Raw genomic sequence first — 112867 nt, forward strand, 5'->3', positions numbered from 1 at the left:
CGTCTTGCTGCAAGCGTTCGCCGATTTTCTGAAAATCTTCCTGACTGGGATACAGGATGGCAATAGAGTGCCCTAGAAAATCAGCCGGTGTGCCGCCAAAAGTTTCCGCAAATTGAAAATTGCAGCGTGTGATGATGCGGGCGTCCAAAACGGCAAGGCCGACAGGCGCGTGGTCAAAAGCAGGTTCAGTCATGATGTTTTATGGCAGAGAACGTGATCAGGAGGCCAGACAGAAAGCGCGCCGCCGGGAGAAGGACCGTATGGCGGCGCGCTTTGCCTTTGGAGGGAGGGGGCTCTCGGGCAGGTCAAATAGCCAGATACTCCTCGCGAAGGGCATCATTTTGCAAAACCTCCTCGGCGGTGCCGTCAAAAACAATGCCGCCCGTATCCAAGATGACAGCGCGATCCGCCAATTTCAGCGCGCGCAAAGCGTTCTGTTCAACGATGATAGTGGTGATCCCTTGTTCCTTGATCAGCGAAAGGGTCTTTTCTATTTCGTCGACAATCACTGGTGCCAAGCCCTCATAGGGTTCATCCAACAACAGAACTTTGATGTCGCGCGCTAGTGCGCGCGCAATCGCCAGCATTTGCTGTTCTCCGCCAGACAACGTGATACCTTCTTGTTTGCGCCGTTCGCCCAAACGTGGAAATAGATCGTAGAGGCGGTCAATCGACCAGCCGATGGGAGGCGCGATCTGCGCGAGTTGCAGGTTTTCTTCAACGGTCAATCCGGGGATGATGCGTCGGTCTTCGGGGACAAGGCCAAGACCTGCAGCGGCCGCCTCATAAGATGACATTTTGTGCAAAGGTTGATGGTCAAGCCAGATTTCCCCCTGAGTGACCATAGGCGAGCCGGTGCGGGCAATAGAGCGCAAGGTTGAGGTTTTCCCCGCACCATTGCGCCCTAACAATGCAAGGATCTCTCCTTCGTGCACGTTAAATGACAAGCCTTGGACAATGTAGCTTTCGCCGTAATAGGCATGCATATCCCAGACAGATAAAAACGCAGGCGTGGAGCGGGGTTTATGATCGCGTAGGATCTCTGATTGTACATTCATATAAGGGCGCTCCTTTAGGCCGTTTCACCAAGATAAGCTTCGCGTACCTTGGGATTGCCGCGAATATTTTCAGGATCATCTTCGACAAGGGGCGTGCCTTGCGCGAGGACAGTGATCCGATTGGCCAGCGAGAACACCACATGCATGTCATGTTCAATGATAGCGATGGTAATATCACGCTGATCAGAGATCTCTTTCAGGAGATCGATGGTGTTATTGGTGTCTGCGCGGGCCATGCCGGCGGTTGGTTCATCCAGCAACAACAGGCGGGGATCCTGACTGAGGCACATGCCAATTTCCAAACGGCGCTTGTCCCCGCGGGATAGGGCAGCTGCATGCATATGTCGCTTATCTGACATGCGCATCTCTTCAAGCATCTGTTCCGCTTTTTGTAGAATATCCTTTTGCTTTTGAACGCCTGGCAAAGCGTTCAGCGTAAAGGCGCCATCCCGTTTTGCAAAACACGGGATCATCATGTTTTCTAGCACCGTGAGATCTCCGAATATTTCCGGTGTTTGAAAGACGCGGCTGATGCCCATTTGATTGATTTCATAGGGCGCACGTCCAAGTACGGATTGCCCGTCAAACATCACAGATCCGCTGTCTGGCATTAATTTGCCCACCAGACAGTTCAGGAGCGTGGATTTTCCTGCGCCATTAGGCCCGATAATGGCGTGGACGGTGTTTTCTTTGACACTTAGGTTCACTTTGCTGAGGGCTTGCAGTCCACCAAAGCGCTTGCCGACATTTTTGACTTCAAGAATGCTCATCTTAAGCGCTCCTATTCTGCGGGTTCGGTTTTGGCGGAAGGGGTGTCTTTGGCTTTGCGGCGATGCAACCATTTTCCAAGACGCTGGCCACCTTCAACAAGGCCACCGGGCAAGAAGATCACAACCAGCATAAACAGAATGCCGAGAGTCAGATGCCAGCCTTTGCCTATGAATGGATGGATCAGGAAGACCACAAAGTCTTCGAGCCCATCCGGCAAGAAAGCGAACCAGCTGTGCAGTACATGGTCATTGATCTTTGAGAAGATGTTTTCAAAGTACTTGATGAATCCGGCCCCCAAAACTGGGCCGATCAATGTGCCAGCACCGCCCAAAATGGTCATCAAAACCACTTCACCTGATGCGGTCCACTGCATCCGTTCCGCTCCGGCAAGCGGATCCACAGCCGAAAGCAGCCCACCTGCAAGACCGGCATACATGCCGGAGATCACAAAAGCGGCCAGCGTATAGGGGCGGGTGTTGAGGCCGGTATAGTTCATGCGCTGCTGGTTGGATTTGACCGCCCGCAACATCAACCCAAAGGGAGAGCGAAAAATACGGATGGCGAGATAAAAGCAAACCAGCATCATCAGAGCGCACAGATAATAGCCCGCATTCAGTTGGAATTCCCATGCGCCGATTTCGAGCTTATGGGTCGCGCGCATCGACAGGCCAAACAGATGTGGCAGGTCCGGCAGGCTATCGCGGTGAAACCATTGGGGATCATTGGCATAAACCTGCAAGCCGGTTTCACCGTTGGTCAGATTGAATTTCGGGTTTGAGAGTACCGAGTAAGCCAATGCAAAGCTCATCTGTGCAAAGGCCAGTGTCAGGATCGAAAAGTAGATCCCAGAGCGGCGCAAGCTGACAAAACCAATGGCCAACGCAAAAATACCTGAGATAATCACCGATAGAACAATGCCGGGAATGACGTTGTAGCCAAGCAGTTTAAACATCCATACGCAGGAATATGATCCAATGCCCAGAAAAGCTGCATGGCCAAAGGATAGGTACCCGGTAAGGCCGAACAGGATGTTGAAACCTATTGCGAAAATGCCAAAGATGACGAATTTCTGCATCAGGTCCGGATAACCTGCATTAAATTGCGCCATCGCTGAAGCTGCCGGAAACGGGTTCAGGATAAAGGGCGCCACGACCACCAGAAAGGCGACGATAAACAGGGATTTGGTGTCTTTTGTATTCAGTCCGAACATGACTTTAGTCCTCCATCACACCTTTTAGCCCCATCAGACCGCGTGGACGGGTCAGCAGAACAACAATGGCGACGACGTAGATGATGATTTGATTGATGCCGGGGAGTGTGGTGGTCGCCCAGGTGGTTGAGGCAAAGCTTTCCAGAACTCCAAGTAGGAAGCCTGCTAAAACTGCGCCGGGTAAAGACCCCATGCCGCCAACAACGACCACGACAAAGCTCAGCACCAGAAAATCCATGCCCATATGGTAGTTGGGTGGATTGATTGGGGTGTACATTACACCAGCCAGTCCCGCGACGGCGGCCGCAATGCCAAACATGATGGTAAAGCGACGGTCAATGTTGATGCCTAACAGACCAACCGTTTCACGATCCGCCATGCCAGCACGGACTACCATTCCAAAAGTGGTGAACTGAAGGAACGCAAAGATAGCGGCGATAATAAGAACGGAGAAGCAGAAATAAACGATGCGCCAAACGGGATAAACGATATCCATTCCGATGATTGCGCCCAGGTTGGCTATTCCATTTAGCGCGTCAGGGGCAGGCGTCTGGATGGGGTTTGCACCGTAGAAATATTTGACAACTTCTTGTAGCACGATGGCTAGCCCAAAGGTGACAAGGATTTGATCGGCATGGGGGCGCTTGTAGAAATGCTTGATCAGCCCACGCTCCATCACAAAGCCGATTGCGATCATGATTGGGATTGCAAACAGAATGGCGAGAGGCACGGACCAGTCTATGATCGCGCCACCGAGGTCTGGCCCAAACCAGCTTTCGATATAGGGTGTTTTTACTTTGAGCGGATTGCCCAAGAAATCTTTCTGGCTTGGGTCAATCGTTTCAAAGCTGAGGTTCAGCAAACGCTGTAGGGTTACCGCGCAAAAGGCACCGATCATAAACAATGCACCATGGGCAAAGTTCACCACGCCCAGCGTGCCAAAGATCAACGTGAGCCCAAGCGCAATCAGCGCATAAGCGGACCCTTTGTCGAGCCCATTTAGAATTTGAAGTAGAAATGCGTCCATAGTCCCCCCACCTTGGGTTGTCTGCGCGCGAAATTTTCAGGAAGAACCTGCCGTGAGCAGGAAAAGACGGGCCGTCTGTTACAGAAGGCCCGTCGATCGGCGAAGTTAAGCGCCTGAATTACACGCGCCCAGATCGCCGCCCGCAAACATCGGGTGATCCGGCGCGTAAGAGACTTGGGCCGCAGGGGTCACTTCAACCACTTCGAGCAGGTCAAATTCGCTGGTTGGGTTTTCTTTACCACGCACCACCAGAACGTCTTTGAAACATTGATGGTCTTCAGCGCGATACAATGTTGGACCATTGCCCAGACCATCAAATTCATAACCTTCCAGCGCTTCTACTACGGCGCAGGGGTTGAACGATCCTGCGCGTGCCACAGCATCTGCATAAAGCAGTGTCTGACAATAGACTGTGTGGGCAGCCTGACTGGGCGGGAAGCCGTATTTGGTGCCAAACGAGCGTACAAAGGCTTTTGAACCCTCATCCTGTAGCGTCCAGTGCCAGTTGGTTGACCCATGAATGCCCTTCACGTTCGCTCCGGCACCTTTTGCCATCAGACGAGAATAAAGCGGAACGACAATTTCAAAGTTTTTGCCGTTTACGACCTTGTCTCGCAGGCCAAATTGTACCGCATTGGTGAGAGAGTTCACCATGTTGCCACCGTAGTGGTTCAAAACCAAAACATCCGCACCAGAGTTCAGCACCGGAGCAATGTAGCTTGAGAAATCAGTCGCTGCGAGCGGTGTGCGAACTTTGTTGGTGGTCTGCCAACCCAGCGACTCTGTTGCGGCTGCAATGGATTCTTCTTGTGTCCAACCCCACGTGTAGTCCGCAGTCAGGTGGTAGGCCGTGCGATCGGTACCATACAGGTTTTTCAAAACTGGCGCGAGGGCAGCCCCTGACATGTAACCATTAAAGAAATGACGGAAGCCATTGGCTTTTTTGTCTTTCCCGGTCGTGTCGTTGGAGTGCGTGAGCCCGGCCATAAAGATAACGCCTGCTTCCTGACACAGGCCTTGGACCGCAATGGCAACACCAGAAGATGACCCGCCTGTGATCATTACAGCGCCATCCTTTTCGATCATCGATTTGGCGGAGGCACGCGCAGCGTCAGATTTGGTTTGAGTGTCGCCAGTGACAAATTCAATTTTCTTACCCAAGATACCGTTGCCCTGCAGGACCTTGGATGAAAACGTGTTCAGCATGCCGCCGTCGCCACCACCGTTTAGGTGCTCAACAGCAAGCTGATATGCGCGCAATTCATCTGCGCCTTCATCGGCATATGGTCCGGTCTGTGGTACATTGAAACCCAGGGTGACGGTGCCGCCGGTTGGTTCATTGGTAAAGGCAGCTGCAGAGGACGCGGTGAAAATCGTTGGCAGAGCCAATCCAGCTGTACCCGCTGCGCCGGATTTCAGGACGCGACGGCGTGAAACTTCGCTTTTAGACATTGAAAACTCCCTATTTTCAGGTTGTTCCGGGCTCCTCACTTCCCTGGAACACAGCACTTCTCGTGCAAGTCAATTATGCGCGAGGCCTGTAAAATTCTGCAATAAAACGCTTGCTATAAAGGATTATTCTGTAAACAACTGAACTGACTTCTGCGATTGGCTGTAAATTTTGTGATACTGCGTCGCAGAAAATACTTGGTAATTTTGCTTATGAATGGGGCGGCGCGCGATGGCACGACAGATGTTAACCGGCAGTCGAATCCGGGAACGGCGAATGATGCTTGGTTTGCGCCAAAGCGACCTTGCACAGCGCGTAAGTATTTCACCTTCTTACTTGAATCTGATCGAACACAACCGGCGCAAAATCGGCGGAAAGCTTTTGGTAGACATCGCTGAGGTTCTCGGTGTTGAGCCGTCGTTGCTGACTGAAGGGGCTGAAGCGACGCTTTTGTCCAGCCTGCGCGAAGCGGGTGCTGATCAGTCCAATCCGATTGCGGAACTGGATCGAGTGGAAGAATTCGCAGGCCGATTTCCCGGATGGGCCGAAGTTTTGATGCGCAATCATGCCCGTATTGTGACGTTAGAGCGGCATGTGCAGACCCTCAGCGATCGTGTCACGCATGATCCACAACTCGCCTCTTCTCTGCATGAGATGTTGTCGACCGCGGCGGCCATTCGTTCCACTGCGGATATTTTGGTCGACAATAAGGATCTGGATGAAAGCTGGCTGGACCGGTTTCATCGGAACCTCAATGAAGATGCGCAGCGGCTGGCGGAAAGCAGCCGCGAACTGGTGTCTTTTCTGGATGAAAACAATGCGCAGGCAGGCGGCCCAGGTTTACCTGCAGATGAGGTGGACCGCTTTCTGAGCGACAATGGGTATCATTTCGCTACGCTTGAAACGGATGAGGAAACCGTTCTCGAAGTCATTGAAAACGCGCCCCAATTGCAGAGCCAGGCCGCACGCCAAATGGCGCAGCGTTTGCTTGTTCAATATGTGAATGATGCCAGATTTATGCCTCTTGAAGAGATGTTGGCAGCAGTTGCAGAGTTTGGGGTCCAACCAGATCGTATTCAGGCCCGTTTTGGAGGGCGTATCCAGCAAGTGCTGCGCCGCTTGGCCTGGTTGCCAGAAGATCGTTTGGGGCAAGAGGTTGGCCTGCTGATGTGTGATGCGTCAGGGGCGATTTTGCTGCACAAACCTATTGGCGGATTTTCTGCGCCCAAATTTGGAGCAGCCTGTCCCTTGTGGCCAGTCTATCAGGCACTTGGTCAGCCACATGTCCCGCTCCATCATGTGTTTCGGCAACATCACGGCCGTGGCGACGCTACGCTCGAAAGTTTTTCATACGCGTGGCAAGCTGGAGAAGCAGGCTTCGAACGGGATCCGCAGTTGCGCGCGGCGATGGTTTTGGTTGCAGCCCCAGAAACTACAAAAGCGCCAATAGATTTGGGCGTAACCTGCCGTTTATGCGATGCTGAACGCTGTACCGCGCGTCGTGAGCCATCGATTTTACGGGAAGGGTTTTGACAGAAGCTAAACCCGTGTCATAGGTTCATCCTTGTTGCCTTTGGGGAGAAGGCGGCCATGTGGGAACAATTCAGGGAGGGATTGTCACCGATGAGCAGACATGTGGTGTTGGTTGAAGACGAACCCAATATTACTGAGGCGATCCGCTTTTTGCTAACGCGAGACGGCTGGGAGGTAGACACACACGCTGATGGCGCATCCGCAACGGCAGTGATCCAATCGGCGCAGCCAGATCTGGTCATACTGGATTTGATGTTGCCGGGCAAAGATGGTCTCGAAATCGTCCGGGAATTACGAGATTGCGAAACCATGCAGGCACTGCCGATTCTGATGCTGACTGCGCGTGGTCAGATGAAAGATCGTGAACGAGCAGAAAAGGCAGGGGTCACGCGGTTTATGACAAAACCGTTCTCAAATCGAGAGGTTTTGACAGCTGTGCGTGATCTTCATGCGCAGGCCAATCAAATAGAGGCCAATCGATGACGGCCCCGGACAGTGATCTGATTCATGCTGAGGGTCGCATTGGGCCGTCTTTTGTCAATCAGCGTACCTATCGGCGGCGGCGGTTGATGGATATGGCACGGCTTTTGCCACTGTTGGGGATCGTGCTATTGATGATCCCGCTCTTGTGGTCTGCTGCAGACGATGCGGATCCAGTAAATATGTCTGACGCTTTTGTTTATATCTACGTTGTGTGGGGCGGGCTGATCGCCCTGAGCCTGTTGTTCACATGGGCCATTCGGCGTTGGGCCCAGCATTGGACAACCGAGCCAACTGGCAAGCCGGAAACGCCATCCGTGCCGCACCATCCGTCAGAGCTCTAATGGCGTCTTTAAATGCGTTGATCTTGGTGTGCCTGCTTTATGTCGCACTGCTGTTCGGTGTTGCTTTTCTTGCGGATCGCGCAGCGCTTCAAGGTCGCAGCGGAAAGTGGATGAAATCACCACTGATCTATACGCTGTCCTTGTCGATCTATTGCACGGGCTGGACATTTTATGGCGCCGTTGGATATGCGGCACGTTCTGGTCTGGAGTTTGCGACGATCTATCTTGGCCCGACGCTGATCATGATCAGTTGGTGGTGGGGGCTGCGAAAGCTTGTGCGCGTTGGCCGCAGTCAACGCATCACCTCAATCGCAGATCTGCTTTCGGCGCGGTACGGTAAGTCAAATGCGCTTGCGATCTGTATTACGCTGCTCGCGGTGGTATCCACGACGCCATATATCGCGTTACAACTTCAGTCGATTACGCTCTCGTTTGAAATTTTTGCGGATGCGGATCCGACAAGCGGTTTTAGCGAACAAAATACTGTATTCTGGGTTGCCTGCGGTCTTGCTGCTTTTGCTATTCTGTTTGGGACGCGAAACTTAAACGCCAATGAACGCCACCATGGAGTGGTGACTGCGGTGGCACTAGAAGCTGTGGTAAAACTGGTCGCGCTTCTTGCCGTTGGTATTTTTGTGGTTTGGGGGATCGCAGGCGGGGTTGAGGCGACGCTTGCGCAGATAGATGCCTCTGCGATTGGCGCATGGCAGGTTATGCCGGGCCGATGGACCACAACTCTCTTTCTCGCAGCGGCAGCTTTTATTTGTTTGCCGCGTATGTTTCAGGTGATGGTGGTGGAGAATGTAGATGAGCGGCACCTGAAACTCGCCTCATGGGCGTTTCCGCTATATCTCTTGTTGATATCTCTCTTTGTGGTGCCGATAGCTGCGGTTGGCCTTCATGTGCTGCCCGATGGGGCCAATCCTGATCTTTTTGTCTTGGCTATCCCGATGCATCAGGGGCAAGACGCGCTGGCAATGCTTGTCTTTTTGGGCGGGTTCTCTTCAGCGACATCTATGGTGATCGTGGCTGCAATGGCGCTTTCTACGATGATGTCGAACCATATCGTTATGCCTTACTGGCTGCGCTATCGTAGCAGTCGTGTGTCCGTCTCAGGAGACGTGCGTAACGTTGTCTTGATCGCGCGACGTCTCTCTATCGCGGCTATCATGGGGCTTGGTTATCTTTATTATGTTCTGTCTGGTGGAGGAACTGCGCTTGCGACAATTGGGCTTGTGGCGTTTGCAGGTGTTTCGCAGCTTTTGCCAGCATTGGTCGGCGGTTTGTTCTGGCGGGGAGCGACACGCAATGGGGCGCTTGCTGGGATCACAATTGGCTTTGTGATTTGGGTTTACAGCCTCTTGCTCCCGGCTCTTGGTGACGGGTTGTTGCCTGCGGATGTGATGGAGCAGGGGCCTTGGGGCGTGGGGTGGCTGCGCCCGCAAGCACTGTTTGGGCTGCATAGCTTGGATCCGATCGTACATGCCGCATTTTGGTCGCTTGGTAGCAATACGCTTATTTTTTGCCTTGTGTCGCTGATGAGCTTTCCAAGCCCGATAGAGCGTTTACAAGGCGCGCAGTTTGTACATGTGTTTGAGCATTCGACTGGTCCAAGGGGCTGGACGGGATCGGTTGCGCAGGCGGAAGATTTAATGGTGATGTCTCAACGGATCTTGGGCGCCAGCGAAGCACAGGCGTTCTTTGATGATGAGCGGAACCGCCAAGGGGTCCGCGGAGGCTTGCCCGAACCTACGCCCGGGTTTTTAGAACGGCTTGAACGGGAACTGAGTGCTTCGATAGGAGCTGCAGCCGCGCACGCGATGATCGGGCAGATTGTCGGAGGTTCATCTGTATCGGTTGAAGATCTGATGGCTGTTGCAGATGAAACGGCCCAGATTTTGGAATATTCAAGTAAATTGGAAACACAGTCTACGGAACTTGCCGATACTGCGCGGCAATTGCGTGACAGCAATGAAAAGCTCACACAGATTTCTGCGCAGAAAGATGCGTTTCTGAGCCAGGTCAGTCATGAATTACGCACTCCGATGACCTCTATTCGCGCGTTTTCTGAAATTCTGCGTGACGTGGAGCAGATGCAAGAGGCGGATCAGAAACGTTACGCAGCAATCATTCACGATGAAAGCCTGCGGCTGACCCGACTTCTAGATGACATATTGGATCTAAGTGTTCTCGAACATGGGCAAGTACAGCTTAATCTACGGTCAGTGGTACTGGCGGACGTTCTGACACGGGCGCAGGCAACTGCCTTGACTGGAATTGCTCAACCAATCGACGTAAAACGCGATGGCGATCGGGAAGAGATCAAGCTTTTCACTGATGCCGACCGACTGGCGCAGGTCTTTATAAACATAATTACCAACGCCCAAAAATACTGCGATGCAGAAAAGCCAGTGCTCAAGATTTCAGTGATGCATACAACAGATTGGATTCACATTGATTTCATTGACAACGGTAAGGGCATCGATAAAGAGCAGAGCCAGTTGGTTTTTGAAAAATTCTCACGTATTCGACCTGAAAATGCAGGCGGCGCAGGGCTGGGACTTGCGATCTGTCGCGAGGTTATGCAGCGTTTAAACGGTGAGATTGAGTATTTTGCTCATACAACAGGCAGTTGTTTCCGAGTATCTGTGCCAATACATCAAGAAATATGATTTCCGCACGGGTCGTAAAGATCTTGGTAACCACCTCAGTTTAAAACGAATTCCGAAGGGGCACGAACAGGTGCAGGCTGGAATCTATGGCAGAAACTGATAAGGCAGATGAAACGGGTGGTGCAGGCAATGTACTGGCACGTAAACTGGCTGCCACAAAGGATGGTACTGGTGGCCTCAGCGGATCGCTGATGCTACGCGCATTGCGCAGGTCTTTGGCCCGTGCGGCCACAGACCTATGTGAGTTGCCGCTTGGGGTCATTGCTGCACGCCAGTGTCAAAGCATACCGGAAGATCTGCCAGATCATCTTGATGACTCGCACTTGCTTATCTTGCTTGACGGTCCGGATAACAGCATTGGTGCTGCGTCACTGGATGCGGCTCTTGTGACGGCGCTTATTCAGCAGCAGACCATGGGGCAGGTGCTCAGCTCTGGTTCGCAAGAACGCAATTACACACAAACGGACGCCGCTATGATGGCGGAATTTTTGGAAACGAGCCTTTCAAAAGTCACAACCGTTTTACAAGATGAGCCCGAGCGCAAGATCTTTGATGGCTACAAGTTTGGCGCACAGATCGAAGAAGTGCGAAAACTGGTTTTGACGCTTGAAGCCGAAGATTATCGCATTATCCGCGTCAATGTAGATCTGGCTGGTGGTCAGATGCAGGGCGAATTGGTGCTGATCTTGCCTGAGCCGCAACCCGATAGTGACGATGCGCTGAGCGGCGAGGGATTGTCGCTGGCGGCGAGCATGGGATCAATGCGTGCAGAATTGAGCGCGGTTCTCTGTAAAATGCGTGTTCCACTGAATGAGCTCTCAGCCTTGAATGTTGGTGATATGCTGCCTTTGGATCAGGCATTTCTGTATGAAACTGATATGCAGACCATTTCAGGGCAATCAATTGTACAAGGTCGTTTAGGGCAGATGAATGGGGCACGTGCTGTACGTATGAATGTCCCCAAAACCAAACTGGTTTCTGATTTGGACGATACATCGGCCTTTGGAGATGGTATCGGTGTAGGGGCTGCATTACCCGCGGATGAGCCACCGACATTGGATTTGGAGATTGCAGCACAAGGTTTGCAGGATCCAATGGAGATGGGCGGTGATCTTGCTGGTGGTCTGGATGCGCTAGGCGGTGATCTTGCGAGTGAAATCACTGATGATCTCTCTGGTGGCCTTGACGGGCTCGCAGATGATTTGATGGCCGACCTTGGTGATTTGCCGCCGTTGGAAGGGGGGCTTGGTGATCTTTCCACGGATGAGGCCGCTCTTGAGATCACCGAACTGGCTGGACTGGACAGTCTCGAAACCTAATGGCCTGCCACATCAAAACTCGGACAGAAGGCTGGTAAAACGTCGCCTTGTCCGAGGTGAAGTTATCTTTGGCTGGCTAAATTTTGAAGCGTTGGGCGCAGCCCTTCCAGATCATACCCGGCCTCAGACGTTGTAGCGAGAATCTCATCCGCACTTAGGGTTTCAGCTTCAGCGAGCGCCCAAACAACAGAGCAACGGGTCCCAGACGCGCAGTATGCCAGAACCGGGCCAGGGCAGTTTTCATAAAGCGCACGTTGCTGCGCAACATTGACAGCATTCATGGTTTGATGGGTCAGCGCAAGCTCTTCAAATTGTAGGCCTGCTGCTTCTACCGCTGCACGCAACGAGGCCGCCTGATGACTTGGAGGAACCTCTACATCCGGGCGGTTACATATAACCGTTTTGTATCCAGCCGCTACAATCGCGGGCACATCGTCAACCGAAATTTGCGGAGAGACTGAGTAGCGGGGGGTAAGTGTACGTGCATCCATGAGCATCTGTTTACGCGTTTGTTGAAAGGGGGTCCAGTTGCAACAGACACAGTATGCGAGAACATGTCATTCTCGCACTGAAAGTGCGAAATCACATTCAAACATCGATGAAATTCTTTGCAGTTGAGACGTTGAATTGTGCAATTTTCGCTGTCTTTGAACAATTGGAACGAACTGGCTCAAAATTCAGCAAAACGTCCAATAAAACATAGGGTAAGGCGAAAATCTTACTTGTTCTTCTCTGTGCTTTCCATGTTGAATAGGTGCAATCGCTCAGTTCATTTGCAATGAGCATAATGCAGCACAGTTGCTTTACATTAAATGAGTGATCGGCCTGAAAAAGAGTGGAGGGAGGACACTTATGACCACCAATGAACTACTCACCGCAGCTGAGACGCTGGAACGCAAGATCCTGTCCGTGACCGAAGATGGACGACTTGGATTTCATACCGAGTATCAGGATATTTTGCGACGCATTCGCGCAGGCGGCGCAAGCGTCCCTCAGCGTCTACGCAGGTTGGAACAAAATCTTGCGGAACAAGCCGCAGAGCAGATGTTTGATAACATGCCAATCTGAGAATTGACTGCTCATCCGCTCTACGCCTCAGGGCGAACAACCGTGTAAGATGTTTTCTAGTTTATGTCAGAAATAGACCTAGCATCACTAAGATAAGACCAAAAACAGATAGAAATAGCGTTCCTAGATTGTAGGGAATAAGAGCTTGAACCTCAGTGCGCAAATCGTCGTCGCTGAGGTTCTTACGTTTCGCTTGAGCGACTTTGAAAATGCACCAGAACAGGCCTAGCATTCCGGCCAACGTCATAGCGGTTCCGATCCAGACCAGACTTTGCAGCATAAGTGCGTTCCTTCGTGTAAATCTTAGCCCTGCGTTACGCGGTCTGAGCACACATCGCAAGCAATTTAGATTCCGCGTTCATCGGCTATTGCGATGGTCGGGAGCCACCTGTATCTGCGAAGCTGGAATTTTCACTGAGCAGTGTGTGAACGGAGCCGAAGATGGACATCACCGAAGACGAAAAAAGCGAAAACTATCGTGTGACCGCAGGCGAACTGCGCCAGTTCGTTGAACGGTTTGAACGTTTGGACGAAGAGAAAAAAGCAATTGCTGAACAGCAGAAAGAGGTCATGAGTGAGGCCAAGGGCCGTGGGTATGACACCAAGGTGATCCGCAAGCTGATTGCGCTGCGCAAGCGGGACGAGAATGACATCGCTGAAGAAGAAGCTGTACTTGAAATGTACAAAGAGGCACTTGGCATGTCCTGACCCTAAAGTTCTGGGTAAATCTTAAAACCACAGTTGCTGAGCCAGCTGTGGTTTTTTTGTATTTTGCCTTTGGAGCATTTGATTTTGAGCCATCTGCATAAATTTCTTGCGAATTATGCGCGCGGTTTTTTGGGCGCAATAGGGGAATATTTCGCGAATATTTAAAAGCAACAGAGAGTTACGCTGGTTTTGTGATCCTGATGCAAAGAATTAAGGCGTTCAGAAAAAATTTTACCAGTTGATAAAAAAATTAATCGTGGCACTCTATGGGCAGAAAAACAGTTCAGGGAGACACCCAATGGCACAAGGCCATCAGGCATCTGGCATTCAGGCGGGACGACTGGCCGCGTCTGATATTGCTGAGAACTTTGCCGATCTGCATCCAGCTTACGAAACTCATGAAGCAATGGTGGCTGCTGATCGCTGCTACTTCTGTCATGATGCTCCATGTATGACAGCATGCCCCACATCCATTGATATTCCGCAGTTCATTCGCGAAATTCAGGGTGGGCATCCTGAAAGTGCTGCGCGTACCATTCTGGATCAGAATATTTTGGGCGGCATGTGCGCTCGCGTTTGCCCAACTGAAACCCTGTGTGAACAGGTCTGTGTGCGTGAGGTTGCAGAAGGCAAACCCGTCGAAATCGGGCGGTTACAGCGGTATGCGACGGATGCGCTTATGGCGTGCGGTGTACATCCCTTTGATCGCGCAGAACCAACCGGTAAACGCATCGCCGTTGTTGGGGCGGGTCCTGCGGGCTTGTCTGCGGCACATCGCCTTGCGATGCTTGGGCATGATGTCGAACTGTTTGAAGGTCAGCCCAAAGCGGGCGGCTTGAATGAATTTGGTATCGCGGCCTATAAATCGACCAATGATTTCGCCGCAGCTGAAGTCGACTGGCTGTTGCAGATCGGTGGGATCACTGTGACCTATGGCAAGACACTGGGCGGGGATCTTAACCTCGAACAGTTGAAGAGTGATTATGATGCTGTTTTCCTATCAATTGGTCTTGGGGGCGTGAATGCTTTGCGGGCTGAGGGGGAAGACCTTGCCGGTGTTGCTGATGCGGTCGATTTCATTGCAAAATTGCGCCAGTCTGATGATCTGAGCACATTGCCTGTCGGCCGTGATGTTGTGGTTATTGGTGGAGGCATGACGGCGGTTGATGCGGCAGTGCAGTCAAAGCTGCTGGGGGCTGAAAATGTCACCATTGCATATCGTCGTGATCAAAGCGCCATGGGGGCAAGCCGGTTTGAACAAGACCTGGCTGCAACCAAAGGCGTGAAACTGATGTTCAATGTGATGCCTAAGGCGGTTCTAGGGACAAATAGCGCTGAAGAGGTTGAGCTTGAACGGACCGAGATCAAAGAAGGTCGTGTTACCGGAACCGGTGAGACACTACGTCTTAAGGCAGATCAAGTGTTTAAAGCCATTGGTCAGACCCTTGAAGGTCAACCAGAGGCGGTTGAATTGAGCGGCGGCAAAATCAAGGTTGATGCACAGGGCAAAACCTCTGTGTCCGGTGTTTGGGCAGGAGGCGATTGTGCATCTGGTGGAGAAGATCTGACTGTGACCGCAGTTGCCGAAGGGCGCGATGCCGCCATGGATATTCATCAAAGCCTGATGGGCTAAGCCAATCCAAGGTGTGATTTCACGCCTGGACCAGCATGAGAAGGAGCTTATAGATGGCTGACCTTACAACAGAATTTCTGGGAATTAAGTCTCCCAACCCCTTTTGGCTGGCTTCAGCACCGCCAACTGACAAAGAGTACAATGTTCGCCGCGCCTTTGAGGCCGGCTGGGGCGGTGTCGTCTGGAAAACACTTGGCTCTGAAGGCCCGCCAGTCGTCAACGTAAACGGCCCCCGCTACGGAGCAATCTGGGGTGCCGATCGGCGTTTGTTGGGGCTGAACAATATTGAGCTGATCACAGATCGCTCGCTTGAAACCAATCTCGAAGAAATCACGCGCGTCAAAAAGGATTACCCTGACCGGGCTGTGATTGTGTCAATCATGGTGCCCTGCGAAGAGCAGGCCTGGAAAGACATCCTGCCACGGGTTGAGGCCACTGGCGCTGATGGGATCGAGCTGAACTTTGGCTGTCCGCATGGGATGGCTGAACGTGGGATGGGTTCTGCTGTTGGTCAAGTCCCTGAATATATTCAGATGGTTACAGAGTGGTGCAAACAGTATTACTCCAAGCCTGTGATTGTGAAGCTCACGCCCAATATCACAGATATCCGTTATCCTGCGCGGGCTGCCAAAACTGGTGGTGCTGATGCGGTGAGCCTGATTAACACCATCAATTCAATCACGTCAGTGAACCTAGATTCCATGGCACCCGAGCCCACCATTGGCGGCAAAGGCACCCATGGCGGATATTGTGGCCCTGCGGTGAAACCGATTGCGTTGAATATGGTTGCGGAAATTGCGCGCTGTCCACAAACCCATGGCATGCCAATATCGGCAATCGGTGGCGTAACCACCTGGAAAGATGCAGCCGAATTTATCGCAATGGGCGCAGGCAATGTTCAGGTCTGTACTGCGGCGATGACTTATGGGTTTAAAGTGGTTCAGGAAATGATCACGGGTCTGTCTGCATGGATGGATGAAAAAGGTCACAGCTCGATCCAAGATTTCATGGGATCTGCAGTGCCAAATGTCACGGACTGGCAATATCTTGATCTGAACTACGTGACGAAAGCTAAGATCAGCCAGGATGACTGCATCAAATGCGGTCGTTGCTTTGCTGCTTGTGAAGACACTTCTCACCAAGCGATTGAGATGAGCGAAGATCGTGTCTTTACCGTCAAAGATGATGAATGCGTTGCCTGTAATCTGTGCGTTAACGTCTGCCCCATCGAAGGCTGTATCACCATGGAGGAAGTCCCAGCAGGTGAGATTGATTTACGGACCGGCGAAGTTGTTTCCGCAGATCATGGGGATTGGACAACACACCCCAATAACCCTTCGGTTACAGCTGCAGAGTGATCATTACACAACTTTAAAGTAACGAGAAAAGCCCGCCATAATGGTGGGCTTTTTAGCTTGGTTGAAGCAAGCGCCTGAAAATGGTTTCAAGATGATGTGGGGCTGCATCATAGGGATCTTCGGCCCCCATGAGCGTTCGCACCTGTATATCAAAATCCGCATAGTGCTGCGTCAGGGCCCAGATCGAAAACATCAAATGTTTAGGGTGGCTTTGATTGAGCTGTCCTGCATCCATCCAGCCTTGAATAACAAGCGCTTTTTCTTCAACGAGGTCTTTCAATTCAGTTGCTAGCGTTTCCAACATGCGTGGAGCGCCTTGAACGATTTCATTTGCGAAAAGACGGCTTTCTCTGGGAAATTCGCGGCTCATTTGCAGTTTGCGATCAACATATGACAGGATTTCGGTCATCGGATCACCATCGGATTGCATTTCGCGCAATGGGTCCAGCCAGGTGTCCATCAGATTGGACATCAACGCCGTAAACATCTCTTCTTTGGAGGGGTAATAATACAGTAAATTGGGTTTGCTCAGTCCTGAGGCTTTGGCAATTTGATCAACAGTTGAGCCCCTGAAGCCATGCGCTGAAAACACATCCAGTGCAGCGTCCAGTATTGCGGCGCGATTTTTTTTCTGAATTCGGGTCTCTTTACGTCCCTTGGTGGGGGAATTTGCCTGCGGCATAATACGAAATCTGCTCCGTTTCTGTGCGTTTTGAGCAATTTGCGCTCTAGACGCCCGATTTTATGACATAGCGCCGGAAGGTGAGATAAAACCAGCTATCTTTTGCTTCATTTTCTTGACTGGTTGCCCTCTCGTGATAGCTTGAGTTTGACCAGTTGGTCAAATCCGTGAAAACAACGGAAACCAACGACCGGGGTGATCTTTCATCCCTATAAGATAGCCAGCTAACACAGGTCATGCCAGATCATCCGTAAGAGATGGCGCATGATCTCCGGGAGGACGCTCGCGATGACAGCGCTTGGACAGAATTTAAAAATCGATGCGGATCGGCTGTGGGACAGCCTGATGGAAATGGCCAAGGTGGGGCCTGGTGTTGCAGGTGGCAACAATCGCCAGACTTTGACTGACGAAGACGCAGAAGGGCGGGCGCTGTTCCAATCTTGGTGTGAGGCTGCAGGCTGTAGCATGGGCCTTGATCAGATGGGCAATATGTTCGCGCGCCGCGAAGGAACCGACCCTGACGCCTTGCCCGTATATGTCGGATCTCACCTTGATACCCAGCCAACAGGTGGGAAATATGATGGGGTGCTGGGGGTCCTGTCTGGATTGGAATTGATCCGATCGTTGAACGATATGGATGTCAAAACAAAGCATCCGATTGTGGTGACCAACTTTACCAACGAAGAAGGGACACGTTTTGCGCCAGCCATGCTGTCGTCTGGGGTGTTCGCTGGAATTCACACGCAGGATTGGGCCTACGCGCGCGAAGATGCCGAGGGCAAAACATTTGGGGATGAGCTAAAACGCATTGGGTGGTGCGGAGACGAAGAGGTTGGCGCGCGTAAGATGCACGCTTTCTTTGAATTCCATATTGAACAAGGCCCCATTCTAGAAGCTGAAGGCAAAGACATTGGTGTCGTGACCCATGGTCAGGGACTAAGCTGGACTGAAATCACCATCACTGGCAAAGACGCACATACCGGATCAACACCAATGCCGATGCGCCGCAACGCCGGTCTGGCAATGGCGCGCGTGCTTGAGGCGGTTGATGAAATTGCATTAAGTCATGCGCCCCATGCCGTTGGGGCAGCGGGTCATATCGATGTTTATCCAAACTCGCGCAATGTGATACCCGGTAAGGTGGTGTTCACGGTGGATTTCCGCAGCCCGGATTTGGATGTTATTACAGATATGGAGGCTCGGCTACGGGTTGCAGCTGATAAGATTGCGGCAGAGATGGGGGTTGATATCGCATATGAAAAGGTTGGTGGTTTTGATCCGGTGGCCTTTGATGAGGGCTGCGTAACAGCTGTGCGTGATGCCGCCGAACGGCTGGGTTTCTCGCATCGGGATATCATTTCAGGCGCAGGTCATGATGCCTGCTGGATCAACCGGGTTGCACCAACAGCAATGGTCATGTGCCCCTGTGTGGACGGATTGAGCCACAATGAAGCAGAAGAAATCAGCAAAGAATGGGCTGCTGCGGGTACCAATGTGCTGTTGCATGCGGTTGTCGAAACAGCGGGTATCGTAGCCTAGTCCGCGATAGATATGTCCTTACTAAAGCGTGATAAAACGCAAAAAGGACAACGCATATTAAATGCGGCGAAACAGGGAGTTTGAAGATGAGCAAGGTCATCAAGAACGGCACAATCGTGACCGCCGACTTAACCTACAAGGCAGATGTGCTGATCGACGGCGGGCAGATTATTGAGATCGGCGCCAACTTGAACGGCGACGAGGAGCTGGATGCGACTGGGTGCTATGTGATGCCAGGCGGGATTGATCCGCACACCCACCTGGAAATGCCATTTATGGGCACTTATTCCTCGGATGATTTTGAAAGTGGCACGCGTGCGGCATTGGCCGGTGGCACCACGATGGTCGTGGACTTCGCGCTTCCTAATCCGGGCGAGAGCCTGCTTGATGCGCTTAAACGATGGGACAATAAATCCACACGTGCGAATTGTGATTATTCCTTCCATATGGCTGTGACCTGGTGGGGGGAACAGGTCTTTGAAGACATGAAAACAGTCATTGAAACACGCGGCATCAACACGTTTAAGCATTTCATGGCTTATAAAGGCGCGTTGATGGTCAATGATGATGAGCTGTACGCTTCGTTCCAGCGCCTGTCAGAGCTTGGCGGCATTGCGATGGTCCATGCTGAAAATGGGGATGTCGTCGCAGAGCTTTCTGCGAAACTGTTGGCTGAGGGCAATACTGGCCCAGAAGCACATGCCTATTCCCGTCCTCCGCAGGTGGAAGGAGAGGCCACCAATCGCGCTATCATGATCGCAGATATGGCGGGTGTTCCGCTCTATGTCGTTCACACCTCGTGTGAAGAGGCGCATGAGGCTATTCGCCGTGCGCGCATGCAGGGCAAGCGTGTCTGGGGTGAGCCACTAATCCAACACCTTACTTTGGACGAAAGCGAATACTTCAATTCAGATTGGGATCACGCGGCGCGTCGGGTAATGTCACCGCCGTTTCGTAACAAACAGCATCAAGATAGCCTGTGGGCTGGGCTGCAATCTGGCTCTCTTTCGGTGGTGGCCACGGATCATTGCGCCTTTACAACGGAACAAAAACGTTCAGGCGTTGGCGATTTTACCAAGATCCCAAATGGCACGGGCGGTCTGGAAGACCGGATGCCGATGCTGTGGACGCATGGGGTTGAAACAGGCCGATTGACGCCAAATGAATTTGTGGCTGTAACCTCAACCAACATTGCTAAAATTCTGAATTGTTACCCGAAAAAGGGAGCTGTTCTGGCCGGCGCGGATGCGGATTTGGTGGTTTGGGACCCGAATAAAACCAAGACACTTTCGGCCAGCAGCCAACAATCCGCCATCGACTATAATGTGTTTGAAGGTCATGCGGTCAAAGGTTTGCCGCGCTATACACTGACCCGTGGTCACGTTGCCGTTGAAGATGGCACGATGAGCTGTCAGGAAGGACACGGAAAGTTTGTGGAGCGCGAAGCGAACTCTACTTTGAATAAAGCGCTGAGCACTTGGAAAGAGCTGACTGCGCCGCGCCCTGTTGAACGCAGCGGTATCCCGGCGACAGGCGTGTGATCGAACAGTGGGGCGGACCAATGGTCTGCCCCATTTTGCGACGAAGGAACGAACATGAATATGCAAACCTCTCCAGAGACTGCATCTGACGGCACTGCCTCGATGTCACCGGTCATTGCAGCGAGAGATCTGGACCTGACCTTTCAAACAAACGATGGTCCCGTCCATGCGTTAAAAGGGGTAAGCCTTGATATCAATAAAGGTGATTTTGTCTCGTTTATTGGCCCTTCGGGCTGTGGCAAGACCACTTTTTTACGCTGTATCGCGGCGCTAGAGACTCCGACTGCAGGTCAGTTGACTGTCAATAATATGTCTCCGGATGAGGCGCGGCGCAATCGGGCCTATGGGTATGTTTTTCAAGCTGCAGGTCTATATCCTTGGCGCACAATTGCCAAGAATATCAAACTTCCCCTTGAAATCATGGGGTATTCCAAAGCTGAGCAAGATCGACGCGTGGAAGAGGCTCTGGAGCTGGTTGAGCTTTCTGGATTTGGTGGAAAATTTCCATGGCAATTGTCGGGGGGCATGCAACAGCGTGCCAGTATTGCCCGTGCGCTTAGTTTTGATGCCGATATCCTGCTGATGGATGAACCTTTTGGCGCGCTGGATGAAATCGTGCGTGACCATTTGAATGAACAGCTGCTGCAGCTGTGGGCCCGCACCGAAAAAACCATTGGCTTTGTGACCCATTCGATTCCCGAAGCCGTGTACCTGTCGACCAAGATTGTGGTGATGTCGCCACGTCCGGGACGGATTACCGATGTGATTGACAGTCCTCTGCCAAAAGAACGCCCTTTGGATATTCGCGATTCACCTGAATTCATTGAAATTGCGCATCGTGTGCGCGAAGGTCTACGTGCAGGGCATGAGCATGATTGATCGCGCATTTAAGAGGGCAGAGCGATGAAGTCACTTCTTGCGGTGTTGACTGTGCTTAGCGTTATCATTGGTCTTTGGTACGCAGCCTGTGTGCCAATGAATATCAAAGGGGTACTGGATCAGGCCGAACGCGGTGGTGAGGTCGTTGAACCCGCCACGCCAAAGGCACGTCGGGACGCTTCTGCTATTGGTTTGATCGTCAAAAATACCTTTGTGATATCGCGCAGCTGGTCCGTGGAACGCCCACGCTTGCCTGCACCGCATCAGGTGCTGGATGAATTGTGGGGCACAACGGTTGAAAAGAAAATCACCTCAAAGCGCTCGCTCATCTATCATGGGCAAGTGACGCTCAGCGCAACCCTTCTTGGGTTTGCCATTGGCACTGGCCTAGGGATCTTGTTGGCTGTGGGGATTGTTCATTCAAAGGTGATGGATATGTCGGTGATGCCTTGGGCGATTGTCAGCCAAACCATCCCGATTATCGCACTCGCACCGATGATTATTGTCGTGCTTTATTCCATTGGTGTGCAAGGCATTTTGCCAAAAGCTATTATCGCCGCATACTTAAGCTTTTTCCCAGTGGTCGTTGGCATGGTGAAAGGGTTGCGTAGCCCGGATGGCATGCAACTGGATCTGTTGCGCACCTATCACGCCAGCACAAACCAGGGATTTTGGAAACTCCGCTTACCGTCATCCCTGCCATACCTGTTTGCCTCGCTCAAGATTGCGATTGCGGCCTCTTTGGTTGGTGCAATTGTTGGCGAATTGCCCACTGGCGCGGTCGCCGGGTTTGGCGCGCGCTTGCTGGCAGGCAGCTATTATGGCCAGACCGTACAGATCTGGTCAGCGCTTTTTGCCGCCGCAATTCTGGCCGCCCTCTTGGTGTTTATTCTTGGGCTGTTGGAACGTCTCATTCTGAAACGCATGGGGGTATAATGATGCTTGTTATATGTGCTGTCATTGTCTGGGCTGCGGGCTGGTGGATGAATGTGCGTCTGGCCAATGGTCGTTATGCGAACCAACGTTGGGTTCAGCTTTTGGTGCCTGCAATATTTGGTGCGACGTTGCTGCTGATCTGGGAGCTTTTGGTGCGAGGACTTCAGGTGCCGCTTGTGATCTTGCCTGCACCGTCTCTGATTGCGGCACGGTTTGGAGAGAGCCTTGATCTGTTATGGGCTGATTTTGTGCAAACGATCCTGAAAGGGGCCTTGGGAGGGTATCTTATCGGGTGTGGAGCGGCGTTTGTGATGGCGATTTTGGTAGATCGCAGCGACTTCCTGCGGCGCGGGCTTTTGCCTGTCGGGAATTTTGTCGCGGCACTGCCGATTGTTGGAACCGCCCCTATTCTGGTGATGTGGTTTGGCTTTGACTGGCAGTCGAAAGCGGCTGTGGTGGTTGTGATGGTATTTTTCCCAATGCTTGTGAACACGGTTGCAGGCCTGCGTGAAACCTCTGTTTTGCAACGAGACCTGATGCAGACTTATGCGGCATCATATGGGCAGAGCTTTCTCAAATTGCGGTTGCCTGCGGCGCTCCCTTTCATCTTTAACGGGTTGAAAATCTCCACAACACTCGCCTTAATCGGCGCAATTGTTGCTGAGTTTTTTGGCTCGCCAACGGTGGGAATGGGGTTTCGGATCTCGACCAGCGTCGGTCAGCTTGCCTTGGATATGGTCTGGGCTGAAATCGTCGTCGCGGCTTTGGCTGGATCACTGTTCTATGGGCTGGTTGCTTTGATAGAAAAGCGATCCACCTTTTGGCATCCCTCTCAGCGAGGGTAGAAATTGAATATGCGCCTTTCCTCAAAAGGGCGCGTGTTTAGTCGGTTCTGTCTTTTGTGACTGGCAGCAAATAGCTGGCGCAAAAAGGGAACAAGAAATGTGTTTTGATCAACTCAACAGGGAGTTACGACCATGAAAACGATTATTGCAGCCGCTGGCGCAGCAATGACTCTTGCAGGTGCGGGCTATGCCTCGGATGAGGTCACGCTGCAGCTTAAATGGGTCACGCAATCGCAATTTGCGGGCTACTATGTGGCGCTGGATCAGGGGTTCTACGAAGAAGAAGATCTTGATGTGACCATTCTGCCAGGTGGTCCAGATATTGCCCCAACACAGGTGATTGCAGGCGGCGGCGCGGATGTCACAGTTGAATGGATGCCTGCGGCACTTGCTGCGCGTGAAAAGGGCTTGCCACTTGTGAATATTGCGCAGCCGTTTAAATCCTCGGGCATGATGCTGACCTGCTGGAAAGACACGGGCATTGCTGCTCCTGCGGATCTGGCAGATCGCACGCTTGGTGTCTGGTTCTTTGGCAATGAGTTCCCCTTCATGAGCTGGATGAGCAAGCTGGGCATCTCGGTTGATGGCAAAGGCGACGCGGGCGTGGAAGTTCTGAAACAGGGCTTTAATGTTGATCCACTCTTGCAGCGTCAGGCAGATTGTATCTCCACGATGACTTACAATGAGTACTGGCAGGTGATTGATGCCGGTGTTGGTGCGGATGAGCTGGTGACTTTCAAATACGAAGACCAAGGCGTTGCGACGCTTGAAGATGGTCTTTACGTGCTGGAAGCGAACTTGGATAACCCTGAATTCGTCGGCAAGATGGAGCGCTTTGTGCGTGCGTCTATGAAGGGTTGGAAATGGGCGGAAGAAAACCCAGATGATGCGGCTGAGATCGTATTGGACAATGACGCATCCGGCGCGCAGACCGAAAGCCACCAGAAACGCATGATGGGTGAAATTGCCAAGCTCACTGCGGGCAGCAACGGCGCACTGGATGTCGCCGACTACGAGCGCACAGTCACAACCCTTCTGGGCGGTGGTTCTGATCCTGTGATCACAAAAGCACCAGAAGGTGCTTGGACCCACGCAATCACAGATGCTGCATTGAAGTAACTTCAAGCGTCTGTGGGATAAACCTTCAGAGAGAATGGCCACCGGATAATCTCTGGTGGTCTTTTTTGTGCAAGTTGATCTTCTATCGCTTAGTTTCTTGCAGTAGTGGCGGAAGACGTAAGGGAACCGGGCTCGATTTTACAATTGAGGTATGTGTTGTGGCGATACGACCGAAGGGTTCAAGGAACGGGTCCAACTCTGTGATACTTTTTAACAGCACACGGGCAATGAAGCCGTCTTCGCCAGTGACTTTATCACATTGCACAATTTGGTCTGATTGCTGAATTTTCTGTTCGAGTATGTGACGTTTGCCCGGTAATGGACGAAACCGGACCAGAGCTTCAAGTGTGTAGCCAAGAGCTGCCGGTGAAATCTGTACCGTGAAACAGTCGATTACACCGCGATCCTGCAACCGGCGTACGCGTTCGCGAATAGTTGGTGGAGAAACGTTCAATGTTGTCGCTAGATCTGACCAACTTACTCTTGCGTCCTGGGCCAGCGCGTTAAGAAGTGCATAATCAATTTCATCAAAGAGTGTTTTCATTTGAAAGCTACTTCCAGAGCTATGTTTAGTTTTCGTCGCAAATGCAGTTTAAAGCTTTTATTTGAGAAAGGACGCTGATGCAGTGGTCCTTTAATGTCTAGCCAACTCTGATATGACAAAGGGCAGGCAATGACATTAAGTTTGTGGATCTATTTTACCGCGGTTTCTGTTGTAAACATTATCACACCAGGGCCTGCCAATCTGAATACTGTTCAGCGCGCGCTACAGTTGGGGGCAGCGCGCGTTTTTCCTACTATTTTGGGGAATACGGTGGGGTTGGCAATTGGGGGGTGCTTTTGCGCAAGTGGAGCCGCCGCTGTTCTTCTTACGACAGATGGGTATTTTGCATTGTGGTCGTACCTCGGAATTGCTTATTTGGTGTGGCTTGCAGTTAAGCTCCTACTTTCGTGCGAGAGTATCGTTTTAGACCGGCAATCATTTGAAGTTGTCTCTGCAAAATCTTTGTTCATAGAAGCGATAGTGCTTGCAGTTTCGAACCCAAAAGCATTGCTGTTCTATATAGCTCTATTTCCACAAGTCTTAAATTTCGACAAGCCAATCTGGCCACAGGCCAGCATCCTTATTGTGACCTATTGTTTGCTGTCTATCCTATCTTTGAGTAGTTATGCGGGTCTTGCAGACCGGATGCGGATTTATTTCGCCGACCCAATTCGTTACACGCGTTTTAGGCAGCTATCGGGAACTATTCTGTTGGTTTTTTGTATCACGCTTGCGTTGGAGTTGTAGCCGAGAGTGAGGAAGAGCAAACCGATGTGATTTGCCCTTCCTTAAAATCAATATTATGTCTCTGCGCGGTTAGCGATTAGGTCGTCGACCACCGATGGATCTGCGAGGGTTGAGGTATCGCCCAATGCGCCATAGTCGTTTTCTGCTATTTTACGCAGGATGCGGCGCATGATTTTCCCGGATCGAGTTTTGGGAAGGCCCGGTGCCCATTGGATCACATCTGGCGATGCAATCGGGCCAATTTCAGACCGCACCCATGTGCGCAGTTCTTTACGCAGCTCTTCTGATGGGGTTTCGCCATTCATCAAAGTCACATAGCAGTAGATGCCCTGTCCTTTGATATCATGTGGGTATCCCACCACGGCAGCTTCAGCCACGGTGGCATGGGCGACCAGAGCGCTTTCGACTTCGGCCGTGCCCATACGGTGGCCTGAGACGTTGATCACATCATCCACACGTCCCGTGATCCAGTAATCCCCATCCGCGTCACGTCGGCAGCCGTCACCGGTAAAGTAGTAGCCTTTGTAATCGGAAAAGTAGGTTTTCTCAAACCGATCATGATCTCCCCAGACTGTACGCATCTGACCAGGCCAGCTGTCTTTAATGCACAAGACACCTTCAACGTCATTACCCGTGATTTCATCTCCGCTGGCGGGGTCTAACACCACTGGCTCTATCCCAAAGAAAGGTTTCATCGCCGATCCGGGTTTTGTGGCATGTGCGCCGGGCAGGGGGGTCATCAGATGGCCACCGGTTTCCGTCTGCCACCATGTGTCCACGATGGGGCAGCGTCCGCCGCCGACAATGTCATTGTACCAGGTCCAGGCTTCGGGATTGATCGGCTCTCCAACCGTACCCAGCAAACGCAAAGAGGACAGATCACATTTTTCTACAAATTCATTACCCTGTCCCATAAGAGCGCGAATTGCAGTGGGGGCGGTGTAGAATTGATTCACTTTGTGTTTTTCACAGACCTGCCAGAACCGGCTGGCATCCGGGTAGGTGGGCACCCCTTCAAACATCACGGTTGTCGCGCCATTGGCTAAGGGGCCATAGACGATATAGCTGTGGCCCGTAACCCATCCTACATCAGCAGTACACCAGTAGACGTCGCCGTCGTGATAATCGAAGGTCACTTCTTGTGTCAGGCTCGCATAGACCAGATAGCCGCCCGTGGTATGCACAACCCCTTTGGGTTGACCGGTTGATCCAGAGGTGTAGAGGATAAACAACGGATCTTCTGCGTTCATTTCAGCAGGCGTATGGGTGAGGTTCGCGCCTTCAGACAGTTTTGAGTAATCGCGATCCCGTGCGTCATTCCATGGAACATCGCCACCAGTGCGACGCACGACCAGACATTGCACGGCGTCCGCGCATTGTGAGAGCGCCGCGTCTGCATTTGTTTTGAGTGGCGTTTTTTTGCCTCCGCGCGGTGCCTCATCTGCAGTGATTACCAGTTTGGCGTCGCAGCCGTTGATCCGAGCGGCAAGTGCATCGGGCGAAAAGCCTGCAAAAACGATTGAATGTATCGCGCCCACACGCGCGCAGGCGAGCATCGCATAGGCGGCCTCGGGGATCATAGGCATATAGATAACCACCCGATCGCCTTTTGAAACGCCAAGTGTTTCCAGAACATTTGCCATTTTGCAGACTGACGTGTGCAGATCCTTGTAGGTGATGTGTTGGGCTGGATCTTTGGGATCATCTGGCTCCCAAATAATCGCGGTTTGATCACCGCGTTTTGCGAGATGACGATCAACGCAATTGGCTGCGACGTTCAGCGTGCCGTCTGCATACCATTTGATACCCACATTGCCAAAATCATATGAGACGTCTTTGACTTGTGTGAAAGGCTTGATCCAATCAACGCGCTTGCCTTGTTCGCGCCAGAAGCCTTCTGGATCCTCTATGGAAGCTGCATAAAGCACGTCGTATTTTGCGGCATCTACATGGGCATTTTGAACGAAATCTTCAGTGGGTGTATAGGTGCTTGGCGGTGTTGGCGTCATGGTGTCCTCCCAGATCCGGCCGTGCTTTCCAGATCAAAGCCTATTGGGCGATCTGGATAACGAAATCCTTCTATGGGGATCATAGAGGGCTTGGAGCGGATGTGAATAAGCTTCTGAAAAATATGATTTTGTCTGTGAAGGAATTTCACATCGCTTGAGAGGTCTGTAAAGGATTTTACGGATTGCCAGTTAGGTGTGGTTACGTGTCAATTTCTGACAGCCTTTGTCCACGACTACATGCAAAATCAAGGTAAACACTGCCAATACGATGAGCGCGGCAAACATCAAATCTATCTTGGCACGCCCATTTGCCAAAAGCATCAGATATCCAAGCCCTTTGGAGGCACCGACCCATTCGCCAATGATCGCGCCGATTGGGGCATAGACGGCCGCCAAGCGTAACCCGGAGGCAAAGCCGGGCAGCGCAGCTGGAATGCGGATCAACCACATCACGCGCCAATAGCTGCCCCCCATGACGCGTGCTTGTTCCATCCATCCTGCAGGGGTGCGCATCAAGGCGTCAAAAAAGGCTGACGTTACCGGAAAGAAGATAATCAGCAAAGCCATCGCGACTTTTGACAGCAGCCCATAGCCGAGCCAGAGCGTCAGCAGTGGAGCCAGTGCAAATACTGGGATTGTCTGACTGAACACCAGCAGTGGCCGGACAAAGTGACGTGCAAGCTGCGAGGCCGTGAGCCAGACCGCAGTCACCGCCCCGATAGAAGCCCCAAGCACCAGCCCTAGCAAGACTTCAAGCCCCGTTACTATCGCATGTTCTGCTAAAAGGGCACGACTGTGCCATAGGGTTTGTGCGACTTTTGAGGGAGGTGGCAGTAGGAACGCAGGTAGATCTCCGAATGTGACGAGGCTTTGCCACAAGATCAGAAACATTAGGATGAGCGCAGTGATATGTTTGAGCCGGTTCATCTGCGCTCCATCAGCAAGCGGTGCAACTGCCCCTGAAGATCCAGCGTTTCTGTACTGTCATACATGCGCGGTATCGATGTGGCCGGAGCTGGAATATCAGTGATGCCGGTTTCTGTCATGACAAGGATTTGATGCCCGAGGCGTGCAGCCTCGCCGGGATCATGTGTGACATGTAAAACGGTGCGCCCTGCCAGCGTTTCTGCGGCAAGATCCTGCATCTCGGCGCGGGTGCGTGCATCAAGCGCGGAAAAAGGTTCGTCTAATAAGACAACTGGCCGGTCCTCCATCAGGGTCCGTGCCAGAGCAACGCGTTGACGTTGCCCACCGGACAATTCTGAAGGACGTTTGTGAATATGCGCCTCTAAACCGACACGCGCCAAGAGCGTTTCAGCTTTTGCAAAATCGGGGCGCGTGCCCCGGATACGCGCGCCCAGGGTCACGTTCTGTCTAAGATCCAGCCAAGGCATCAAAAGATCTTCCTGAGCCATCAGCGCAACGCAATTTGATAAGGATGTACCGTCCTTACCGCCAAACGTTCCGTCTAGGGTGACGGCCTCTCCCAATCCGGCAAACAGCCGCAAGAGCGTGCTTTTCCCCACACCAGATGGCCCAAGGAGGCAGGTCCATTGCCCCGGCAAGGCCTCAAAGATGACAGGGCCAAAGATCAGTGTTTCGCCAATTTTTGCCGTGCCTGAAAGATATAGGCCGGGCGGCGCGCTCAATCCAGCATCATGGGGCGAGGCCCATGTCCCAAAACCCAACCTCAAGGCGGGTTGCAGTGGTGAACCGTGCACAAAGCGCGTCCCAACGCGGGCTGTTTTCAGGGTGATCTCCCAATCGGAGTCTGACGGCGGCATCTAAAAGATCCGCAACCGCATGGCAGGCGGATTGGTACTCTGCGCCAGCATAGGTGGCGATCCAATCGGCATAGGGTGTTTCACCTGCTTCCGCCTGAAGGCGCATCCCGATTTCACCATATCCCATCACACATGGGGCGAGGGCGGCCAGAAGGTCCAGAAAGTCGCCCGAGTGACCTGCATCCAACACATAGCGCGTATAGGCCAAGTTCTCAGTGCGTTCTTCGGCGCGGGCCAGCTCTTCTTCGGAAATGCCAGCCTCGGCACAGATGCCGATATGCAGTTTGATCTCTTCATCAATCAAGGCATTGACGGTGGCGGCACAGAGCCGCATTTCCTCGATTGTTTCAGCCTTGGTCACGGCCAGTGCCCAAGCGCGGGAGAAATGGATCAGAAAGATATAATCCTGCACGAGATAGTGTAGAAAAGCTGCGCGCGGCAATGTGCCGTCGCGCATTCCTTGTACAAAGGCGTGATGGGTGTAGGCGGTCCAGGTCTCCCCAGCCGCCGCGCGCCATCTGCTGAATGTCGCTCCGTAGTCTGGCATCATTCGGCCAGATCCACAGCCAGATCAGAGACCGCTTTGATCTCATCAATCAGGCCAGAGTCGTGTAGGAAGGCTTCAAAACGTTGGTAGCGCCCTTCATCCAAGGCTTCCGGGCGCAGGGCAAAACGCGGTAATGTATCTGCCCATGCCATTTCATTCAGCTGATCTTGTAGCTCAGGTGAGGTGCCTGAAAAGATCTCCCAGCTTTTTTGCGGATGGTTTACAATATACTGGGTGGCTTTTTCTGTTGCAGCCATGAAGCGGCGCAGCATGTCTGTGTCCATGGTTTCAGGGTTAGCGACATAGATCAGTTCGTCATAAGACGGCAGGCCTTCTTCTTCGATATAGAAGCACTTGCCGCCGACACCTTCGATTTCCATCTGGTTCAGTTCAAAGTTGCGGAACGCCCCGATCACAGCATCCACTTGGCCAGACATCAATGATGGTGAGAGAGACCAGTTCACGTTGACCAGTTCGATGTCGTCCATAGACACACCATGGGTGCCCAGAACGGATCCCAGCAGCGCCTCTTCGACGCCAGCGACGGAAAAGCCGATCTTTTTACCTTTCAGGTCGGAAATATTCTGAATGGGGCCATCTTCCAGAACCAAAAGGCAGTTCAGCGGGGTGGCAACCAGTGTCCCGACGCGTTTTAGCGGTAGACCTTCGGCAACTTGCAAATGCAGTTGGGGTTGGTAGGAAATCGCCAGATCTGCGCGACCAGCAGCAGCCATTTTGGGTGGGTCCGCGGGGTCCGCGGGCGCAATCACTTCAACCTCAAGATCCTGCTCGGCGAAATAGCCGTTTTCCTGCGCGATAATGATCGGGCCATGGTCCGGGTTGACAAACCAATCCAGAATAAGGGTCATTTCATCCGCCGCAAAAGCGGGCGTTGCTGCCATCAGCGTAGCAGCTGTGATGAGAGATTTGGTCATGAGTGTTCTCCGTGTTGGTCGCTTTGATCGCCGAGCGCCACAAGAGCGACCGGGCCTGCGTGTTGTTGTGAAAGATGCTCTGCCGCTGCCCAAGCCCGTAGACCGGACCTGCAACACAGCACAATGCGCGTTTTCGCGTCTGCTTTTGGGGGATTTTCCGCAATGTCTTCAACTGTGCGTCGCTGAGCCGTTACATGGGCTAAAGGCCCTTCTTCCGGGCGGCGCAGATCAATGATCAGATCCGTGTCATCTATGGTTTGGGCACTGATAAAGCTTGGTCGGTATTCGGGTTCAGGAGCGGTATCAAATCTAAACCCGCCAAACCGAAAGCCGGTTCCTTCAAAGGTGATCAATTGGCCAAGCGGCGAAGGAGACTGCCCCGTAAGCACGCTGATTGCCATCTGCGCCTGCAAGGTTGCGATGATGCCGACAATGGGGCCCAAAACGCCTAAGGTCGCACATGTGCCAGATGCGCGGGGTAGGTCAGGGAACACAGCCCGTAACGAGGGGGCACCTGCACAAAACCCGCCGACATAGCCGCCCATCTCAACAACAGATGCGCTGATCAGCGGTATGTTGCGTTTGCCGCAAATATCGGATGCGATGTAACTTGCTGCAAAACTGTCGGCGCAATCGAGTACCAAATCTATGTCGTTGCAAAGATCATGGGCTGTGTCGGGATCAAAGGGCGCGACATGGGTCTCGATAAGGCACTCAGGATTGCGGGCGGAAAGATGTTTGGCCGCGCTTGTCGCTTTAGAAAGGCCGATGTCGTCCATAGTGAATAACGTCTGGCGGTGCAGATTGCTAAGATCGACGATATCTGGGTCAGCCAGTTTTATCGTTCCCACGCCTGCAGCTGCAAGATAAGGCAGCACTGGTGCCGCCAGACCGCCAGCGCCAATAACCAATAGGCGCGCGTGTCGCAGGGCCTCCTGGCCGTGTGGACCAAATTCTGACACCGCAATTTGACGCGCGTACCGGCTCATCCGCAGATCTCCAGCCATTCGCGGACCCGCGCTTCGGGATCAGGGTTCAGGGTGATGTCGGTTACCGCAGCCACACAATCTGCCTTGGCGTTAAAAGCGCCGGGGGCACGCTCGACGCTCATGCCGCCAATCGCAACGAGCGGTGTGTTTGGCGCGTGATCTTTCCATTGTGTGAGTTTTTCTATGCCTTGTTGATGCCATTTCATCTTTTTCAAAATGGTTGGATAGACCGGGCCAAGGGCAATGTAATCTGGCTTGCAAGAGAGGGCGCGATCCAGCTCTGCCTCGTCATGCGTCGAAAGCCCCAGTTTTAGACCGGCAGCCCGGATGGTTTCCAAATCAGCCGTGTCCAGATCTTCTTGGCCAAGATGCACCCAATCACACCCCAGATCGATCGCCGTTTTCCAATAGTCGTTCACCACAAGAATTGCACCGTGCTCAAAGCAAATGTCGCGCCCTGCCTTCAGCTGTGCGCGCACCTCTACTTCGGGGGTATCCTTGATGCGGAGCTGTACAAGTTTGATACCAAGTGGGACCAACCGTTCCAGCCAGTCTACGTGATCAAAGATTGGGTAAAATCGGGGCAGGGTGGTCACGATAAAAAGGCCTTTCCGATGACAGGGGTGGAGGGTGCGGCCATATCGCGAGGTTCCATTGGGTCGGCTTCAAAAGCCAGCCGTCCGGCTTGAACCGCGCCTGCAAATCCTTCGGCCATCGCAGCTGGATCCCCTGCTTTGGCGACGGCCGTGTTCAGCAAGACAGCGTCAAAGCCAAGTTCCATTGCGTGGGCGGCTTGGCTTGGTAAGCCAAGCCCGGCATCAACCACCATGGGCACATCGGGAAACTGCGCGCGCAGCGTGCGCAGGCCGTAGATGTTTGAAAGGCCAAGCCCAGATCCAATCGGGGCGCCCCACGGCATGAGAACTTCACAGCCGGCATCCAGCAGTTTATCGGCAAGGATCAGGTCTTCGGTGGTGTAGGGGAAAACTTTGAACCCATCGGCGCAAAGCGCCTTTGCAGCCTCGACCAATGCAAAGGGATCGGGCTGCAATGTATCTGTATGACCAATCACCTCAAGCTTGATCCAATCCGTGTCAAACAATTCACGGGCCATTTGGGCGGTTGTGATTGCTTCGCGCGCGCTGTGGCATCCTGCAGTATTGGGCAGGATTGCAACGCCCAATTCTTTGATCAGGGCCCAGAAATCTGCCCCTGCTTGATCGCTTCCTGCTTCGCGGCGCACCGAGACTGTGGCAATCCCAGCTTTTGATCGTTGAAAAGCATCGGCCAAGATCGCAGGTGACGGATATTGCGCAGTGCCAAGCATCAGCCGCGAGGACACCGCTGTACCGTAGAATTCTACCATTTTATCCTCCCTGACGTGGGGCTACGATTTCCAGACGGTCGCCCTCTTGCACTGGGGTAGTTGTGCGTTGGCCTGCAGGCACAAAAGCTTCGTTGATTGCTGTTGCAACCTTGGCCGCGCCATAACCCAGCTCGTCGAGCACTGCGCTTAGCCTCTCTGAAGTGACCTCGTGTGGATCACCATTCACTGAGATTTTCATCCATCACCTCTGGTTTTATGTCATCACATATAAATTCGGCCACCTGTCTGGCCATTGCGGGTGCAAGCAAAAAACCGTGTCGAAACAGTCCATTAACGTAGATTCGCTGACCTCTTTGACGAATGCGGGGCAGGTTGTCGTTAAAGGCCGGGCGCGCATCGGTGCCAATCTCCAAGAGTTCGGCTTCACCAAAGGCCGGATGTAAGGCGTAGGCGGCGCTCAACAACTCCAGGATCGAACGCACCGTTGGCCGTGTGCGTTCGCCGCTTTCAATCTGCGTTGCACCCAACATGAAAACACCATCACCGCGTGGGACCACATATAAGGGAAAGCGAGGATGCAAAAGGCGGACCGGACGGTGCAGGGACACATCCGGGCAGCGCAGAACAACCATTTCCCCTTTGACACCGCGCAGATCTTTTAAATCATCTTGGGCTGCCAACCCTCTGCAGTCGATGATGCGCCCAGAAACAGGCGTGGCGGAGGCAAATTGTACTCCGCGCGATTGCAGGTTCTGCCACAGTGTTTTCAACGCAGCGCGCGGGGTGATATGGGCTTCTTCTTGAAAATGCAGCGCTTTTGAAAAGCGGCCTTCAAGAGTAGGTTCCATCTGTGCAAGCTGTTCCGCATCAAGTGTGCGATGCCCCGCAGTCCGGCGCGCAAAGCGGGTCAGTTCATTGCGATCCCGGCCCAGAGCAACCACAAGAGATCCATTGCGTACCACTGGTACCCCCTGCGCCTCCCACCAATCGGCAGCTTCTTGACCAAGCCGAACAACGGGTTCCTCGGCGGTTTCGCCTTCACAAAACGGCGCAAGCATTCCGCCGGCCCACCAGGAACAGGCTTGCGTGCCGGGCTCTGGCGCTTTTTCGCAAATCTGAACGCGTTGACCACGCGCGGTCAATTCAGTTGCGACACAGAGCCCAACGACACCGGCCCCTAAAATGGTGATAGCGGTGTCGGTCATTTCCAGATCTCATGAAAATGGTGCACCGGGCCGTGGCCTTTGCCAATGTTGATAAGATCACTGGCCCGGATGGCCTCATGCAACCAACCATGGCATCGTTCCATCGCGTCTGAAAGCAGGGTGCCTTTTGCCAGCTCAGCTGTCAGAGCTGAGGACAGGGTGCAGCCTGTGCCATGTGTATTTCGGGTTTTCAGACGTGGAGCTTCATAGGCTGTGACGGTTTCGGCTGTGATGAGGTAATCACGACAGCTTTCACCACGTCCGTGCCCACCTTTCATCACAACCGCTTTAGGGCCAAGCTCTAACAACGCAAAGCCTTGAGCGATCACATGATCTTCGGTGGCAGCGGTGTCTTCGCCTAACAGGCGTGCTGCTTCTGGCAGGTTTGGTGTGAGTACAGTAGCACGTGGTAAAAGTGCGGTTTTAAGCGTTTCAACGGCATCGTCTGCAAGCAAAGGATCGCCAGAGGTTGCGATCATAACTGGATCCAAAACGATGGGGGATGAAAGCCCTTCTACTGCTTCTGTGACTTCAAGGATCAAATCTGAAGTTGCAAGCATCCCGATTTTTATGGCGTTAATTGCAATGTCATCAATCACAGCAGAAATTTGCGCGGCAGCCATTCCCGGCTCTACCGCCTGAACCCGGGTCACGCCTTGGGTATTCTGTGCCGTAAGAGCGGTGATCGCAGATGTGCCAAAAACGCCCAAAGCGGAAAAGGTTTTGAGATCTGCCTGAATGCCTGCACCGCCGCCGCTGTCAGACCCCGCGATGGTCAGCGCGGCAGGATGCTGCGACCTGGATTTATCTGACATGTTTTCCCCCATTGTCATGTTCCAGACAGTGCTAAGCGAGGGGAGGGATGAACATGCGGCCGATCACCATGTGTTCAGTTCCGTTCCCTACGCCGGTATTGCCCGGATCAGGTTCGATGGGTTAGCACAGTGCCTCTCAGCCCTTGTAAAAGGGCACCCCAACGGATCAAAGCGAACTTAAACGCGAAAGGGGGGCGTTAGCAAGTGAAATTTAAGATCTGATATAACACATTAAAAACAGTATCTTAGGTTTTATTTTGCGAGTTCTGTGAGCGGCAAATTGTGCAGTGCGTTTAAGCGTGGCTCCTATGATGGATGGGGGCGACGCTTTCTGAAACCCCTTATTTTATTCGGACAATGTGGCGCTGTTAAATTTTGTAGCACTGATTTGTAGCACGGGGCCGCTTATGTGGAACCTGTTTAGTGCAGATTAGCAACCAATCCGCAGGAATTTATTGCCTGATTGAGTTGTTAAACTTCACGTGCGAATTGACACCGATCTGCTGACCCGGCTTTTTACTAAAATCTACACTAAGATTCCCCGTGTTGCGAGCGGTATCCCGCCGTCTGCGGTGCCGCCGAGCAGCCAAATAAAACCGTCGATTGGGAACTGGAAGAACCCACGTTTGATTTGCATTAACAACCGCCTAAATCCTAGGAATTCTTGCCGAATGTTGATTTTTGATCTCAAAGCTTTCGTCGAAACACGTTCAATTTGCAATTTATGGTTGAATATACTTTTAGGTAGCGATACGTTGCTTTGAACGAGACTCTGCCTCGCACAACGCGTTGTCGTAACTGCGACGTGAGATTAAAAGTTATACTATATCAGCCAAACCATGGTGATTTGACACTTCATGGCGAAAGGAGGCGGTGTCTCGTGCCAACTGCCATTTCTGTAGCGTTTGGGAAAACGCCGACGCCCCCGGTAGAATTTTCCAGTATGGCCGCACTGAAAACTCACCTCAAGATTTCGGATAAGGAACTTTTGGTAATTCGGAAGCATCGTTCCAAGATGTATTCCCATTTCATCATTCCCAAAAAGTCGGGAGGGGTTCGGTTTATTGACGCGCCGAAGCCTCGCCTTTTGTATCTGCAAAGGCGTTTGCTCGAAGTTTTAGTGAAAATGCACAAGCCCAGAAATCCAGTTCACGGTTTTGTGCGGAAACGGTCGGCAATTACGAACGCCGAGGAGCATCTCAACCGAAAACATGTAATGAACATCGATTTAAAGGACTTCTTTCCTACTATTACACAAGACCGGGTTTCCAGTTTACTTCGCATTCTTGGTATACCCAGTGATGTTCGAGCAGCCATTTTGTCGATATGCTGCGCAAATGGTCGATTGCCTCAAGGAGCGCCCACGAGCCCCGTTTTCTCAAATATGATATGCCTCCGCATGGATCGACAGTTGATGGGATTTTGCAAGACGCGCCGCATCAAGTACTCACGCTACGCTGATGATTTGACATTCTCTTTGTACACTGCCCCACATCAACTTTTTTCGGAGAGTGTTCCAAGCCCCGGAAAGCTGGCATCAAGCCAAATTTCACGAGAACTTAAGTCGATAATTTTGGATAATGGATTTGTTCTGAACGAAGATAAGCTCAGGTATTTTGGCCCTTCGTCGAGAAAAGAAGTTACTGGTCTGATAGTCTCAGATTTTGTCAACGTACCGCGCAAGTTTGTCAGGAATATTAGAGCCACCATTTTCGACATCGAGAAAAATGGGTTTCCTGCTGCTCAGATTAAATTCAGCACGCTATATCGGAAGACAAATCCCCTATCTGAACACCTGCGTGGAAAGATTGTATAGATCTCCCAGGTGAAGGGCTTAAATGATGCTGTCTACTTGGGCCTCGCGCGCCGCTATAACAACCTTTTCCCTGATAAATCATTGGAAATTGGATATAGTAAAGGGGAGATCAGAGATCTTGCAAACTGGATTCTCGAAAAAGATGCGGACACTCCAGAAACTTCCGATCAAGGCAGCGCGTTCTTTCTCAAAAATATTGGTCTTGTAACGGCCTTCCACTGTATTAAAGGGGCAAAAAGAATTGAAGTTTTCCATCCTCATGAACCTGAAAAACGATTTACAGTTTCGGTCAGGAAGAGTTGCGAGCATAGGGATTTGGCGATACTCGACCACGCTGTTCCTGAGAGTAAGTACCTGAGCCTCGAAATGATAGACAGGCGCATGCGGACAGGTGATGCTGTTCAAATTGTAGGATATCCCTCTTTTGGACCGGGCAGCAGTCTCCAAGTGCGCGAAGCTAAAATTGTTTCCCAATAAACCAAATCGGCGGTAAAACAACTGTTCGTTGAAGGGGAAATTAACCAAGGCAACTCAGGTGGTCCTCTTGTTGACCAATTGGATCGGGTTGTGGGTATCGCCCATAAAGGTGGACCGAATGAAGCAATTGATGTTGCAATTTCTATTCAAGAAATCACCACTCTATAATTTAAAAAATCAATTAAGGTATAGTTGATCCCTTTCCGCCGGCAGTCTATCTTCCGACCCCCGCTTAGAGATAATTGTGTTTCACAGTATGAAACAACGTCTTCAATCGGCAACCGGTGCCTAAACTCTCGAATTTCATCACATCCGAATTGAGGCAAGTTGGGGGTGTAGCGGCATGACAAAAAGATGTTGATCGGGCCTATCTTTTTTGAGCCGTGCACAAATAAGGACCAGCAATCCATTGCTTTTTATGTTTTGGTTCTTGATGAATAAACGATCATACCTTGAACACGCTGCGAATGAGGAAAATTAACCTCTTTGTTCGATCAAAAGCAGTTTTCTCATTCAGACGTAAATTCTTTCAATCTGGCAACTGCTGCAACACGTTGCTGCTCAATATACAGTGCCAACTGAGGCAACGCTACATTGCTTCTTCGCATTGATTTCTTTTGATCGTTAAAGAAGTCAAGTTTGATCTTTCCTTTCTTGATTTTTGGTCGAGAGCCTCCGGTTCAAGCCCGAAATATTCTCGTGCCATCTGAGCGAATGGGATCTCTTCGCTACCATCACGACGTGCCAACAGCAGCATCAGTGTTGTCATGATTTTTTCAATGCCCCATCAGCTTCAATTCTTTTTCAGCAGCATGTCGGGCATCAATGTAATCTGCGAAGTCAATCAGATGGATACCCTTGGCGCATTTTTGGCTTTCTTCCTCTATGAGAACGAGTGGAAGCTTAATTTGCCCAGCTCGGATTTTCTCATGGAACTTCCCAACAGAAAGTTCGAACCAATCCTGCGCGACCTTTTCTGAATCGATGATTGCCTGTGCGTTGTACATTGCCATCATCATAATTGCTGTGTTCATTGGATTTCCTCGTATTTGACGGCCTGTTTTTTTGGGGGCCGCCTGGGTTTGAAAAACCGCCACCCAAGGCGACGGTTTTGAGGAAATGGTGCGAAGCCGTATTTTCGGAAGAAAGTTTGTTAGTAGGTTTGAATCCTATCTTGGCTGCGACTGTATTCGTCGCTGTCAAGACTATGTTCATACTTCCGCCAACAGTCTTTCAGTCTCTCTGATCGCGGCAAGCTTGTCGTCGAGCGCTCTTTTGGCTTTTCGGACTTGGCGCCAGCACCAGGCCAGGTTCACCAAGTCGATCCCTTTAACATCGCAAAAGTGCTCGGTATCGACATCTCTGACCAATGCCTGGTCGCCCAGGCCGCTTCTGTAGTCGTTTGTGAAATGCCTGATCTGCTCGCCTATTATCCCGATGCGCTCATCATCAATGTCTTCGAGGCCGCTCCGTTCGCAGAGGCTGTTGAGAAGCGACAGGACGAAGGGGCGAGTAATGCCTTGCGGCACAAGGCCAACTTCACGCCATTCTTGCGCCTAAAGTCGCCCCTGAGAAATCACAGCCAAAACCAGTTCATGCGTTTCGTGTTCGATTTTTTCATCCATTTTTGTTCCTCCAATGGGTGAGGCCACGATGCGTGGCCTCTCAAGGCGCCGGTGGAAGGAGTTACCCACCGACGGTTGCGCTCAGGCGGCGCGCGGGAAGTCCAGGCGATCAGCGGTTCGGAGTAGAACATCTTGGAAGGCATTAGCCAGTAGACAGAGGTCTTCGACATAAGGTGCTGCTGGATCGAGATCTGCAAAATGAGCCGACTCTGGTCGGCTGAAGTCGTGCACATGCTCAAGGGTGAGCAGCTCGTGCAGGCGTACCAAGCCTTGGCTAAGGAAGGGTTCGATTGGGTCTGGTGCGAACATGCGCTGACCATCGGTTATCGCCCTTCTCTAACCGAAATTGTGCAAATCATTGGCCGCGCAACACGAGACGCCCCCGGCAAGCTAGGGGCGGTTTTTACAAATCTTGTTGCGGAGCCGGGTGTCGAGACTGGTTGGTCGTAGCAGATGCCGTCAACGACATGTTCAAGGCGATCTCGGGCTCGCTGCTGATGGAGCAGGTGCTGGCCCTCAATTTCAAATTCTACCGCCGTGAAGATGGCGATATCCGAGAACCTGTCGAAACCGACGGTCAGGGCAATGTGATGATCGGTATCAAGGGTCTTGTAGAGCCGCCCACAGACCGTGCAAAAGATATCTGTGAGCAAGATATGAAAGATCTGATGGCTGCGGCCTGTCAGGCGATGGATCGTAGGGTTCTGGAACCTGACACTACGCCTGAGGTGGCTACTCAGATGGTTCTGACCGATATCATTAAGAAGCGCTATGAAGCCTTGGATGAAGAAGAAACGGAGTCTGTTCGCCAGCATCTTGCAGCGCACATGAACATCTTTAGCATTGCTCGAGATGAGCAAGCAAAGGGAATGGCCGAAACGCAGTCCATCTTTGAAGGTAAAAAGCCTGATTTGGATGATGAAGAAGAAGTTGAGCTTGGTGGTGCACAGAATACGCTGCTCCAAATGGTAAAGAAATTCATCAATGTCAGAGACATTGATGTTGCGCTGATCGACAGCGTCAACGCCTTTCGAGAGCAGTTTGAGGTGGCTTCAAAGTCCTTGGATTCAGACCTTTTGGCGCATGTTCAATCTGCCATGGTCGCCATACGGGTTTCTTTCAATGCGTTTTCACGACGCTTTAACTAGGTTTTTGCTGCCTGTTCAGTTGCGAATGTTTCGACCAGATTGAGAATGACCTTGCCCTTTTTCTTCTTCCGGAGCTGCGCGGTGAAGCTCGGTTTGCCATTTGTCTTGAGGCGTCCTGTGATAGTTCCCATGGGAGTTCCTTTCAGTCACGGGGTTTCCATGGCCGGGACATCTGATCGTTCGATTTGTTCGGAAGCGTGTTTGATTGGGTTTGAATCCCAAACCGGGGGTGATCGGGCGGAATGGGGGAAAACCGATGAGGTACGGTAGTGACCGGGCAGTGCTCAATTTGGGGTGCTGGAACTTGGGTAGAAAAAAGTGCTACACGGCGCCGTCGGTGCTACATTCTGTAGCACCGCACCTAAAAACGGGGCTAATTTGGGCCAAAACGGGGAAAAAGCGCAAAATGGCGAATCCAAAAAACCAAGAAAAATCAGGGTTTTCCGATCTTCGGCGGGCTGCGCGCCTATCCATTGCACCCATGATGGACTGGACCGATCGACGCTGTCGAATGTTTCACCGTTTGTTAAGTCGTGAAACGCTTCTTTATACTGAAATGGTCACGGCTCCTGCGTTGGTGCGTGGCGGTGCTTTGCATTTGTTGGAGTTTTCCCCCGAAGAACATCCGGTTGCACTACAGCTCGGTGGCTCTGATCCAAAAGAGTTAGCAGCGGCTGCAAAGTTTGGTGCTGATGCGGGCTATGATGAGATCAACATCAATTGCGGCTGTCCTAGTGATCGGGTGCAATCCGGTGCCTTTGGCGCAATTTTGATGCAGACGCCTGATCTGGTTGCGGACTGTGTGGGGGAGATGCGGGCGGCAGTTGATGTGGAAGTGACAGTGAAATGTCGCATTGGCGTCGATGAGCAAGAGCCGCGCGATATTTTGCCTGTATTTTTGGAAAAGATCCGAGATGCCGGGTGTCGGCGGGTGACAATTCACGCGCGTAAAGCTTGGCTGAAAGGCCTTAGCCCAAAAGAAAACCGTGATATTCCACCGCTGGATTATGATCTTGTGCACGAAATGAAAGCCGCGTTTGGCGATATGCATATCTCGATTAACGGCGGCATCGACAGTCTGGAGCAGGCGCAAGAACTACTCGCAAAAGGTCTTGACGGGGTTATGATTGGGCGTGCGGCGTACCATCAACCTGTCGATATTTTGTCGGCTGCGGATCCTGTGATTTTTGGTACAGGTGCGGTGATTTCTGCAGAACAGGCCGTGCGTGCGATGCTGCCTTTCATTGAGGACGAGCTTCAGAACGGTGCGCGATTGAATCAAATCACCCGCCATATGTTGGGAGCATTTGCCGGGCGTCCAGGTGCGCGCCAGTGGAGGCGACGCCTATCCGAAGAGGCGAATAAACCCGGTGCAGGGCCTGAATTGGTGGAAAGCACATTAAACGAAGTGATTCAGCGCGCGGCATAAGCGCTGGACATTCTGGCGCTGAGCCGCTCTTTTCCCACTAATCAACTTGAGGTGGGGAGAGAGTGAGCAGCATGCCTGATTTTGGAACCTTAATGCTTTTGTGCGCCATTTTGGCGGCAATTGGTGCAATCGCTGGCGTGCTGGCAGGTCTTTTGGGCGTCGGCGGTGGCATTGTATTGGTGCCTGCCTTTTTCTATACGTTTCAAACCTTGGGCTATGGCGGCGATCAGCTAATGCAGATCTGCCTTGCAACATCGCTTGCAACAATTATCGTTACGTCTTTGCGATCGGTGTCGAGCCATCACAAAAAAGGCGCTGTGGAATGGGAAATTCTGCGCCGCTGGGGGCCGGGAATTGTTGTGGGGGCAGCGATCGGAGTTGTTGCGGTTTCTGCCTTGCAGTCGTCGTCTTTGCAGTTGCTTTTTGGCGTTTTGGGTTTGTTGATCGGGACCTATATGGGGCTGGGACGCAGTGAATGGCGCCTTGGTGATGAGATGCCACAGGGGATCAAACGTGCGACTTTGTCCCCCATGGTCGGATTCTTATCCGTCCTTATGGGAATAGGAGGGGGCAGCTTTGGTGTTCCATTGATGAGCCTGCATGGCGTTGCGATCCATCGCGCGGTTGCAACAGCCGCCGGCTTTGGTGTGATTATCGCGGTGCCCTCGGTCATCGGGTTTTTATTTGTCGCCATCGATCCTGCTGTTCGCCCGCCTTTTACGGTTGGTGCAGTCAATCTGGGAGCGTTTGCAATTGTTGTCGCGATGACCACGTTGACAGCGCCGATTGGAGTTCGTTTGGCGCATTCTATGAACCCCAAACCCCTGAAACGGATTTTTGCTGTATTCTTGATCTTTGTCGCGTTGAATATGCTGCGCAAAGCGTTGGGATACTGACGCTATTGGGCTTTACGCCCGCGTTTTGCAGCGCGCCCGCCTCGGCGTGTCTTGGGGGCTGCTTCGCGCTTTGGAAGTTCGGCCAAGAGCGAAAGCCGTTCGTCATCTGACATTTTCGACCAGCGCGTGATCTCGTCGATAGAGCGGGCACACCCCGTGCACAGCCGTGTTTCGGGATGAATCACACAGATCTGCACACAAGGGGATTGAATCTCATCTCTTTTCCAGACCTCTTGGGTCATAGTCCCGCGCTCCTTAAGTCGTCTTGAGATGGCGCAATCGATCCAATGCGCCTTGCAGGATATATGAGGCTGCGACGTTATCAATCAACTCTGCACGCCGTTTTCTTGAGGTGTCCGCTTCCAAAAGCGCACGCTCAGCCGCGACGGTGGAAAGGCGTTCATCCCAAAAGCCGATGGGTAATTCTGTGATCCGGTTCAAATTGCGGGCAAATGCGCGGGTTTTCTGGCATCGTGGTCCTTCGCTGCCGTCCATGTTGCGGGGCAATCCCAAGAGGAGGCCATTGAGTTCCCGATTGGCGATGATCTCTAGCAGGCGCGCGCTATCAAGCGTAAATTTCTTGCGCTTGATCGTTTCCAGCGGAGTAGCAGCTGTGCCCAACCGGTCTGATATGGCAACGCCGATGGTTTTATCGCCTAGGTCCAACCCCGCAAGGGCGCTCATCGGAGGAAGAGCCGCTGCGAAATCTTCGATTGTCTCATAGATCATGGGGCAAATCCTGCTTGGGTGGCTGCGGTATCAATCACACGGCGATCCTCTGGACTGTCGGCAAATCGTGCACGTGCTTCGCTCAGTATGGTGAGCGCTTCATCTACGCGGTTTAAGACCGAAAGTGCGACGATCAGCTGGCCCCATTCTTGGGCCGTGCCGCCATCGCTTGCCAGTCGGTCTGATAGGCTGGCCACCATTGAATGGATCATTTCAGCACGTGCCTGAGGGGTTAGCTCTGCAGCTGCGTCAATATCGCCTGCACTGGGTCCGGCTAACGCACTGCCGGGGGCAATGGGCGTATAATTCTGCCCCGCGCGTTCGGCCATGTCACCGATTTGGGCCTGAATGGCGATAGTCCAACGGGCATTTTCTGGGCTGACAGAAAGCGTTTCGCGCCAGATATCAAACGCAAGGTCGGGGCGGCCAAACTGCCCCATCATCAATCCCCAGTAATACCTTGCCATGCCTTGGCTCGCGTTTAATTCTAGGGCCTTTCGAAGTGCTATTTCGGCTTCGGGAGAGACAAGACCACCAGCAGCAATGATCATCAGCTCTGCCTGTTCTGTATAATCATCACTTGTTGCGGCCGCTCCCAACAAGGCAATTTGCCGGGTCTTTGCCTGATAGGCAGCTTTTAGGTTTCCAAGGCGCGCTTCGTGGCGAACCAGTAAGGCTTGTCCCTGTGCATCCTCTGGACGTGCGGCTGCAGCCTCTCGCAATTGCGCAACCAGTGCTTCGTAGCCTTGTTCTACTTGGGGCGGGGCGGCTTTAGGCGCGTCGGCCTCCATCTCTGCCTGAGAGGGGCGAGTGTTTGCATAAAGGCGGGCCTGTTCCAAACGCGTGTTCAGGGCAAGGTCGGGATACCCCGGTGCCCCCAGTTGCGCATAAAGATAGAACGTCCCGGTCAGTAAAAACACAACCACTGCAAGGGCGGTGACAAACGACGGCATACGAGGTTGGGCATTGCCGCTTGTGTGTCGTTGAACTGCGGCATCAGCAGCAAGAATGCGACGGGAAATCTCGATGCGCACACGCTCGCCGTCGGCCTCGTGCACCAGCCCACGCGCAACGTCTTTATCAACGTCGCGCAATTGCTGCTGGTAAAGACGCAGATCATAGGCTGCGGCGGGTTCCGCTGCGCTGCGCGCCCGCACAAGAACAAGCGCCAGCAGCAGGCCAATAGCAAGCGACATGGCTGCGGTCACAATCCAAAAGCTCATCTGCTCTCCCCCGTCAAACGTCTCATACTTTGGTCAGTCTCTATAGAGATGCAGCCTCAGACAAAAGCCCCAATGACTGCGACTTTGGCGCGCGCCCTTTGGTATTGAATTGTGTCACACGGTCAGGCAGATGTCGCAAAGTTACAGAAAACAGCCGATAAACGGCAGGCGCTGATATCACCGCATGTCGCATATATATTGCAATCTTGACTCATCGGATTCGCCAATGAAACGATACTCTGCTTTTGCCGTGGTGCGTGAAGCCCTGCGTTTTCACACCGGATGGGAGCGCGCATGGCGCTCTCCTGAACCAAAACGCCGCTATGATGCCATCATCATTGGGGCAGGCGGTCATGGTTTGGCAACGGCGTACTATCTTGGGAAAAACTACGGGATCACCAATGTTGCTATCCTTGAAAAAGGATGGCTTGGCGGCGGAAATACCGGGCGCAATACCACGATCATTCGCTCAAACTATCTGCAGGATCCGTCTGCCGCGATTTATGAAAAAGCGCGCAGCCTTTACGAAACTATGAGTCAGGATGTGAACTACAATATCATGTTCTCACCTCGTGGTGTTATCATGTTGGCGCAGACCGAACATGAGGTGCGCGGCTACAAACGCACGGCCCATGCCAATGCGCTGCAAGGGGTAGCGACCGAATGGATCGAACCTGCGCGTGTCAAAGAATTGGTGCCGATCATAAATTTGCAAGGCCCACGCTATCCGGTGCTTGGCGGCCTTTGGCAGGCGCGTGGCGGCACTGCGCGCCATGATGCCGTTGCATGGGGTTATGCACGGGCCTGCTCTGATATGGGAATGGACATCATTCAGAAATGCGAGGTCACAGGCGTACGTACTGAGGCCGGGTGTGTTGTTGGTGTTGATACCAACAAGGGTGCGATTGACTGTGATAAGCTTGGCATGGTTGTTGCGGGGCATTCATCGGTTTTGTCCAATATGGCAGGGTTCCGTCTACCAATGGAATCCGTAGCGCTTCAGGCGCTTGTGTCTGAACCGATCAAACCCTGTATGGATGTTGTTGTGATGGCCAATACGGTGCATGGTTATCTGTCGCAATCCGACAAAGGTGAGATGGTCATTGGGGGCGGCACCGATGCGTTTAACAACTACACCCAGCGTGGTTCCTTCCATCACGTCGAAGAAACCGTGCGCGCGTTGAATGAAACCTTCCCAATGCTCAGCCGTTTGAAAATGCTGCGCCAGTGGGGCGGGATTGTGGATGTCACCGGGGATCGGTCTCCTATTATATCATCTACGCCGGTTGGTGGCTGTTTTGTCAACTGCGGCTGGGGCACCGGTGGGTTCAAGGCCATCCCGGGCTCTGGCTGGGCCATGGCGGAATTGATGGCCACGGGTCATTCCAAACTGGCGGAAGAGTTCACCATGACCCGTTTCCGTGAAGGTAAGTTCATTGATGAAAGCGTCGCGGCAGGGGTGGCGCATTGATGGAACTATATTTGCTTTCTATCGTACTCCCAGCGCTTGGGTTCGTTTCTGCGGCGATTGGCGTTTTAGTGAGCGCAGAGGCTGATAGGAGTGGATGGCTCAAACGTTTGGGGCCATTGAGAACGGCTACAATTTTTGTTTCTCTAGCCTTCGCGATTTGTACAGCGTGGGTGGGGTACTTGCAGCATTTGTCAGGTGAAAAGCTGAATGGTCAGCTTGATGAGGCAAATAGAAAACTTGATCAGGCGAATATGGAACTAGCTCGAGTCAGCGAGGTCTCGCGGACTGCAGAAGGAGAAAAGTACTTTCACAATCAGTTGGTTGGGGAACTTAACCAAATTGTTCTGGATGGTGTGAAAGGAGCCGGAACGTTGTCGCTTCACGTTACCGGATATTGTGAAGTCGCAGAAGTTGGAATGACGAACATAATCGGTAAGTACAAAAAAATACAAGCTGGCCCATTGGTGTTTTCAGTGAAAGTTCCTGCTGACGCAGTCTCTGTTGTGGTCAAAAAGCAACCTCCTAATTTGTCAACCGGTAGATCCTTTGGTCAGCTTTGTAAGGCTCACTATAAGTTCGTGAAGGAGTGATAGCCAAATGCTCATCCTTAAATGTCCCTATTGCGGCGTTGAAGCCGAAGAAACCGAACTCACTGCAGGCGGCGAAGCGCATCTGAAGCGCTTTGGCCCCGGCTCATCTGATGATGAATTCCACGACTACCTTTTTACGCGGGAAAACCCTAAAGGCGTACATTTCGAACGCTGGCGCCATGCGAATGGCTGTGGCAAATGGTTTCATGCGGCCCGCTGCACGCAGACCTTGGAAGTGTTTGGCACCTACAGCGCGCAGACAACCGAACCCCCGCAAGAGATCAAAGATAAGATTGCCGCCAAACGTCCGGGCTGGACCTGGCGCGAGTTTTCTTGATGTCACGTGTGACATCTTATTTTTCCGTTTGGGGCATCTGGCCCCGCTCCAGCGCAGAAGGTTCGTGTAGATGAGCACTCGTATTTCGTCATCCGCCGCTCCCAGATTCGGTCGATTGATTGATCGTGACCAGCCCGTCACTTTTACCTTTAATGGTGCGCCTTTGCAGGGTTATGCAGGTGATACGCTGGCTTCTGCTCTACTGGCCAACGATCAGATGCTTGTTGGACGCTCTTTTAAATACCACCGTCCGCGCGGCGTGGTTGCAGCAGGCGCCGAAGAGCCGAACGCGCTGGTGGGCCTTGGTCGCAACGAACGGTTCGAACCGAACCAGCGCGCCACCACAACAGAGTTGTTTCACGGTCTCGAAGCACAAAGCCAAAACCATTGGCCAAGCCTGAACTTTGATATTGGCGTGTTGAACAGCAAACTGTTCTCTCGTTTTTTGACTGCGGGCTTTTATTACAAGATGTTCATCCATCCACGCCCGTTCTGGAAACATATCTACGAACCCTTCATTCGCCAATCTGCAGGGCTTGGAAAAGCGCCAGATACTGAACTAAAAGACGCAGATACCTACGAACATTTCTATTTTTTCTGTGATGTCTTGGTTGTCGGTGGCGGTGTTGCCGGGTTGCAGGCTGCGAAATCCGCTGCCGCCTCTGGTGCAAAGGTATTGCTGCTCGAACAAAACGCCTATTGGGGCGGTCGCGCTCCGGTTGATGGTGGTTTAATCGACGGCGAAGCGCCTGAGGTCTGGATCGAGAAAACTCGCGCGGATCTCGCTGCACTTGAGAATGTCACCCTACGCAGCCGCTGCATGGGTGCCGGGATCTATGATCATGGCTATGCGCTTGGATATGAACGCCTCACGGATCATGATCCGAAACTCTTTGGTCCACGCCATCGCCTGTGGCGCATTCGTGCCAAACAGATTGTAACGGCGACCGGCGCGGTTGAAAGACCCTTGTCCTTTGCTGGAAACGATGTGCCGGGCGTCATGCTGGCCTCTGCAATGCGAGAGTATGCGGTGAACTGGGGTGTTCTTCCCGGACAACGCATATTGATCGCAACCAACAATGATGATGCCTATCGCACCGCATTATGCCTGCAGGACGCTGGGGCTGAAATTACTTGCGTGGTTGATGCGCGCCCCAATGGCGGTGGTGCCTTGATGGAAGAAGTGCGCGCGCGCGGCATTCGGATTGAAACCGGGTATGCGATCAAAAAAGTACAGGATGGCAAACGGGTTCATCGTGTGGCGCTTTGTGCTCAGGATAGCGATGGCACGGATTTTGAAGAGGTAGATGTCGATGCGGTCGCCATGTCAGGCGGTTGGTCCCCTGTTGTGCATCTTTGGTCTCACTGCGGTGGGAAACTGATCTGGGATGAAACACAGGCTCATTTCAGACCAGATGCAGATCGTGCACCGACAAGCCATGATGGCGCAGGATTTGTTTGGGCGGCTGGCAGTGCCAATGGAGATATGACGTTGCAGGGGGCTGTCTCAGATGGCGCCCATGCCGGTGCAAAAGCTGCAGAGGCTGCAGGGTTCTCGGCCCAAATGCCAGATGCGCCCAACTGTGATGAGACAGTCGAAGCAGCGCTTTTGGCGGTCTGGTCGATGCCAGCTAAGGCGGGCATTAAACTACGTATGAAAACGTGGCTTGATTACCAAAACGACGTGAAAGTGTCGGATGTTCAGCTTGCCGCGCGTGAAGGCTATGAAAGCGTCGAACATACCAAACGCTATACCACATTGGGCATGGCCACGGATCAGGGAAAGCTTTCTAATATCAACGGTCTGGCTGTTCTGGCCGACAGTCTGGGTGCTGAAATACCACAGGTCGGAACAACCACATTCCGCCCACCTTATCATCCCATTTCGATGGGGGCGATTGGCGGCGAAGCACGTGGTGAAGTTTTCCAACCTCTGCGCAAAACGCCGATCTATAGCTGGAACGATAAAAACGGTGCCCATTGGGAGCCGGTTGGCCAGTGGCGTCGCCCATTCGCCTATGTTCGGGACGGGGAGACGGTGCATGAGGCGGTCAATCGTGAAGTAAAAAATACGCGCGAAAACCTTGGACTGCTTGATGCTTCAACCCTTGGAAAGTTGGTTGTAAAAGGGCCAGATGCGGGCAGGTTCCTTAATATGATGTATACTAACATGATGTCGAACCTGAAAATTGGCAAATGCCGCTATGGTCTGATGTGTTCAGAGAATGGCTTTTTGGTGGATGACGGTGTCGTCGCACGTATCGATGAAGACACATGGTTGTGTCACACCACCACCGGCGGCGCTGATCACATTTACAGCCATATGGAAGAATGGCTGCAAACGGAATGGTGGGATTGGAAAGTCTATGTTGCCAATGTCACGGAACAATACGCGCAAATCGCTGTGGTTGGCCCCAATGCGCGTAAAGTGCTGGAAAAGCTGAATGCTCAAGCCAACGGTGGCATGGATGTTTCTAAAGAGGCGCTGCCATTCATGGAGTGGCGCGATGGCACAATCGGCGGCTTTGATGCGCGTGCATATCGGATTTCGTTCTCGGGTGAACTGTCTTACGAAATAGCGGTTCCCGCGTCGCAAGGGGCCGCCTTTTGGGAGGCACTGATCGAGGCGGGTCAAGAATTTGGCGTGATGCCTTATGGCACTGAAACCCTGCATATTCTGCGCGCTGAAAAAGGGTTTATCATGATCGGGGATGAAACTGACGGCACGGTCATTCCACAGGATTTGGGTTTGAACTGGGCCTTGTCTAAGAAGAAAGACGATTATCTGGGCAAGCGTGCGCATGGCCGTAGTCATATGCAGGATCCTGATCGCTGGCAGCTTGTCGGTTTGGAAACACTGGATGGATCAGTTCTGCCTGAGGGGGCTTATGCCGTTGGCGGTGGATATAATGGCAATGGCCAGCGCAATACCATAGGGCGCGTGACCTCAACCTATTACTCTGCAAACTTGGGCCGTGGGATTGCCATGGGACTGGTGAAACATGGCCCCAAACGAATGGGTGACGTGATCACATTCCCGGGTACCGATGGTACCGAATATCACGCCAAGATCGTTGATCCTGTTGTATATGACAAAGAGGGCGAGAAACAAAATGTCTAAGGCAATCAGCGCTCTAGAGGGCGCTTCCTTTTCTGGCCTCGCAAATATTTCTGAAAGTGGCTTAACGGGCATGATCACCGTACGCGGTGATTTCAGCAACGCAGTGTTTCAAAAAAATATCGAGTTAGCTACAGGATGCACTGTCCCCTCGATACGAAAGATCTCGCAATCCGGTAGCAACACAGTGGTCTGGATGTCGCCAGATGAACTGTTGATTGTGACAGCACACGTAAATGCGCAGGGTTTGGTTTTGCAGCTTGAGGAAGCGCTGAAAGACCAACACGCACTTGTTGCAAATGTTTCTGATGCACGCGTCTGTTTTTCGATCTCAGGTGTAGATGCGCGGGAGGTTCTGTCAAAATTGGCACCCGTCGATTTTACCGAGACGGAGTTTCAGGCAGGAGATGTAAGACGCACACGTGTCGCACAGATTGCGGCAGCGGTCTGGCAAGATGACAGTGGCGACTTTACTTTGGTGTGTTTCCGGTCTGTTGCTGAATATGCATTCAATCTTTTGAAAACCGCTGCACATCCGCTGTCTGGGGTTATGGCGCAGTAAATTTTGGCGTCTTGAATTTATGTTCTCACTTAGGTTGTGTTGTGGCTTATGTGTCGGTAGTAATTTGTTTTATTGAATTAATTTAACTGGTGAATCGAATGAAAAAGCTCTTTTTAGCAACAGTTCTTGTTATATCTTCAGTCGCAGCTGCACAGTCCGAAACATATCGTTGTAAATTCCATGATCCGGGTCGCTACAATACAATTCCAAAAGAGGTGTTGGTAAAGGTCGCTCCAAATAACGCAGGCGCTGAGGTTGTTGACCCTATCTTGCTCTCAGAGCGCCAAGCTCCGAAAGCGGCGCGATTTGTTGACAACAACAGCAAATTACTACGTGTGCGCTGGCGTGTTGACGGTGCAACCTTTAGAGGGGGCGCAAAGTCCGACATGGATTTCTCTATGGTTTATCGGAAAGCGCGCAATCGTGCATCGATTACGCTGACGATTGCAAACTTCGACAATACAGATTCTGGAACCGGTCACTGCGTTCTTGAGTAAGCGTCAGATGACTGCATAATTGATACCCCTCCAATGCACGATCAGCCCCAAGTTTGGTAAATGATCGTGCATCAACCCCAGGGGCGAACACTTAAGCGGTAGAACTAAGCGACACACTAAGTGTCTGTTATCTTTTCTTGCCTCTTGACCTGCGCGGCCTTGCGCCTCATTTATCTGCGCAGGATAACTTAATTTGACAGGGGGCCATCATGGCATTTGAACTTCCCGATCTTCCTTATGCGCACGATGCACTGGCTGACAAAGGCATGTCTGCAGAGACGTTGGAATATCACCACGATCTGCACCACAAAGCTTATGTTGATAACGGCAACAAGCTGATTGCAGGCACTGAGTGGGAGGGCAAGACCCTCGAAGAGATCATTGTTGGCACCTACGACAAGACCGCAGTTGCGCAAAATGGCATTTTCAACAACATCTCTCAGCTGTGGAACCACAACCAGTTCTGGGAAATGATGGGCCCTGGCGCATCTGCACTTCCAGGTGAGCTGGAAAAAGCGCTGGTTGAAAGCTTTGGTTCTGTTGATGAATTCAAAAGCCAGTTTTCAGCGGCAGGCGCAGGGCAGTTTGGCTCTGGCTGGGCTTGGCTGGTCAAAGACACCGATGGTGGTCTGAAAGTGACCAAAACCGAAAATGGTGTGAACCCATTGTGCTTTGGCCAAACTGCACTGTTGGGCTGTGATGTCTGGGAGCACTCCTATTATATCGATTTCCGCAACAAACGCCCTGCTTACCTGTCGAACTTCCTCGACAACCTGGTGAACTGGGAAAATGTTGCATCACGCCTGTAAGCAAACAGTCGTATGATCTTGAAAGACCTGTCAGAGTGATCTGGCAGGTCTTTTGCATTTAGGGTGTTTGCCAAAGTGGGGTGACAGTTTTGTGAAAAAGATTTGTCTGAAAATTTCAGATTTATGCATAGATGAGTTGACACCTGTGTCACTCAGATTCTAGGCGTAACTTGCGCCAAAACATATAGTGCAATACACACAGGCAAATTTAAGGCCATAAAAAAGGCCTTTTGCACATGTATATCGGTGGGGATATCGCAGAGTGAGCCTGTGACGGTTATGTTGAGCGTAAGCTCCGTCCCTGTTTGGCTTACCTTGTGGCGGCTTCGATAAGAGGCCTAATACTGGGAAGGATGATCATGGCTGAGACATCAGGTACAGGTGTATCAAGTGGTATTGCAATCGGCGGCATTGCAACCGTTGCGGTTGTTGTTGGTGGTCTTGTACTGACCCAATTGGGGTTCTTTGACAAGCCCGCCGCGCCAGAACAGCAAAAACCTGCCGATCTTGCGGTAGCCCCTAATGATGCGCGCGCTCTCCCTGCTCCTATCGTGACAGCTGACGCAACGCCACAGACCACCAGTGTTGAGAGCACGCCTGTTCCTCCTGTGGGTCAAAACGCTTCTGCAGCGGATTCGGTGGCATCTGATCAGGTCGCGAGGGACGCAGATGCTCGCTTGGATTCTGAAAGCCTAACTGAAACCACGGATGTGGCTGAGCCATTGGTGATTGAACCGGCGCCGGAAGCAGTCATAGCGTTGGAAGCGCCCGAAATTGATGTGTTCCGCTTTGCGCCAGACGGTTCAGGGCTGATCGCTGGACGCGGGGAAGTTGGCTCTGAAATTGCGGTGCTCTTGGATGGTGAAGTCATTGAAACCGTCGATGTGCCCGCTGGTGAAGAGTTTGTCGCGTTCCCGTTCATTGCGCCAAGTGATGTGGCACGTGTTGTCACAATCGAAGCGCGCCGGGCCGAAGAGAAACGCCTTGCAGAGGCAAGTTTCATTCTTGCCCCAGTTACACCAATAGCTGAAGAGAGTGTTGTTGCCGAAGTAACCCCAGTTGAACCCGCAATTGATGCGGAGACAGCTGCGCCCCAGGTTTCTGTGTCCTTATCTGAGACTTCCAACAGCATTGCCTCCGCTGAACTGGAAGAGCTGGCGGAAACTGTAACGCCTTCCTCTGTCGTTGCTGCAACGGATATTGTTCCTTCAAGGGAGGTTGAAGAGAGTGTTGCAAGTGCGTCGGGGGGCGTAACAGATGCTGTTGAAACCGCGCTTTCTGAGACGCCGCAAGAAGAGGTTGCTGTTGTTGCAGAGGCCGTGATTGCTCCCGTCGCAGAGGTACCAGTTACTGAGGTTCCAGAGGAAACAGGAGCCGAACTTGCTGCTGTGACCGAAACTGCAGATGTGCAAGTAAATCGCGAACCTCCTACACAAATCGCTACGCAGACAGCTGCATTACCAGAAGCGACTCAACCCACTGTGCAGACAACCGCGCCTGAACAGGTGACATCCGCGCAGATTGCGGAAATTCCTGCGCCTTCGGTTCAAGACAGCCCTGCGATTGCTGTACTCAGGGCGAGCCCTGAGGGGATTGAAGTGGTGCAACCTGCAGCACCTGCAGTGCCTGAGTTGGTTGGGAAAGTCGCACTGGATACAATCAGCTACTCTGACGCGGGTGATGTGCAATTGGCAGGGCGGGCCCGTCCCAAGGCTTTGGTTCGTGTCTATGTTGACAATACTGTTGTTGCTGAAGTTCAAACCGCAGAAGATGGGCGCTGGTCTGGCGACCTTGCCGAGGTTGACGCGGGCATATTTACGCTGCGTTTGGATGAAATCGATCCGGTGATCGGAACGGTCACAAGCCGTCTGGAAACCCCTTTCAAACGTGAGGCGCGTGAAGATCTGGCGGAAAATGCGGCGCAAAATGCATCTGATAATACAGCGCTTGTCCGTGCCGTGACCGTGCAAGAGGGCGATACGTTATGGGCGATCTCACAAGAGCGGTATGGCAACGGCGTTCTCTATGTGCGGGTTTTTGAAGCCAATCAAAAAGATATCCGCGATCCCGATCTAATCTATCCTGGCCAGATCTTCACCCTGCCGGAATAATCCTTTATCTTGTCTAGACAAACGCGCCTGAACGGGCGCGTTTTGCATCTGATAACGCCGCTGCGTCATCCAAGATATAAGGACGTCTGAATGAGACCTGTTCCCGAGCCAACAGCCAAGGAAGAGCGCAAATCCTCGTTGCGCACGATACGGCGTGTGGTGCCGTATATCTGGCCCCAATTTCCCAAATGGATTCGGGTGCGCGTTGTTCTGGCGCTTTCTATTCTTGTGCTGTCAAAGGTGGTCGCGGTTTACACACCCATCCTATATAAGGGGGCCGTTGATCAGCTTGCAGGCGATGGTGTCTCACAATTGGCGTTGGGGGCGATTGGACTTACGATCGCCTATGGGTTGGCCCGTGTGATGACTGTTGGGTTTCAACAGCTTAGAGATGCGATCTTTGCCCCTGTTGGCCAGCGCGCCTTGCGCCGTCTCGCACTTGAGACGTTTACGCATATACACCGCCTGTCTATGCGGTATCACATCACGCGTAAAACTGGTGGTTTAAGTCGCATCATCGAGCGGGGCGTGAAAGGCGTCGAATTTCTGCTGCGTTATCTTGTGTTTTCCATCGGGCCTTTGATACTGGAACTGGGCATGGTGGCTATCATATTAGCGACCTTGTTTGATATCCGGTATCTGTTGATCGTTGGAGCAACCATTCTTGGCTATTGCGTATTTACCTTCACGGTCTCCGAATGGCGGGTGAAGCTGCGCCGGAGGATGAACCAACAGGATACCGAAGCCAATCAAAAGGCGATCGACAGCCTGCTGAACTATGAGACAGTAAAGTATTTCGTTGCTGAAGAGCGCGAAGCAGCGCGGTACGACAGTGCGATGAAGGGCTATGCACAAGCAGCCCTTAAAACATCTTATTCCTTGGCTTTTTTGAATTTCGGCCAGAGCGTCATTATTACAATGGGCCTTGTGGGGGTGATGGTGCTTGCGGCCATCGGGGTTCAAAACGGTACGCTGACGGTGGGCGATTTCGTGATGGTCAACGCCTACATGATCCAAATAACCGTACCGCTTAATTTTCTGGGTTCAGTATATCGTGAAATTCGTCAAAGCCTTGTCGATATGGGCGAAATGTTTGAATTGCTTGAGCAGCCGGCTGACGTTGAGGACACCCCTCGTGCCAAAGATCTGAAAGTGAGCCACGGGGCAATTGCCCTGCGAGATATACGGTTTTCTTATGATCCAGAGCGTGAGATCCTGAAAGGCGTGTCTTTGGATGTGATGGGGGGGCAGACTGTTGCGATCGTTGGCTCAACAGGGTCGGGCAAATCAACGATCGGGCGTTTATTGTTCCGTTTTTATGATGTCACGGGTGGTGCGATCTTGATCGATGGTCAGGATATTCGTGATGTAACGCAAAAAAGCCTTCATACAGCGATTGGCGTGGTTCCTCAGGATACGGTGCTGTTTAACGATACCGTGCGCTATAACATTGCCTACGGGCGAGAAGGCGCTGCGGAAGATGAGATCATCCAAGCTGCAAAAGATGCCCAGATCCACGAGTTTATCGTGGCGCTTCCGGATGGCTATGACACGCAAGTGGGTGAGCGTGGGTTAAAGCTTTCAGGGGGAGAGAAGCAGCGGGTGGGGATTGCACGGACCTTGCTTAAAAAACCTCCAATCTTATTGCTGGATGAAGCAACCTCCGCGTTGGATACGGACACTGAACAGGAAATTAAAGATGCGCTTTCACGTGCGGGGCAGGGGCGCACGGTGATTACCATTGCGCACCGTCTGTCTACGATCGCTGAAGCTGATTTGATTGTCGTGCTTGAGCAGGGCGAAATTGCTGAAGCAGGCACACACGAGGCCCTATTGCAAAAAGAAGGTCGTTACGCCCACCTTTGGCAGCGCCAGCACACCGATCAGGATGCAGCCTAAACCCCCCCCCCTTGCCTATAAGGCACGCGAGGGCTTTTTAGCCTTCGCGTGGTGATGACAACAGCGTTTTAAGCTCGCTGACAATGGCGTCGTGGGCATGGCCTAAATGATGGCCACCTTCAAACTCCACTTTTTTCATCCCCGGTAGTTGGCTTGGGGGGCAGGCGCTGACGCTTTCTTTGCTTCCAAACAGACACATGACGCGGTGACCGGGAAGATGACCTTGCAGCGCGGCAATCGCTGGCGACACCTCATGCGCGCCGGTCTCTTGCCCCAGCCAGCCCCCCACGACAATTTCAAAGCCCGTTCGGGTTTCAGGCGCGATGAGACCAAGACCTGCAATGCGACTGCGCAGGTTGTCAGGCATATGGGTCGCTGCAAAAGGCAAGGTATTTGCGCCGAGCGAGAAACCAAGGATGAGCACACGAGATTTGCTAAAATGCATACTGTAATGGGCATCAATCCGGGTAAGATCAGCAGCAATCTGGGCGGGGCTTTTTTCACGCCACATATACCGCAGACTGGAAATCCCAACGACAGGAATACCTTCTGCTGCCAATCGGTCTGAGATCTGCTTGTCAAAGTTTGCCCAGCCACCATCGCCTGATAGGAAAATCGCATAGGTATCGTAACTGCTTGCCTGCTGGGTATTGTGGATGGTCAGCGGCAGATCTTCCAGATCGGCAGCGGCGGCTTGTGTGCGGGTATCAAACGCGGAATCTGTGCCAGCCAGCCGCAGATAACTTTTATAAAACGCACGCTGGGCCGTTGGTGTTGGAGGCACAACTGTTGCACCCTGAATGTTTTGAGCGGGTGAAATAACATCTCCCTCGGTCACATCCAGCCACCGCAAAGGTGCTTTTGCGCCGTCAGCGGGTTGTGCCCCTGCGCATAACATATCCTGATGATCTGTTGATACAGTGACAAGCCCTTTGAACCGGTTCGGCGCCACATCTGCTGCGGACAAGGCTAGTGATGTCGCGCTGCCATAAGCCGTCAAAACCGGGGTACGTGCCAACGCGCCTTCACGCACCTGGACCGCAAGGGCAGCCTTTAGGATCAATGGTGCGACGGCGGAGCAATCATTTCCCGCGCTCTTTAGTAGATGCAAGCCGTCCAGACCAACGACGAGCGTATGCATTTCAGACAAGCGTTTTGCGCGTGCGGCTTGCTCAGCCGTCCATCCTTCATGTCCGACAAGGAAAATGGCTGTAGATCGTGCATCCATTCCTTGAGGCATGGAGACAGAGAGAACGTGCTGCTCTGCATCGCTGGTGTTAAGAGCGGTCAAATCGCCCCATTTTGCAAATGTCGCCACAGCGGAGAGGGAGAGCGCAGTCAAAATGCTGCCGAGCTGAATTGATCTTTTCCAAACGCGTTTCATCTGCACAGCCTTCTGCCCGTTCTTTTGCCTATGGCTAGCAGTTATGTGCTGATGAAATCTAAATGATGCAAAGTTCTGTGGGAGGTTCACGAAAGACTAAAAAGCCCCGCTGATGGGCGGGGCTTTTGTGGGTTATTCTGCTGCACGCAAGCGACTGTCTGGTAAGGCTTCTGCTGTTTCAGCTGTTTCTGCTGGCGTATTCTCTTCCCACTGGATTTCAGTGGTTTTGATTTTCTTAGCTTGCTTTGCCAGACGCATATCTTGTGCAATGCGGCTGCTGCGGCCCTTAGTAACCCGCGCCAGGGCACGGCCCAGCCAACGGGCGTAGGTGCTGACCCAGACACGCATTGCCAAGAGAGAGGGTGTGACAACAAGCGTGAGGATCGTTGCAATACCAAGACCAAAAACCACCGCCGTAGCCAGCTGCTTCCACCACAGGGCGGTCGGGCTGTCAATTGAATAGCCGCCATTGATGAAATCAAGGCTTAGGCCAAACATCATCGGGGCAAGGCCCGCCATCGTGGTAATCGTAGTTAGCAAAACAGGCCGGATACGGGACTCGGCGGTGCGAATGATCGCTTCGATCCGGGGCATGTGCTGGCTGTATTCCTGATAGGTATCAATCAGCACGATGTTGTTGTTCACCACAATGCCTGCGAGCGCCACAATACCAGTCCCTGTCATGATGATCGAGAAGGGCTGCTGCATCACCATCATGCCAATCAAAACACCGGTGGTAGAAAGAACCACCGCCAAAAGGACCAGTACCGAGTTGTAAAAGCTGTTGAACTGCGCAAGCAGGATTACAAACATCAGACCAAGCGCACCGGCAAAAGCATTCATCAGGAAGGCGCCTGATTCTGCCTGCTCTTCTTGATCTCCTGTCCATTCCCAGCTGACTTCTGATGATAGGGGATTGGTGCTCAACCACTCGGTGATTACAGCAATTCGTTCGTTGGCATTGACGGGCACAAAACGTGCACCATCTTCGATTGCCTCGCGCAGGGTTTCAATGCTGCCAGCGCCCGTCAATCGCATCAGTTCCAGTCGATCTCCGTTGGGGCGGGTGAACACTTCAGCCGTTGTGCCATCTTCGGCGGGCTTGAGCAGAGCAAGTCGCTGTGCCGCGTCTCCTTCACCCTGTTCGACTTTTATGAGGCCGGGCAGCACATCTGCTTTGACATCATAAAACCGTTCCTGATCAATCCGAGAGATGCTTGCCAGTTTTGCTACAGGTTTGCGTTCGATAAAGTTGGACAAAGGCACCAGCCCATCGTCCGTGCGGACCTTAAGCGTATCTAGTGTTGACAAGACACGATCCTCTTCGGGAAGGCGTACGCGTATTTCCATTTCTTCGTCAGAATTACCGACGCGCGTATCGTCCAGATAGATGCCCCGTGTGACCAACTGCACCATGGCGCCTACCGTTGCGACATCCGCGCCATAGCGACCTGCCTTAGCCACATCAACGTCGATCTGCCAGTCAATGCCGGGTAGGGGTAAGGTATCTTCAATTAAGGTCAGGCCTGGTACGCTTTCAAAATGCTGCCTTGCTGCAAGCGTTGAGCTGTCCAGCGTGTCCCAATTGTCGCCTTTGATACGCAGGTGGATGGGTTTCCCCTGACCTGGCCCTTGTTCAAGCGCGTTCAATTCGGCCTCAAACCCAGCCAGCTGCGCCAGATCGGCCTTTAGTTCATCGATGACAGTATCGCCGTCAAAATCAGTGGCGGTCACTTCACGGGTGAAGAGATCAAAGAACCAGCGCTCTTGTTGTGTGGGGCGATCATCCCACGGGATGATTTCAAATTGAACCTGTCCCACAGTATCCGCTGGCGAATCTCCACCACCCGGTCCGCCCGTATCCAACCCGCCTTCACCGGCAAAGGCAAAGACGTTCACAACAGCAGGGTGGGCCGAGATGACCTCTTCCACCTGTTTTACCATCGCATCATTTTCCATGAGCGAGGTGTTTCCGCGTGCGCGCACGTAGACGGTGGCTTGTTCTGGTTCGGTGTCTACAAAGAATTCGACCCCGTAGTTGTTTTGACCAAACATGCCAAACACCGTCATGATGCCAAAGCCCACAACGCCAAGGGTTGCAATTGGCATGATAGGATTGCCAACGATGAATTTGATCACCCAGCCAAAACCGCTATGTGCACGATCGGCTTTCAGAGGATTGCTTTTACGCTCGATCTGCGCGGCGCTCAGCGTGACAGAGGCTGCAAAGGCGAAAATTAAGAACACCAAACCGCCGAAGGCCGTCGCACCCAGACCTGTGGTACCTTCGGGAAGCAGATAGGCCGGGTTCAGCATTTGCATCGCACCGGCAAACATGCCGAACATCACAGGCGGAACCAAAAGCGCACGGATCCACCATGGTAGAAAGGCGCGCAACCCGTTTGACATATGTTCAAAGCTGCGGCTGATGCGACCAGAGACACCACCAACAACCGGTAGGTAAATCAAGGCCACCAAGAGTGAAGACGATAGCACAAAGATCAGCGTAACCGGCAGCATGCTCATAAACTCGCCGGGAACGCCAGGCCAAAACAGCATCGGCAGGAACGCGCAAAGCGTTGTTGCGGTTGATGAAATCACCGGCCAGAACATGCGTTGTGCCGCTTCAACATAGGCATGCATTGGGCCGACACCGGATTTGATCCGTTTGTCAGCATATTCAACAACAACAATAGCGCCATCAACCAACATGCCAACAGCCAGGATCAAGCCAAACATGACCATGTTGGAAATAGACACGCCCATCATTGCCAAAAAGGCAAAACACAATAGGAAAGACGTTGGGATTGCAAAGCCAACCAGCAGGGCTGCACGGCTTCCCAACGAGGACAGAATAACGATCATCACTAGAGCAACAGCGGTCAGAACTGATCCTTCCAACTGGCTCACCATCGAAGCAACAACGCGGCTTTGGTCGTTTGAGGTGCCCACCTTCACCGCAGCCTGCAGTTCCTCAGGCCATTGCGATTGCGCCTCTGCAAGGGTCGCTTTGATCTGATCCACGGTGTCGATCAGGTTGTAACCTTTCCGCTTAACAACCTGCAGGGCCACGGTGTTTTCACCGTCAAACCGGGCTGTTCCAGTGCGGTCTTCAAAGGTTAGATTGATTTCCGCCAGTTCACCCAATGTTACGACACGATCGCCGTTTACCTTGACGGGCAGCTCGTAGATGTCGTTGACCTCATCAAATGAAGACGGGATCTTAACCGCGAAAGTGCCTTGCGCGCTTTCAATTTCACCCGCTGCGATCAGTTGGTTGTTGTTTTGCACAACGGTGATCAGCTCGATTGGAGTGACATTATAAGCTTCCAGGCGCAAAGGATCGATCAGGACTTCGACCATTTCATCACGATTGCCAGCCAGCCCTGCTTCAAGCACGGAATCCAACGCTTCGAATTCATCCTGAAGATCTTTTGCGATGCGCGTCATCGTGCGCTCTGGGACATCCCCAGTGAGATTGACGATCACAATCGGGAATTCAGAGAAGTTGAGCTCGCTCAGGGTATATTGTTCTGCACCTTCAGGAAATTCTGCCTGTGCTGCAATCATCGCATCCCGCACGTCTGCCATGATTGCGGTCTTGTCCCACCCAAAATCAAATTCAAGTGCAATGCCCGCATAGCCTTCGGCAGCGGTCGCGGTCATCTTGTCAAGGCCATCCAGATCCGCAAGCTCGGTCTCCATAGTCTTGACCAGCAGATCTTCGGCATCCTCAGCGGAAATTCCTGGGAAGCTCACTGAGATAAAGAGAGCAGGGATTTCGATGTCCGGCTCGCCTTCTTTGGGGAGGGCCGAATAGGCGAAACCACCCACCAGAATCGAAATCGCAATAAAGGCTATTACCATTCGGGCGCGCTCGGCGGCCCATGCTACCAAACCAGTCATATTATAATGCCTCTTTATAGGTAGGTGCGACGAGAACGCCCTGTGTGACGAAATCCTGACCCAGCACAATTACATCTGCTTTTTCGGGCAGGCCGCTCAACCACACGCCATCAGATTCGTCGCGCAACAATTTGACGGGTACAAAATCAACAACTTGATTGGTTGAAACCGTCCGGACCCCCAATTGGCCCTCATTGTTCAGGGTCAGGGCTGATTGGGGCAGTTTATGTGCTTTGGCACCATCTGCTGCGATAACGATATCAGCGGTCTGGCCATCACGAATTTGAAGGTCAGGGTTTGGAACTTCAATTTCAACTTCAAACGTGCGCGTTTCCGGATCAGCAGAGCGGCTGACAAAGGTCACGCGACCTTTGACCTGCGCGCCGGCTGCCAGTTCGGCACCAGCCAATGCGCCAATTTCGATGCGGTTCACATCAATTTCAGGTACAAATCCAACCAGTTTTACCGAGTCCAGCTGAATAACAGTACCGCATAGGCTACCGGGCTGCATCAGGCTGCCAAGCTCAGCTGTGTCGCTTTCTAGCAAACCGTCAAAAGGAGCGGTGATGGTCAGGCGCTCCATTTCTTTTTCAGCGGCAGCCACGATCGCTGCGGCTGATTGAATGCCAGCCTGTGTGGATTGCAACCCGGATTGGGCAGAAGCAATTGCGGCAATTGCGGTGCGTTCTGCGGCCTCTGCTGCTGCCACACGCGTGTCTGACGCATACCCATCCTCAGACAGGCGTTTTGCGGCGTTCAGATTGATCTCGGCTTCACGCAGGCGCGCGTGCGCTTCGTCCAAACGGGCACGGGCTTCGGGAACGCGCGCTTCTGCTTCGATCAGTCGTGCTTTTGCTTCCGCAAGCACCGAAGGGCGGGTGCCAGAGGCCAGTTCACACAATAAATCGCCTTTTGCTACATGTGCGCCTTTTCGCAAAGGTTCAGAAAGAACGGTCGCTGAGGTTTCCGACCGCACTTCAACTTGACGGAGCGCTTGGGTCTGTCCGCGCAGGACGACCGCACTGTCAATTGTACGCGCAACACTGCGCAGAGCGACAACTTTTACCCGACCGGTCTCTTCTGATAGAACCGCAGGTGTTTTCACAGGCGCCGTTTCAGCGGCTGCAAATGTATCTGTGGGTGATATTTCAGTATCGGTTGATACGGTTTCTGCCTGTGCGCTTGCGAATAGAGGGCCGTCTCCGCGCGCAAAGCTCATCACGCGATCGCGTTCAATCACGAACATATATGTGCCCACGGTAACCGTGGCAGCGGTAATCAGGGGAATAATGCGCATTGCAGGCCTTTCCAGTCAATATGTGCGCGATTGTGATGGTCGTAACCTTAGGGTTGGGCACGCGCACTCGATAGCTATTTTTTGCACGTATATGCGGTCTAAATACTAAACTATATAGTTTAGATCACACTTCAGGCAGTATTGCTTCCTTTTCTTTCGTTTGCGGAAGGCAAGCGCCACTTGGCTTGGCGCGCAGCACGCGGTAAGAGAGGCGAAAGAGATCATTCACCGGCGGTGCCGAACTGCGTAGGAGAGATTACGGATGAGCAATACAGACAGTTTTATCGATGAGGTCACGGAAGAGGTACGCCGCGACCGGCTGTTTGTGTTGCTAAAGCGCTATGGCTGGCTTGGTGGAGTTGCTGTTGCCTTGATCGTTGGGGGCACTGCGTGGCGTGAATACACAAATGCGCAATCACGCAATGCCGCAGAAAGCCTAGGCGATGCCCTTATCGCAGCGACCGCAATCGACGACAGCGCAGCGCGGGCACAAGAATTGTCGCAAATTCCAACTGATACGGCAGGCAGCACGCTCCTTGTCCGATTGAGCGAAGCAACCGCGCTTGTTGATGCAGGTGAGCCGGAAAAGGCGATCGCGCTTTTGGAAGAGGTCGCCTCCAATGGTGATCTTGCGCTGATTTATCGTCATTTAGCTTCATTCAAAGCACTGACGCTGCAAGTGGGCAGCTTAGCAATCGAAGAACGTCGCCTGCGTCTGGACGCTTTGGCGCAACCGGGTGCGCCACTTGCACTGCTGGCTTCGGAACAAATTGCACTGCTTGATATCGAATCTGGTGATACCGCAGCCGCGCTGAGCCGTTTGACGGCAATAGCGGCGGATGCAGCCGTAGATCAGGATCAACGCGAACGCGTTCTTCAGTTGATTACCGCTCTTGGTGGAGACGCATCTGCGCTTTAACGATCAAACCAGTTGATTATATGCATAAAAGCATGACAAAAAACCTTGAAGGCTAAAGGGCAGGGGCATGACGGGTAAGAGTATGTACAAGAGAACTTCACGCTGGCGTTCCTTTTTCGGTGTGAGCACTCTTGCATTGGTATTGGTGGCTTGTGCTGAACCTGAAATCATCTTGCAAGGTGAACGTGAACCCATTCGCCCGGAAGACGCGGTGAAGGTCGAAAACCAAAGTCGCAAGATTTCGCTGCCGTCGCAAAAGGCCAATGCCGCTTGGCCTCAATTTCATGGAACGGCGGGGTTTCGCACCGCGCACCCTGCGCTTGCGGCGGCACCGACATTACGATGGTCCACCTCGATCGGGGATGGCGACAGCAGGCGACAACGTATAACTGCGCAACCTGTCGTTGGGGCAGGGCGGGTTTATACGCTTGATAGCTCCGCACGTGCGACGGCGGTTTCCCCTTCAGGGCAGGTTTTGTGGTCCACACAGATGATCCCATCCTCTGATGATGCAGGAGAGGCGACTGGCGGTGGTATTGCCTACCATGATGGCGTGCTTTACGTATCCTCCGGTTTTGGTGTGCTGACAGCACTGTCTGCGGAAACAGGAGCGGTCATCTGGCGTCAAGAACTGGATGCAACGGGCTCTGGGCAGCCATTGGTTCAGGATGGACTGCTTTATCTTGTAGCGGGTGATCAAACTGGATGGGCCGTCCACACGAAAGATGGCCGTATTGCATGGCAATTTGAAGCCAGCCCAAGTGTTGCAAATGTTCTTGGCGCAGCAGCTCCTGCTTTGACATCTGATCTGGCAATCTTTGCTTTTGGATCTGGTGACATCACCGCAACGTTCCGTAAGGGGGGATTGCCACGCTGGAACGCCTCTGTGTCGGGGCAGCGTGTCGGGCGGACGATTTCAGGAATATCAGATGTGACAGGCGCCCCTGTTGTCGCGGGCAATACCGTGTATGTGGGCAACAACGCTGGACGTACCGCGGCCTTTGATGCCGGCAATGGTGATCGTCTGTGGACTGCACGTGAGGGAACAACAGGACCGGTTTGGCCCGCAGGTGATAGTGTTTTTCAAATCACAGACCTCAGCGCCCTGGCGCGTCTGGATGCACAAAACGGTGAGACGATTTGGTCTGTAAAACTGCCGAATTTTCTGAGAGATAAGCCGCGCAAACGCGAAGAAATTGTTGCGCATCACGGACCAATTCTTGCCGGGGGCAATGTAATCGTTGTGTCTAATGATGGGGCGATGCGCCTGTTTGATCCAACCGATGGTCAACTGTTGCGCAGTATCGAAATACCAGATGGAGCAACCACAGCCCCTGTTGTTGCGGGAGAAACTTTGTATGTTGTCTCCACAAAAGGTGAACTCCACGCTTTCCGTTGACGCAAAGATGCGCTATGGGGCGCGTCTGTAATCACGGAAAGCGGATACCATGTCCTTTACCCTTGCCATTGTGGGCCGTCCAAATGTGGGCAAGTCTACCTTGTTCAATCGCCTCGTCGGTAAAAAACTGGCTCTGGTAGATGACCAGCCAGGCGTGACGCGTGACCTTCGGGAGGGTGAGGCACGACTGGGGGATTTGCGGTTCACTGTGATCGACACCGCTGGCTTGGAAGATGCAACCGACAATTCGTTGCAGGGCCGTATGCGCCGTCTCACAGAGCGCGCTGTCGATATGGCCGATATTTGCCTGTTCATGGTGGATGCGCGCACGGGGATTACCCCAACGGATGAGGTCTTTGCCGAGATTTTGCGTCGTAAATCTGCACAGGTCATTTTGGCGGCCAACAAAGCGGAAGGGAACGCCGCTGAAGCTGGCGTTCTTGAAGCATATGGTTTGGGCCTTGGTGAACCGTTGCGCCTGTCTGGTGAGCACGGCGAAGGCATGCCTGATCTCTATTCGATCCTTTTGCCGCTTTCAGAGAAATATGAAGAGCAGGCGGAAGACCTAAATGCGGTTGTTGAAACTGATACGGATCTTGAAGAGAACGAGGACGAAGACGAAGACACCGTTTATGAGGTCGCGATGCCAACGGCTGAAAAGCCGATGCAGGTTGCGGTGATTGGTCGGCCAAATGCCGGAAAATCAACGTTGATCAATAAAATCCTTGGCGAAGACCGTCTGCTGACCGGCCCAGAGGCCGGTATCACGCGCGATGCGATCTCTTTACGAGTGAACTGGAATGATGTGCCCATGCGCATCTTTGATACTGCCGGGATGCGCAAAAAAGCCAAAGTGCAGGAGAAACTGGAAAAGCTATCGGTTTCCGATGGCCTGCGCGCAGTAAAATTTGCCGAAGTTGTCGTTGTGCTGTTGGATGCAGCCATTCCCTTTGAACAGCAGGATCTGCGGATTGCGGATCTGGCCGAGCGTGAAGGCCGCGCTGTGGTCATTGCTGTGAACAAATGGGATATTGAAGATGAAAAGCAAGACAAGCTGAAACAGCTGAAAGAAAGCTTTGAACGTTTATTGCCACAGCTGCGTGGCGCACCTCTGATCACTGTGTCTGCCAAAACAGGGCGCGGTCTTGACCGCCTCAATGCGGCAATCCTGCGCGCCTATCAGGTTTGGAACCGTCGTATGCCCACGGCTGCGCTCAACCGTTGGCTCACGGGGATGCTGGAACAACACCCGCCGCCAGCGCCGCAGGGCAAACGGATCAAGCTGCGCTATATGACGCAGGTGAAATCCCGTCCGCCGGGGTTTGTCGTGATGTGCTCGCACCCAGACAAGATGCCCGCAAGCTACAGTCGATATCTTGTAAATGGGTTGCGTCAGGATTTTGATCTACCGGGCACGCCTATTCGCCTGACGTTACGCGGTCAGGGGGATAAAAACCCCTACAAGGACAAGAAAAAGAAGAATGCGGGCGCATTGAAAAAACACCTTGGAAACTTGCCACGATCAAAAAAGTAGTCGCATTCGAAACCTTTTTGACCCGATTTTACCGTTCGTTATCTCTCTTCCGGCAGAACCAAAGCAGTTGATTTAAGGTTCTCAATGAGATTGGAGTAAGAGCAGATGATAAAATCGGTGGTTGGCGCAGTGAGCGCTTTGCTTGTGTCCGCGGGATCTTTGTTTGCTGCGATGGATCAGATTTCAGTCGCGCAAATGCCCGTTGCTGCAGAGACCTCAGAAAAAGGTGAATTGATTGACCTGCTGAACGAGATGAAAGCACAGTCCAATGTAGACTTTCCGGTAACGGTTGCTCCCTTTTCCAGATCTTTGCACATGGTTGCATCAGGATCTTCGAGCGCGCATTTACCGCTTTTGGACCCAGAAAACGGCAGCCCTCCTGCGCCTGGGTTGGCTTATAGCTCCGAAACTATTTTGGGTGTTGAGTTTGCTCTTTATCACCATGTTGATGTTCAGGTTGATCCCGAGAATTTAAGCGGTCTCAATCTGGAAACCGAACGAAGCCATACAGGCTTGTTTGAGTTTGACATTGCGCCTGTGACTTGCGTTGACTGTACACTGGCCAAGATCAACAGCGGCCGGGATAGCGTGTTTCTGTTTGCTTCCAACGTATCAGACGGCGTGATTGCTGCTAAGGGGTTGGACCAAATTCAAAAAACCGTCTTTAAGGTATTTCCGATGAAATTTGTGATCCGCGAGGGAGACACTGAAGCGGATCAATGGCTAACCCAAGCTTTGCAAGCCGTAAAGGCAAGTGGTCGCCTGCCTGAATTGGTGCCAAGTCTGTTGAATTGATTGACTGTCGAAAATCTACAAAAGACAGAGGCATCTCCTTATGAGGTGCCTTTTTCTCGTGAAGAAAGGCTGTTGTCGTTCATAATTTTACAATGCTGTTACTTGTCACATAGAAAACCTACCCTAGTTTATAACAGACTCTACGCACAACTTATCTAGATCACAGATAGAGATGAGAGCAGCATGGATTTACGTGCCCATACACGACGATACTGCAGACGTGATAACCGACTGGCATCACTTAGTTATTTCTCTACGCTTGCGATCTACTTTTTATCACTCACTTTCGCGATAGCCTTTGCGCAAGCATGGTATATTTTGTTGCCTGCAGGGATGGTTTTTGCTGTATCCGCAGTGCGGCTATACGTTTTGCAGCATGACACCGGTCATCATTCGCTGTTTGAAACCCGCCTGCAAAATGAATGTGCCGGTCATCTCTTATCCATTTTTACATTTGCGCCATTTGAGGTGATGAAACAAAATCACAACTTGCACCATGGCGGGATCAGTAACCTTGAACACAGAGAGACAGGTGAAATTTTTACCATGACTCTTCGGGAGTGGGAGCAGGCTACGGTGCTGCAACGCATTGGATATCGCTGCTACCGAAATCCTTTTGTATTAGTTACTTTTGGTGCGTTGTTTACTTATTTTATCCGCTATCGCTGGCCCAAGAACACGATGCATTTTGGGGCGGGCGGGGTGATCCTGCATAACATTGTAATAGCGAGCTTTCTTTGGGGGCTGTATCGAATTGGCGATGTGACTGCCGTTCTAATTTGGTTGACCTTTTCATTTCTTGGCGGGATGTTAGGGGTGTTTCTGGTCTATCTTCAGCATAATTTTGAAGACACCTATTGGGATAGAAGACCGGATCTTGACCCTGTCAAAGCGGCCTTGTCGGGGGCATCCTGTCTGGATTTTGGGTGGTTTTTTGATTTGGCCGTCGCCAATATTACCCTACATGACCTGCATCATTTCAATGCACGTATTCCGTCATATCGTCTGCGACAGTGTCACTATGCAATCCCGCCTGAATATGCACCGCGACGGATTAAGTTTCCAGAAGCCCTGCGTGCCCTGACTTTGAAACTCTGGGACGAAAAGAAAAAACGCCTTGTCCCCTTTCCATCCATGGTAGAAAATGTGCAATAATGACGTCATTCCATCATGAGGTGGGGGCGACAAGAAAAATGAAACAAATTGGGACATCATGACGGCAATATCAAAATTAAAAGGTGTGGGGCCAGTCCTCGCAAAAGTTTTGAAATCGAAATCAGTCACATCAGTCGAAGACATCGCGGCTATGGACCTTGCGACCTTGATGGCATTTCCGGGGATCGGGTCGCGTCGCGCCGATATCATAATGGCGTCGGCCAAAGAGCTAACCTCTCCAAGCGCCAAAGGGGACAGGAAGACAAAAAGTGCCCAGGCCCCTCGTAAATCCACAACATCCGGTAAGCCTGCTCAGGGCACGTCTGTAGACAGCAAGCTGAATGCGGCGCTTGTCGCTGCCGAGGCTGCCAGACAGGCTGCCGAGGAAAAAGCAAGCAAAGCCAAGGCCAAAGCGAAGAAAGCCAAAAGAAAAGCTGCAACGCTTGCCGAAGAATTTGCCGCCGCCAAAGTGAAAGCCAAAGCAAAGGCTAAAAAGGAAAAAGCCAAGGCCAAGAAAGCAATTGCAAAAGAACGGGCAAAGGCAAAAGCTATTCTGGACGGTAAAAAGGGCAAAAAATCAAAAAAGTAAAACGCCACAGGGCATTATTTCTCTTGTGGAGTGAAATACCGCCTGATGATTTGGTATGATCACCAGCCTGATGTGGATGCAGGCTGGTGATGGATCGGTGGCAAGGTTAGCTTAGAACACCATCCGCGCCCAAGATGCGTTTGCCACCCAGATAGGGTGCAAGCGCTTCGGGAAGCTCGACAGAGCCGTCTTCCTTCTGGCCGTTTTCAAGCACAGCAATCAAACACCGCCCAACAGCAAGACCAGAACCGTTCAGCGTATGCACAAACGCAGGTTTGCCGCCATCTGCTGGTTTGAACCTCGCATTCATCCGGCGCGCTTGGAATTCACCGGTAGTCGAGACAGAAGAAATTTCGCGATACGTATTTTGCCCCGGCAGCCAGGCTTCGATGTCAAACGTGCGGCGCGCGCCAAACCCCATATCACCCGTGCACAATACGACTGTGCGGTATGGGATGTTCAACGCTTCCAGAATACCTTCAGCGCAGCGGAGCATACGCTTTTGTTCGTCATCCGAGCTCTCAGGATGTACGACGGAAACCATTTCTACCTTTTCAAACTGATGCTGACGCAGCATGCCTGAGGTGTCGCGCCCAGCTGAGCCCGCTTCCGACCGGAAACACAAGGTATGCGATGTCATGCGCAGGGGCAGGTCGCTTTCGTCCAGCACGTCTCCGGCCACTGAATAGGTCAGCGGCACCTCGGACGTCGGGACCAGCCATTCGCCACCTGTGGTTTGATAGCTGTCTTCACCGAATTTCGGCAGCTTATCGGTGCCATACATCGCCTCATCACGCACCAGAACGGGAGAGTTCACCTCGGTCAATCCGTTTTTATCTACATGTGTGTCGACCATAAACTGTGCCAACGCGCGGTGAATACGCGCCACGGCTCCTTTCAAGAACACAAAACGCGCGCCTGAAACTTTGGCGGCCGTTTCAAAATCCATAGCAGCCGAAACGCCTTTGATTTCAAAATGTTCTTTGGCCTCAAACGCCAGTTCCACTGGGGTGCCCCAGCGGTTAATCTCAACGTTGTCATCTTCATCGGCACCTTGCGGCACATCCTCTGCAGGCGCGTTTGGAATACGCGCCAGCATATCGGTCAGCTTGGCGTCCAGCTCCTTAGCCTCTGCCTGCATTGCGGCGACTTCGGATTTCTTTTCCGCCACTTCCGCGCGCAGGCGCTGAAATTCCTCTTCGTCGCCTTTGGCCTTTGCGGCGCCAATGGCTTTGGCGGCTTTGTTCTGATCCGCCTGTGCAGTTTCAGAGGCCAAGATCTTGGCCCGGCGCGCTTCATCCAGCGCTAAAATGTCCGAGGACAATGCCGCATCTCCACGACGCGCCAAAGCGGCGTCAAACGCAGCGGGATTTTCGCGGATTGCACGGATGTCATGCATGGGACTGCTCCTCTGGAGAGATGGTGTTTCTTAGCTTCCCCTATGCCGGATTGGTGGGCAAAGGGGAAGGGGGGAGAAGCAATCCGTCGTTGTATAGGGTTAGTTGGTCACGTTGGGGGCAGGATCTAGCTCAGGATACCAGAGTTTATCAATCGCCTCGGCGGTGTTTAGATCCAGCCCTTGTTGTTCCGTCACAATTCGATAGTCATGGTCAGTGCGCTCGTTCAAGAAGTCTTCAAACTCAGATTTTAATTGTTCAAGCGTTACGTCCTCCCATTTGTGTTCAACAAAAGCTTCCATTCCGTCTGCGGTGATAAACCCAGTGGCTACGACAATACTATGGGACACGTAGGCAACCAGCGCGTCTCCGGCGTATATCGCCATTTTTACAGGCTTGCTAACGAGAGGGGTAGGAGTAGCGTTGCGGAGCCTTCTGGCTTCTGATGGGGCAAATTTATCAAGTGTTTCCCAAAAGTCAGATATCCGTTTTTTGTGATCTAAGTATTGCTCATACCCCTCGCGCGTTGCGGGAGGGCCGACTTGGATGTTTTCAGCGAATTTTCTAAATGTTTCGTCTGCGAAGGGGGATATATGTACTGTGAATTGTTCCAACCTCTTAGCTTGCAGCGGTTGCCATTCTTCATAAGTATATGTTTTTGTGTGGTCCATTGGCGGAGCATCTCCAATGCTGAAATGAGCAAAGGACCGAGAAAAATTGCCGTCTGTATTGACTTGGTTAACTTGCTTGAATGGTGTGGATACATAGGCAGTCGTGGTAATGTGCATTCTGCACTCCTAGTAATGATATGTTGACTTATATCAGCTTTAGGTTGCACATCTTAATGCTTCGTTTCGCCACCAGACGGAACCGCAGAATACGCGCTGGTTTTTCGACATATTCTTGGCCTTTATGACACAAAGCGAGCTTGCCCGCCTGTCAGAACGTGGCCGGACATGAGTTTCATGTGGCAAGGCCATCAGCTCACCTTGCAAAGCCCTGACGCAGCGCATAGGTTCCGGTGCAAATTTACCGGCCCCAAGGCCGCCGAGAACAAGGAAGACCCTTTATGGATAGCCAAGCGATTGCGCAGTTTGTCCCTCTCATTCTGATCTTTGCGATCATGTATTTCCTGCTGATCCGTCCGCAGCAAAAGAAGATGAAAGAACATCAGAACATGGTCAGTGCGCTGCGCCGCGGGGATCAGGTGGTGACGCAGGGTGGCGTGATCGGCAAGGTTGTGAAGGTTAAAGACGAAGGTGAGCTGGAAGTGGAAATCGCCGACGGCGTGAAAATTCGCGTTGTGCAAAACACCATCGCGCAAGTGCTGAGCAAAACCGAGCCAGCTGCCTAAGCTTTACCGTCTAACAATTTGATAAGGCAGGGCTATGCTGCAAATTGATCTCTGGAAGAGGGTGACAATCTGGCTGGTCTGTGTGATCGGTCTGATGTTGGCCCTGCCAAATGCGTTTTATACACGTGTCGAACAAGCCAATGACGCGGTCGCGGAATTGGTCACCAAAGGCGAAACGCAGGAGCGTTTGGAGATTGCAGGGCAGTGGCCCGGATTTCTTCCTTCTGGTCTTGTGAACCTTGGTCTGGACCTGCGCGGTGGTGCGCATCTTTTGGCGGAAGTCGAAGTTGAAGATGTTTACGCCGCGCGCATGACCGCGCTGTGGCCCGAGGTGCGCAATGTATTGCGGGCTGAGCGCGCGACAGTGGGAACATTCCGTCGTCAGCAAGGGCCTGACAGTGAGTTGCGGGTGCGCCTTTCAAATCCTGATGGCATGTCACGGGCGCTGCAGGTTGTCCGCGAACTGGCCACGCCTGTTGTGACCCTGACAGGTGCTGGTGCAAATGACATCGAGGTCAGCGCTAGTGGCGACGTGATCACAATTCAGCTGTCAGATGCAGAAAAGCTGGCCAGTGATGATCGGACTGTACGTCAGGCGTTGGAAATCGTGCGTCGCCGTATTGATGAGGTTGGCACGCGTGAGCCGACCATTCAGCGTCAAGGTGCGGATCGCATCCTGATTCAGGTGCCGGGCATCGGCTCCGCGTCTGAATTGAAAGCAATCATCGGTACCACAGCTCAGCTGACGTTTAACCCTGTTGTTGGACGGGGGTCTGATGAAAATGCGGTTCCGGGTGTAGGTAACAAGGTAATTCCGTCCTTGGATGAAGAGGGCGTATATTACACCGTGGAGTCTGCACCCGTTGTCACCGGTGAAGAATTGGTGGATGCGCAGCCTGCCTTTGATCAAAACGGTCGCCCTGCGGTGAATTTCCGCTTTAATCCAGCAGGTGCTCGCAAGTTTGGCGACTATACTGCTGAAAACATCGGCTCTCCCTTTGCGATTGTACTGGATGATGAGGTCGTCTCGGCCCCGACCATTCAAAGCCATATTCCGGGTGGTTCTGGTATCATCACAGGTAACTTTACCATCGAAGAAAGCACCAATCTGGCGGTACTGCTGCGCGCAGGCGCTTTGCCAGCTGAGCTGACATTCCTTGAAGAACGTACCATTGGCCCAGAGTTGGGTCAGGATAGCATCGATGCAGGTAAGGTTGCGACCATTATCGCCTTTGCCGGGGTTCTTGTCTTTATGGCGCTGAGCTATGGATTGTTTGGCCTGTTTGCAAACGTTGCGCTGATCATCAACATCGGCCTGATCTTTGGCGCACTCAGTCTGATCGGTGGTACGCTGACACTGCCGGGGATCGCAGGTATTGTTTTGACAGTCGGTATGGCTGTTGATGCAAACGTGCTGATTTTTGAACGTATTCGCGAAGAGATCAAAGCAGGGCGCGGTCCAGCAAAAGCGATTGATGAAGGCTATTCAAAAGCGCTGAGCGCAATCCTGGATGCAAACGTTACCACCTTTATCACAGCGGTGATCCTGTTTGTGATGGGCTCTGGCCCTGTGCGTGGTTTTGCCATTACTCTGGGGCTTGGCATTCTCACATCTGTGTTCACGGCGATCTTTGTCACACGCTTGTTGGTGGTGATGTGGTTTGAACGTCGTCGCCCTAAAGAGATTGAGGTATAATTGATGCGGCTTAGACTTATCCCAAAAGAAACCTCGATTGATTTCTTCACAAAATGGCGCCTGTGGCTCGGGTTCTCGGCCTTTTTGATCGTGCTTGGGTTTGTGTCCTTTATGGTTCAGGGGCTGAACTTTGGGATTGATTTCCGAGGCGGAACAACCATTCGGACAGAGGCCACCATATCTGTTGATACAGGCACCTACCGTGATGCGCTTGCGCCGCTTGATCTGGGGGATATCTCGATCACAGAGGTGTTTGATCCTGCCTTTGATGAAGATCAGCACGTGGCCATGATCCGCATTCAGGCACAAGACGGGGGAGAGGCCATTTCTGGTGAGCAGATTTCAGAAATTCAATCGGCCTTGAACGCGGTTGTGCCAGATATCAAATTTGTATCGGTTGAATCGGTCGGGCCAAAAGTGTCGGGTGAGCTGATCCAAACTGCGGTTCTAGCGGTTGTTTTGGCAATCGGTGCAGTTCTAATCTACATCTGGCTGCGCTTTGAATGGCAGTTTGCATTGGGTGCGGTTGCGGCTTTGGTTCATGATGTGATCCTCACCATTGGTGTGTTCTCAGCGCTGCAAATCAAATTTGATCTGGCTATTATCGCGGCCCTTTTGACAATTGTCGGCTATTCTTTGAACGATACTGTGGTTGTTTTTGACCGGGTTCGCGAAAATCTGCGCCGATACAAGCAAAAGCCGCTGGCGGACGTGTTGAACATCTCAATCAATGAAACCCTGAGCCGGACACTGATGACCTCGGTGACAACGCTTTTGGCGCTGATTGCTTTGTTTGTTCTGGGCGGTGATGTGATCCGTGGTTTTGTGTTTGCGATGATCTGGGGGGTGGTGGTTGGAACCTACTCTTCGGTCTTTGTGGCCTCAACCATTTTGCTTCGCTGTGGTGTGACACGGGACTGGAGCAAAAAGAACAAGCCAACCGGCAATCAATTTGCTGACATCGATGCCTGATGCGCTGTTGAGCGCATGGGCAACGCCAGGCCTTTTTTGGCTCTTGCTCACGATTGGAGCCGCGGGTTTGGTCCGCGGCTTCACTGGTTTTGGAACCGCGCTGATTTTTGTACCAGTCGCGGGTATTTTCCTGACCCCCGTTGAGGTGATCTTGATGATTGTTCTCACGGGGGTTGCTTCAACGGCGGCACTTTTGCCGGGTGCTTGGGGGCAGGCGGATCGAAAGGAAGTCGGCACGTTGGCACTTGCCGCCACGGTTACTGTGCCTCTCGGGATTTGGATCATGGGGCAGGTGGACGAATTGCTTCTGCGGTGGTTTATCGCTGTTATCGTTGGAGGCACGCTTCTTGCGGTGGTGTCTGGCTGGCGCTATCAGGGACGCCTTGGTTTAAAAGGACGCGGGGCGATTGGATCCTCAGCCGGACTGATTGGCGGTATGACAGGGCTAACGGGGCCTGTTGTGATCGTGTTTTACCTTGCCAATGCGCGCGATATTACAAAGGTGCGGGCCAATACCATCGTATTTCTGACGGCGATGGATATCGTCATCGCTTTGAATCTACTGGTGCGGGGCAATGTCACATCTGAAGCGATCTGGCTTGCCGTGCTTTTGTCCGTGCCCTATTTCACAACTACGATGATCGGCAAGGCGGTTTTTGATCCAAGGTTTGAACGGGCCTATCGGGTCGCAGCTTATTCCGTGATTGCAATCGCTGTGATATCCAGCCTTCCGATATTTGATTGAAAGGAGGCCTCATGCGCCTGAATGAAGTGAACTTTTCTGACGCGGACCCCGTAGATGGATATGGCGCAGGTTTCTTTCGTATTGCAGGAAATGTGCATGAAGGTGCGGTTCTGACATCTGTTTTAGGCACTGGCATTTGGGGCGGTTATGATGATCAGCAGGCGCTTCTGGCACTTGCTGGAGAGATCGACGTTTTGTTTGTTGGAACCGGTGCCGAAATAACCCATATCCCAGCGACCCTGCGTAAAGCATTGGAAGATGCCGGAATGGGGGTTGAGATCATGAATTCACCCGCAGCCTGTCGAACGTATAACGTTTTGCTTTCCGAAGGGCGCCGTATTGCGCTGGCCGCTCTTCCAGTTTGATCTGGCGCAAAGCGATTTTGCAGGACACTGGGGTAGATGGATCATGTAAACCAGATGGGTATGGAATGACACTCACCGTTACAGATCTGAGCGTTACGCGTGGTGCTCTACCCGTGCTTTCGGGGGTGTCCTTTGCGATTGTCCCGGGGGAAGCGTTGATCCTGCGTGGGCCAAATGGAATAGGAAAGACAACGCTTTTGCGCACGGTGGCAGGGCTACAGCCTGCTTATGCGGGCAGCATCGCAGGGGCTGAGGATCAGATTGCCTATGCAGCGCATGCGGATGGGTTGAAGCCCACTTTAAGTACGCGTGAAAATCTGAAATTCTGGGCCCAGATTTTTGGAGTCAAAGATGTGACACATCGCGTGTCCGAGGCCTTGGCGGATTTTGATCTGGAAACTCTGGCTGATCGTCCGGCGGCAAATCTATCGGCTGGACAAAAGCGACGATTGGGACTTGCGCGCTTGGGGGTGACTGGACGCCCGATCTGGATCATGGATGAGCCGACCGTAAGCCTGGACACATCCTCTGTGCAGCGCTTTGCTGAAGTTGTGCAAAATCATCTCCAATCAGGTGGCAGTGCGATGATTGCGACGCATATTGATCTAGGCCTGAGCGGGACCGAGCTGGACCTGACATCTTACAAGACAGCGCCGCAGCAGCTGGATGATTTTGATGGAGCTTTTTTGTGATCGCGCTTCTCTACCGTGATTTGCAGCTTGCGTTTCGAGCAGGTGGAGGCTTTGGGCTTGGTCTGGCGTTTTTCTTGATTGTCGTTGTTTTGGTGCCGTTTGCAGTTGGCCCGCAGTCAGAGCTTCTGGCGCGGATTGCTCCGGGCGTCTTGTGGATTGGGGCCTTGCTTGCATGTCTGTTGTCATTGGACCGCGTGCTGGCGCTGGATTGGGAAGATGGGTCGCTTGATCTTTTGGCCACGGCGCCCTTGCCGCTGGAGGCAATCGTAACCATGAAATCCTGCGCGCATTGGATCACAACAGCTTTGCCACTGGTGGTGATTTCGCCGCTTTTGGGGGTGTTACTGCATCTGCCGGGGGGCGGGTATCTTTGGTTGGTGATTTCTTTGCTGCTGGGCACACCTGCGCTTTCGGTCATCGGAACATTTGGCGCTGCGTTGACCGTGGGACTAAAACGCGGGGGATTGCTGCTTTCGCTACTGGTCTTGCCGCTTTATGTCCCGACTTTGATCTTCGGCGCAGAGGTGGCGCGGCGCGGTGCCGCAGGACTGGCCGTTGAAACTCCGTTATTAATGCTGGCGGGTATTTCAGCAGCGTCACTTGCGGTTCTACCCTTTGCCAGCGCCGCAGTTTTGCGTATCAACCTGCGATAAGCCCCGCGTTTGAAGAAAGCTACGACCTGATATGTCTTTTTGGGAATATGCCAACCCGCGAAAATTTCTGACCACCTCAGAACGTGTTTTACCGCTCGTGTGGGGGCTCGCAGCAATAACCACCCTTGTTGGGTTGGTCTGGGGGTTTTTCTTTACGCCGGATGATTTCCGCATGGGATCAACGGTTAAGATCATCTTTTTGCATGTGCCGTCTGCCTTGATGGCCATCAATGCCTGGTTCATGATGCTTCTGGCCTCAATTATCTGGATTGTCCGCCGCCACCATGTGAGCGCGCTTGCCGCTAAAGCGGCAGCACCGGTTGGGGCCATCATGACAGTGATTGCACTGGTGACGGGGGCGATCTGGGGACAGCCGATGTGGGGAACATGGTGGGAATGGGATCCACGCCTCACGTCGTTTCTTGTGCTTTTCTTGTTTTATCTCGGATACATCGCCCTATGGGAAGCGATTGAGGACCCAGATACAGCCGCAGATCTGACGTCAATCCTATGTTTGGTGGGGTCGGTTTTTGCGGTGCTCAGCCGGTATGCGGTCTTGTTCTGGAACCAGGGATTACATCAAGGAGCCTCGCTCAGCCTTGATAAGGAAGAAAACATTGCGGATGTTTTCTCCAATCCACTTTATGTCTGCATGGTCGGGTTTGCCCTGCTATTTCTCGCACTGGTCCTGTATCGCACGGGCACAGAAATTCGCCTGCGCCGGATGAAGGCGCTGATTGCGCGTGAGCGCCTGGAGGGATGACTATGGAACTTGGCAAATATGCGGATACGGTTTTATCAACCTATGCAGTGTCTTTGGCGTTGTTGATTGGTTTGGTTGTCTGGACGATCCTACGTGGGCAAAAAATACGTAAAGAGCTGCGCAAAATCGAAGAACGAGGGCATATTGATGGTTAAAGTTTCACCTTTGATGGCGGTGCCTGTCGCGTTGTTTACAGGCTTTGCCATGCTGGCTTTTGTCGGGTTGCACCGGGATGATCCCGACGGTCTGCCATCCGTTCTTGTTGGGCGCGATGCGCCAGCGGTCTCTTCAGCGCCCCTTCTTGAATACCCAGAGTTTCAGACGGCGGATCTGCAGGGGCAGGGGATTTCTTTGGTCAATTTTTGGGCCAGCTGGTGCGCCCCTTGCCGCGCAGAGCATCCAAATTTGATGGAGCTTGCCGAAACGTATCCCGTTTATGGTATCAACCAAGATTATGGTGAGAAGGACGCAAAAGCCTTCTTGGATGAACTGGGAAACCCCTACGCGGGGATATTGTTTGATGGCAGTAAGCGGCAATCTATTGATTGGGGCGTCTACGGACTACCTGAAACATTTGTTGTGGATGAAGATGGAAAAATTTTGGCCCGCATTGCAGGCCCTCTCACACAGCGTGTGATTGAAAACACCCTTGAACCAATTTTCGCGGCTCAGGTGAGTGAAAAACAGTAAAAACAGGTGACTGATTGCGGCGGTCGCAACTAGGCGACGACCTGATATGATTTAATTTTGATATCCTGTTCGATCATGCCTTGAACAGTTAAGAGCCCGCCACTTTCAATACGCCAGTCAACATAGGTCTGATAGGCTTCTGCTGAAGACCAGAGAGTGAAGATAACGACCTCTGCAGGATCATCGGACCGCATCAGACATGCCTGTTCGCAGCCTTCAAAGGTTCGCGTTTTATCCAGCATAGATTCAATCAGCGTTAAGAGCTCTCCAAAGAACTCCTCGACAGGAAACAGACTGATAATCGCAGCTTCTTTCACCATGATACTCCGTTAATTGAGGCAACAACTGTTCAAGCGATATTGTGGAGTTTTACAATGGATCTATTGCGCTATGTCAAATGAGCCATCTTTTTATGCAGGTTTTTTATTCCGAACTTGAATCAATTTTGTGTTTTTCATCATAAGTCGCACGATCTGAACGAATATCTGTTTGGTTTTGTTCCGACCATTGGGTCAGATGCGTTAAGGCTCCGATCAATGAACATCCACGCGTTGTTAGTGCATATTCGACTTGTGGCGGAGATAGATCCAAAACCTTTCGCGACACAATACCATCGCGTTCAAGATTGCGTAACGTCACAGTTAACATGCGCTGTGAAATGCCATCAACCACGCGGCGTAACGCGTTGAACCTATTTGGTCCTTTCCCCAGCTCAGTGATGATCAAGACAGACCATGCGTCACTCACACGTCCCAAGACATCGCGAATGGCACAGTCGTGTTCTACTGCTCTACGGCCCATATCCATCCCTTAGATGATTTACTTATTTAAGATGTTATATAACTTTAAGAGTAATTTTAATGCAAGGTACTTTTCGTAACTTAAGTATTTATATTTAGGTGTATCTGAGTTACGCCTTGCGGTTCTTTTGGGTACATGAAAAAGCCCCGGTAAAAACCGGGGCGTGATTATAGTGCGTCTTGCATTGGTTATGTTTTGGCGAGATCGCGCAAAACATAGTGAAGAACGCCTCCATGTTCGATGTATTCAATTTCGGGTGCCGTATCGATACGACATTTGAGAGTGATCGTTTTGATGCTGCCGTCTACCATGGTGATTTCACACGGGACGTTTTGCAACGGTTCGATCGTATCAAGCCCTGTGATCGAGACGGTCTCCTCGCCAGTTAACCCAAGTGTCTTACGAGTATCATCGCCGGTAAATTCAAACGGAATAACTCCCATCCCAACAAGGTTCGAACGGTGAATACGCTCAAAACTTTCAGCGATGACAGCCTTTACCCCCAAAAGCGCAGTGCCTTTAGCGGCCCAGTCACGTGAAGATCCCGCGCCGTATTGCTCACCTCCGAAAATGACCAAAGGCGTGCCATTGGCTTGATGCGCCATAGACGCCTCATAGATAGAGGTTTCTGTGCCGTCGGGTCCTTTGGTGTAACCACCTTCAACCCCGTCAAGCATTTCATTCTTAATCCGAATATTTGCAAAAGTTCCGCGCATCATGATTTCATGATTGCCACGGCGTGATCCGTAGGAGTTGAATTCACGTGGCTGTACTTGACGATCTAGCAGATACTTCCCTGCAGGGGTTGTGGTCGCAAAGGATCCCGCTGGTGATATATGATCTGTCGTGACCATATCGCCCAGCAAAGCGAGAACTTTTGCACCTCTTATATTCGTGATCGTCCCCGCATCCGGTCCCATGCCCTGAAAATAGGGTGGGTTTTGAATGTATGTTGATGCCGTAGGCCAATCATAGGTTTCATCGGCAGTGGTTTGCACACTTTGCCATTTTTCGTCGCCTTTAAAGACATCGGCGTATTTGGTTTGAAAGGCCTCACGCGTGACGGTTTCTTGTACAAGGTCTGCAACCTCTTTAGCGCTTGGCCAGAGGTCTTTCAGATAGACATCTTTGCCATCTTTGTCTTGTGCGATGGGGTCGTTTGCCAGATCGATATCCATTGTTCCGGCCAGCGCATAAGCGACAACCAGAGGCGGGGAGGCCAGATAGTTGGCACGCACATCAGGTGAGATACGCCCTTCAAAGTTCCGGTTCCCTGACAGCACAGATGTTGCCACCAGATCTCCTTCCGCAATGGCGTCTGACAATTCCGGCTGGATCGGACCAGAGTTGCCAATACAGGTGGTGCAGCCATACCCCACCAGATTAAATCCGATGGAATCCAGATCTTTTTGCAAACCTGCGGCTTCAAGATAGGCGCTTACAACTTGTGATCCCGGTGCGAGTGAGGTTTTGACCCACGGCTTGCGATTCAACCCAAGTGCCGCAGCCTTGCGTGCCACCAGACCCGCACCGATCATCACATAAGGATTAGAGGTATTGGTGCAAGATGTGATCGAGGCGATGACAACCTTGCCAGATTCTAGCGTGTAGTTTTCACCTTTTACCGCGACCTCTTTTCCCAAGGGACGTTTGAATGTCTCTTCCATCTCGCGATGGAAAGCTGATTGGGATCGATCAAGCGCAATATAATCTTGAGGTCGTTTTGGCCCAGAAATCGCAGGCACAATAGTGCCCATGTCCAAATGCAATGTATCTGTGTAGATAGGCGCATAATCATCGCCACGCCACAGGCCGTTTTCCTTAGCGTAGGCCTCAACCAGCGCAATGCGGTCTTCTTCGCGCCCTGTATTTCGGAGATAGCGCAGGGTTTCACCATCAATCGGAAAAAATCCGCAGGTTGCACCATATTCAGGTGCCATATTCGCGATGGTGGCCCTATCCGCGAGCGGCAAACGGTCGAGACCTTCACCATAGAATTCGACAAATTTCCCAACAACACCTTTGGCGCGTAGCATTTCGACAACCTTCAGCACCAGATCGGTTCCGGTTGTGCCTTCGATCATTGCACCGGTCAGCTCAAATCCAATCACCTCAGGAATAAGCATAGAGATCGGCTGCCCCAGCATTGCCGCCTCAGCTTCAATCCCACCAACGCCCCAGCCCAACACAGCTGCTCCGTTGACCATTGTTGTATGGCTGTCGGTTCCCACCAGCGTGTCGGGATAGGCGATTTCGTTCCCGTCTTGATCAACATCTGTCCAAATGGTCTGCGCCAGATATTCCAGATTAACCTGGTGACAAATGCCCGTGCCGGGAGGCACAACGCGGAAGTTATCAAAGGCACCTTGCCCCCATTTCAGGAAGGTATAGCGTTCTAGGTTGCGTTCATATTCGCGATCGACATTCATTTGGAACGCGCGCGGATTGCCAAAGGCATCAATCATCACCGAATGGTCGATCACAAGGTCTACGGGAACTTGTGGGTTGATACGTGTTGCATCCCCGCCAAGCGCTTTGATTCCATCACGCATGGCTGCCAAATCAACGACGGCAGGCACACCAGTGAAATCCTGCATCAAAACGCGGGCTGGCCGGTAGGCGATCTCACGCGGATTGTTACCACCTTTGTCGCCCCATTCTGCGAAGGCTTTGATATCATCCGTGGAGACCGAAAAACCACTGTCTTCGAACCGCAACATGTTCTCTAGAACCACTTTGAGCACAGCAGGGAGCTTTGAAAAATCACCTAAGCCCGCTTCGGTCGCCGCTGCGATTGAGTAGTATGAAATTTTATTTTCTTTTACTGTCAAGGTTTTACGTGTTTTGCTTGAGTCATTTCCGACAGTCACTGCCATGATTGTATCCCTTGATTAATATACGTTGGCTCTGTACGCCCCTTCCACAAGGAAGGGGTGCGAAGTCTTGATCCTGCGTCCTGTGCTTGTGCTAGCACATATGGGTATCTGGTTTTGATTGTGTCCAGGTGCTCTCGAACAGCTCAACAATGATTGATTGGCCTCGTCGCGTCTAGAGAGATAGAACTGATAGGACGAGACATGAGGTAGGTTTATGCGAGTATTTAAAGATGCGGCCCTAGCAATGGGCATGATGATCGGCGCCGCCACCATCGGATTGCAGGCAACGTCTGTTTCTGCAGGTCCCATAACAAGTCCTGTTGTGATTGAACTTTATACCTCACAAGGCTGTTCTTCGTGTCCGCCGGCGGATGAGTTATTGGCTGAACTTGCATCACATGAGGATGTTTTACCTTTAGCACTGCATGTTGATTATTGGGATTACATCGGCTGGAAGGATGAATTCGCTTCACCTGCGTATACCAACCGTCAAAAAGGTTATGCGCACGTTGGGCAGCGGCGCATGATTTACACACCACAGATGGTTATCATGGGGCGTGAAGATGTTGTTGGCGCCAATGTGCCTGCTGTTACAAGCCTGTTGAAAAAGTATAATGACACGCCTGCGCCAATTGCGATGCAGCTTTACGACGAAGGTGATAGCGTGCGACTAACAGCAACGGCGGTACAAGAATTGCAAGAGGGCGTGCCGCATTTTGTCCAGTTGGTTCGCTATGCGCCCATGCGCACCGTTTCTATCAAGCGTGGTGAACTTGCTGGCCACACCTTGGACTACGCGAATGTTGTAAGCACCTTAGAAGTCATTCATCAATGGGACGGCACAGGCGAGCTTGATCTCTCAGTGTCTTTGGATGATGAACTGCGCAGCGCGTTGCTGATCCAGGCAGGGCCTTACGGACCAATTGTTGGCGCGGCAAAGCTCGACTAAGGCTGGTTTATTTCCAGCGACGATGAATCCAGAACCACTGATCTTTGTGGGTCTGGATTTCCTGTTCCAAATCCCGACAAAGATGGGTGGTCATCTCCAATGCGTCTGAGTGGGGAACCGGCTCTTTCATAACGATTTCAAAGTCCAGACCATTGTCTTGCCGCACAGCGTAGATCGGAACCATCAACGCGTTGTATTTCAAGGCAAGTTCTGCGGGCACCAGAGATGTGCTTGCAGGGTGGCCCATGAAATCGATATAGGTACCGCCAATTGCATGTAGGTCCGTTACAATTGCGATTGTGCCACCCTTTTTCAGGTAACGCACCATTTCAACCATCCCCTTTTTGCCCTGTTCAAAGGTCGGCGTTCCAGTGGCGTTGAGGGATTTTACATAGTCGGCATTGAAATATGGATTGGCCATGCGCCGATACAGCGGGCCAAGGTTGTAGCCTTCCTGAATGAGCTTTGAACGCGCGGCATCATAGTTGCCAAAATGGGCCGTCACTATCATAATGGGGCGGCCTTCTGCACGCGCTTTTTTGAAAGGTTCAAAGCCCGGGCCGGTTATCTTGGCTTGTTTTGCGCGATCCCAGAACGGCTGACCTGCGAAAAATTCACCAAGGCTGCGCCCCACATTGTCACAGACTTTGCGGCAGAGGTCTTTCACCTCTTGCGCGCTCAGCTCCGGTTGGGTGAGCGCAAGATTGGTGCGGATACGTTTATGATAGCCAACCACCGGCCCGAGAAAACGCACAAGGCGGCCCATCATCGCAATACGCTGGGGGTAGGGGAGCAGGCTCAAACTTGCGGTGATCCCCCGAATAACTTGATTGCTCAGGTAGTATTTAACACGCTGACTTGTCGAGAGTTCTTCAGGAGTGATGGGCATTATAGGGACCTACCGGAGTGTGAGGTTAGCCTCTTTCTATATCGCTCTCCACGCTTGGCTACAAGCTGCCTGCAAACCTGATCTGGCTTGCAGGCGTTTCTGTCTATTCGTCTTCTTCGTCGTCAGGGGACAGCAGCTCGATTTCACCGGAGTTCACCAGATCGCGGAGCGAGTTTACAATATTTGACATCGCCATTTCACCGGTTTTCCGCTTTACCTTACCCTGTTCGCCCACTTCTTCGCGAATATTGGCAGCCATACGAGAGGACATATTGGCCAGCAGGAAATCACTCGCGGCGACATCTTCGTCATCTGAGGAATAGGCAATGGCTGTCACCAGATCCCCTTGCGGAACAACACGAGTGATTTTGGGGACATCAGTTGGTGCGATCCGCGTGCCCAAAAGCGAATAGGTAAAGAGGGATTTGCGTACATCCGTCGCAAACTCTTCATCCTCCGCATCCAAGGCCGTCATCACCTCTTCCCGCTTTTCAGCCGGGGACTGAGTTAAGATTGCGCCCATACGTTCACCGGGGGTATCGTCAAAGGCAACATCCGGACGGGATTCGACCTGTGCGGCAAGTGACAGACCAATGCGATCAACGGTTTCTGGTGTTACACTGCTGGTTTGACGCACGGCAAAGGTAATTTGACGGGCAATTGGACCGGGCAGCTCTCCCAGAAGTGCAGCTGCTTTGGCGGTATCCAGCTTGGAGAGCAAGACCGCAGCAACCTCGACACTTTCCGCCTGTGCAAGTTCTGCCAGATCTTCAGGCGTAAGGCTGCGCAAACGTTCCCACGGATCGCCAAATTGGCGTACACCGGCCTCTTTGCGCAGGCGGTTATGGGTGTAGCGGCTGATCTTCCCTTCCATTGCAGTCAACGCGCCTGCAAGACCGTTGGGAAAAGATAGGCCGATATTGTCGAGCCTGTCAGCAAATTCACCTGCAACGGCATTCAGTGTATCGCGATCCACCAGGCTCATCTGTCCCATTTGCTGGGTCAGCTCGATCTGTAGATCATCTGGCAGTTCTTCAATTGGGATATCAGCGCCTTCGTTGAGTAAAAGCCTGACGACAATGGCAGCTTTTGCCTTTCCGCTGAGATCAACAGGGGCAGCAGGCGCAAGCGGTGCTGCGTCTGCCATCGGAGCAGGGCTGGTGTCTTCCATCGGAGAGAGAGCAGGGAAATCCCCAAAGTCATCTCCCAATCCCACCATGGGGAGCGCCAATGCTGAGTCTTCTTCCATTCTTGAGCCTCGACCACAAAGATTCTTCTTCGGTATGAGGCCCAAGATAACGGTTAACCCGTAAACAAAGGCTGAAGCTAGTAGCTATAAGTTTTCCCTGTTTCCAAAGCCTTGCGCAGCGAGGTTTCGGGCCAGCTGCCTTTACCGCCATAGGCAAGGATCTCTTGCCATTGTTCATAGGCTTCCCCCAGTTTACCCTGCGTGACAAAACCTTGCGCCATATAAGAGCGGGCTAGGATATTGCTTGGATCCTGCGCAATCGCCTGAGTGTAGAAGCGATCTGCTAGATCTTGATTGCCCAGTTTGCGATGCGTAAAGCCCCAGTACGTCAGAACGTGGCCATCCGTTTGGTCTGAGATCGCCGCCAAAACAGCCTGTGCGTCTTCTTGGCGATCCAAATATGCCAGTTCTCGCGCCGTTTGCAGAAGCTGCTGATCACTCATCGACGATTTTTCAGGTTTGATGCATTTTCCCGTCTCTGCATCATAAACCCGTTTGCCCCAGCATTTTTTTGTTCCATCAGATGGCTTTGGAGGCTCAAAATCATCACCGCCGGCCGCAAATACAGGTAGAGCAAATGTTGCCACTAGGGCAGTTGCAATCGCAAAAGAACGCATAACAGGGTCTCCAAGTTGTCCGTTTTATCAAAGCATACTCATAAAACACATCAGGCGCGTATTTTATGCGATCACAAAGGTGTTTTTTTAGGTTTCATGCCACAAACAAAAAGGCCTCCGCAGGAACGGAGGCCTTTTCTGTTTAATCAGGTCTATAGATTATTCACCAAAGACCCGTTTGAAAATCGTATCCACATGTTTGGTGTGATAGCCCATGTCGAATTTTTCGTTGATTGCCTCTTCACCAAGAGCCGCAACGACATCTGCATCTGCCAGCAGAAGTTCGCGGAAATCAACACGGTCTTCCCAGACTTTCAATGCGTTGCGTTGTACCATGGAATATGCGTCTTCACGGCTAACACCTGCCTGGGTGAGGGCCAGCAGTACACGCTGTGACATCACAAGGCCGGGGAATTTGTTCATATTGTCCAGCATGTTTTCGGGGAAGACCAGCATTTTGTCGATCACGCCTGTCAATCGCGCCAGCGCAAAATCAAGAGTCACACAGGCATCTGGGCCGATCGCACGTTCAACAGAAGAGTGTGAAATATCGCGTTCATGCCATAGCGCAACATTTTCCATCGCCGGGATGACGGACATGCGCACCAGACGCGCAAGACCCGTGAGATTTTCGGTCAAAACTGGGTTTTTCTTGTGCGGCATCGCGGAAGAGCCTTTTTGGCCCATCGAGAAGAATTCGGCGCCTTCCAGCACTTCGGTGCGCTGCATGTGGCGAATTTCGACGGCGACATTTTCAATCGACGACGCAATAACACCCAAGGTGGCAAAGAACATCGCATGGCGGTCGCGCGGGATCACTTGGGTTGAGATCGGCTCAGCCGCAAGGCCCAGCTGTTCGCAGACATGCTCTTCGACGCGAGGATCGATATTGGCAAATGTCCCAACCGCACCGGAAATTGCGCCGGTGGCAATTTCTTCACGTGCCAGTTTGAGGCGCGCCATGTTGCGGTCCATTTCCGCATAAAACCGCGCAAAGGTCAGACCCATAGTGGTGGGTTCCGCATGAATACCGTGTGAGCGACCAACACGCACAGTGTCTTTGTGCTCGATCGCACGCTTTTTCAGAGCCGCCAGCAGGCCTTCCATATCCTTGATCAAAATATCAGCAGAGCGCACCAATTGTACGTTCAGGCAGGTGTCCAGAACATCTGATGATGTCATGCCCTGATGTACAAAACGCGCTTCTTCGCTGCCCACGTGTTCGGCAAGGTGCGTTAGGAAGGCGATGACGTCATGTTTGGTGACAGCTTCGATTTCGTCAATGCGCGCGACGTCAAATTCGACATCTTTTGCTTTCCAGACCGCATCTGCATTTTCGCGTGGGATGACGCCCAGATTGGCCATTGCTTCGCAGGCGTGCGCCTCGATCTCGTACCAGATCTTAAATTTGCTCTCTGGTGACCAGATGGCGACCATGTCGGGGCGAGAATAACGAGGGATCATGGGCGAAAGCACCTTTATGTGATTGTCCAGCAGATGCCAGCCTCTTAGAGCAGAGGAGGACATTGAGCAAGTCTGGGAGGCTGAAGATGTATATGACCTATGTGAAAACAACAAAGCTCCGTTGGATCGCGTTGAAGGCTGCCACTGTGGTCAGCCTTTTTGCTGCAGGAACCGCCTTGGCAGACAGCGCGTGGGAGAGATTGGATGCCAACGCCATTAAGATTGCCCTGACAGGGCGTGCGCTCGTTTATGAAAACGGTGCGGAGCAAAGCTTTGATGTGAGTGGTCAGACCAGCTATATTTCGGATCGGCCAAGCCTTGGATATTGGTCAATTCGGGGTGATCACTACTGTTCGGTCTGGCCCCCTTCGGATCTGTGGGCGTGTTATCAGATCGAAGTCCAAGGGGAGATGCTGCGCTTCATCGGCAAGCGGGGAGACGTGACGGTTGGTAAGTACAAAGGAGAATAGCCAATAAGTGGCCTCCCGCTGGGATTGCGGAAGGCCTTTGGGCGGGATTAATCTTCAAATCCAGCAGAATCTTTTAGTTCGGTCACAACGTTTGCGCTTGCTTCCAGTGTCCGGTGTACAGGGCATTTGTCAGCAATCTCCAGCAGACGTGCGCGCTGCTCTTCGTCCAATGCGCCAGACAGATGTAATGTACGCGTGAATTGATCAAGCTTTGTTGAGCCTTCGGGGCCTGCATCATGTGCGTGTACTTTGTTGTGGCTGACCTCAACACTGACATCATCCAGAGGCCAGTTCTTACGACGCGCATACATGCGTACCGTCATCGCTGTACAGGCGCCCAGACCGGCTGAGACAAAACCATAAGGCGTCATGCCTTTGTTGGTTCCACCGTAGGCAAGGGGTTCATCTGCGATGGTGTGGTGATGAGGGCCGGATTGGATATGCTGCATAAAGCCGGTCGGGTCCGCCTCGGTAACGCGCAAGACACCTTCTGGTGCGCCAGGTGGGGGCGCGGGCGGTGTCAGATCCACATAGCGCGCGGCCCAGGCTGAAATAACTTCTGCCGCATATTCCGCATCAGAGGCGCGCGTGATCAGATGATCGGCGTCATCCAAAGTGACAAAGCTTTTGGGGTGTTTCGCCATACCAAAAATTTCTGCCGCGTTATCAATGCTGACGGTTGCATCCAAAGGCGCGTGCATGATCAAAAGGGCTGCATCCAGATTGGGCACAGCTTCTTTCAAATGCGTGCCGCAAATGTCATCTACAAACTCTTTGCTGATCACAAAAGGGCGCCCGCCCAAGCAGACTTCTGCCTGACCTTTTTCTTTGATTTCAGGGAGTGCCTTTTCGAAATGATGCGCAACATGGCCGGGATCTGAGGGCGTACCAAGCGTAACGACGCCTTTCACAGAGGGCAGGTTTTGTTTTGCACGCAAGACAGCAGCGCCCCCCAAAGAGTGACCAATCAGGAGGCTGGGTTCCATGTCACGGCTGCGCAAATATGCAGCTGCAGCAACAAGGTCTTGGACATTGGTGGTAAAGCTGGTGTCTGCAAAGTCGCCACATGATTGACCAAGCCCGGTGAAGTCAAACCGTAAAACTGCGATGCCCATCGCCGCAAGACGAGACGAGATGCGGCGTGCAGCAGCGTTGTCTTTGGACCCCGTGAAATAGTGAGCAAAAAGTGCTGTTGCAAGAACGGGACCTTCGGGAAGGTCAAGACGGGCTGCAAGGTTGAGACCCGCATGGCCGGGAAAAGAGATACGTTCCGTTGGCATAGAGTGCCCCTTGTAATCTATTGCGGTAAGCGGTTGAAAAGATGTGGTTGCTTAGACAGCCTATCAAGGTTTGCTACATTTTGTCACGCAGAGGTGAGGTGTTTGGTGGAAGACGATCTAAAACGACAACTGCCGGGAATAGGTACATATAATCTAAAGACGACGTTTGATATGGAAATCTGTACGCGCTTTATGGGGTTTTTGGACGCCGAGCCGCGCGCGTTTGAACGTGACCCATCACATGATCATGTCACAGCATCAGCTTTTGTGGTGTCAAAGGATCTCACTTCGGTTGTGTTGACGCATCATGTTAAACTGGACAAATGGCTGCAGCTTGGGGGCCATTGTGACGGTCTTGTAGATGCGGCTTTTGTCGCGCAAAAGGAAGCTTATGAAGAAAGCGGGCTGAGCCGGATCCGTCTGCTGACAGAAGACGTGATTGATCTCGACGTCCATGAAATTCCTGCGCGAGGTGCTGATCCTGCACATCTTCATTTTGATGTGCGTTACCTATTTCAGGCTGAGCAGGGACGTCTTTGCTCCAGTGCAGAGAGCAACGATCTGGCATGGGTGCCCCTTGAGGCGCTGGAAGAGTATTCTGACGAACCTTCGTTGCTGCGTCTGCGCGATAAAGCCATTGATATAATAGGGGAATTGTCGCTTAGCGGAGGAGCCTAACGGCTCCACAGGTTGAGCCTTGTCTCTCTGGCAGGAGAGACAAGGCGGTTGGCACACGATGAAACCGTGTGCTTTTAGGGCAATGCGGGCAAAAGACTGAGCGCGGCGCGCACCATGCCTGCACTGTCCAGATACAGCGCCAACGTGAGCAGAACGAGGAGCTGTAAAGAAAACCGTAAATCACTGCCGCGAATAAGATTGACCGCGCCGGCCAGAATGGCTGCGGGTGCTGAAACCGTTGCCATGATAGCGGTCAGAGCAAATGTGGCGACATGCTGGGGCAGTTTGTCCAGAACATATTGTTTCCAGCTGCCTGATCCGACGTTTTGTGCCTGATCCATTGCCGCGGTTTTCAGACGCAGATCACATTGCAGAGCAAGTTGTTCTGCGGTTTGATCAATGGGAGCAAAGCGAGACGCTCTTTGGGTTGGCGCGGGTTTTGCGCTGATTTTTCCAAAGGTTGTCGCGCGATACAACGGTGCATCGCGATGAAACAGACGTCCCGCTGTGTTTGATGCTGAAACTGGCGTGGGCTCAACGGTGTCTTGTTTTGTAAAAGGTGTTTCAAAAACACTCAGGAATTGATCGGCGGTCAGTTCGGTTGGCCAATCCAACCAGTGCACGCTTCGGATAGGCAAGGTTACAGCGAGCGCATGCAACAGGCAGGCCAGCAAGGTCTCTGAAAGTTCTTGATCATTATACATTGGATAAAGTGGCGTCAAACGCAGCTCTAGCGTGTCGCCAAGCGTATGTGGTGAGCGCCAGCCATGGGTAAGTTTGCGCCGCCGCCGCAGTTCCAGACAATATTCGTCGGTATCAAGAACCAGAGTGTGACCGGTAGGATTTTCAGAGCTTAAAATATCGTGGCCGTAGACCTCAAGCGTGTCAACGATCAAAGGAGCTGCTGCATCCAGAAGACCCAGGACTTCTCCTTCGAAGCCAAGTTTTGCTTTTAATGTTGCGCTCTGTTCCATCATCGAAATCCTGTTTTTAGGGGCCGATGAGGAAACAATAAAATTTGAAAGAGTATAAATTTAGGCGGTGATCTATTTTATTCAAAAAATGTAAACCGCCCTGCTATCAAATTGTGGCACCCTTTATAATTTATAAAAATCAATGATTTGGCGTATATTTTTGAAAGTAAATTGTTTAGAATAAGGCATCGAGACGGCATCGCAGGAACACATTTGTGCCGCAGCTCGCACAATCTTTACGAGGTAAGGGAATTGTTAACCATTCCAGGCCGCCACGAAAAGGATCTGCGATCACTGATTGTTTCCTTGGCGCTGGTTCTGTGCCCGCTTTTGACTGGGGATCAGTTGTGAAATGCGTGTTGCGCACTGAGGGCAAGCCCATCTGCAACAGCTGTCATTGCATTGTCGCGATGCAGGCGAGCGTTGGGACAGAGGTTCTGCATCTCCTGTTCAATCACCTGAAGAAGAGATGAGCCGCCGACCAGTACAATCCGGTTGACCTTCGCCGCAGTGACATCTGCCAGCTGTAGCGTTTCAGCGGCACAGGTGCGGACCTCAGAAACAGTTGCAGCAAGTGATGTTTGCATTAGGTCTGAGCTAAGCGGGGTGCCCAATCCACGCTTAAGCATGCGCAGATCGACACGGGCTTCAGCTTGGCTGTTGGCGGTGATCTTGCCGCGCTCAACCGCGAAAGCGACATCGTGGCCCAGCTCATGTTCCAAAACGTCAACCAGAAGATCCAATTTTTCGCGCTCAACCGCATGCGCCGCAAGATCAGCGGCTTTGCGCCGCGTCTCACCTGTATAAAGAAAAGGGATCATTTGCCAGGTTGCGAGATCGTTGAAGATCTGATTTGGGGCCGCCAAGGTCCCGCCGCCAAATGCGTTTTTGATGTCGCTGCCACGACCAAGCAGAGGCATCACGTGATCGATACTGATTTGCCGGTCAAAATCGGTTCCGCCGATGCGCACACCATTAGAGGCCAAAATCTCAGTGTGGCCGTTCACATCTTGTGAGAAAACGGTGAAATCCGATGTCCCGCCGCCGATATCAACAATAAGGCCCACCCCCGGTTCTGGCGGCGCTGCGCGCAGGGCGGCTTCTGGCTCGTTCAGGAATTTTACATCCGTAAAACCCGCTTCCAGATAGCAGGCGCGCAGATCTTCTTCGGCCTTGGTGTTGCGCGCGGCGTCTTTGGAATGAAATTTGACCGGCCGCCCGGATAAAGCGTGGGTAAACACCATCCGCGTCTGGGCTTCGGCCTGAGATTTTACCGCTGCTAGAAACCGCGCAATGATCGAAGCAAAGCTTAGCCGTTCGCCCCCCAAACGACGTTCTTCATAAAGGAGGGGCGTGCCCAAAAGGCTTTTGAGCGCCCGCATGAAACGGCCTTCTTCGCCGTCGATCAGAGCGCGGGTGGCGCTGCGCCCAATCCGCATACCGCGCTGGCCTTCTTCAAAAAAGACTGCGGTTGGTAGCGTGGTTTCTCCCGGTTCCAGTTCAATCAGGTAGGGACGCCCTGCAACGGCAAGGCCCGCAGCGGAATTTGAAGTGCCAAAATCGATGCCAAGGGTTGTTGGGGACTGATTTGACATGTGTGCGCTCCAAAAGATGGGAGAAGGCGTCTAGCGCATTTGCCCCATTTCGGCAAGGTTTGGATTTTCGTCCTTATCTTTAGGTCTGATCGGAAGCTAGCGGTGCCGTAAGCGCACGGGTGAGAACCAAAATGCCGAGCGCAAGGACAGCGCCAAGCGCTGCCAGCTGTATTACGGCTTGAAAGCTATGATACTGGCCAATTGCACCCACCAATGGACCGGCGATTAGACCGCTGACCATAAGTGTATTCCAATAGATGGCTGTTGCACGTGCAAAGCGTCCATTTGCAAAGCTTTGCACGAAAGTGATGCTGAGGCTTGCATAGAACCCATAATACAGCCCTTCAATGGCGGCTCCCAGCATCATCATTTTCAGGCTGTTGATCTGCGCCAGAAATTCAATCGCGACGATGGCAAGGATCAAAGTACCTCCCAGTGTAAGACGCACGCCAAACCGCTGGATGAAGTAAGGAGTAGAGAGAATAGCAAAGATTTCGACAAAGGTTTTGATCGAAAAATGCAGGCCGGGTGCAAAGGTGGGCAGGTTCACCTCTTGCACGTAAAACAGCGGCAGGGCGGAAAAGGTCAGCGAATGTGCGGTTGAAAGGCAAAAGCAAACAAGCGCTGCTAGGTAAAGAGCATGATCTGACAAGGGGGCATGGGGTGCGGAGGCTCGCGTAGCCTTATCTGATTTGGTGAGACTGGTCATATTGCGCGGCACAATGTGCCACCAAAGCGTAAGCCAGATCACAACCAGTGCTGCGCAAACTCGAAAGACAAACGGCGCGCCTAAACTGTCTGCAATGACAAAAGATAGGGCAGGGCCCATCATCCAACCAGTGGATGTCGTGGCGCGCATAAAAGCATTGAACTGTTCTGTGGGGATCTTGCGCGCTTCGGCGTAACTGCGGCTCAGGGTGAACATCGTCGACACTGCGCTGGAGCCAAAGCTAAACCCAATCACGCCAAAAGTTAGCGTGACCCAGAGCGTTGGGGAAAGCGACAAGGCACATGCCGCCATCAAATACCCGCTTGCAGCGATACCAATCAGCGGAAACACGGGGTTCCCTGCATCCATGGCCTTTGCGAAACGTTTATTTAAAAACAATGTCAGTGCAACAACAAGGACAGAATAGACGCTTAAAATCAGCGGCGCATTCTCTAGGTCCTCAACGATGAAATACCCCATGAAGGGAACGATCATAGAACTGCACAGCGTCCCGCTGAGTTGCAGTGCCAAGAAAGGCAACGCGCTGCGAAAGTCAGAAAATGTCATTGTAAAATAATCCAAAAGTACTGTCGCGCTAAGGCATGCAACCTGACATGGTTCCTGCGCTGCAAGCAAATGAAGCTTTTATGTCATGCGAAGTGTGATGTATGACATAAAAAAAGGGCGCGGAATGCGCCCTTTGAAAGATTGTATCAGCTTACCTCTTAGGTTTTGGCTTTGCGGTTCCTCACCGAGGGTAAGACGATAAGCAATGCCGCAAAGATCAGTAGGCCAAGTGTCATCGGGCGCTCCCAGATAAAACCAACCCCATCGTACAGCTGCATTGCACGGGCAAAGTTGTTTTCAAGCAATGGCCCAAGAATAAACCCGATCAGCAATGGCGCGAGAGGGTAGTTGGCAAACCGGAGTAAAGTTGCCCCAATGCCAAATCCGATCAGGATCAACAGCTCTGCTGCGTTATTTTGCCCGATGTAAGCCCCCATCAGAGTAAAGAACAAAATAAAGGGGATCAGAAAATTCCGTGGAACCGCCAATACCTTTGCAATGTAAGGGATCAGAGGCAGGTTCAGGATCAACAACACCAAATTGCCAAGATACATTGAAACAATCACCGCCCAAAAGATCTGCGGCTCATCAATCATCAAACGCGGTCCTGGAGAGACGTTAAGCGCGATAAGCGCACCAAGCAAAATTGCAGTTGTTCCAGATCCTGGAATCCCAAGCGTCAAGAGTGGCACAAACGAGCCGGTACAGGCTGCGTTATTGGCGCTTTCGGGTGCCGCGATACCTTTAATGGCCCCTTTGCCAAATTCGTCCTGTTCATGCTTGGGGGCAATGTTGCGTTCAACTGCGTAGCCAAGGAAAGATGCGATTGTAGCCCCTGCGCCGGGGAGCACGCCAATAAAGAAGCCTTGCAAAGACTGTCGCCCGATAACGGGAGCAATTTTACGTGCTTCATCCCTGCTGATACGCAGATCTTTGATTTCGCCGCTGTTGTCATCGCCAGTTTTGGAGCGGGTGGGGTCCAGCACCAGATAGATCGCTTCGGGGAGGGCAAACATCGCCATGGCGAGTGTAACAAACCCAAAGCCAGATTGCAGCTCCATCACCCCCATAGTGAAACGGGCAGAGTTAAACAGAACGCCTTCGCCAACCGTGGCCATGATGAGGCCCAGAAACGTCATCAGCAGTGCTTTTGAGACCTGACCAGTGCCCGCAAAGGCCGCAATGGCGGACAATCCCACGACCATCAGTGCAAAATACTCTGAGGAATGAAACAAAAGCGCGACCGAAGCCAGCGCAGGTGCAAAGATCATCAAGAGAATTGCACCAATGGTTCCCCCTGAAAAAGAGGCAATCGCGGCGATGGTCAGGGCTTTACCCGCTTTGCCTGCGCGTGCCATCGGATAGCCATCAAAGGATGTCGCCACTGTTGAGGCCACGCCGGGTGCATTGATCAATATCGACGAGGTCGATCCGCCAAAAACCGCGCCATAGTACACCCCTGCCAGCAGGATCAGCGCAGCAGAAGGATCACCAATGGTGATGGCAATCGGGATCATGATAGCAATGATCGACATCGGCCCAAGGCCGGGCAACATGCCGATAAATGTCCCGATCAAACATCCACCGATGACCATCAGGATGTTTGTAAACGTAAAGGCCGTGGCAAGACCTGTTAAAAGTCCTTCCAGCATATCAGCTCCCCATCAGAAAAAAAGGAAAGGGGCTTAGGAAAATCCCCAAAACGGCATCCACCAGATACCAGACTGTGCCGGCCGCGATGGCAGAGACCAGCGCCATCAATCCAAAACGTCGCTCGCCCAGAATAAGACTGCCTCCGACGAGGAAAAGGAAGGTGCTGCCAAGAAACCCAAAGGGGCGCAGCAAGATCGCATAAACGACCATCAGTCCTAGTAAAAGTACGGCCTGGCCGACGTTATATTCCCAAAGGCGAGACAGATTAATGTCGCTCTGTGGCTGTTCTGAGCTGCGTTCTAAGTTAAATAAAACGCTGAGAGACATGAGCACGCCACCAACGGCAAGCACTTTGGGAAAACTGGATGGCCAAATCGGGCTGCGCCGCATAATCGGAGGCAGCAGGTCATCCATCAGGAAATATGCGGAATAGCCGTAGAGCACGCATACAAAGAAAAGGGCCAGAGCGATCCAACGGTCTAGAGCCATATCGCTGTCCTCCATCACTTGCGGAAAAGCCCGGCGCGTGGGTGCGCCGGGTTGATGTTTGAAGATCAAACAGTGTCGGTCAGATTATAGGAAGCCAAGCTTGCGCATCAGATCACCGATTACCTGTTCTTGATTTTCAAGGAAGCTCCGGAATTCATCGCCGTTGTTGTGAATGTTGACCCAACCATTGCGCTGGCGTACGGCTTCCCATTCAGGGGTGTCGTACATCTTTGTCAGCGCGTCCTGATATGAGGAAAGTTTGTCCTCTGGCAGGCCGGGGGCTGCGAAGAAACCACGCCAGTTTACAAAGGTGGTATCATTGCCTTGTTCAACCATGGTTGGGGCATCCGGGAAGGCATCGACACGGGCATCTGCGGTAACGCCGATAATGCGCACTTCGCCCGCTTTGGCGAGTTCTACCGCCTCAGAAAACCCGGTTGAGACGGCTTTGACCTCACCGGACAACAAACCTGCCATGGTTGCGCCACCACCATCATATGGCACGTATTTCAGATCCAAAGGATCTGCACCCGCGGATTGAAAGACCATGGCGGCGACAAGGTGATCCATACCACCCGGCACAGAGCCACCGCCAATAGCAACGCTGCGAGGATCTGCTTTGAAGGCATCAATCAGACCGTTTACATTCTGAATATCACTGTCTGCGGCAACTACTAGTGCGGCATAATCGCCAATTGTGCCTGCAACCAATGTCAGGTCACGGAAATTCTGCGGGAACACACCGGTAAGCGAGCGAATGACAATGGGAGTTGAGTTGACCATCAGCGTGCCATGTTGGCTGGCCGCGTTTTCAATCAGATAGCCAATGGCCTTGCCACCTCCGCCACCAGACATGTTTTCATATGAGGCTGTTCCAACCAAACCAGCGCCAGTCAGCGCCTCGCCGGTACCACGCGCAGTGCCATCCCATCCACCACCGGCGCCGCCGGGGATCAAAAAGTGCACACTGTCCAACACAGGATCAGCCGAGGCCAGCGGTGCGCCTAAGCTGAGGCTGGCCACAGCAAAACCCAATGCAGCGCGACGGCTAAATTTTAAAATACTCATGTTTTCCTCCCGTTACATGAATTACCTAATCTTGTATCGATTAGGTCATATGAGGTCTCGGAACCTTTTTGAGGCTCTCGTTCACCAAAGTTACTGCGTTCAGGGGGTGTCTATCTCTTTGCGCAGTAGGTCGTCTGGGTAGTGAACTGCACCGCTCATGATGCAGCGTTGTGTGCGAAAGGTCGTGGCCGATCGCGCACTTTGGGTTGGGCCAATTGCCTCGACCTCAGCATCAACGGGCAATACACCCGAAGGGTTGCCCACGCGTATAGTCTTGGCATCGCCACCGATCTGTGCCGGAAGACTGCCCTCAAGTTTACAAGCGACTGCCACGCACATACCGCCTGACAGTGTAATTGCTTTATGAAAGTTCCCCATTGAAATCAGCCGCACCGCGATGTCATGACTGTCTGCTGAATTGCAGCGACCATCAAGCGAGGTAAACTCGCGAGGGTGTGCAACCATTGCAACCTTGGGATTGGACAGTGGGATTTCTTCCGCACATGTTGCCATTCCCATAGCCACGCCACCTGCACGGCGGATCTCATCCATACGGTGCATCAATTCTGCATTGTTGTCCAATGTTTCTGGCGCTTCATGTCCGGTGCAGCCAATATCGCGTGCCCGCACAAAAACAACTGGATTGGCCGCATCAATTAAAGAGACTTCGAAACGTTCACCACTGCCAGTTATGATGTTATCAACCTCGTGACCGGTTGGCAGTAACGCCCCGGTGACCGCACCCCCCGGGTTCAGAAAATCAAGACGGATGGGGGCACCGCTGCCGCTTACACCGGGAATTTCAAAATTGCCGTCTTCAAGTGCAGCGCCATCTTTGACGGCGAACTCGGCCTGATAGATCTGACCTGTATTGGTGTTGTGAATGCGCACTTGGCAGGTCTCATCCGTTGGGGTCACAAACCCCTCACGCACGGCAAAAGGTCCGACACAGGAGGACATGTTTCCACAGGTCGAACCATAATCTGCAACCGGCGCTCTGACGGCGATCTGGACAAAGGTGTAATCCACATCTGCGTCAGGATGCGTTGAGGGGCCGACAATCACCACTTTAGAGAGAGAGGAAAGCCCGCCACCTAATCCATCCAGCTGGCGTCCATTTGGATCTGGACTGCCCAGAACATGAAGAAAAATACGATCACGCAGCGCTTGATCGGTTGGGAGATCCTTGCTGTTGAAGACCACCGCTTTGGACGTCCCACCCCGATAAAACGCAGCACGCAGAGATTGAACCATTACGCAGCCCCCGCAAGGAATTTGCGGAACGCGCGCGGCAGCAGACCGCCTTCTGAAAAAGTCGCGCGCTCTGCGTCATTGTACAAGCGCAGATCAAGGGGGGTCGTGGTTTTTCTGCCATCTTCACGCGTGATTGTCAGCTCTGCCGATGTCAGCGCTTCATTCAAATGGATGTCAAACAATTCGCTGCCATCAAGTTCAAGCGTCTTGCGTGTGACCCCTTCGGGGAAACACAATGGGGCGATCCCCATATTAACCAGGTTAGACCGGTGGATACGTTCGAAACTTTCGGCAATGACAGCGCGGATTCCGGCAAGCCAAGGTGCCTTTGCTGCGGTGTCGCGGGACGAGCCGCATCCATATTCTTTTCCGCCAATCACCACGAGCGGCTGTTCACGCCCAAGATAGGTTTCGATGGCATTAAAGATCGTGGTGACACGCCCTTCAGGCTGAATGCTGGTCCAGGATCCCTCGCGATCTGGAACCATCTCATTGCGCAAACGATAGTTTGCAAATGTGGAGCGGATGACCACATCTGAACAGCCACGGCGGGTGCCAAAGGAATTAAAATCCCGGTGTGCAACACCATGGCGTTGCAAAAACTGCCCCGCTTCTGACTCTGGTGTAATGATCCCAGACGGCGAGATATGATCCGTGGTGACACTATCGCCCAAGATCACCAACGGCCGTAGGCCACGTAGGGTGGTCACTGGTGTGTTGGCAGCCCGGATGTCTTTCACAAAGGGTGGGAAAGAAACATAGGTAGAAGGCGTCCAGTCATATCGACCCGCGCCCACCTGCATCGCAGTCCATTGTGCATTGATTGTATCTATACTGTTGTAATTGTCACGAAACTCTTCTGGCGTCACATGTGCCTCGATCAATGCAGACACTTCGTCTGCATCTGGCCAAAGGTCATCCAGATAGACCGGTGCGCCGTCTTGATCATGGCCAAGCGGCGCGCTGGAAATATCTGTAAGCACAGAACCCGCCAGCGCATAAGCGATCACCAATGGCGGGGATGCAATCATATTGCGTGAGGCCAATGGGTGGATACGTCCTGCAAAGTTTCGGTTCCCCGACAGCACCGCGATGCCTTTCACGTCATGGGCGCGAATGGTTTCTTCATGTGCCGGGTGCAGGGGGCCAGACATGCCGTTGCAGGTCGAACAGGAAAAGGCCGCAATTTCAAATCCAAGTTTGCTGAGATCTTCCTGCAGACCGCTTTGTTTAAGATACCGCGCCACAACACGAGAGCCCGGCGCAAGCGATGTCTTTACGTGGGGTTTTACCTGCAACCCTTTTGCGACGGCTTTTCGGGCCATCAGCCCTGCCATTATCATATTGCGCGGATTTGCGGTGTTTGTGCAGCTGGTGATTGCAGCGATGATAACATCGCCATTACCAATGTCATGGGCAGGTAAGCTGCCGCTTTGGTCCACAACAGCCACTCTGTGATCAGCCTCTTCAACCGAGGTAAGCTGTTTCGTGGCGTCTGCCAGATCGATCCGTTGTTCTGGGCGAGAGGGGCCAGACACGGCGCGGCCAATCTGGCTTAGATCAATGTGAACGACCTCGTCATACTCTATCGCAGTGTCAACGCCATCATTCCAAAGGCCCTGAACCTGACAATAGGCTTGGGTGCGTGCGCTGTGCTCTCCGCGTCCAGTTTGGTTCAGATAGTGGATCGTGTTCTCATCAACCGGGCAGAACACCATGGTTGATCCATATTCGGGGGCCATATTCGCGATGGTTGCACGATCTGCGACGCTTAGTGTGTTGTAGCCAGTCCCAAACATTTCAACAAATGTATCAACCACGCCAAGAGCGCGCAGTTTTTCGGCCACAACCAGCGCGATGTCCGTGGCTGTAATATCGTGTGAGGGCGCGCCTGTGACTTCAAGCCCGACAACGCGGGGCACATTCACCGAAGAGGTTTCACCAAACAGTAGCGCTTCGGCTTCCAGTCCGCCAATCCCCCAGCCCATAACGCCAAGCGCATTGATCATCGGTGTATGGCTGTCTGTACCTAGCGAGGAGTCTGGGATCAAAAGATGCGGGTTTTCGTTGGACGGCAGAACCGTATGGCCAAGATATTCCAGATTGACCTGATGGCAGATGCCGCTACCGGGAGGCATGACACGCAGGCGGGGAAAGCGGTCTGCGCAGGCCTTCAGAAAGGCAAAACGCTCCCGGTTTACTTCAAATTCGCGTTGCATGTTTTGTTCAAGTGCAAATTTATCTGCCCAGTGATTGATCGACATGGCGTGATCAATAATCAGATCCACTGGCAGGCTCATATCAACCGTGCTCGGATCTCCGCCATGTGCCTCAAGGTGGTCGCGAATGGCCATAATATCGATCAGGGCAGGGATGCCGAGCATATCGTGAAGCAACAGACGGGCTGGGCGAAAGGGCACCGCATCCCCCTTGCGTGCCGCGACCTGCAACGCCGCCTCACCCTCTGTGGAATGACGTGCCGCGTTTTCGGCAAGAACGCGTAACGAATAGGGCAGGGTGCGCGTGCGGTCTCCCAATAGGGCACGATAATCAAGGGCTTTAAGGGGCGAATTGGGAATGTCGAGGTAGTGCACGTCTTGATCTCCTGAATTGGTTGAATGGTAGACAGCCGCCTAGATATGAGGCAAGTTGTGAACGTATTCGTTTCATCAGGTGAAATATGATCTCAGGTCAACGGACCGAAGCGGTCGAGCGCGCGATGTCGATTTTGAACGCGTTTTCGACCAAAACACCCAGCCTTTCATTGGCGGATCTTGCCGAAGAAACCGGGCTGCATAAAACCACGATTTTGCGGCTCACCAATTCTATGGCGATCTATGGATTTATCCAAAGAGATGATGCTGGAAAATTCACAGTGGGCCCCAGTGTTTGGCGGTTGGGATTGGTGTTTCGACAGGACTTCACCAAACGTGAACATGTTGCGCCTTCGCTTCGAATTTTAGCTGATGCCACAGGCGAAACTGCGTCTTTTTACGTTAAAGTTGGTAATGAAAGGGTTTGTTTATACAGGGAAAATTCCCCAAACCTGTTGCGATTTCATGTCGAAGAAGGTATGCGGTTAAAATTATCTACAGGGGCGTCGGGCTTGGTTCTGCGCCATTTCTCAGGTGAAGATGTAGGCAATCTGGATCGCTTTAATGCAAATGGGACCGCCGTCTCAGTCGGGCAAACCAATCCCAATATTTCCTCAATTGCGACCCCTGTGTTTGATGCCCAGAAACAATTGATCGGTGCGCTCACTGTGTCTGGTCTTGTCAACAGATTTGATGAAGAGGCACGCATGCGCACGATTCCATTGTTGGAAAGCCTTGCGCGCGGTCTTGGAGCTTGATCTGTCTTGAGCTCAGAAATTTCACTCAGTGAAACCTGTTTATTCGTTGCTTGTATCAATCTCAGTCGCTGATTAGGCAGAGAGCAAAACCCTGATTTGGAGGGCATTTGCTATGATGAACCATGAAATTAACAAGGCGTTTCGCGCGCGTCTTAACAGTGGCAAAGCGGTTTTGATGCCGGGGGCCGCTAATGCGCTGGCCGCTCAGGTGATTGATCAAATCGGTTTTGAGGCCCTCTATATCTCGGGCGCGGGTGTCACCAATACAGCGCTTGGCATGCCTGATCTTGGGTTCATTTCCCTGCCAGAAATCGCACAGCATACCGCGACCATTCGCAATGTAACTGACCTGCCAATTGTCGTGGATGCAGACACAGGATTTGGCAATGCGCTGAACGTGCATCACACTGTGCGCACCCTAGAGCGGGCAGGCGCCAGCGCCATTCAGATCGAGGATCAGGTTGCGCCAAAACGCTGTGGCCATTTTTCTGGTAAAGACATCGTGGATCTGGAGGAAGCACGCAGCCGGATCAAAGCGGCTGTGGACGCGCGTCAGGATCCAAACTTTTTGGTGGTCGCCCGCACCGATGCCTGCGCTGTTGAAGGTTTTGATGCTGCAATCGATCGAGCCGCGGCTTTCATTGAAGATGGAGCCGACATCACCTTTGTTGAAGCGCCACAGACCCTTACGCAAATAGAAGACATCCCAAAACGCCTGCAAGGTACACCGCAGCTTGTTAATCTGGTGGTCGGGGGTAAAACCCCCATCATGGATTTTGACGTGCTCGATAACATGGGCTTTGGTCTTGTTCTTTATGCCAATGTCGCGCTGCAGGGGGCGTTAAAAGGCATGCATGACGCGCTATCTCTGTTGAAAACAGATGGTCGTATGGACGAAAGCGGGCCTGTGGCCTCGTTTGAAGTGCGCCAAAACGCCGTGAACAAAGCTTATTACGACCAGATGGAAGCAAAATACTCTGGCAAGAGCTAAAGCTGCGATTAATCGCGGTTTTTGCAACCTTTACACCGGGCGCGCTCTCGCGTCCGGTTTTTTCTTGGGCAATTCATTCTTATCAAAATAGAAAAGGGCGCCCAAATGGACGCCCCTCCCGGATCTTTGATCTGCGGAATTAGCAGCTGTAGTACAGGCCAAATTCAACAGGGTGTGGCGTGTGCTCGAACAGTTCCACTTCTTCCATCTTGAGCGCGATATAGCCCTCGATCTGGTCTTTGGTGAAAACATCGCCCTGCAGCAGGAAGTCATGGTCTGCCGCCAGGCATTCCAGAGCTTCACGCAAGGAACCACATACGGTTGGGATACCTTCCAGCTCTTCTGCTGGCAGGTCGTACAGGTTTTTGTCCATTGCTTCGCCGGGATCAATTTTGTTCTTGATACCGTCCATACCCGCCATCAGCAACGCTGAGAAGGCCAGATAGGGGTTTGCAGATGGATCTGGGAAACGTGCTTCAACGCGCTTCGCTTTTGGAGATTCGGTCCATGGGATACGAACACAGCCAGAGCGGTTGCGGGCAGAGTAAGCACGCAGAACAGGCGCTTCAAAGCCTGGAATCAGACGCTTGTAAGAGTTGGTTGATGGGTTGGTGAAGGCGTTCAGCGTTTTCGCGTGCTTCAGAATGCCACCAATGAAATACAGCGCTTCTTGAGAGAGATCTGCGTATTTGTCGCCTGCAAACAATGGCTTGCCATCTTTCCAGATGGACATGTTCACGTGCATACCGGTGCCGTTGTCGCCATAGATCGGCTTTGGCATGAAGGTTGCAGTTTTGCCATATGCGTGTGCCACATTGTGGATCACATATTTGTATTTCTGCAGCTCATCCGCTTGTTTGGTCAGGCTGTCAAAGATCAGGCCCAGCTCGTGCTGACAGGAAGCAACCTCGTGGTGGTGCTTGTCCACTTTCATGCCCAGACGCTTCATGGTTGAAAGCATCTCAGAGCGCAGATCCTGGCTCTCGTCGATTGGGTTTACTGGGAAATAGCCGCCCTTAACGCCGGGACGGTGGCCCATGTTGCCCATTTCATATTCAGTGTCGGTGTTCCATGATGCGTCAGTTGCATCAACTTCATAAGACACTTTGTTGATGGAGTTCGAGAAACGAACATCATCAAACAGGAAGAATTCCGCCTCGGGGCCCATGTAAGCCACATCACCGATGCCGGATGCTTTCAGATATGCTTCGGCTTTTTCCGCGGTGCCGCGTGGGTCGCGCTCGTAAGATTCACCGGTGTCTGGTTCTACGATAGAGCAGTGAATGCAGATGGTTTTTTCCGCATAAAACGGATCAACATAAGCTGAATCCGTATCAGGGATCAGTTTCATGTCTGAGTTTTCGATGGATTTCCAACCTGCGATGGAAGAGCCGTCAAACATGAAACCCTCTTCCAAGAAGTCTTCATCGACCAGATCTACATCAACGGTGACGTGCTGCAGTTTGCCGCGCACATCGGTGAAACGGATATCTACATATGCCGCTTCTTCGTCTTTAATCAGCTTCAGAACTGCTTCTGCGCTCATTCCCTTAGTCCTTCCAATAGATGTTTTGGATCTTGAGTAAATGTTCAGCCTGACCCCGACCTCTGGCCAGCATTCAGGCTGCAGTGTCTGTTTGGTAACGCTTACAGGGCGTCAGATCCGCTTTCGCTTGTGCGGATGCGAATGGCCTGTTCGACGGGGCTCACAAAGATTTTGCCGTCTCCGATTTTGTCGGTCTTGGCAGCCTCCACGATGGCGTCAATTGCGGCATCGACCTGATCGTCGTCCAAAACCACTTCAATTTTCACCTTTGGAAGAAAATCCACCACATATTCAGCACCCCGATAAAGCTCGGTATGGCCTTTTTGCCGCCCAAAGCCCTTCACCTCAATGACCGATAGCCCTTGAACACCCACGTCTTGCAGGGCTTCTTTCACCTCATCCAATTTAAACGGCTTGATGATGGCTTCGATCTTTTTCATAGGGTCTGGCTCCTCACAACCTTGTCGCTGATTAGAAATCACTTCTAAATGGTGGAAACAATGTAATCTTAGGCGGCTTTGCTCATGTTTGCTCTAAAAATATGCAAATGCGCTTAATTTGTGCGCTTTGTGACTTAAAAATGTGCAACTTGTGAATGGAATTTCTTAAGGATGCCTGAACTTTTAACAGCCGCACAGATGTGCGCGATAGAACAGGCCGCTATAAAAAGCGGCACTGTGACCGGGCTTGAACTGATGGAACGCGCTGGTTCTGGTGTGGTCGAGGCTATTTTTGAAGAATGGCCAGAGCTTGCGCAGCCTTTCTCTGCAGACAACACGTCCACTCAAAGCGTGAAACACGCGGTGATATTGTGCGGCCCCGGCAACAATGGCGGCGACGGGTTTGTCGTCGCGCGGCGTCTGCAGGAACTGGGCTGGCGCGTGAAAGTGTTTTTGTATGGAGATGCAGAAAGCCTGCCAACCGATGCGCGCGTCAACTATGATCGCTGGTTGGAGTTAGGGCCTGTGCAGATGCTTGATGCCTATGATTATCAGGGTGGCTGGGGCTGCGATCTTTTGGTTGATGCGCTCTTTGGGACAGGTTTGAAGCGGGCTTTGCCTGAGCTTGGAGAACTGTTCTGGAATATGGAGGAGATGGTAAATTGCTTCCCTGTTGAGCCGGGTCATGACATTGGACGTCCAGCCATTGTGTCTATCGATATACCGAGCGGAGTTTGTTCAGATAGCGGGTGCGTTTTTCCATATCAGGACAGCGGTCATTGGTTCCCTGCAGCCACCGCACATTTAACCGTGACGTTTCATAGCCTGAAACTCGGCCACGTTTTGAATGATGGGCCGGAGTTTTGTCATCGCGTCATGATCAAAGATATCGGGCTGAGCCGTTCAACTGAGATCGGAACTTTGTCTCGTAGTGCTTTGATCGAGTTACACATTGATCGCAAATTAGGGCGACATGTATGTGCTCAGGCTGAGCCTTTGGTCATGTATCTTTCTAAGGATAATGATGAGCATAAGTTTTCTCATGGCCATGCGCTGGTTTTGACAGGCGGTGCAGGTAAAACCGGAGCAGGGCGTCTCGCCGCGCGCGGGGCGTTGCGGATTGGTGCGGGGCTTGTGACACTGGGTGTGCCGCCGTGTGCGCAAATAGAGGTTGCCTGCCAGATCACCTCATTGATGCTGACCCGTGTCGAGAGGGCGGAAGGGCTGGCGAAGACGCTAGAGGACGCGCGGATCAATGCGCTGTGTTTGGGGCCAGGGCTGGGGCAGGACCGTGCGCGCGATTTACTACCGGTCGCGCTGCGCGATCCCAAACGCGCGGTTGTGCTCGATGCAGATGCTTTGTCGGCTTTTGCGGATCAACCCGAGGCACTTTTTGCAATGCTGCATGAAAACTGTGTCCTGACACCGCATGGTGGCGAGTTCGCACGCTTGTTTCCGGATTTGGCAGAAAAGCTGAACAGCTCTACCACCAGAGGCTCTGCTTATTCCAAGGTCGACGCTACGCGCGATGCCGCAAAACGTGCGGGTTGTATCGTGCTGTTTAAAGGACCGGATACCGTTATTGCCGCGCCAGACGGCGCGTGTTCGATACATGCCGCCGCTTATAATCGCGCCGCGCCTTGGCTGGCGACCGCCGGGGCGGGAGATGTACTGGCCGGTTTTATCACAGGCCTCTTAGCGCGCGGGTTTGCACCAATGCACGCTGCCGAAGCCGCTGCATGGTTGCATGTGGAATGTGCGCGCCAATTTGGCCCCGGCTTAATCGCCGAAGATCTGCCTGAACAGCTTCCAAAGGTTTTAGCAGATCTTTCGTAGAGGGGGAGGGGGCTGTGCTTGACAGATGCGCGCGCCCTGTCATTAAGGAGAGGTATGTCGTGAACTGGGGCGGACCACATGCCATTTTGCTTTTTGACACCGGGCGCATTTACAGGCGGCCCCATGGCGCTGCATCAGGCGGCTGCGCGATTGAATGCATTGGGCGGACAAGCCTCTGTCATGTATATCACTGACAAAGAGCTGGGGGCAGGCCTCGATGCATTTGCTCAAGAAGGAGCAGGGGCGCAAGCGAAGGTTCGTATGCGTAAAGGGCTGCGCCAGTCTCGCCCCGACCGCAGGCTTGACATGTTCGAAGTTCCACAGCTGCAAGCCGCGCCGTTAGAGACACACTTCATCGTCCCTGAAGTCTGGCCAGATCTCGCCAGTGCGCTGGTCAATCATGGATGTCCCAATGTGCATATTTGGTGGCTGAGCGTTGATAACTTCCCGCTCAACCTTTTGAACCAACTCGTCAACCAACGTCTGATCCGAGCGTGTAACAATCTGTGCCAATCGGCCTATGCTGCAGATTTCGTTCGCAAGAACGGCGCACAAAACGTTTCTATGTTGTCCGATTTTGTCGAGCTGGATGAGGTGAAAAATCCAAAACCAATTGCGGCGCGCAGCATCGATATTGCGTATCTTCCGGCCAAGGCCCGAGGCGCAGAACCTTTGTTGGACGCGCTTGGCAGGGATTTCAAAATTGTACCTTTGCAGAATATGACGCGCGACCAAGTTGTTGAAACGCTTTCCGACAGCAAGATTTTCCTGGATTGCGGCAACCACCCGGGCAAAGATCGCGTTCCGCGAGAAGCAGCCCTATGTGGTGCAATTCCTGTCGTGCGCCACGAAGGGGCAGCGCGATTTACACAAGACGTGCCCCTGCCGGAAACACTTTTGATTGAAACAGAGTCATTCTTCTCGGTTGACCAGATGCGTGAGCGGATCCAAGCGGTTTTGAACGCCTCTAAAGAGGTCTCATCTGATCTGGCGCGCTATCGTGAGATCATCAAATGCGAGCGCGCTGTGTTTGACACAGAAATCGCTGCATTGATTGAACAGGATCAGACCTTGCCTGTACGGAAGACATGAGAGCAAGAAATTTAAATAATTGAATTTTTCCTCTCGCATCTTTCAAAAAGCTCTGCTAGAGACCCCACAACGAGCGCATATAGCGTTCAGGTTGCGGGTGTGGCGGAATTGGTAGACGCACCAGATTTAGGTTCTGGCGCCGCAAGGTGTGGGAGTTCGAGTCTCCCCACCCGCACCATTTCACATTTTGATGTGATTATCTCGAAAAATTCAAATATTTCAGACACTTGCGGAGTTCGAAAACCGTTTTCGCGGTCATAGGCCAATGGTTCTTTGAGAGCCAATCTGAGGACGTTTTTGCGCAGCAGTAGGTTGCCTTTCTCCCATATATTCCAAGGGCTTGAGAGGAAAGTCTTCAAAAGTTCGAAAATTTCTGCCTTAGAATATTTTGGTTTGCTGTTTTGGGTGAGTTTATCACTCAGCAAGAGCTTCTCATCCTCCAGCTTGGCAATCTTACTTTCATAGGCCGTAACGACTTTTGCATTGGTCGCATCAACCAGCTTTTCCAGCAATGAATCTTGCTGTTTATCGAGTTGGGCAATGTCTCTTTTGATCTGTGCCTTACCATTGTCGCGTTGCCCTGCGCGCTGATCCCATGCGTCTGAGAGCATGGACGTCACGATGGACAAGAGATTCTGGGACGGCGTCAGCCCCTTAAGCAACTCTTCAAACCCTGCGTCGATCTTTTCTGCACGGATGCTTTTGCGATATTGCGAACAATCGCGCGTCTGGCACCAGTAATATGGATAGCGCTTTCCTGTGCCACTGCGTGACCAGCAGGCAGTCATCGGTTGATTGCAGCACGCGCAGCTCAGTGCTCCACGCAAGGGAAAGTCTGCGTGAATGTTTTGTTTTGCCGCAGCGATGGGACGCGCGTTTTTGCGCTCTTGGATTTTCTCAAAGGTTGCGAGTGAGATGATCGGCTCGTGGTGGCCTTTGCGGCGTGTCACGCCCCACGGGTCATGTTCGATATAACCGGCATAGATCACGCGCGCGATCATATCGCTGACCTTCTGTTGGCGGATTTGTCCGTTTGGCAGTTCCTTGGGGAACGCGGGCTGTGCATCAAAAAAGCGTTGCCATCACAGGGGCCACGACCTCTGATCTATAGGCCACCAGTTCATCCGCCGTCGGCAAATACTCTGCTGGCAGGTGATCCAGCTTTTCTTCATATGCGCGTTTGATGGCGGGGATCGTTGGCAATTCAACAAGATGCCCGATCAACTGAAATAAGCGCGTTGCGGCAAGGGGGTGATGGCGCAGTGGTTCATCCAACCGCCGTTCCTCGGCCTCAATTATGAACATCACGACCAGAATGCAGGTGGCATAGTAACGAAACAGCGGCCAGTTCTCAGCCGAATACGCCCCAAGGACAATCTCAATCGCGTCGTGATCCGTTTGCAGTTCAAGGCACATATGGAGATCTGCAAGCTCACGCTCGTTTAGCCCATGTGGCTTCGGCTTCCTCTGTTTACCGGTGCGCTGCACGACCCCAAGCCCATACGGGCTTTTGCCCTCGGCTAGACCCATACCGTCCAGATAAGAAAAATGCCCAATTGCATGATGGTTCAGCTCATGCTGCAAGAGCCAAGAGAAAGACGTTTCAACCGCGTGATCAGGGTGCCCAAGAAGCGCGATCTGCTGCTCTGGTGGCAAAGTTGCAGAAAGTCTAAGCGCTTGCTCCCACACCGCTTGAATACGGCCCAACGCCCCAGTCGTGACCTCAAGCTTGAGGCCGTCCTTTACTGGATACCCAACCGCCCAGAAGGCTTTGGTCTCAATGGAAGAAATCGTCACAGAGGCCGGAAACGCCACGCCAATCCGCTCAGCGTAGCGCGACAGAGCTTTTTCTAAAATTGCATCACAATATGCTCGCGGGTTTAGAGTATAGGTTTTCAAAGAATCTAGCATCAAGTCCAAGATCAATAGGAAGTAAATAATTTAGGACAGCAAACCGATTTTAGGCCCGGCGTTATACTCTCCCTTGGGGTCAATTTTATTCAAATCTGAAGTCAATTTAGAGATGCGCTCTTGTACAAAAGCTTTATTATACTCCCCAAAGTGAGTGTGCCCCTCACGACTAAGACCCTTTATTGACGTTCTAAGCTTGGATTTTGTGTCTATAAATGAACCAACTGCAACTCCTCTTCCGGATGAATGCCTTTAAAACTTTTAGTGGCATAGACCAGTTTCTTCAGTGTCCCGAAGTTTGTAAAGGAAATAAACATTGTTAAGTTTGTATGTAGCATCATGACTTCTTGATGTGAAACTGTTCATACTGTCCCCTTGTGGAGAGTAGACTTGAGAATCTACTTTAATATTGTCATGATCAAATTTAATCTTCACAATCGCAAAATTGATAATTTCCAGATCTCCGCCCTCTGAAATTTTGAATGAAATAGTTTCCCAGAACCCAGATTTGTCAACTAAGCTAGCCGGTCCGAGGTTTGTTTTGTTTGACGATAGATATGAATGGTTTATTTCGATTCCGTCTTCGTATTTATCTTCTATCTGAGCAGTGCGATTCCATGTGATTTGCTGTAAATTTTCAAATTGCCTTTTAAATAACTCCACAACGACTGCGTTGGAGGACCTGAAAATAACTTGCTGGCTTTCCTTGTTTGCGATCCACCCGAAATAAACCACATTTCTTCTTTGGATACCTTGAAGGTCTGGTGGGAATTCAAGGATGATAAAGTTTATGACATGAGAGAACTCTCTAAGTACGAAAATGTTATGAGTTGCTACTTGTTGTTCGGAAAATCCAATATTTCGAAAGCGGTCAGAAAAATACTCGGTAACACCTACAATATCTATCCACTTTTCTGACGTTTCTTGAGTTAACCACTTTTTGTAAAGTTCAGACTCGTCCATAGTCGATGTTCCGCAATAGACGTTCCATACATTTCGCGCAGCTAAAATGTCAGCATCCATTTGGTTGTTTGCTTTCTTCGGATCTCCTAATACTTCAACAGTGAAGTTGGATCCTGCTTTTTCTAAAATGGATGTCCGAGCGGAGTAGAATTCAATTCCCAAACCGAGAACCAAAATAATCAATGTGAATACAAGGCTGTCCGTCAAGGCATCGCTGCTCTTATACATGAAATAAGAACCAACAATATTAATTGAAAAAAAGTGACACCCACACCGTTTTTGTGTTATTCATTATTTTTTAACCTTTAATTTTTTGATATGAATAATACTTTTAATTATAGTGCTGCTGGTTTTTTTGCACACATCGCCTTCGCTTTTGGTTTGTTGTTTGCAAAGGTATACTATGTGGAGGATGTGCCTGCTCGGTATGAAAATCAAGATGCTTTGCAAGAGCCAGAACAGTTACTCCCAGAAACTAGAATGAGTTGTACGCCTTAAGTGGTGTGACTAGTGTCAGGACACATAGCCCGTATTTGACGAGTGCGGCATTAGCGATGGCGGCTATCAACTCTACTTTGGGGTCTTGCCGTGCCCGATCCGGGTTCCACGCTGACCTCTCAACCAGCAGCTTCATCCTTGCAGAAGATGGGGCTTAAGGAACAATGCGAGATGTGGGTCATTCTTACCCGTTTGCGCTGCGACCCTTCGGGCATCTTACAGCATTAAGGTATGCTGCAAGATGTGTGTGGTAGTACCACACAATCTTGGCAAGGGAGTCCGCTGCGCGCGCCCGTTGCATCCCCCTCAGCTGTGGCTGGATCAGGGTATTGAACCCAGAACCAGCCAGCAAACATATCATTGTTTGATCCCTCGCAGGTGAGATTTCGTTCTCCCTGCACCCATCGACATCAAGGGCGTTCCTGCCCCTGAGAACCCAGATCAACCGTCCGCCGATTGAATGCCGCCAAAGGGACTATCGCATCCCCTTGGAACCCACTCGCAGGGCTTGGAGATTTACCTCTCCACCTTGCAACCGAACCATGCACAAACGACTGCGCGTTTGATCCTCAATTGGGGAGACCTGTCCTCTCCCCAATTCCCCATGACTGACTGGGGCTGCCGCCCCCGCGCGGCTCAAAGGGTGGGTCCTCGCCATGCTCGGTTCGCTGCGCTGCACCTGCGCGTGGCTCTGGTCCCGACCTGCGGTCGCCTTTGATCCTTGCCCCCCCGCTCCTCGGCGGAAGCCAGACGGTTGCATGCGCAACCCGTCATATACGAGAGGAGACAGACACATGCCGCAGCTATTCGCACAACCCTACGACTTGGACGCTATCGGCTTCTTTTTTGAAAGTGCTGAGGAGTTTCAAACTATTTCAAAGCGTCACTTGAACGCCCACTTTGAACCCGTTGAAGAATATGAGATTCAGTTCATTGATGGTGATGACATTGATGCCGCCCTTGCCAAAGCGTGGGGCATCAATCAGGCCAATATGGCGGGCTATTTCACTGCCTGTGATGGATGGGAGAACTACCAGAAAAAGATCTTTATCATCGCCGTGGGTGAGATTGGATGTGACTTTGATCCTGTCAATGTTCACCCAGAAGAATTTGACGTGGATCTGTACCATGTGGAGAGCATGGCAGAGTTAGCCGAGCAGATGATTGATGAAGGCCTGTTTGGTGACATCCCCGAACATCTGGAGCGCTATATCGACATAGACGCCATCGCCCGAGATCTGCATTACGATTACACAGAAACCGAGATCGCAGGCGAGACATTGATTTATCGGGCGGCTTGAGTGCAGCCCGATATCTTAAGAACAGCCGCGTTAGTCGCGGCCTTCCCATGGGAAATCATCGTCCATTTTCTTGACGGCAAATTCTGCGAACTGGCCATTGCGCTGGATGATTGTGTTGAGCACAGAGACGCCAAGCTCAGGAATATAAAGCAGGTGCGTCGTGCGCGTTCCTTGTGACGTGGTTTCCGCCAAAGACACAGGATGAACCTTGTAGCGACAACCGCCGATTGTCTCGGTGATGCGTTTACCCTTTGTGATGATCATCGAGCCATTCGTCGTTCCTTTGCGGTCAGTGCGCTCGAATTTCAGATGGGTTTCGGCTTTTTCTTTCATCCGATCAATATCCAAGCGACCACCCGAAAATGATGTCTGCTCAACGGATACAGGTTTGACCTGCGCATCTTCGAATTCAAAAGACATGGTGCTCAGCAGGCCTTGTTGCAGAACATATGCCACGCGGAAACCAGAGCCATCCATGTAGTTGGTGTCTTCGAAAATCACGCCATCCTCTTTGGCGGTGAAACGGGTGTAGCTGTCATCATCATAGGTGACAAAAACACCGTGGCTGAGACTGTCTTTAGTTGGACAAGCCGCATAGGCCGTCGATGCAGCGATACACAAGGAAGTGGCGGCAACAAAAAGGGTTTTCGACTTGGAGGGAGAAAGCCAAAGCATGAGATAACCTGTATGGGGTGCGTCTCAAAAGGGTTCCCTTTTGGTACAGCTACCACATCACCGCTTTCACGTCACGCCAGCCAGTTTTCCACAAGAAAATCAATGGGGGCGGAGTCCGTGAAATCCACTTCCACCCTGCGTTCAAAAGGGAACCCTTTTGGAAAGCGGAAATCGCACCCGCAGGAGGACTTGTCACATGGCTGTGAACGCTCACAATACCCGCATGAACGATGAAACCACGCAACCAAAATCGGGGCGGCGCATTGGCTATGCCCGTGTCTCGGATCAGGATCAAAACGAAGCCCTGCAGATCGAAGCGCTAGAAGCCGCAGGCTGCGACGTCATCTATGGAGACTATGGTGTGTCAGGCGCAACCGTCACGCGGCGTTCACTGGATACGCTGCTGCGCGACCTGACAGAGGGTGACACCTTGATTGTGTGGAAATTGGATCGGCTGGGGCGTTCCACACTCCACCTGCTGCAACTCTTGCAGGATCTGCGCGAGAACAAAGTGGATTTCATCGCCATCACCCAAGGCATCGACACTACCACCGCCGTGGGGCG

Annotated in this window: 111 protein-coding genes, 1 tRNA gene, 1 pseudogene and 1 riboswitch (2 of these 114 only partly in view); of the genes and pseudogenes, 59 read left to right on the forward strand and 54 right to left on the reverse strand. The window is 52.2% G+C overall.

Annotated features, from left to right (window positions below; translation table 11 throughout):
* From BLP79_RS04425 to BLP79_RS04450, 6 genes are all read right to left on the reverse strand, one after another.
* On the reverse strand, positions 1-193 hold the 5' portion of the coding sequence (locus tag BLP79_RS04425; protein WP_090216711.1) for a PAS and helix-turn-helix domain-containing protein. Its footprint begins 344 nt before the window's first position; the window shows 193 of its 537 coding nt (coding positions 1-193); it begins with the start codon at positions 191-193; its stop codon lies off the left edge, out of view.
* Positions 194-305: 112 nt separating this feature from the next.
* On the reverse strand, positions 306-1058 hold the full coding sequence (locus BLP79_RS04430) for an ABC transporter ATP-binding protein (RefSeq protein ID WP_090216712.1): 753 nt from the start codon (positions 1056-1058) through the stop codon (positions 306-308).
* A 14-nt stretch (positions 1059-1072) separates the two neighbouring features.
* A complete protein-coding gene (locus tag BLP79_RS04435) occupies positions 1073-1828 on the reverse strand; it encodes an ABC transporter ATP-binding protein (RefSeq protein ID WP_090216714.1) in 756 nt (251 codons plus the stop codon).
* Positions 1829-1839: 11 nt separating this feature from the next.
* Complete coding sequence (locus BLP79_RS04440) at positions 1840-3039, reverse strand: branched-chain amino acid ABC transporter permease (RefSeq protein ID WP_090216716.1); 1200 nt, start codon at positions 3037-3039, stop codon at positions 1840-1842.
* A gap of 4 nt (positions 3040-3043) precedes the next feature.
* Complete coding sequence (locus BLP79_RS04445; protein ID WP_090216718.1) at positions 3044-4066, reverse strand: branched-chain amino acid ABC transporter permease; 1023 nt, start codon at positions 4064-4066, stop codon at positions 3044-3046.
* 105 nt (positions 4067-4171) lie between these two features.
* Positions 4172-5518: a substrate-binding protein gene (locus BLP79_RS04450; RefSeq protein ID WP_090216720.1), complete on the reverse strand. Its 1347-nt coding sequence runs from the start codon at positions 5516-5518 to the stop codon at positions 4172-4174.
* A 229-nt stretch (positions 5519-5747) separates the two neighbouring features.
* On the opposite strand from BLP79_RS04450, the gene BLP79_RS04455 reads away from it, so the two are divergent.
* The 5 genes from BLP79_RS04455 to BLP79_RS04475 all read left to right on the forward strand — a co-directional run bounded on the left by BLP79_RS04455 (position 5748) and on the right by BLP79_RS04475 (position 11864).
* Positions 5748-7049 carry a helix-turn-helix domain-containing protein gene (locus BLP79_RS04455; protein WP_090216952.1) on the forward strand — a complete coding sequence of 434 codons (1302 nt, stop codon included), beginning with the start codon at positions 5748-5750 and terminating at the stop codon, positions 7047-7049.
* Between the two features lie 90 nt (positions 7050-7139).
* Positions 7140-7532 carry a response regulator transcription factor gene (locus BLP79_RS04460; RefSeq protein WP_090216722.1) on the forward strand — a complete coding sequence of 131 codons (393 nt, stop codon included), beginning with the start codon at positions 7140-7142 and terminating at the stop codon, positions 7530-7532.
* Positions 7529-7873 (forward strand): hypothetical protein, encoded by a 345-nt coding sequence (locus BLP79_RS04465; RefSeq protein WP_090216724.1) that lies wholly within the window; start codon positions 7529-7531, stop codon positions 7871-7873. Before BLP79_RS04460 ends, BLP79_RS04465 begins: the two co-directional genes overlap by 4 nt.
* On the forward strand, positions 7873-10545 hold the full coding sequence (locus BLP79_RS04470) for an ATP-binding protein (RefSeq protein ID WP_090216726.1): 2673 nt from the start codon (positions 7873-7875) through the stop codon (positions 10543-10545). Before BLP79_RS04465 ends, BLP79_RS04470 begins: the two co-directional genes overlap by 1 nt.
* Positions 10546-10631: 86 nt before the next feature.
* Entirely contained in the window at positions 10632-11864 is a 1233-nt protein-coding gene (locus tag BLP79_RS04475; RefSeq protein ID WP_090216728.1) for a FliM/FliN family flagellar motor C-terminal domain-containing protein, read from the forward strand.
* Between the two features lie 62 nt (positions 11865-11926).
* Here the strand turns inward: BLP79_RS04475 and BLP79_RS04480 are convergent, their stop codons facing one another.
* Entirely contained in the window at positions 11927-12355 is a 429-nt protein-coding gene (locus BLP79_RS04480; RefSeq protein ID WP_090216730.1) for a protein tyrosine phosphatase family protein, read from the reverse strand.
* Positions 12356-12716: 361 nt separating this feature from the next.
* Between BLP79_RS04480 and BLP79_RS04485 the strand changes: the two genes are divergently transcribed.
* Complete coding sequence (locus BLP79_RS04485) at positions 12717-12932, forward strand: hypothetical protein (RefSeq protein ID WP_090216732.1); 216 nt, start codon at positions 12717-12719, stop codon at positions 12930-12932.
* 61 nt (positions 12933-12993) lie between these two features.
* Here the strand turns inward: BLP79_RS04485 and BLP79_RS04490 are convergent, their stop codons facing one another.
* Entirely contained in the window at positions 12994-13212 is a 219-nt protein-coding gene (locus BLP79_RS04490) for a hypothetical protein (protein ID WP_090216733.1), read from the reverse strand.
* Positions 13213-13373: 161 nt separating this feature from the next.
* On the opposite strand from BLP79_RS04490, the gene BLP79_RS04495 reads away from it, so the two are divergent.
* The 3 genes from BLP79_RS04495 (at position 13374) to preA (ending at position 16631) form a co-directional block, all read left to right on the forward strand.
* Entirely contained in the window at positions 13374-13640 is a 267-nt protein-coding gene (locus tag BLP79_RS04495) for a DUF2312 domain-containing protein (protein WP_090216735.1), read from the forward strand.
* 298 nt (positions 13641-13938) lie between these two features.
* Positions 13939-15273: an NAD(P)-dependent oxidoreductase gene (locus tag BLP79_RS04500; protein WP_090216737.1), complete on the forward strand. Its 1335-nt coding sequence runs from the start codon at positions 13939-13941 to the stop codon at positions 15271-15273.
* Positions 15274-15326: 53 nt separating this feature from the next.
* Positions 15327-16631: an NAD-dependent dihydropyrimidine dehydrogenase subunit PreA gene (preA, locus tag BLP79_RS04505; protein ID WP_090216739.1), complete on the forward strand. Its 1305-nt coding sequence runs from the start codon at positions 15327-15329 to the stop codon at positions 16629-16631.
* A 52-nt stretch (positions 16632-16683) separates the two neighbouring features.
* Here the strand turns inward: preA and BLP79_RS04510 are convergent, their stop codons facing one another.
* Positions 16684-17313 carry a TetR family transcriptional regulator C-terminal domain-containing protein gene (locus tag BLP79_RS04510; RefSeq protein WP_090216741.1) on the reverse strand — a complete coding sequence of 210 codons (630 nt, stop codon included), beginning with the start codon at positions 17311-17313 and terminating at the stop codon, positions 16684-16686.
* Positions 17314-17601: 288 nt separating this feature from the next.
* Here BLP79_RS04510 and BLP79_RS04515 point away from each other — a divergent pair, with 288 nt between their 5' ends.
* From BLP79_RS04515 to BLP79_RS04540, 6 genes are all read left to right on the forward strand, one after another.
* Entirely contained in the window at positions 17602-18852 is a 1251-nt protein-coding gene (locus BLP79_RS04515) for a Zn-dependent hydrolase (RefSeq protein WP_090216743.1), read from the forward strand.
* 86 nt (positions 18853-18938) lie between these two features.
* The gene (gene hydA / locus BLP79_RS04520) at positions 18939-20393 is read left to right on the forward strand and encodes a dihydropyrimidinase (RefSeq protein WP_090216745.1); all 1455 of its coding nucleotides are present in this window, start codon (positions 18939-18941) and stop codon (positions 20391-20393) included.
* Between the two features lie 54 nt (positions 20394-20447).
* A complete protein-coding gene (locus BLP79_RS04525) occupies positions 20448-21272 on the forward strand; it encodes an ABC transporter ATP-binding protein (protein WP_090216747.1) in 825 nt (274 codons plus the stop codon).
* A 24-nt stretch (positions 21273-21296) separates the two neighbouring features.
* Positions 21297-22208, forward strand: a complete 912-nt coding sequence (locus BLP79_RS04530; RefSeq protein ID WP_090216749.1) for an ABC transporter permease — start codon at positions 21297-21299, stop codon at positions 22206-22208.
* A complete protein-coding gene (locus tag BLP79_RS04535; protein ID WP_090216752.1) occupies positions 22208-23053 on the forward strand; it encodes an ABC transporter permease in 846 nt (281 codons plus the stop codon). Before BLP79_RS04530 ends, BLP79_RS04535 begins: the two co-directional genes overlap by 1 nt.
* A gap of 132 nt (positions 23054-23185) precedes the next feature.
* The gene (locus BLP79_RS04540) at positions 23186-24172 is read left to right on the forward strand and encodes an ABC transporter substrate-binding protein (RefSeq protein ID WP_090216753.1); all 987 of its coding nucleotides are present in this window, start codon (positions 23186-23188) and stop codon (positions 24170-24172) included.
* An 82-nt stretch (positions 24173-24254) separates the two neighbouring features.
* Here BLP79_RS04540 and BLP79_RS04545 read toward each other — a convergent pair whose 3' ends face one another.
* Positions 24255-24716 carry an Lrp/AsnC family transcriptional regulator gene (locus tag BLP79_RS04545; RefSeq protein WP_090216755.1) on the reverse strand — a complete coding sequence of 154 codons (462 nt, stop codon included), beginning with the start codon at positions 24714-24716 and terminating at the stop codon, positions 24255-24257.
* A gap of 129 nt (positions 24717-24845) precedes the next feature.
* Between BLP79_RS04545 and BLP79_RS04550 the strand changes: the two genes are divergently transcribed.
* The gene (locus BLP79_RS04550; RefSeq protein ID WP_090216757.1) at positions 24846-25463 is read left to right on the forward strand and encodes a LysE family translocator; all 618 of its coding nucleotides are present in this window, start codon (positions 24846-24848) and stop codon (positions 25461-25463) included.
* Between the two features lie 53 nt (positions 25464-25516).
* Here the strand turns inward: BLP79_RS04550 and acs are convergent, their stop codons facing one another.
* The 11 genes from acs to thiD all read right to left on the reverse strand — a co-directional run bounded on the left by acs (position 25517) and on the right by thiD (position 35074).
* Entirely contained in the window at positions 25517-27472 is a 1956-nt protein-coding gene (gene acs, locus BLP79_RS04555; protein WP_090216759.1) for an acetate--CoA ligase, read from the reverse strand.
* A gap of 189 nt (positions 27473-27661) precedes the next feature.
* Complete coding sequence (locus BLP79_RS04560) at positions 27662-28399, reverse strand: ABC transporter permease (RefSeq protein ID WP_090216761.1); 738 nt, start codon at positions 28397-28399, stop codon at positions 27662-27664.
* Positions 28396-29121: an ABC transporter ATP-binding protein gene (locus BLP79_RS04565; protein WP_090216953.1), complete on the reverse strand. Its 726-nt coding sequence runs from the start codon at positions 29119-29121 to the stop codon at positions 28396-28398. The genes BLP79_RS04560 and BLP79_RS04565 overlap by 4 nt, the downstream gene beginning before the upstream one ends.
* A 7-nt stretch (positions 29122-29128) precedes the next feature.
* Positions 29129-29806 carry a thiaminase II gene (gene tenA, locus BLP79_RS04570; protein ID WP_090216762.1) on the reverse strand — a complete coding sequence of 226 codons (678 nt, stop codon included), beginning with the start codon at positions 29804-29806 and terminating at the stop codon, positions 29129-29131.
* On the reverse strand, positions 29803-30738 hold the full coding sequence (locus BLP79_RS04575) for an ABC transporter substrate-binding protein (RefSeq protein ID WP_090216764.1): 936 nt from the start codon (positions 30736-30738) through the stop codon (positions 29803-29805). The genes tenA and BLP79_RS04575 overlap by 4 nt, the downstream gene beginning before the upstream one ends.
* On the reverse strand, positions 30735-31727 hold the full coding sequence (locus tag BLP79_RS04580; RefSeq protein WP_090216766.1) for a HesA/MoeB/ThiF family protein: 993 nt from the start codon (positions 31725-31727) through the stop codon (positions 30735-30737). The genes BLP79_RS04575 and BLP79_RS04580 overlap by 4 nt, the downstream gene beginning before the upstream one ends.
* On the reverse strand, positions 31724-32323 hold the full coding sequence (locus BLP79_RS04585) for a thiamine phosphate synthase (protein WP_090216767.1): 600 nt from the start codon (positions 32321-32323) through the stop codon (positions 31724-31726). Before BLP79_RS04585 ends, BLP79_RS04580 begins: the two co-directional genes overlap by 4 nt.
* Entirely contained in the window at positions 32320-33093 is a 774-nt protein-coding gene (locus BLP79_RS04590) for a thiazole synthase (protein ID WP_090216769.1), read from the reverse strand. The genes BLP79_RS04585 and BLP79_RS04590 overlap by 4 nt, the downstream gene beginning before the upstream one ends.
* Position 33094: 1 nt before the next feature.
* Entirely contained in the window at positions 33095-33292 is a 198-nt protein-coding gene (thiS, locus tag BLP79_RS04595) for a sulfur carrier protein ThiS (RefSeq protein WP_090216771.1), read from the reverse strand.
* The gene (thiO, locus tag BLP79_RS04600) at positions 33270-34259 is read right to left on the reverse strand and encodes a glycine oxidase ThiO (protein WP_090216772.1); all 990 of its coding nucleotides are present in this window, start codon (positions 34257-34259) and stop codon (positions 33270-33272) included. The genes thiS and thiO overlap by 23 nt, the downstream gene beginning before the upstream one ends.
* A complete protein-coding gene (gene thiD / locus BLP79_RS04605) occupies positions 34256-35074 on the reverse strand; it encodes a bifunctional hydroxymethylpyrimidine kinase/phosphomethylpyrimidine kinase (protein WP_090216955.1) in 819 nt (272 codons plus the stop codon). Before thiD ends, thiO begins: the two co-directional genes overlap by 4 nt.
* A gap of 67 nt (positions 35075-35141) precedes the next feature.
* A riboswitch (TPP riboswitch) is annotated at positions 35142-35245 on the reverse strand.
* Between the two features lie 709 nt (positions 35246-35954).
* Between thiD and BLP79_RS04610 the strand changes: the two genes are divergently transcribed.
* Genes BLP79_RS04610 through BLP79_RS20225 form a run of 3 tightly spaced genes read left to right on the forward strand, consistent with a single transcriptional unit; the run spans position 35955 to position 37535 of the window.
* Positions 35955-36890 carry a reverse transcriptase family protein gene (locus tag BLP79_RS04610; RefSeq protein WP_139163167.1) on the forward strand — a complete coding sequence of 312 codons (936 nt, stop codon included), beginning with the start codon at positions 35955-35957 and terminating at the stop codon, positions 36888-36890.
* Positions 36891-36899: 9 nt separating this feature from the next.
* A complete protein-coding gene (locus BLP79_RS04615) occupies positions 36900-37367 on the forward strand; it encodes a S1 family peptidase (RefSeq protein WP_157843949.1) in 468 nt (155 codons plus the stop codon).
* A gap of 39 nt (positions 37368-37406) precedes the next feature.
* Positions 37407-37535 (forward strand): trypsin-like serine protease, encoded by a 129-nt coding sequence (locus tag BLP79_RS20225; RefSeq protein WP_425284204.1) that lies wholly within the window; start codon positions 37407-37409, stop codon positions 37533-37535.
* Positions 37536-37956: 421 nt separating this feature from the next.
* Here BLP79_RS20225 and BLP79_RS04620 read toward each other — a convergent pair whose 3' ends face one another.
* Together BLP79_RS04620 and BLP79_RS04625 are read right to left on the reverse strand one after the other, a co-directional pair.
* Positions 37957-38136 carry a hypothetical protein gene (locus BLP79_RS04620; RefSeq protein ID WP_090216777.1) on the reverse strand — a complete coding sequence of 60 codons (180 nt, stop codon included), beginning with the start codon at positions 38134-38136 and terminating at the stop codon, positions 37957-37959.
* A 7-nt stretch (positions 38137-38143) separates the two neighbouring features.
* Positions 38144-38464, reverse strand: a complete 321-nt coding sequence (locus BLP79_RS04625) for a pyocin activator PrtN family protein (RefSeq protein ID WP_244516068.1) — start codon at positions 38462-38464, stop codon at positions 38144-38146.
* A 192-nt stretch (positions 38465-38656) separates the two neighbouring features.
* On the opposite strand from BLP79_RS04625, the gene BLP79_RS19460 reads away from it, so the two are divergent.
* From BLP79_RS19460 to BLP79_RS04640, 3 genes are all read left to right on the forward strand, one after another.
* Positions 38657-39013, forward strand: a complete 357-nt coding sequence (locus BLP79_RS19460; RefSeq protein WP_139163168.1) for a hypothetical protein — start codon at positions 38657-38659, stop codon at positions 39011-39013.
* A gap of 177 nt (positions 39014-39190) precedes the next feature.
* The gene (locus BLP79_RS19800; RefSeq protein WP_198511973.1) at positions 39191-39442 is read left to right on the forward strand and encodes a hypothetical protein; all 252 of its coding nucleotides are present in this window, start codon (positions 39191-39193) and stop codon (positions 39440-39442) included.
* The gene (locus tag BLP79_RS04640; RefSeq protein WP_198511972.1) at positions 39433-40140 is read left to right on the forward strand and encodes a hypothetical protein; all 708 of its coding nucleotides are present in this window, start codon (positions 39433-39435) and stop codon (positions 40138-40140) included. The genes BLP79_RS19800 and BLP79_RS04640 overlap by 10 nt, the downstream gene beginning before the upstream one ends.
* Here BLP79_RS04640 and BLP79_RS20130 read toward each other — a convergent pair.
* On the reverse strand, positions 40137-40271 hold the full coding sequence (locus tag BLP79_RS20130; RefSeq protein WP_269799307.1) for a hypothetical protein: 135 nt from the start codon (positions 40269-40271) through the stop codon (positions 40137-40139). The genes BLP79_RS04640 and BLP79_RS20130 overlap by 4 nt on opposite strands.
* Positions 40272-40546: 275 nt before the next feature.
* Here BLP79_RS20130 and dusA point away from each other — a divergent pair, with 275 nt between their 5' ends.
* Both dusA and BLP79_RS04650 read left to right on the forward strand, forming a co-directional pair.
* The gene (gene dusA, locus BLP79_RS04645) at positions 40547-41569 is read left to right on the forward strand and encodes a tRNA dihydrouridine(20/20a) synthase DusA (protein WP_090216781.1); all 1023 of its coding nucleotides are present in this window, start codon (positions 40547-40549) and stop codon (positions 41567-41569) included.
* Between the two features lie 71 nt (positions 41570-41640).
* The gene (locus BLP79_RS04650; protein ID WP_090216783.1) at positions 41641-42465 is read left to right on the forward strand and encodes a sulfite exporter TauE/SafE family protein; all 825 of its coding nucleotides are present in this window, start codon (positions 41641-41643) and stop codon (positions 42463-42465) included.
* 2 nt (positions 42466-42467) lie between these two features.
* Here the strand turns inward: BLP79_RS04650 and BLP79_RS04655 are convergent, their stop codons facing one another.
* The 3 genes from BLP79_RS04655 to ccmI are packed head-to-tail and all read right to left on the reverse strand — an operon-like array spanning position 42468 to position 44417.
* The gene (locus tag BLP79_RS04655) at positions 42468-42707 is read right to left on the reverse strand and encodes a DUF1289 domain-containing protein (protein ID WP_090216784.1); all 240 of its coding nucleotides are present in this window, start codon (positions 42705-42707) and stop codon (positions 42468-42470) included.
* Between the two features lie 13 nt (positions 42708-42720).
* Positions 42721-43194 (reverse strand): Holliday junction resolvase RuvX, encoded by a 474-nt coding sequence (gene ruvX / locus BLP79_RS04660; protein WP_090216786.1) that lies wholly within the window; start codon positions 43192-43194, stop codon positions 42721-42723.
* Positions 43191-44417, reverse strand: coding sequence for a c-type cytochrome biogenesis protein CcmI (ccmI, locus tag BLP79_RS04665; RefSeq protein WP_090216788.1), 1227 nt, complete (start codon positions 44415-44417; stop codon positions 43191-43193). Before ccmI ends, ruvX begins: the two co-directional genes overlap by 4 nt.
* A 226-nt stretch (positions 44418-44643) precedes the next feature.
* On the opposite strand from ccmI, the gene BLP79_RS04670 reads away from it, so the two are divergent.
* From BLP79_RS04670 to BLP79_RS04710, 9 genes are all read left to right on the forward strand, one after another.
* Entirely contained in the window at positions 44644-45888 is a 1245-nt protein-coding gene (locus tag BLP79_RS04670; RefSeq protein ID WP_090216790.1) for a sarcosine oxidase subunit beta family protein, read from the forward strand.
* The gene (locus BLP79_RS04675; protein ID WP_090216792.1) at positions 45888-46478 is read left to right on the forward strand and encodes a hypothetical protein; all 591 of its coding nucleotides are present in this window, start codon (positions 45888-45890) and stop codon (positions 46476-46478) included. Before BLP79_RS04670 ends, BLP79_RS04675 begins: the two co-directional genes overlap by 1 nt.
* 7 nt (positions 46479-46485) lie before the next feature.
* Entirely contained in the window at positions 46486-46815 is a 330-nt protein-coding gene (locus tag BLP79_RS04680; RefSeq protein ID WP_090216794.1) for a sarcosine oxidase subunit delta, read from the forward strand.
* Positions 46816-46885: 70 nt separating this feature from the next.
* On the forward strand, positions 46886-49936 hold the full coding sequence (locus BLP79_RS04685) for a sarcosine oxidase subunit alpha family protein (RefSeq protein WP_090216796.1): 3051 nt from the start codon (positions 46886-46888) through the stop codon (positions 49934-49936).
* Complete coding sequence (locus tag BLP79_RS04690; RefSeq protein ID WP_090216798.1) at positions 49929-50495, forward strand: sarcosine oxidase subunit gamma; 567 nt, start codon at positions 49929-49931, stop codon at positions 50493-50495. Before BLP79_RS04685 ends, BLP79_RS04690 begins: the two co-directional genes overlap by 8 nt.
* Before the next feature lie 98 nt (positions 50496-50593).
* Positions 50594-50992: a hypothetical protein gene (locus tag BLP79_RS04695; RefSeq protein ID WP_090216800.1), complete on the forward strand. Its 399-nt coding sequence runs from the start codon at positions 50594-50596 to the stop codon at positions 50990-50992.
* 209 nt (positions 50993-51201) lie between these two features.
* A complete protein-coding gene (locus BLP79_RS04700) occupies positions 51202-51801 on the forward strand; it encodes a superoxide dismutase (protein ID WP_090216802.1) in 600 nt (199 codons plus the stop codon).
* 359 nt (positions 51802-52160) lie between these two features.
* Complete coding sequence (locus BLP79_RS04705; RefSeq protein WP_090216804.1) at positions 52161-53912, forward strand: LysM peptidoglycan-binding domain-containing protein; 1752 nt, start codon at positions 52161-52163, stop codon at positions 53910-53912.
* Between the two features lie 90 nt (positions 53913-54002).
* On the forward strand, positions 54003-55811 hold the full coding sequence (locus tag BLP79_RS04710; protein ID WP_090216805.1) for an ABCB family ABC transporter ATP-binding protein/permease: 1809 nt from the start codon (positions 54003-54005) through the stop codon (positions 55809-55811).
* Between the two features lie 37 nt (positions 55812-55848).
* On the opposite strand, the gene BLP79_RS04715 is transcribed toward BLP79_RS04710, so the two are convergent.
* The 3 genes from BLP79_RS04715 to BLP79_RS04725 all read right to left on the reverse strand — a co-directional run bounded on the left by BLP79_RS04715 (position 55849) and on the right by BLP79_RS04725 (position 62398).
* A complete protein-coding gene (locus BLP79_RS04715; protein ID WP_090216807.1) occupies positions 55849-57195 on the reverse strand; it encodes an AcvB/VirJ family lysyl-phosphatidylglycerol hydrolase in 1347 nt (448 codons plus the stop codon).
* A 132-nt stretch (positions 57196-57327) separates the two neighbouring features.
* Complete coding sequence (locus tag BLP79_RS04720) at positions 57328-61101, reverse strand: efflux RND transporter permease subunit (RefSeq protein WP_090216809.1); 3774 nt, start codon at positions 61099-61101, stop codon at positions 57328-57330.
* Between the two features lies 1 nt (position 61102).
* Positions 61103-62398: an efflux RND transporter periplasmic adaptor subunit gene (locus BLP79_RS04725; protein ID WP_090216810.1), complete on the reverse strand. Its 1296-nt coding sequence runs from the start codon at positions 62396-62398 to the stop codon at positions 61103-61105.
* A gap of 262 nt (positions 62399-62660) precedes the next feature.
* On the opposite strand from BLP79_RS04725, the gene BLP79_RS04730 reads away from it, so the two are divergent.
* The 6 genes from BLP79_RS04730 (at position 62661) to BLP79_RS04755 (ending at position 68789) form a co-directional block, all read left to right on the forward strand.
* Positions 62661-63317: a tetratricopeptide repeat protein gene (locus BLP79_RS04730; RefSeq protein ID WP_090216811.1), complete on the forward strand. Its 657-nt coding sequence runs from the start codon at positions 62661-62663 to the stop codon at positions 63315-63317.
* 67 nt (positions 63318-63384) lie between these two features.
* The gene (locus BLP79_RS04735; protein WP_232716277.1) at positions 63385-64716 is read left to right on the forward strand and encodes a PQQ-like beta-propeller repeat protein; all 1332 of its coding nucleotides are present in this window, start codon (positions 63385-63387) and stop codon (positions 64714-64716) included.
* A gap of 49 nt (positions 64717-64765) precedes the next feature.
* Positions 64766-66250, forward strand: a complete 1485-nt coding sequence (gene der / locus BLP79_RS04740) for a ribosome biogenesis GTPase Der (RefSeq protein ID WP_090216815.1) — start codon at positions 64766-64768, stop codon at positions 66248-66250.
* 105 nt (positions 66251-66355) lie between these two features.
* Entirely contained in the window at positions 66356-67045 is a 690-nt protein-coding gene (locus BLP79_RS04745) for a hypothetical protein (protein WP_090216818.1), read from the forward strand.
* Between the two features lie 183 nt (positions 67046-67228).
* Positions 67229-68200, forward strand: a complete 972-nt coding sequence (locus BLP79_RS04750) for a fatty acid desaturase (protein WP_090216820.1) — start codon at positions 67229-67231, stop codon at positions 68198-68200.
* A gap of 58 nt (positions 68201-68258) precedes the next feature.
* Positions 68259-68789, forward strand: coding sequence for a helix-hairpin-helix domain-containing protein (locus tag BLP79_RS04755; protein WP_090216821.1), 531 nt, complete (start codon positions 68259-68261; stop codon positions 68787-68789).
* A 106-nt stretch (positions 68790-68895) separates the two neighbouring features.
* Here BLP79_RS04755 and serS read toward each other — a convergent pair whose 3' ends face one another.
* The gene (gene serS / locus BLP79_RS04760; RefSeq protein ID WP_090216823.1) at positions 68896-70188 is read right to left on the reverse strand and encodes a serine--tRNA ligase; all 1293 of its coding nucleotides are present in this window, start codon (positions 70186-70188) and stop codon (positions 68896-68898) included.
* A gap of 99 nt (positions 70189-70287) precedes the next feature.
* Entirely contained in the window at positions 70288-70974 is a 687-nt protein-coding gene (locus BLP79_RS04765; RefSeq protein ID WP_090216825.1) for a hypothetical protein, read from the reverse strand.
* 281 nt (positions 70975-71255) lie between these two features.
* On the opposite strand from BLP79_RS04765, the gene yajC reads away from it, so the two are divergent.
* From yajC to BLP79_RS04815, 10 genes are all read left to right on the forward strand, one after another.
* Positions 71256-71540 carry a preprotein translocase subunit YajC gene (gene yajC / locus BLP79_RS04770; protein ID WP_090216827.1) on the forward strand — a complete coding sequence of 95 codons (285 nt, stop codon included), beginning with the start codon at positions 71256-71258 and terminating at the stop codon, positions 71538-71540.
* Positions 71541-71574: 34 nt separating this feature from the next.
* A complete protein-coding gene (gene secD / locus BLP79_RS04775; RefSeq protein WP_090216829.1) occupies positions 71575-73236 on the forward strand; it encodes a protein translocase subunit SecD in 1662 nt (553 codons plus the stop codon).
* A gap of 3 nt (positions 73237-73239) precedes the next feature.
* On the forward strand, positions 73240-74208 hold the full coding sequence (gene secF, locus BLP79_RS04780; protein WP_090216831.1) for a protein translocase subunit SecF: 969 nt from the start codon (positions 73240-73242) through the stop codon (positions 74206-74208).
* Entirely contained in the window at positions 74201-74953 is a 753-nt protein-coding gene (locus BLP79_RS04785; protein ID WP_090216833.1) for a sulfite exporter TauE/SafE family protein, read from the forward strand. Before secF ends, BLP79_RS04785 begins: the two co-directional genes overlap by 8 nt.
* Positions 74954-74964: 11 nt before the next feature.
* Positions 74965-75318: an Mth938-like domain-containing protein gene (locus BLP79_RS04790; protein ID WP_090216835.1), complete on the forward strand. Its 354-nt coding sequence runs from the start codon at positions 74965-74967 to the stop codon at positions 75316-75318.
* 65 nt (positions 75319-75383) lie between these two features.
* A complete protein-coding gene (ccmA, locus tag BLP79_RS04795; protein ID WP_090216958.1) occupies positions 75384-76010 on the forward strand; it encodes a heme ABC exporter ATP-binding protein CcmA in 627 nt (208 codons plus the stop codon).
* A complete protein-coding gene (gene ccmB, locus BLP79_RS04800) occupies positions 76007-76663 on the forward strand; it encodes a heme exporter protein CcmB (RefSeq protein ID WP_090216836.1) in 657 nt (218 codons plus the stop codon). The genes ccmA and ccmB overlap by 4 nt, the downstream gene beginning before the upstream one ends.
* Positions 76664-76694: 31 nt before the next feature.
* Positions 76695-77426, forward strand: a complete 732-nt coding sequence (locus BLP79_RS04805) for a heme ABC transporter permease (RefSeq protein ID WP_090216838.1) — start codon at positions 76695-76697, stop codon at positions 77424-77426.
* A 2-nt stretch (positions 77427-77428) separates the two neighbouring features.
* The gene (gene ccmD / locus BLP79_RS04810) at positions 77429-77581 is read left to right on the forward strand and encodes a heme exporter protein CcmD (RefSeq protein ID WP_408607927.1); all 153 of its coding nucleotides are present in this window, start codon (positions 77429-77431) and stop codon (positions 77579-77581) included.
* Positions 77574-78116, forward strand: coding sequence for a DsbE family thiol:disulfide interchange protein (locus tag BLP79_RS04815; RefSeq protein WP_090216841.1), 543 nt, complete (start codon positions 77574-77576; stop codon positions 78114-78116). Before ccmD ends, BLP79_RS04815 begins: the two co-directional genes overlap by 8 nt.
* A 29-nt stretch (positions 78117-78145) precedes the next feature.
* Here BLP79_RS04815 and BLP79_RS04820 read toward each other — a convergent pair whose 3' ends face one another.
* From BLP79_RS04820 to acnA (BLP79_RS04830), 3 genes are all read right to left on the reverse strand, one after another.
* A complete protein-coding gene (locus BLP79_RS04820) occupies positions 78146-78436 on the reverse strand; it encodes a putative quinol monooxygenase (RefSeq protein WP_090216843.1) in 291 nt (96 codons plus the stop codon).
* A gap of 103 nt (positions 78437-78539) precedes the next feature.
* Positions 78540-78917, reverse strand: coding sequence for a winged helix-turn-helix transcriptional regulator (locus BLP79_RS04825; protein WP_211477619.1), 378 nt, complete (start codon positions 78915-78917; stop codon positions 78540-78542).
* Positions 78918-79105: 188 nt separating this feature from the next.
* The gene (gene acnA, locus BLP79_RS04830) at positions 79106-81793 is read right to left on the reverse strand and encodes an aconitate hydratase AcnA (protein WP_090216847.1); all 2688 of its coding nucleotides are present in this window, start codon (positions 81791-81793) and stop codon (positions 79106-79108) included.
* A 244-nt stretch (positions 81794-82037) separates the two neighbouring features.
* On the opposite strand from acnA (BLP79_RS04830), the gene BLP79_RS04835 reads away from it, so the two are divergent.
* The gene (locus BLP79_RS04835) at positions 82038-82742 is read left to right on the forward strand and encodes a DUF1223 domain-containing protein (protein ID WP_232716275.1); all 705 of its coding nucleotides are present in this window, start codon (positions 82038-82040) and stop codon (positions 82740-82742) included.
* A gap of 7 nt (positions 82743-82749) precedes the next feature.
* On the opposite strand, the gene BLP79_RS04840 is transcribed toward BLP79_RS04835, so the two are convergent.
* The 4 genes from BLP79_RS04840 to purB form a co-directional block, all read right to left on the reverse strand.
* Positions 82750-83631, reverse strand: coding sequence for a lysophospholipid acyltransferase family protein (locus tag BLP79_RS04840; protein WP_090216849.1), 882 nt, complete (start codon positions 83629-83631; stop codon positions 82750-82752).
* Between the two features lie 103 nt (positions 83632-83734).
* Positions 83735-84880 carry a flagellar motor switch protein FliG gene (locus BLP79_RS04845; protein ID WP_090216851.1) on the reverse strand — a complete coding sequence of 382 codons (1146 nt, stop codon included), beginning with the start codon at positions 84878-84880 and terminating at the stop codon, positions 83735-83737.
* Positions 84881-84957: 77 nt separating this feature from the next.
* Positions 84958-85497 carry a tetratricopeptide repeat protein gene (locus BLP79_RS04850; RefSeq protein ID WP_090216853.1) on the reverse strand — a complete coding sequence of 180 codons (540 nt, stop codon included), beginning with the start codon at positions 85495-85497 and terminating at the stop codon, positions 84958-84960.
* A gap of 159 nt (positions 85498-85656) precedes the next feature.
* Complete coding sequence (gene purB, locus BLP79_RS04855; protein ID WP_090216855.1) at positions 85657-86961, reverse strand: adenylosuccinate lyase; 1305 nt, start codon at positions 86959-86961, stop codon at positions 85657-85659.
* Between the two features lie 86 nt (positions 86962-87047).
* On the opposite strand from purB, the gene BLP79_RS04860 reads away from it, so the two are divergent.
* Complete coding sequence (locus BLP79_RS04860) at positions 87048-87431, forward strand: hypothetical protein (protein ID WP_090216857.1); 384 nt, start codon at positions 87048-87050, stop codon at positions 87429-87431.
* A 47-nt stretch (positions 87432-87478) separates the two neighbouring features.
* Here the strand turns inward: BLP79_RS04860 and BLP79_RS04865 are convergent, their stop codons facing one another.
* Positions 87479-88711: a bifunctional alpha/beta hydrolase/OsmC family protein gene (locus BLP79_RS04865; RefSeq protein WP_090216859.1), complete on the reverse strand. Its 1233-nt coding sequence runs from the start codon at positions 88709-88711 to the stop codon at positions 87479-87481.
* A 105-nt stretch (positions 88712-88816) separates the two neighbouring features.
* Between BLP79_RS04865 and BLP79_RS04870 the strand changes: the two genes are divergently transcribed.
* The gene (locus BLP79_RS04870; protein ID WP_332835851.1) at positions 88817-89389 is read left to right on the forward strand and encodes an NUDIX hydrolase; all 573 of its coding nucleotides are present in this window, start codon (positions 88817-88819) and stop codon (positions 89387-89389) included.
* A 74-nt stretch (positions 89390-89463) separates the two neighbouring features.
* Here the strand turns inward: BLP79_RS04870 and BLP79_RS04875 are convergent, their stop codons facing one another.
* From BLP79_RS04875 to acnA (BLP79_RS04910), 8 genes are all read right to left on the reverse strand, one after another.
* Complete coding sequence (locus BLP79_RS04875) at positions 89464-90363, reverse strand: hypothetical protein (protein WP_090216861.1); 900 nt, start codon at positions 90361-90363, stop codon at positions 89464-89466.
* 341 nt (positions 90364-90704) lie between these two features.
* On the reverse strand, positions 90705-91958 hold the full coding sequence (locus BLP79_RS04880) for an Hsp70 family protein (RefSeq protein WP_090216863.1): 1254 nt from the start codon (positions 91956-91958) through the stop codon (positions 90705-90707).
* 79 nt (positions 91959-92037) lie between these two features.
* Positions 92038-93234, reverse strand: coding sequence for an MFS transporter (locus BLP79_RS04885; RefSeq protein ID WP_090216963.1), 1197 nt, complete (start codon positions 93232-93234; stop codon positions 92038-92040).
* A 158-nt stretch (positions 93235-93392) separates the two neighbouring features.
* Positions 93393-94886, reverse strand: coding sequence for a tripartite tricarboxylate transporter permease (locus BLP79_RS04890; protein WP_090216865.1), 1494 nt, complete (start codon positions 94884-94886; stop codon positions 93393-93395).
* 1 nt (position 94887) lies between these two features.
* Positions 94888-95376, reverse strand: a complete 489-nt coding sequence (locus tag BLP79_RS04895) for a tripartite tricarboxylate transporter TctB family protein (RefSeq protein WP_090216866.1) — start codon at positions 95374-95376, stop codon at positions 94888-94890.
* 84 nt (positions 95377-95460) lie between these two features.
* Positions 95461-96444: a Bug family tripartite tricarboxylate transporter substrate binding protein gene (locus BLP79_RS04900; protein WP_090216868.1), complete on the reverse strand. Its 984-nt coding sequence runs from the start codon at positions 96442-96444 to the stop codon at positions 95461-95463.
* A 99-nt stretch (positions 96445-96543) separates the two neighbouring features.
* Positions 96544-97698, reverse strand: coding sequence for a 2-methylaconitate cis-trans isomerase PrpF family protein (locus BLP79_RS04905; RefSeq protein WP_090216869.1), 1155 nt, complete (start codon positions 97696-97698; stop codon positions 96544-96546).
* Positions 97698-100292, reverse strand: coding sequence for an aconitate hydratase AcnA (gene acnA / locus BLP79_RS04910; RefSeq protein WP_090216871.1), 2595 nt, complete (start codon positions 100290-100292; stop codon positions 97698-97700). The genes BLP79_RS04905 and acnA (BLP79_RS04910) overlap by 1 nt, the downstream gene beginning before the upstream one ends.
* Before the next feature lie 86 nt (positions 100293-100378).
* Between acnA (BLP79_RS04910) and BLP79_RS04915 the strand changes: the two genes are divergently transcribed.
* Together BLP79_RS04915 and BLP79_RS04920 are read left to right on the forward strand one after the other, a co-directional pair.
* Positions 100379-101050 (forward strand): IclR family transcriptional regulator, encoded by a 672-nt coding sequence (locus BLP79_RS04915; RefSeq protein WP_090216872.1) that lies wholly within the window; start codon positions 100379-100381, stop codon positions 101048-101050.
* A 112-nt stretch (positions 101051-101162) separates the two neighbouring features.
* Positions 101163-102041 carry an isocitrate lyase/PEP mutase family protein gene (locus tag BLP79_RS04920; protein ID WP_090216874.1) on the forward strand — a complete coding sequence of 293 codons (879 nt, stop codon included), beginning with the start codon at positions 101163-101165 and terminating at the stop codon, positions 102039-102041.
* A gap of 139 nt (positions 102042-102180) precedes the next feature.
* Here the strand turns inward: BLP79_RS04920 and glnA are convergent, their stop codons facing one another.
* Together glnA and BLP79_RS04930 are read right to left on the reverse strand one after the other, a co-directional pair.
* Positions 102181-103587: a type I glutamate--ammonia ligase gene (gene glnA / locus BLP79_RS04925; RefSeq protein WP_090216876.1), complete on the reverse strand. Its 1407-nt coding sequence runs from the start codon at positions 103585-103587 to the stop codon at positions 102181-102183.
* Between the two features lie 101 nt (positions 103588-103688).
* Positions 103689-104027, reverse strand: coding sequence for a P-II family nitrogen regulator (locus tag BLP79_RS04930; protein ID WP_090216878.1), 339 nt, complete (start codon positions 104025-104027; stop codon positions 103689-103691).
* A gap of 171 nt (positions 104028-104198) precedes the next feature.
* On the opposite strand from BLP79_RS04930, the gene BLP79_RS04935 reads away from it, so the two are divergent.
* The 3 genes from BLP79_RS04935 to BLP79_RS04945 all read left to right on the forward strand — a co-directional run bounded on the left by BLP79_RS04935 (position 104199) and on the right by BLP79_RS04945 (position 107133).
* The gene (locus BLP79_RS04935; protein WP_090216879.1) at positions 104199-105863 is read left to right on the forward strand and encodes an NAD(P)H-hydrate dehydratase; all 1665 of its coding nucleotides are present in this window, start codon (positions 104199-104201) and stop codon (positions 105861-105863) included.
* Between the two features lie 78 nt (positions 105864-105941).
* Positions 105942-106955 (forward strand): hypothetical protein, encoded by a 1014-nt coding sequence (locus tag BLP79_RS04940; RefSeq protein WP_090216881.1) that lies wholly within the window; start codon positions 105942-105944, stop codon positions 106953-106955.
* A gap of 93 nt (positions 106956-107048) precedes the next feature.
* A tRNA-Leu gene (locus BLP79_RS04945) sits at positions 107049-107133 on the forward strand.
* Between the two features lie 490 nt (positions 107134-107623).
* On the opposite strand, the pseudogene BLP79_RS20230 reads toward BLP79_RS04945, so the two are convergent.
* The 3 genes and pseudogenes from BLP79_RS20230 to BLP79_RS04960 all read right to left on the reverse strand — a co-directional run.
* Positions 107624-107995 (reverse strand): annotated as a pseudogene (locus BLP79_RS20230) (recombinase zinc beta ribbon domain-containing protein); the annotation flags it as partial.
* A gap of 25 nt (positions 107996-108020) precedes the next feature.
* A complete protein-coding gene (locus tag BLP79_RS04955; RefSeq protein ID WP_100269064.1) occupies positions 108021-108866 on the reverse strand; it encodes a hypothetical protein in 846 nt (281 codons plus the stop codon).
* A 261-nt stretch (positions 108867-109127) separates the two neighbouring features.
* Complete coding sequence (locus tag BLP79_RS04960; protein WP_090216884.1) at positions 109128-110057, reverse strand: hypothetical protein; 930 nt, start codon at positions 110055-110057, stop codon at positions 109128-109130.
* A 1064-nt stretch (positions 110058-111121) separates the two neighbouring features.
* Here BLP79_RS04960 and BLP79_RS04965 point away from each other — a divergent pair.
* Positions 111122-111628: an antirestriction protein ArdA gene (locus BLP79_RS04965; protein WP_090216886.1), complete on the forward strand. Its 507-nt coding sequence runs from the start codon at positions 111122-111124 to the stop codon at positions 111626-111628.
* 30 nt (positions 111629-111658) lie between these two features.
* Here BLP79_RS04965 and BLP79_RS04970 read toward each other — a convergent pair whose 3' ends face one another.
* Positions 111659-112303 (reverse strand): hypothetical protein, encoded by a 645-nt coding sequence (locus BLP79_RS04970; protein ID WP_090216888.1) that lies wholly within the window; start codon positions 112301-112303, stop codon positions 111659-111661.
* 196 nt (positions 112304-112499) lie between these two features.
* Here BLP79_RS04970 and BLP79_RS04975 point away from each other — a divergent pair, with 196 nt between their 5' ends.
* Positions 112500-112867, forward strand: partial view of a recombinase family protein gene (locus BLP79_RS04975; protein WP_232716271.1) — the 5' portion only. The gene runs 271 nt beyond the window's last position; 368 of the gene's 639 nt are visible here — the first part of the coding sequence; its start codon is at positions 112500-112502; the stop codon falls past the right edge of the window.

Source organism: Epibacterium ulvae, assembly GCF_900102795.1.
GTDB lineage: Bacteria > Pseudomonadota > Alphaproteobacteria > Rhodobacterales > Rhodobacteraceae > Epibacterium > Epibacterium ulvae.

Excerpts from the sequence above, each read along its gene's own strand:
- BLP79_RS04575 (WP_090216764.1), bottom strand. The coding sequence starts at position 30,738 with ATGACCAAATCTCTCATCACAGCTGCTACGCTGATGGCAGCAACGCCC.
- ccmI (WP_090216788.1), bottom strand. The coding sequence starts at position 44,417 with ATGAGCTTTTGGATTGTGACCGCAGCCATGTCGCTTGCTATTGGCCTG.
- BLP79_RS19800 (WP_198511973.1), top strand. The coding sequence starts at position 39,191 with ATGAGCCGACTCTGGTCGGCTGAAGTCGTGCACATGCTCAAGGGTGAG.
- BLP79_RS04970 (WP_090216888.1), bottom strand. The coding sequence starts at position 112,303 with ATGCTTTGGCTTTCTCCCTCCAAGTCGAAAACCCTTTTTGTTGCCGCC.
- BLP79_RS04860 (WP_090216857.1), top strand. The coding sequence starts at position 87,048 with ATGTATATGACCTATGTGAAAACAACAAAGCTCCGTTGGATCGCGTTG.
- BLP79_RS04580 (WP_090216766.1), bottom strand. The coding sequence starts at position 31,727 with ATGAGCCGGTACGCGCGTCAAATTGCGGTGTCAGAATTTGGTCCACAC.
- BLP79_RS04755 (WP_090216821.1), top strand. The coding sequence starts at position 68,259 with ATGACGGCAATATCAAAATTAAAAGGTGTGGGGCCAGTCCTCGCAAAA.
- acnA (WP_090216847.1), bottom strand. The coding sequence starts at position 81,793 with ATGGCAGTGACTGTCGGAAATGACTCAAGCAAAACACGTAAAACCTTG.
- BLP79_RS04710 (WP_090216805.1), top strand. The coding sequence starts at position 54,003 with ATGAGACCTGTTCCCGAGCCAACAGCCAAGGAAGAGCGCAAATCCTCG.
- BLP79_RS04720 (WP_090216809.1), bottom strand. The coding sequence starts at position 61,101 with ATGACTGGTTTGGTAGCATGGGCCGCCGAGCGCGCCCGAATGGTAATA.
- BLP79_RS04715 (WP_090216807.1), bottom strand. The coding sequence starts at position 57,195 with ATGAAACGCGTTTGGAAAAGATCAATTCAGCTCGGCAGCATTTTGACT.
- BLP79_RS04805 (WP_090216838.1), top strand. The coding sequence starts at position 76,695 with ATGTCTTTTTGGGAATATGCCAACCCGCGAAAATTTCTGACCACCTCA.
- BLP79_RS04655 (WP_090216784.1), bottom strand. The coding sequence starts at position 42,707 with ATGACCCAAGAGGTCTGGAAAAGAGATGAGATTCAATCCCCTTGTGTG.
- BLP79_RS04590 (WP_090216769.1), bottom strand. The coding sequence starts at position 33,093 with ATGGTAGAATTCTACGGTACAGCGGTGTCCTCGCGGCTGATGCTTGGC.
- BLP79_RS04955 (WP_100269064.1), bottom strand. The coding sequence starts at position 108,866 with ATGCTAGATTCTTTGAAAACCTATACTCTAAACCCGCGAGCATATTGT.
- BLP79_RS04745 (WP_090216818.1), top strand. The coding sequence starts at position 66,356 with ATGATAAAATCGGTGGTTGGCGCAGTGAGCGCTTTGCTTGTGTCCGCG.
- BLP79_RS04840 (WP_090216849.1), bottom strand. The coding sequence starts at position 83,631 with ATGCCCATCACTCCTGAAGAACTCTCGACAAGTCAGCGTGTTAAATAC.
- BLP79_RS04865 (WP_090216859.1), bottom strand. The coding sequence starts at position 88,711 with ATGCCAACGGAACGTATCTCTTTTCCCGGCCATGCGGGTCTCAACCTT.
- BLP79_RS04695 (WP_090216800.1), top strand. The coding sequence starts at position 50,594 with ATGAAAAAGCTCTTTTTAGCAACAGTTCTTGTTATATCTTCAGTCGCA.
- ccmD (WP_408607927.1), top strand. The coding sequence starts at position 77,429 with ATGGAACTTGGCAAATATGCGGATACGGTTTTATCAACCTATGCAGTG.
- BLP79_RS04885 (WP_090216963.1), bottom strand. The coding sequence starts at position 93,234 with ATGACATTTTCTGACTTTCGCAGCGCGTTGCCTTTCTTGGCACTGCAA.
- BLP79_RS04850 (WP_090216853.1), bottom strand. The coding sequence starts at position 85,497 with ATGCGTTCTTTTGCGATTGCAACTGCCCTAGTGGCAACATTTGCTCTA.
- BLP79_RS04495 (WP_090216735.1), top strand. The coding sequence starts at position 13,374 with ATGGACATCACCGAAGACGAAAAAAGCGAAAACTATCGTGTGACCGCA.
- BLP79_RS04705 (WP_090216804.1), top strand. The coding sequence starts at position 52,161 with ATGGCTGAGACATCAGGTACAGGTGTATCAAGTGGTATTGCAATCGGC.
- BLP79_RS04540 (WP_090216753.1), top strand. The coding sequence starts at position 23,186 with ATGAAAACGATTATTGCAGCCGCTGGCGCAGCAATGACTCTTGCAGGT.
- BLP79_RS04445 (WP_090216718.1), bottom strand. The coding sequence starts at position 4,066 with ATGGACGCATTTCTACTTCAAATTCTAAATGGGCTCGACAAAGGGTCC.
- thiS (WP_090216771.1), bottom strand. The coding sequence starts at position 33,292 with ATGAAAATCTCAGTGAATGGTGATCCACACGAGGTCACTTCAGAGAGG.
- glnA (WP_090216876.1), bottom strand. The coding sequence starts at position 103,587 with ATGAGCGCAGAAGCAGTTCTGAAGCTGATTAAAGACGAAGAAGCGGCA.
- BLP79_RS04825 (WP_211477619.1), bottom strand. The coding sequence starts at position 78,917 with ATGGGCCGTAGAGCAGTAGAACACGACTGTGCCATTCGCGATGTCTTG.
- der (WP_090216815.1), top strand. The coding sequence starts at position 64,766 with ATGTCCTTTACCCTTGCCATTGTGGGCCGTCCAAATGTGGGCAAGTCT.
- thiO (WP_090216772.1), bottom strand. The coding sequence starts at position 34,259 with ATGACCGACACCGCTATCACCATTTTAGGGGCCGGTGTCGTTGGGCTC.
- BLP79_RS04675 (WP_090216792.1), top strand. The coding sequence starts at position 45,888 with ATGGAACTATATTTGCTTTCTATCGTACTCCCAGCGCTTGGGTTCGTT.
- BLP79_RS04560 (WP_090216761.1), bottom strand. The coding sequence starts at position 28,399 with ATGAACCGGCTCAAACATATCACTGCGCTCATCCTAATGTTTCTGATC.
- BLP79_RS04685 (WP_090216796.1), top strand. The coding sequence starts at position 46,886 with ATGAGCACTCGTATTTCGTCATCCGCCGCTCCCAGATTCGGTCGATTG.
- BLP79_RS04490 (WP_090216733.1), bottom strand. The coding sequence starts at position 13,212 with ATGCTGCAAAGTCTGGTCTGGATCGGAACCGCTATGACGTTGGCCGGA.
- BLP79_RS04690 (WP_090216798.1), top strand. The coding sequence starts at position 49,929 with ATGTCTAAGGCAATCAGCGCTCTAGAGGGCGCTTCCTTTTCTGGCCTC.
- BLP79_RS04700 (WP_090216802.1), top strand. The coding sequence starts at position 51,202 with ATGGCATTTGAACTTCCCGATCTTCCTTATGCGCACGATGCACTGGCT.
- hydA (WP_090216745.1), top strand. The coding sequence starts at position 18,939 with ATGAGCAAGGTCATCAAGAACGGCACAATCGTGACCGCCGACTTAACC.
- BLP79_RS04765 (WP_090216825.1), bottom strand. The coding sequence starts at position 70,974 with ATGCACATTACCACGACTGCCTATGTATCCACACCATTCAAGCAAGTT.
- BLP79_RS04545 (WP_090216755.1), bottom strand. The coding sequence starts at position 24,716 with ATGAAAACACTCTTTGATGAAATTGATTATGCACTTCTTAACGCGCTG.
- BLP79_RS04900 (WP_090216868.1), bottom strand. The coding sequence starts at position 96,444 with ATGAGTATTTTAAAATTTAGCCGTCGCGCTGCATTGGGTTTTGCTGTG.
- BLP79_RS04930 (WP_090216878.1), bottom strand. The coding sequence starts at position 104,027 with ATGAAAAAGATCGAAGCCATCATCAAGCCGTTTAAATTGGATGAGGTG.
- BLP79_RS04965 (WP_090216886.1), top strand. The coding sequence starts at position 111,122 with ATGCCGCAGCTATTCGCACAACCCTACGACTTGGACGCTATCGGCTTC.
- BLP79_RS04530 (WP_090216749.1), top strand. The coding sequence starts at position 21,297 with ATGAAGTCACTTCTTGCGGTGTTGACTGTGCTTAGCGTTATCATTGGT.
- BLP79_RS20130 (WP_269799307.1), bottom strand. The coding sequence starts at position 40,271 with ATGGGAACTATCACAGGACGCCTCAAGACAAATGGCAAACCGAGCTTC.
- BLP79_RS04465 (WP_090216724.1), top strand. The coding sequence starts at position 7,529 with ATGACGGCCCCGGACAGTGATCTGATTCATGCTGAGGGTCGCATTGGG.
- BLP79_RS04725 (WP_090216810.1), bottom strand. The coding sequence starts at position 62,398 with ATGCGCATTATTCCCCTGATTACCGCTGCCACGGTTACCGTGGGCACA.
- BLP79_RS04750 (WP_090216820.1), top strand. The coding sequence starts at position 67,229 with ATGGATTTACGTGCCCATACACGACGATACTGCAGACGTGATAACCGA.
- ruvX (WP_090216786.1), bottom strand. The coding sequence starts at position 43,194 with ATGATCTATGAGACAATCGAAGATTTCGCAGCGGCTCTTCCTCCGATG.
- BLP79_RS04515 (WP_090216743.1), top strand. The coding sequence starts at position 17,602 with ATGACAGCGCTTGGACAGAATTTAAAAATCGATGCGGATCGGCTGTGG.
- BLP79_RS04450 (WP_090216720.1), bottom strand. The coding sequence starts at position 5,518 with ATGTCTAAAAGCGAAGTTTCACGCCGTCGCGTCCTGAAATCCGGCGCA.
- preA (WP_090216739.1), top strand. The coding sequence starts at position 15,327 with ATGGCTGACCTTACAACAGAATTTCTGGGAATTAAGTCTCCCAACCCC.
- BLP79_RS04470 (WP_090216726.1), top strand. The coding sequence starts at position 7,873 with ATGGCGTCTTTAAATGCGTTGATCTTGGTGTGCCTGCTTTATGTCGCA.
- BLP79_RS04430 (WP_090216712.1), bottom strand. The coding sequence starts at position 1,058 with ATGAATGTACAATCAGAGATCCTACGCGATCATAAACCCCGCTCCACG.
- thiD (WP_090216955.1), bottom strand. The coding sequence starts at position 35,074 with ATGTCAGATAAATCCAGGTCGCAGCATCCTGCCGCGCTGACCATCGCG.
- acs (WP_090216759.1), bottom strand. The coding sequence starts at position 27,472 with ATGACGCCAACACCGCCAAGCACCTATACACCCACTGAAGATTTCGTT.
- yajC (WP_090216827.1), top strand. The coding sequence starts at position 71,256 with ATGGATAGCCAAGCGATTGCGCAGTTTGTCCCTCTCATTCTGATCTTT.
- BLP79_RS04550 (WP_090216757.1), top strand. The coding sequence starts at position 24,846 with ATGACATTAAGTTTGTGGATCTATTTTACCGCGGTTTCTGTTGTAAAC.
- BLP79_RS04440 (WP_090216716.1), bottom strand. The coding sequence starts at position 3,039 with ATGTTCGGACTGAATACAAAAGACACCAAATCCCTGTTTATCGTCGCC.
- BLP79_RS04475 (WP_090216728.1), top strand. The coding sequence starts at position 10,632 with ATGGCAGAAACTGATAAGGCAGATGAAACGGGTGGTGCAGGCAATGTA.
- BLP79_RS04785 (WP_090216833.1), top strand. The coding sequence starts at position 74,201 with ATGCCTGATGCGCTGTTGAGCGCATGGGCAACGCCAGGCCTTTTTTGG.
- BLP79_RS04880 (WP_090216863.1), bottom strand. The coding sequence starts at position 91,958 with ATGTCAAATCAGTCCCCAACAACCCTTGGCATCGATTTTGGCACTTCA.
- BLP79_RS04680 (WP_090216794.1), top strand. The coding sequence starts at position 46,486 with ATGCTCATCCTTAAATGTCCCTATTGCGGCGTTGAAGCCGAAGAAACC.
- BLP79_RS04845 (WP_090216851.1), bottom strand. The coding sequence starts at position 84,880 with ATGGAAGAAGACTCAGCATTGGCGCTCCCCATGGTGGGATTGGGAGAT.
- BLP79_RS04460 (WP_090216722.1), top strand. The coding sequence starts at position 7,140 with ATGAGCAGACATGTGGTGTTGGTTGAAGACGAACCCAATATTACTGAG.
- BLP79_RS04730 (WP_090216811.1), top strand. The coding sequence starts at position 62,661 with ATGAGCAATACAGACAGTTTTATCGATGAGGTCACGGAAGAGGTACGC.
- BLP79_RS04935 (WP_090216879.1), top strand. The coding sequence starts at position 104,199 with ATGCCTGAACTTTTAACAGCCGCACAGATGTGCGCGATAGAACAGGCC.
- BLP79_RS04670 (WP_090216790.1), top strand. The coding sequence starts at position 44,644 with ATGAAACGATACTCTGCTTTTGCCGTGGTGCGTGAAGCCCTGCGTTTT.
- BLP79_RS04525 (WP_090216747.1), top strand. The coding sequence starts at position 20,448 with ATGAATATGCAAACCTCTCCAGAGACTGCATCTGACGGCACTGCCTCG.
- secD (WP_090216829.1), top strand. The coding sequence starts at position 71,575 with ATGCTGCAAATTGATCTCTGGAAGAGGGTGACAATCTGGCTGGTCTGT.
- BLP79_RS04960 (WP_090216884.1), bottom strand. The coding sequence starts at position 110,057 with ATGTATAAGAGCAGCGATGCCTTGACGGACAGCCTTGTATTCACATTG.
- secF (WP_090216831.1), top strand. The coding sequence starts at position 73,240 with ATGCGGCTTAGACTTATCCCAAAAGAAACCTCGATTGATTTCTTCACA.
- BLP79_RS04815 (WP_090216841.1), top strand. The coding sequence starts at position 77,574 with ATGGTTAAAGTTTCACCTTTGATGGCGGTGCCTGTCGCGTTGTTTACA.
- ccmA (WP_090216958.1), top strand. The coding sequence starts at position 75,384 with ATGACACTCACCGTTACAGATCTGAGCGTTACGCGTGGTGCTCTACCC.
- BLP79_RS04435 (WP_090216714.1), bottom strand. The coding sequence starts at position 1,828 with ATGAGCATTCTTGAAGTCAAAAATGTCGGCAAGCGCTTTGGTGGACTG.
- BLP79_RS04650 (WP_090216783.1), top strand. The coding sequence starts at position 41,641 with ATGCCTGATTTTGGAACCTTAATGCTTTTGTGCGCCATTTTGGCGGCA.
- tenA (WP_090216762.1), bottom strand. The coding sequence starts at position 29,806 with ATGATGCCAGACTACGGAGCGACATTCAGCAGATGGCGCGCGGCGGCT.
- BLP79_RS04480 (WP_090216730.1), bottom strand. The coding sequence starts at position 12,355 with ATGGATGCACGTACACTTACCCCCCGCTACTCAGTCTCTCCGCAAATT.
- BLP79_RS04905 (WP_090216869.1), bottom strand. The coding sequence starts at position 97,698 with ATGGTTCAATCTCTGCGTGCTGCGTTTTATCGGGGTGGGACGTCCAAA.
- BLP79_RS04485 (WP_090216732.1), top strand. The coding sequence starts at position 12,717 with ATGACCACCAATGAACTACTCACCGCAGCTGAGACGCTGGAACGCAAG.
- BLP79_RS04790 (WP_090216835.1), top strand. The coding sequence starts at position 74,965 with ATGCGCCTGAATGAAGTGAACTTTTCTGACGCGGACCCCGTAGATGGA.
- BLP79_RS04535 (WP_090216752.1), top strand. The coding sequence starts at position 22,208 with ATGATGCTTGTTATATGTGCTGTCATTGTCTGGGCTGCGGGCTGGTGG.
- BLP79_RS04455 (WP_090216952.1), top strand. The coding sequence starts at position 5,748 with ATGGCACGACAGATGTTAACCGGCAGTCGAATCCGGGAACGGCGAATG.
- BLP79_RS04875 (WP_090216861.1), bottom strand. The coding sequence starts at position 90,363 with ATGGAACAGAGCGCAACATTAAAAGCAAAACTTGGCTTCGAAGGAGAA.
- BLP79_RS04895 (WP_090216866.1), bottom strand. The coding sequence starts at position 95,376 with ATGGCTCTAGACCGTTGGATCGCTCTGGCCCTTTTCTTTGTATGCGTG.
- BLP79_RS04620 (WP_090216777.1), bottom strand. The coding sequence starts at position 38,136 with ATGACAACACTGATGCTGCTGTTGGCACGTCGTGATGGTAGCGAAGAG.
- dusA (WP_090216781.1), top strand. The coding sequence starts at position 40,547 with ATGGCGAATCCAAAAAACCAAGAAAAATCAGGGTTTTCCGATCTTCGG.
- serS (WP_090216823.1), bottom strand. The coding sequence starts at position 70,188 with ATGCATGACATCCGTGCAATCCGCGAAAATCCCGCTGCGTTTGACGCC.
- BLP79_RS04915 (WP_090216872.1), top strand. The coding sequence starts at position 100,379 with ATGATCTCAGGTCAACGGACCGAAGCGGTCGAGCGCGCGATGTCGATT.
- BLP79_RS04835 (WP_232716275.1), top strand. The coding sequence starts at position 82,038 with ATGGGCATGATGATCGGCGCCGCCACCATCGGATTGCAGGCAACGTCT.
- BLP79_RS04920 (WP_090216874.1), top strand. The coding sequence starts at position 101,163 with ATGATGAACCATGAAATTAACAAGGCGTTTCGCGCGCGTCTTAACAGT.
- BLP79_RS04500 (WP_090216737.1), top strand. The coding sequence starts at position 13,939 with ATGGCACAAGGCCATCAGGCATCTGGCATTCAGGCGGGACGACTGGCC.
- purB (WP_090216855.1), bottom strand. The coding sequence starts at position 86,961 with ATGATCCCTCGTTATTCTCGCCCCGACATGGTCGCCATCTGGTCACCA.
- BLP79_RS04510 (WP_090216741.1), bottom strand. The coding sequence starts at position 17,313 with ATGCCGCAGGCAAATTCCCCCACCAAGGGACGTAAAGAGACCCGAATT.
- BLP79_RS04820 (WP_090216843.1), bottom strand. The coding sequence starts at position 78,436 with ATGGTGAAAGAAGCTGCGATTATCAGTCTGTTTCCTGTCGAGGAGTTC.
- BLP79_RS04890 (WP_090216865.1), bottom strand. The coding sequence starts at position 94,886 with ATGCTGGAAGGACTTTTAACAGGTCTTGCCACGGCCTTTACGTTTACA.
- BLP79_RS04735 (WP_232716277.1), top strand. The coding sequence starts at position 63,385 with ATGACGGGTAAGAGTATGTACAAGAGAACTTCACGCTGGCGTTCCTTT.
- BLP79_RS04940 (WP_090216881.1), top strand. The coding sequence starts at position 105,942 with ATGCCATTTTGCTTTTTGACACCGGGCGCATTTACAGGCGGCCCCATG.